The organism is Pacificibacter sp. AS14, assembly GCF_038899935.1.
GTDB lineage: Bacteria > Pseudomonadota > Alphaproteobacteria > Rhodobacterales > Rhodobacteraceae > Celeribacter.
Window position 1 is genome coordinate 1 of sequence record NZ_JBBMQI010000006.1, and the last position, 112,095, is coordinate 112,095.

113 protein-coding genes and 6 pseudogenes (1 of these 119 only partly in view) are annotated in these 112,095 nt (G+C 52.6%); 76 read left to right on the forward strand and 43 right to left on the reverse strand.

What is annotated here, in order from left to right; genetic code table 11:
• Positions 1–77: 77 nt before the first annotated feature.
• The 3 genes and pseudogenes from WNY38_RS07860 to WNY38_RS07870 form a co-directional block, all read right to left on the reverse strand.
• A pseudogene (locus WNY38_RS07860) lies at positions 78–822 on the reverse strand (IS3 family transposase); the annotation flags it as partial.
• 162 nt (positions 823–984) lie between these two features.
• Positions 985–1,947: an NAD(P)-dependent oxidoreductase gene (locus WNY38_RS07865; RefSeq protein ID WP_342856789.1), complete on the reverse strand. Its 963-nt coding sequence runs from the start codon at positions 1,945–1,947 to the stop codon at positions 985–987.
• 36 nt (positions 1,948–1,983) lie between these two features.
• Entirely contained in the window at positions 1,984–2,670 is a 687-nt protein-coding gene (locus WNY38_RS07870; RefSeq protein WP_342856790.1) for an FCD domain-containing protein, read from the reverse strand.
• A gap of 232 nt (positions 2,671–2,902) precedes the next feature.
• On the opposite strand from WNY38_RS07870, the gene dctP reads away from it, so the two are divergent.
• The 5 genes from dctP (at position 2,903) to WNY38_RS07895 (ending at position 7,082) form a co-directional block, all read left to right on the forward strand.
• Positions 2,903–3,889: a TRAP transporter substrate-binding protein DctP gene (gene dctP / locus WNY38_RS07875; RefSeq protein WP_342856791.1), complete on the forward strand. Its 987-nt coding sequence runs from the start codon at positions 2,903–2,905 to the stop codon at positions 3,887–3,889.
• Between the two features lie 66 nt (positions 3,890–3,955).
• Positions 3,956–4,471: a TRAP transporter small permease subunit gene (locus tag WNY38_RS07880; RefSeq protein ID WP_342856792.1), complete on the forward strand. Its 516-nt coding sequence runs from the start codon at positions 3,956–3,958 to the stop codon at positions 4,469–4,471.
• Positions 4,468–5,760: a TRAP transporter large permease gene (locus tag WNY38_RS07885; RefSeq protein WP_342856793.1), complete on the forward strand. Its 1,293-nt coding sequence runs from the start codon at positions 4,468–4,470 to the stop codon at positions 5,758–5,760. The genes WNY38_RS07880 and WNY38_RS07885 overlap by 4 nt, the downstream gene beginning before the upstream one ends.
• Positions 5,761–5,835: 75 nt before the next feature.
• Positions 5,836–6,711 (forward strand): alpha/beta hydrolase, encoded by an 876-nt coding sequence (locus WNY38_RS07890; protein ID WP_342856794.1) that lies wholly within the window; start codon positions 5,836–5,838, stop codon positions 6,709–6,711.
• A complete protein-coding gene (locus tag WNY38_RS07895; protein WP_342856795.1) occupies positions 6,708–7,082 on the forward strand; it encodes a RidA family protein in 375 nt (124 codons plus the stop codon). Before WNY38_RS07890 ends, WNY38_RS07895 begins: the two co-directional genes overlap by 4 nt.
• 90 nt (positions 7,083–7,172) lie before the next feature.
• Here the strand turns inward: WNY38_RS07895 and WNY38_RS07900 are convergent, their stop codons facing one another.
• The gene (locus WNY38_RS07900; RefSeq protein WP_342856796.1) at positions 7,173–8,120 is read right to left on the reverse strand and encodes a cupin domain-containing protein; all 948 of its coding nucleotides are present in this window, start codon (positions 8,118–8,120) and stop codon (positions 7,173–7,175) included.
• A gap of 171 nt (positions 8,121–8,291) precedes the next feature.
• Between WNY38_RS07900 and WNY38_RS07905 the strand changes: the two genes are divergently transcribed.
• Positions 8,292–9,092, forward strand: a complete 801-nt coding sequence (locus tag WNY38_RS07905; protein ID WP_342856797.1) for an IclR family transcriptional regulator — start codon at positions 8,292–8,294, stop codon at positions 9,090–9,092.
• Between the two features lie 53 nt (positions 9,093–9,145).
• Here WNY38_RS07905 and WNY38_RS07910 read toward each other — a convergent pair whose 3' ends face one another.
• Positions 9,146–9,964, reverse strand: a complete 819-nt coding sequence (locus tag WNY38_RS07910) for an IclR family transcriptional regulator (RefSeq protein ID WP_342856798.1) — start codon at positions 9,962–9,964, stop codon at positions 9,146–9,148.
• A 335-nt stretch (positions 9,965–10,299) separates the two neighbouring features.
• Here WNY38_RS07910 and WNY38_RS07915 point away from each other — a divergent pair, with 335 nt between their 5' ends.
• From WNY38_RS07915 to WNY38_RS07990, 16 genes are all read left to right on the forward strand, one after another.
• Positions 10,300–10,602, forward strand: coding sequence for a recombinase-like helix-turn-helix domain-containing protein (locus WNY38_RS07915; RefSeq protein ID WP_342856799.1), 303 nt, complete (start codon positions 10,300–10,302; stop codon positions 10,600–10,602).
• Positions 10,568–11,362, forward strand: coding sequence for an ABC transporter ATP-binding protein (locus tag WNY38_RS07920; protein WP_342856800.1), 795 nt, complete (start codon positions 10,568–10,570; stop codon positions 11,360–11,362). The genes WNY38_RS07915 and WNY38_RS07920 overlap by 35 nt, the downstream gene beginning before the upstream one ends.
• Positions 11,363–11,395: 33 nt before the next feature.
• Positions 11,396–12,370, forward strand: a complete 975-nt coding sequence (locus WNY38_RS07925; RefSeq protein WP_342856801.1) for an ABC transporter substrate-binding protein — start codon at positions 11,396–11,398, stop codon at positions 12,368–12,370.
• Positions 12,367–13,200, forward strand: a complete 834-nt coding sequence (locus WNY38_RS07930) for an ABC transporter permease (protein WP_342856802.1) — start codon at positions 12,367–12,369, stop codon at positions 13,198–13,200. The genes WNY38_RS07925 and WNY38_RS07930 overlap by 4 nt, the downstream gene beginning before the upstream one ends.
• Before the next feature lie 67 nt (positions 13,201–13,267).
• The gene (locus WNY38_RS07935) at positions 13,268–14,299 is read left to right on the forward strand and encodes an aromatic ring-hydroxylating dioxygenase subunit alpha (protein ID WP_342856803.1); all 1,032 of its coding nucleotides are present in this window, start codon (positions 13,268–13,270) and stop codon (positions 14,297–14,299) included.
• Positions 14,296–15,036: an SDR family oxidoreductase gene (locus WNY38_RS07940; RefSeq protein WP_342856804.1), complete on the forward strand. Its 741-nt coding sequence runs from the start codon at positions 14,296–14,298 to the stop codon at positions 15,034–15,036. Before WNY38_RS07935 ends, WNY38_RS07940 begins: the two co-directional genes overlap by 4 nt.
• Before the next feature lie 7 nt (positions 15,037–15,043).
• On the forward strand, positions 15,044–15,862 hold the full coding sequence (locus WNY38_RS07945) for an alpha/beta hydrolase (protein ID WP_342856805.1): 819 nt from the start codon (positions 15,044–15,046) through the stop codon (positions 15,860–15,862).
• Positions 15,859–16,791 carry a VOC family protein gene (locus WNY38_RS07950; protein WP_342856806.1) on the forward strand — a complete coding sequence of 311 codons (933 nt, stop codon included), beginning with the start codon at positions 15,859–15,861 and terminating at the stop codon, positions 16,789–16,791. Before WNY38_RS07945 ends, WNY38_RS07950 begins: the two co-directional genes overlap by 4 nt.
• The gene (locus tag WNY38_RS07955) at positions 16,791–17,582 is read left to right on the forward strand and encodes an SDR family oxidoreductase (RefSeq protein WP_342856807.1); all 792 of its coding nucleotides are present in this window, start codon (positions 16,791–16,793) and stop codon (positions 17,580–17,582) included. The genes WNY38_RS07950 and WNY38_RS07955 overlap by 1 nt, the downstream gene beginning before the upstream one ends.
• An 11-nt stretch (positions 17,583–17,593) precedes the next feature.
• Complete coding sequence (locus tag WNY38_RS07960; RefSeq protein WP_342856808.1) at positions 17,594–19,267, forward strand: thiamine pyrophosphate-binding protein; 1,674 nt, start codon at positions 17,594–17,596, stop codon at positions 19,265–19,267.
• 3 nt (positions 19,268–19,270) lie between these two features.
• Complete coding sequence (locus WNY38_RS07965) at positions 19,271–20,086, forward strand: aspartate dehydrogenase (protein WP_342856809.1); 816 nt, start codon at positions 19,271–19,273, stop codon at positions 20,084–20,086.
• 10 nt (positions 20,087–20,096) lie between these two features.
• Positions 20,097–21,617: an aldehyde dehydrogenase gene (locus tag WNY38_RS07970; protein ID WP_342856810.1), complete on the forward strand. Its 1,521-nt coding sequence runs from the start codon at positions 20,097–20,099 to the stop codon at positions 21,615–21,617.
• A 1-nt stretch (position 21,618) separates the two neighbouring features.
• Positions 21,619–22,842 (forward strand): hypothetical protein, encoded by a 1,224-nt coding sequence (locus WNY38_RS07975; RefSeq protein WP_342856811.1) that lies wholly within the window; start codon positions 21,619–21,621, stop codon positions 22,840–22,842.
• Positions 22,842–23,291: a flavodoxin domain-containing protein gene (locus tag WNY38_RS07980; protein ID WP_342856812.1), complete on the forward strand. Its 450-nt coding sequence runs from the start codon at positions 22,842–22,844 to the stop codon at positions 23,289–23,291. Before WNY38_RS07975 ends, WNY38_RS07980 begins: the two co-directional genes overlap by 1 nt.
• The gene (locus WNY38_RS07985) at positions 23,291–23,884 is read left to right on the forward strand and encodes a pentapeptide repeat-containing protein (protein ID WP_342856813.1); all 594 of its coding nucleotides are present in this window, start codon (positions 23,291–23,293) and stop codon (positions 23,882–23,884) included. The genes WNY38_RS07980 and WNY38_RS07985 overlap by 1 nt, the downstream gene beginning before the upstream one ends.
• A gap of 193 nt (positions 23,885–24,077) precedes the next feature.
• Complete coding sequence (locus tag WNY38_RS07990) at positions 24,078–24,869, forward strand: ParB/RepB/Spo0J family partition protein (RefSeq protein WP_342856814.1); 792 nt, start codon at positions 24,078–24,080, stop codon at positions 24,867–24,869.
• A gap of 153 nt (positions 24,870–25,022) precedes the next feature.
• Here WNY38_RS07990 and WNY38_RS07995 read toward each other — a convergent pair whose 3' ends face one another.
• Both WNY38_RS07995 and WNY38_RS08000 read right to left on the reverse strand, forming a co-directional pair.
• The gene (locus WNY38_RS07995) at positions 25,023–25,181 is read right to left on the reverse strand and encodes a hypothetical protein (protein WP_342856815.1); all 159 of its coding nucleotides are present in this window, start codon (positions 25,179–25,181) and stop codon (positions 25,023–25,025) included.
• Entirely contained in the window at positions 25,178–25,396 is a 219-nt protein-coding gene (locus WNY38_RS08000; RefSeq protein WP_342856816.1) for a hypothetical protein, read from the reverse strand. The genes WNY38_RS07995 and WNY38_RS08000 overlap by 4 nt, the downstream gene beginning before the upstream one ends.
• Before the next feature lie 285 nt (positions 25,397–25,681).
• Between WNY38_RS08000 and WNY38_RS08005 the strand changes: the two genes are divergently transcribed.
• The 12 genes from WNY38_RS08005 to WNY38_RS08060 all read left to right on the forward strand — a co-directional run bounded on the left by WNY38_RS08005 (position 25,682) and on the right by WNY38_RS08060 (position 38,612).
• Positions 25,682–26,644 (forward strand): hypothetical protein, encoded by a 963-nt coding sequence (locus tag WNY38_RS08005; RefSeq protein ID WP_342856817.1) that lies wholly within the window; start codon positions 25,682–25,684, stop codon positions 26,642–26,644.
• Positions 26,641–27,648, forward strand: coding sequence for a 4-hydroxythreonine-4-phosphate dehydrogenase PdxA (locus WNY38_RS08010; RefSeq protein ID WP_342856818.1), 1,008 nt, complete (start codon positions 26,641–26,643; stop codon positions 27,646–27,648). Before WNY38_RS08005 ends, WNY38_RS08010 begins: the two co-directional genes overlap by 4 nt.
• A gap of 42 nt (positions 27,649–27,690) precedes the next feature.
• A complete protein-coding gene (locus tag WNY38_RS08015) occupies positions 27,691–28,866 on the forward strand; it encodes an L-rhamnonate dehydratase (RefSeq protein WP_342856819.1) in 1,176 nt (391 codons plus the stop codon).
• Positions 28,867–28,872: 6 nt separating this feature from the next.
• A complete protein-coding gene (locus WNY38_RS08020) occupies positions 28,873–29,787 on the forward strand; it encodes a dihydrodipicolinate synthase family protein (RefSeq protein ID WP_342856820.1) in 915 nt (304 codons plus the stop codon).
• 1 nt (position 29,788) lies between these two features.
• Entirely contained in the window at positions 29,789–31,297 is a 1,509-nt protein-coding gene (locus tag WNY38_RS08025; RefSeq protein WP_342856821.1) for an aldehyde dehydrogenase (NADP(+)), read from the forward strand.
• Positions 31,298–31,425: 128 nt separating this feature from the next.
• On the forward strand, positions 31,426–32,421 hold the full coding sequence (locus WNY38_RS08030; RefSeq protein WP_342856822.1) for a LacI family DNA-binding transcriptional regulator: 996 nt from the start codon (positions 31,426–31,428) through the stop codon (positions 32,419–32,421).
• A gap of 131 nt (positions 32,422–32,552) precedes the next feature.
• Positions 32,553–33,641 (forward strand): sn-glycerol-3-phosphate ABC transporter ATP-binding protein UgpC, encoded by a 1,089-nt coding sequence (gene ugpC, locus WNY38_RS08035; protein ID WP_342856823.1) that lies wholly within the window; start codon positions 32,553–32,555, stop codon positions 33,639–33,641.
• Between the two features lie 45 nt (positions 33,642–33,686).
• Complete coding sequence (locus tag WNY38_RS08040; protein ID WP_342856824.1) at positions 33,687–35,015, forward strand: extracellular solute-binding protein; 1,329 nt, start codon at positions 33,687–33,689, stop codon at positions 35,013–35,015.
• A 109-nt stretch (positions 35,016–35,124) separates the two neighbouring features.
• The gene (locus WNY38_RS08045) at positions 35,125–36,051 is read left to right on the forward strand and encodes a sugar ABC transporter permease (protein WP_342856825.1); all 927 of its coding nucleotides are present in this window, start codon (positions 35,125–35,127) and stop codon (positions 36,049–36,051) included.
• A complete protein-coding gene (locus WNY38_RS08050) occupies positions 36,051–36,923 on the forward strand; it encodes a carbohydrate ABC transporter permease (protein ID WP_342856826.1) in 873 nt (290 codons plus the stop codon). The genes WNY38_RS08045 and WNY38_RS08050 overlap by 1 nt, the downstream gene beginning before the upstream one ends.
• Positions 36,923–37,654 carry a cytochrome b561 domain-containing protein gene (locus tag WNY38_RS08055; protein WP_342856827.1) on the forward strand — a complete coding sequence of 244 codons (732 nt, stop codon included), beginning with the start codon at positions 36,923–36,925 and terminating at the stop codon, positions 37,652–37,654. Before WNY38_RS08050 ends, WNY38_RS08055 begins: the two co-directional genes overlap by 1 nt.
• A 34-nt stretch (positions 37,655–37,688) precedes the next feature.
• Complete coding sequence (locus tag WNY38_RS08060; RefSeq protein ID WP_342856828.1) at positions 37,689–38,612, forward strand: SMP-30/gluconolactonase/LRE family protein; 924 nt, start codon at positions 37,689–37,691, stop codon at positions 38,610–38,612.
• A 41-nt stretch (positions 38,613–38,653) separates the two neighbouring features.
• Here WNY38_RS08060 and WNY38_RS08065 read toward each other — a convergent pair whose 3' ends face one another.
• The 8 genes from WNY38_RS08065 to WNY38_RS08100 all read right to left on the reverse strand — a co-directional run bounded on the left by WNY38_RS08065 (position 38,654) and on the right by WNY38_RS08100 (position 46,935).
• On the reverse strand, positions 38,654–39,160 hold the full coding sequence (locus WNY38_RS08065; RefSeq protein WP_342856829.1) for a hypothetical protein: 507 nt from the start codon (positions 39,158–39,160) through the stop codon (positions 38,654–38,656).
• Entirely contained in the window at positions 39,120–40,526 is a 1,407-nt protein-coding gene (locus WNY38_RS08070) for an amidase family protein (RefSeq protein ID WP_342856830.1), read from the reverse strand. Before WNY38_RS08070 ends, WNY38_RS08065 begins: the two co-directional genes overlap by 41 nt.
• Positions 40,523–41,965, reverse strand: a complete 1,443-nt coding sequence (locus WNY38_RS08075) for an amidase (RefSeq protein ID WP_342856831.1) — start codon at positions 41,963–41,965, stop codon at positions 40,523–40,525. The genes WNY38_RS08070 and WNY38_RS08075 overlap by 4 nt, the downstream gene beginning before the upstream one ends.
• 42 nt (positions 41,966–42,007) lie before the next feature.
• A complete protein-coding gene (locus tag WNY38_RS08080) occupies positions 42,008–42,808 on the reverse strand; it encodes a dipeptide/oligopeptide/nickel ABC transporter ATP-binding protein (RefSeq protein WP_342856832.1) in 801 nt (266 codons plus the stop codon).
• Entirely contained in the window at positions 42,805–43,611 is an 807-nt protein-coding gene (locus WNY38_RS08085) for an ABC transporter ATP-binding protein (RefSeq protein ID WP_342856833.1), read from the reverse strand. The genes WNY38_RS08080 and WNY38_RS08085 overlap by 4 nt, the downstream gene beginning before the upstream one ends.
• Positions 43,608–44,426, reverse strand: a complete 819-nt coding sequence (locus WNY38_RS08090; protein ID WP_342856834.1) for an ABC transporter permease — start codon at positions 44,424–44,426, stop codon at positions 43,608–43,610. Before WNY38_RS08090 ends, WNY38_RS08085 begins: the two co-directional genes overlap by 4 nt.
• Positions 44,423–45,376 carry an ABC transporter permease gene (locus WNY38_RS08095; RefSeq protein WP_342856835.1) on the reverse strand — a complete coding sequence of 318 codons (954 nt, stop codon included), beginning with the start codon at positions 45,374–45,376 and terminating at the stop codon, positions 44,423–44,425. Before WNY38_RS08095 ends, WNY38_RS08090 begins: the two co-directional genes overlap by 4 nt.
• A gap of 65 nt (positions 45,377–45,441) precedes the next feature.
• Complete coding sequence (locus WNY38_RS08100; protein WP_342856836.1) at positions 45,442–46,935, reverse strand: ABC transporter substrate-binding protein; 1,494 nt, start codon at positions 46,933–46,935, stop codon at positions 45,442–45,444.
• 137 nt (positions 46,936–47,072) lie between these two features.
• Here WNY38_RS08100 and WNY38_RS08105 point away from each other — a divergent pair, with 137 nt between their 5' ends.
• Positions 47,073–47,984: a LysR family transcriptional regulator gene (locus WNY38_RS08105; RefSeq protein ID WP_342856837.1), complete on the forward strand. Its 912-nt coding sequence runs from the start codon at positions 47,073–47,075 to the stop codon at positions 47,982–47,984.
• A 183-nt stretch (positions 47,985–48,167) separates the two neighbouring features.
• Here the strand turns inward: WNY38_RS08105 and WNY38_RS08110 are convergent.
• From WNY38_RS08110 to WNY38_RS08120, 3 genes and pseudogenes are all read right to left on the reverse strand, one after another.
• Positions 48,168–48,332 (reverse strand): annotated as a pseudogene (locus WNY38_RS08110) (transposase domain-containing protein); the annotation flags it as partial.
• Positions 48,333–48,407: 75 nt separating this feature from the next.
• Positions 48,408–48,851, reverse strand: a complete 444-nt coding sequence (locus tag WNY38_RS08115; protein WP_342856838.1) for a hypothetical protein — start codon at positions 48,849–48,851, stop codon at positions 48,408–48,410.
• Between the two features lie 68 nt (positions 48,852–48,919).
• On the reverse strand, positions 48,920–49,687 hold the full coding sequence (locus WNY38_RS08120) for a hypothetical protein (protein WP_342856839.1): 768 nt from the start codon (positions 49,685–49,687) through the stop codon (positions 48,920–48,922).
• A 28-nt stretch (positions 49,688–49,715) separates the two neighbouring features.
• Here WNY38_RS08120 and WNY38_RS08125 point away from each other — a divergent pair, with 28 nt between their 5' ends.
• Entirely contained in the window at positions 49,716–49,934 is a 219-nt protein-coding gene (locus WNY38_RS08125; protein ID WP_342856840.1) for a hypothetical protein, read from the forward strand.
• 130 nt (positions 49,935–50,064) lie between these two features.
• On the opposite strand, the pseudogene WNY38_RS08130 reads toward WNY38_RS08125, so the two are convergent.
• The 6 genes and pseudogenes from WNY38_RS08130 to WNY38_RS08155 all read right to left on the reverse strand — a co-directional run.
• A pseudogene (locus WNY38_RS08130) lies at positions 50,065–50,364 on the reverse strand (DUF736 family protein); the annotation flags it as partial.
• Between the two features lie 664 nt (positions 50,365–51,028).
• Entirely contained in the window at positions 51,029–52,519 is a 1,491-nt protein-coding gene (locus tag WNY38_RS08135; protein ID WP_342856841.1) for an AMP-binding protein, read from the reverse strand.
• The gene (locus WNY38_RS08140; protein WP_342856842.1) at positions 52,516–53,814 is read right to left on the reverse strand and encodes a malonyl-CoA decarboxylase family protein; all 1,299 of its coding nucleotides are present in this window, start codon (positions 53,812–53,814) and stop codon (positions 52,516–52,518) included. The genes WNY38_RS08135 and WNY38_RS08140 overlap by 4 nt, the downstream gene beginning before the upstream one ends.
• Positions 53,815–53,897: 83 nt before the next feature.
• Entirely contained in the window at positions 53,898–54,563 is a 666-nt protein-coding gene (locus WNY38_RS08145; RefSeq protein WP_342856843.1) for a GntR family transcriptional regulator, read from the reverse strand.
• Positions 54,564–55,065: 502 nt separating this feature from the next.
• Positions 55,066–56,082 (reverse strand): Gfo/Idh/MocA family oxidoreductase, encoded by a 1,017-nt coding sequence (locus tag WNY38_RS08150; protein ID WP_342856844.1) that lies wholly within the window; start codon positions 56,080–56,082, stop codon positions 55,066–55,068.
• Positions 56,079–56,594, reverse strand: coding sequence for a flavin reductase family protein (locus tag WNY38_RS08155; RefSeq protein WP_342856845.1), 516 nt, complete (start codon positions 56,592–56,594; stop codon positions 56,079–56,081). Before WNY38_RS08155 ends, WNY38_RS08150 begins: the two co-directional genes overlap by 4 nt.
• 228 nt (positions 56,595–56,822) lie before the next feature.
• Here WNY38_RS08155 and WNY38_RS08160 point away from each other — a divergent pair, with 228 nt between their 5' ends.
• The 10 genes from WNY38_RS08160 to WNY38_RS08205 all read left to right on the forward strand — a co-directional run bounded on the left by WNY38_RS08160 (position 56,823) and on the right by WNY38_RS08205 (position 66,567).
• Positions 56,823–57,911, forward strand: a complete 1,089-nt coding sequence (locus WNY38_RS08160; protein WP_342856846.1) for an LLM class flavin-dependent oxidoreductase — start codon at positions 56,823–56,825, stop codon at positions 57,909–57,911.
• A gap of 2 nt (positions 57,912–57,913) precedes the next feature.
• Positions 57,914–58,723, forward strand: a complete 810-nt coding sequence (locus tag WNY38_RS08165) for an alpha/beta fold hydrolase (protein WP_342856847.1) — start codon at positions 57,914–57,916, stop codon at positions 58,721–58,723.
• A 38-nt stretch (positions 58,724–58,761) separates the two neighbouring features.
• Entirely contained in the window at positions 58,762–59,238 is a 477-nt protein-coding gene (locus tag WNY38_RS08170) for an OsmC family protein (protein WP_342856848.1), read from the forward strand.
• 62 nt (positions 59,239–59,300) lie between these two features.
• Positions 59,301–60,059: a 3-keto-5-aminohexanoate cleavage protein gene (locus tag WNY38_RS08175; protein ID WP_342856950.1), complete on the forward strand. Its 759-nt coding sequence runs from the start codon at positions 59,301–59,303 to the stop codon at positions 60,057–60,059.
• A gap of 15 nt (positions 60,060–60,074) precedes the next feature.
• Positions 60,075–60,962 (forward strand): AEC family transporter, encoded by an 888-nt coding sequence (locus tag WNY38_RS08180; RefSeq protein WP_342856849.1) that lies wholly within the window; start codon positions 60,075–60,077, stop codon positions 60,960–60,962.
• A gap of 68 nt (positions 60,963–61,030) precedes the next feature.
• Positions 61,031–61,966 carry a LysR family transcriptional regulator gene (locus tag WNY38_RS08185; protein ID WP_342856850.1) on the forward strand — a complete coding sequence of 312 codons (936 nt, stop codon included), beginning with the start codon at positions 61,031–61,033 and terminating at the stop codon, positions 61,964–61,966.
• Between the two features lie 309 nt (positions 61,967–62,275).
• Positions 62,276–62,788, forward strand: a complete 513-nt coding sequence (locus tag WNY38_RS08190) for a tripartite tricarboxylate transporter TctB family protein (protein ID WP_342856851.1) — start codon at positions 62,276–62,278, stop codon at positions 62,786–62,788.
• A gap of 41 nt (positions 62,789–62,829) precedes the next feature.
• The gene (locus tag WNY38_RS08195) at positions 62,830–64,314 is read left to right on the forward strand and encodes a tripartite tricarboxylate transporter permease (RefSeq protein WP_342856852.1); all 1,485 of its coding nucleotides are present in this window, start codon (positions 62,830–62,832) and stop codon (positions 64,312–64,314) included.
• Positions 64,315–64,385: 71 nt separating this feature from the next.
• A complete protein-coding gene (locus WNY38_RS08200) occupies positions 64,386–65,345 on the forward strand; it encodes a tripartite tricarboxylate transporter substrate binding protein (protein ID WP_342856853.1) in 960 nt (319 codons plus the stop codon).
• 151 nt (positions 65,346–65,496) lie between these two features.
• The gene (locus tag WNY38_RS08205; RefSeq protein ID WP_342856854.1) at positions 65,497–66,567 is read left to right on the forward strand and encodes a Gfo/Idh/MocA family oxidoreductase; all 1,071 of its coding nucleotides are present in this window, start codon (positions 65,497–65,499) and stop codon (positions 66,565–66,567) included.
• Between the two features lie 77 nt (positions 66,568–66,644).
• Here the strand turns inward: WNY38_RS08205 and WNY38_RS08210 are convergent.
• Positions 66,645–66,764, reverse strand: a pseudogene (locus WNY38_RS08210) (IS110 family transposase); the annotation flags it as partial.
• A gap of 3 nt (positions 66,765–66,767) precedes the next feature.
• Between WNY38_RS08210 and WNY38_RS08215 the strand changes: the two are divergent.
• From WNY38_RS08215 to WNY38_RS08225, 3 genes and pseudogenes are all read left to right on the forward strand, one after another.
• Positions 66,768–66,950 carry a S41 family peptidase gene (locus WNY38_RS08215; RefSeq protein ID WP_342856855.1) on the forward strand — a complete coding sequence of 61 codons (183 nt, stop codon included), beginning with the start codon at positions 66,768–66,770 and terminating at the stop codon, positions 66,948–66,950.
• Between the two features lie 263 nt (positions 66,951–67,213).
• On the forward strand, positions 67,214–68,290 hold the full coding sequence (locus WNY38_RS08220) for a Hint domain-containing protein (RefSeq protein WP_342856856.1): 1,077 nt from the start codon (positions 67,214–67,216) through the stop codon (positions 68,288–68,290).
• A 36-nt stretch (positions 68,291–68,326) separates the two neighbouring features.
• Positions 68,327–68,683, forward strand: a pseudogene (locus tag WNY38_RS08225) (hypothetical protein); the annotation flags it as partial.
• A 301-nt stretch (positions 68,684–68,984) separates the two neighbouring features.
• Here WNY38_RS08225 and WNY38_RS08230 read toward each other — a convergent pair.
• Both WNY38_RS08230 and WNY38_RS08235 read right to left on the reverse strand, forming a co-directional pair.
• Complete coding sequence (locus tag WNY38_RS08230) at positions 68,985–69,677, reverse strand: GntR family transcriptional regulator (protein WP_342856857.1); 693 nt, start codon at positions 69,675–69,677, stop codon at positions 68,985–68,987.
• A 146-nt stretch (positions 69,678–69,823) separates the two neighbouring features.
• On the reverse strand, positions 69,824–70,501 hold the full coding sequence (locus tag WNY38_RS08235; protein ID WP_342856858.1) for an FCD domain-containing protein: 678 nt from the start codon (positions 70,499–70,501) through the stop codon (positions 69,824–69,826).
• A gap of 227 nt (positions 70,502–70,728) precedes the next feature.
• Between WNY38_RS08235 and WNY38_RS08240 the strand changes: the two genes are divergently transcribed.
• The 4 genes from WNY38_RS08240 to WNY38_RS08255 all read left to right on the forward strand — a co-directional run bounded on the left by WNY38_RS08240 (position 70,729) and on the right by WNY38_RS08255 (position 74,415).
• Positions 70,729–71,643 carry a fumarylacetoacetate hydrolase family protein gene (locus WNY38_RS08240; RefSeq protein WP_342856859.1) on the forward strand — a complete coding sequence of 305 codons (915 nt, stop codon included), beginning with the start codon at positions 70,729–70,731 and terminating at the stop codon, positions 71,641–71,643.
• A gap of 74 nt (positions 71,644–71,717) precedes the next feature.
• Positions 71,718–72,749 carry an ABC transporter substrate-binding protein gene (locus WNY38_RS08245; RefSeq protein WP_342856860.1) on the forward strand — a complete coding sequence of 344 codons (1,032 nt, stop codon included), beginning with the start codon at positions 71,718–71,720 and terminating at the stop codon, positions 72,747–72,749.
• Positions 72,749–73,555 (forward strand): ABC transporter ATP-binding protein, encoded by an 807-nt coding sequence (locus WNY38_RS08250; RefSeq protein WP_342856861.1) that lies wholly within the window; start codon positions 72,749–72,751, stop codon positions 73,553–73,555. The genes WNY38_RS08245 and WNY38_RS08250 overlap by 1 nt, the downstream gene beginning before the upstream one ends.
• On the forward strand, positions 73,552–74,415 hold the full coding sequence (locus WNY38_RS08255) for an ABC transporter permease (RefSeq protein WP_342856862.1): 864 nt from the start codon (positions 73,552–73,554) through the stop codon (positions 74,413–74,415). The genes WNY38_RS08250 and WNY38_RS08255 overlap by 4 nt, the downstream gene beginning before the upstream one ends.
• A 385-nt stretch (positions 74,416–74,800) precedes the next feature.
• Here the strand turns inward: WNY38_RS08255 and WNY38_RS08260 are convergent.
• The 3 genes and pseudogenes from WNY38_RS08260 to WNY38_RS08270 form a co-directional block, all read right to left on the reverse strand.
• Positions 74,801–74,965, reverse strand: a pseudogene (locus WNY38_RS08260) (fasciclin domain-containing protein); the annotation flags it as partial.
• Between the two features lie 143 nt (positions 74,966–75,108).
• The gene (locus WNY38_RS08265; protein WP_342856863.1) at positions 75,109–75,234 is read right to left on the reverse strand and encodes a hypothetical protein; all 126 of its coding nucleotides are present in this window, start codon (positions 75,232–75,234) and stop codon (positions 75,109–75,111) included.
• 118 nt (positions 75,235–75,352) lie between these two features.
• Positions 75,353–75,541: a hypothetical protein gene (locus tag WNY38_RS08270; protein ID WP_342856864.1), complete on the reverse strand. Its 189-nt coding sequence runs from the start codon at positions 75,539–75,541 to the stop codon at positions 75,353–75,355.
• Between the two features lie 708 nt (positions 75,542–76,249).
• On the opposite strand from WNY38_RS08270, the gene WNY38_RS08275 reads away from it, so the two are divergent.
• Entirely contained in the window at positions 76,250–78,292 is a 2,043-nt protein-coding gene (locus WNY38_RS08275) for a DEAD/DEAH box helicase (protein WP_342856865.1), read from the forward strand.
• 114 nt (positions 78,293–78,406) lie between these two features.
• Here WNY38_RS08275 and WNY38_RS08280 read toward each other — a convergent pair whose 3' ends face one another.
• Positions 78,407–78,613: a hypothetical protein gene (locus tag WNY38_RS08280; RefSeq protein ID WP_342856866.1), complete on the reverse strand. Its 207-nt coding sequence runs from the start codon at positions 78,611–78,613 to the stop codon at positions 78,407–78,409.
• A gap of 289 nt (positions 78,614–78,902) precedes the next feature.
• Between WNY38_RS08280 and modA the strand changes: the two genes are divergently transcribed.
• From modA to modC, 3 genes are read left to right on the forward strand one after another with little or no spacing between them, the layout of a single operon-like run.
• Positions 78,903–79,676, forward strand: a complete 774-nt coding sequence (gene modA / locus WNY38_RS08285; protein ID WP_342856867.1) for a molybdate ABC transporter substrate-binding protein — start codon at positions 78,903–78,905, stop codon at positions 79,674–79,676.
• Entirely contained in the window at positions 79,676–80,371 is a 696-nt protein-coding gene (gene modB / locus WNY38_RS08290; protein WP_342856868.1) for a molybdate ABC transporter permease subunit, read from the forward strand. The genes modA and modB overlap by 1 nt, the downstream gene beginning before the upstream one ends.
• A complete protein-coding gene (gene modC / locus WNY38_RS08295) occupies positions 80,368–81,441 on the forward strand; it encodes a molybdenum ABC transporter ATP-binding protein (RefSeq protein WP_342856869.1) in 1,074 nt (357 codons plus the stop codon). The genes modB and modC overlap by 4 nt, the downstream gene beginning before the upstream one ends.
• 2 nt (positions 81,442–81,443) lie before the next feature.
• Here the strand turns inward: modC and WNY38_RS08300 are convergent, their stop codons facing one another.
• The 3 genes from WNY38_RS08300 to WNY38_RS08310 are packed head-to-tail and all read right to left on the reverse strand — an operon-like array spanning position 81,444 to position 83,520.
• Entirely contained in the window at positions 81,444–82,247 is an 804-nt protein-coding gene (locus WNY38_RS08300) for a metal ABC transporter permease (protein ID WP_342856870.1), read from the reverse strand.
• On the reverse strand, positions 82,244–83,023 hold the full coding sequence (locus WNY38_RS08305; protein ID WP_342856871.1) for a metal ABC transporter ATP-binding protein: 780 nt from the start codon (positions 83,021–83,023) through the stop codon (positions 82,244–82,246). The genes WNY38_RS08300 and WNY38_RS08305 overlap by 4 nt, the downstream gene beginning before the upstream one ends.
• Positions 83,023–83,520 (reverse strand): Fur family transcriptional regulator, encoded by a 498-nt coding sequence (locus WNY38_RS08310; protein ID WP_342856872.1) that lies wholly within the window; start codon positions 83,518–83,520, stop codon positions 83,023–83,025. Before WNY38_RS08310 ends, WNY38_RS08305 begins: the two co-directional genes overlap by 1 nt.
• An 89-nt stretch (positions 83,521–83,609) precedes the next feature.
• On the opposite strand from WNY38_RS08310, the gene WNY38_RS08315 reads away from it, so the two are divergent.
• The 8 genes from WNY38_RS08315 to WNY38_RS08350 all read left to right on the forward strand — a co-directional run bounded on the left by WNY38_RS08315 (position 83,610) and on the right by WNY38_RS08350 (position 90,939).
• On the forward strand, positions 83,610–84,593 hold the full coding sequence (locus tag WNY38_RS08315) for a zinc ABC transporter substrate-binding protein (RefSeq protein WP_342856873.1): 984 nt from the start codon (positions 83,610–83,612) through the stop codon (positions 84,591–84,593).
• 60 nt (positions 84,594–84,653) lie between these two features.
• The gene (locus WNY38_RS08320) at positions 84,654–85,448 is read left to right on the forward strand and encodes a S49 family peptidase (RefSeq protein WP_342856874.1); all 795 of its coding nucleotides are present in this window, start codon (positions 84,654–84,656) and stop codon (positions 85,446–85,448) included.
• 168 nt (positions 85,449–85,616) lie between these two features.
• Positions 85,617–86,582, forward strand: a complete 966-nt coding sequence (locus WNY38_RS08325; protein ID WP_342856875.1) for a calcium/sodium antiporter — start codon at positions 85,617–85,619, stop codon at positions 86,580–86,582.
• A gap of 9 nt (positions 86,583–86,591) precedes the next feature.
• Entirely contained in the window at positions 86,592–87,383 is a 792-nt protein-coding gene (locus WNY38_RS08330) for an SDR family oxidoreductase (RefSeq protein WP_342856876.1), read from the forward strand.
• Positions 87,384–87,679: 296 nt separating this feature from the next.
• Positions 87,680–89,560, forward strand: a complete 1,881-nt coding sequence (uvrC, locus tag WNY38_RS08335; protein WP_342856877.1) for an excinuclease ABC subunit UvrC — start codon at positions 87,680–87,682, stop codon at positions 89,558–89,560.
• A gap of 18 nt (positions 89,561–89,578) precedes the next feature.
• A complete protein-coding gene (gene pgsA / locus WNY38_RS08340) occupies positions 89,579–90,244 on the forward strand; it encodes a CDP-diacylglycerol--glycerol-3-phosphate 3-phosphatidyltransferase (RefSeq protein ID WP_342856878.1) in 666 nt (221 codons plus the stop codon).
• Positions 90,244–90,492, forward strand: a complete 249-nt coding sequence (gene moaD / locus WNY38_RS08345; protein ID WP_342856880.1) for a molybdopterin converting factor subunit 1 — start codon at positions 90,244–90,246, stop codon at positions 90,490–90,492. Before pgsA ends, moaD begins: the two co-directional genes overlap by 1 nt.
• A gap of 3 nt (positions 90,493–90,495) precedes the next feature.
• Entirely contained in the window at positions 90,496–90,939 is a 444-nt protein-coding gene (locus WNY38_RS08350; RefSeq protein WP_342856881.1) for a molybdenum cofactor biosynthesis protein MoaE, read from the forward strand.
• Positions 90,940–91,041: 102 nt separating this feature from the next.
• On the opposite strand, the gene WNY38_RS08355 is transcribed toward WNY38_RS08350, so the two are convergent.
• The 3 genes from WNY38_RS08355 to ubiA form a co-directional block, all read right to left on the reverse strand.
• Entirely contained in the window at positions 91,042–91,368 is a 327-nt protein-coding gene (locus WNY38_RS08355; protein WP_342856882.1) for a hypothetical protein, read from the reverse strand.
• On the reverse strand, positions 91,355–93,253 hold the full coding sequence (locus tag WNY38_RS08360; RefSeq protein WP_342856883.1) for an OmpA family protein: 1,899 nt from the start codon (positions 93,251–93,253) through the stop codon (positions 91,355–91,357). The genes WNY38_RS08355 and WNY38_RS08360 overlap by 14 nt, the downstream gene beginning before the upstream one ends.
• A gap of 65 nt (positions 93,254–93,318) precedes the next feature.
• Positions 93,319–94,299 (reverse strand): 4-hydroxybenzoate octaprenyltransferase, encoded by a 981-nt coding sequence (gene ubiA / locus WNY38_RS08365; RefSeq protein ID WP_342856884.1) that lies wholly within the window; start codon positions 94,297–94,299, stop codon positions 93,319–93,321.
• A gap of 11 nt (positions 94,300–94,310) precedes the next feature.
• Between ubiA and WNY38_RS08370 the strand changes: the two genes are divergently transcribed.
• The 3 genes from WNY38_RS08370 to WNY38_RS08380 are packed head-to-tail and all read left to right on the forward strand — an operon-like array spanning position 94,311 to position 96,972.
• The gene (locus WNY38_RS08370; RefSeq protein ID WP_342856885.1) at positions 94,311–95,036 is read left to right on the forward strand and encodes a 16S rRNA (uracil(1498)-N(3))-methyltransferase; all 726 of its coding nucleotides are present in this window, start codon (positions 94,311–94,313) and stop codon (positions 95,034–95,036) included.
• Positions 95,033–95,542, forward strand: coding sequence for a hypothetical protein (locus WNY38_RS08375; protein WP_342856886.1), 510 nt, complete (start codon positions 95,033–95,035; stop codon positions 95,540–95,542). The genes WNY38_RS08370 and WNY38_RS08375 overlap by 4 nt, the downstream gene beginning before the upstream one ends.
• A 59-nt stretch (positions 95,543–95,601) precedes the next feature.
• On the forward strand, positions 95,602–96,972 hold the full coding sequence (locus WNY38_RS08380; protein WP_342856887.1) for a glutamate--cysteine ligase: 1,371 nt from the start codon (positions 95,602–95,604) through the stop codon (positions 96,970–96,972).
• A gap of 69 nt (positions 96,973–97,041) precedes the next feature.
• On the opposite strand, the gene WNY38_RS08385 is transcribed toward WNY38_RS08380, so the two are convergent.
• The 5 genes from WNY38_RS08385 to WNY38_RS08405 form a co-directional block, all read right to left on the reverse strand.
• A complete protein-coding gene (locus tag WNY38_RS08385) occupies positions 97,042–97,425 on the reverse strand; it encodes a DUF805 domain-containing protein (RefSeq protein WP_342856888.1) in 384 nt (127 codons plus the stop codon).
• A 10-nt stretch (positions 97,426–97,435) separates the two neighbouring features.
• Entirely contained in the window at positions 97,436–98,026 is a 591-nt protein-coding gene (plsY, locus tag WNY38_RS08390) for a glycerol-3-phosphate 1-O-acyltransferase PlsY (protein WP_342856889.1), read from the reverse strand.
• A gap of 26 nt (positions 98,027–98,052) precedes the next feature.
• The gene (gene pyrC, locus WNY38_RS08395; RefSeq protein WP_342856890.1) at positions 98,053–99,327 is read right to left on the reverse strand and encodes a dihydroorotase; all 1,275 of its coding nucleotides are present in this window, start codon (positions 99,325–99,327) and stop codon (positions 98,053–98,055) included.
• 64 nt (positions 99,328–99,391) lie between these two features.
• Positions 99,392–99,943, reverse strand: a complete 552-nt coding sequence (locus WNY38_RS08400; RefSeq protein ID WP_342856891.1) for a hypothetical protein — start codon at positions 99,941–99,943, stop codon at positions 99,392–99,394.
• Positions 99,940–100,908, reverse strand: coding sequence for an aspartate carbamoyltransferase catalytic subunit (locus WNY38_RS08405; RefSeq protein WP_342856892.1), 969 nt, complete (start codon positions 100,906–100,908; stop codon positions 99,940–99,942). Before WNY38_RS08405 ends, WNY38_RS08400 begins: the two co-directional genes overlap by 4 nt.
• 133 nt (positions 100,909–101,041) lie before the next feature.
• Between WNY38_RS08405 and WNY38_RS08410 the strand changes: the two genes are divergently transcribed.
• From WNY38_RS08410 to WNY38_RS08425, 4 genes are all read left to right on the forward strand, one after another.
• Positions 101,042–101,830, forward strand: coding sequence for a uracil-DNA glycosylase (locus tag WNY38_RS08410; protein WP_342856893.1), 789 nt, complete (start codon positions 101,042–101,044; stop codon positions 101,828–101,830).
• A gap of 25 nt (positions 101,831–101,855) precedes the next feature.
• On the forward strand, positions 101,856–102,398 hold the full coding sequence (gene moaB / locus WNY38_RS08415) for a molybdenum cofactor biosynthesis protein B (protein ID WP_342856894.1): 543 nt from the start codon (positions 101,856–101,858) through the stop codon (positions 102,396–102,398).
• 134 nt (positions 102,399–102,532) lie between these two features.
• Positions 102,533–104,026 (forward strand): efflux transporter periplasmic adaptor subunit, encoded by a 1,494-nt coding sequence (locus tag WNY38_RS08420; RefSeq protein WP_342856895.1) that lies wholly within the window; start codon positions 102,533–102,535, stop codon positions 104,024–104,026.
• 2 nt (positions 104,027–104,028) lie between these two features.
• Positions 104,029–107,442, forward strand: a complete 3,414-nt coding sequence (locus WNY38_RS08425) for an efflux RND transporter permease subunit (RefSeq protein ID WP_342856896.1) — start codon at positions 104,029–104,031, stop codon at positions 107,440–107,442.
• Here WNY38_RS08425 and WNY38_RS08430 read toward each other — a convergent pair.
• Positions 107,439–108,197: a protein-disulfide reductase DsbD domain-containing protein gene (locus WNY38_RS08430; protein ID WP_342856897.1), complete on the reverse strand. Its 759-nt coding sequence runs from the start codon at positions 108,195–108,197 to the stop codon at positions 107,439–107,441. The genes WNY38_RS08425 and WNY38_RS08430 overlap by 4 nt on opposite strands.
• A 188-nt stretch (positions 108,198–108,385) precedes the next feature.
• On the opposite strand from WNY38_RS08430, the gene WNY38_RS08435 reads away from it, so the two are divergent.
• From WNY38_RS08435 to WNY38_RS08450, 4 genes are all read left to right on the forward strand, one after another.
• Positions 108,386–108,958: a YqgE/AlgH family protein gene (locus tag WNY38_RS08435; protein ID WP_342856898.1), complete on the forward strand. Its 573-nt coding sequence runs from the start codon at positions 108,386–108,388 to the stop codon at positions 108,956–108,958.
• A gap of 130 nt (positions 108,959–109,088) precedes the next feature.
• The gene (locus tag WNY38_RS08440; protein WP_342856899.1) at positions 109,089–110,798 is read left to right on the forward strand and encodes an acyl-CoA dehydrogenase; all 1,710 of its coding nucleotides are present in this window, start codon (positions 109,089–109,091) and stop codon (positions 110,796–110,798) included.
• Complete coding sequence (locus WNY38_RS08445; protein ID WP_342856900.1) at positions 110,795–111,832, forward strand: MBL fold metallo-hydrolase; 1,038 nt, start codon at positions 110,795–110,797, stop codon at positions 111,830–111,832. Before WNY38_RS08440 ends, WNY38_RS08445 begins: the two co-directional genes overlap by 4 nt.
• Positions 111,829–112,095, forward strand: the 5' portion of a protein-coding gene (locus tag WNY38_RS08450; protein WP_342856901.1) for a DUF6173 family protein. The gene runs 210 nt beyond the window's last position; the window shows 267 of its 477 coding nt (coding positions 1–267); it begins with the start codon at positions 111,829–111,831; the stop codon falls past the right edge of the window. Before WNY38_RS08445 ends, WNY38_RS08450 begins: the two co-directional genes overlap by 4 nt.

Below are 112,095 nucleotides of genomic sequence, written 5' to 3' on the forward strand. Positions count from 1 at the left end.
AAACACTCTCGCCAAGGCGGTAGGACAGGGACGAAAACGCCCCAAACGTATCAATACCTAGCAAATTCGGCCTCTTAGAGCCAACCTTCGCGTGTCCAGATGTAGGTAATGTCACCAGCCTGTTATCTGTCAGGGTATTGCGCAGCAATGTCCCGAGAAGGCACTTCTGGTTTGGCTGATCCGCTGAGAAGTTACGATCCAACAAGTTCGGGGCGATGTTGAACTTGTGATTACTGTCTGTCGTAGCCTTATGTTTGCGCGTTCTGACAACAGATATTCCGTTCTGGCGCATCAACCTGCCGACGCGGCGGTGTCCGACATTTAAGCCGATCTCTTTCAGTTCTTCCGTCATCCGTGGCCTGCCGTAGCTGCCCAGGCTGAGACGGGATTGCTCTTTGATATGCGCCAACGTGACCATGTCAGATCGCTGCCTGCGGCTGGCCGGACGGTTCCGGAACGCGCGCAAGCCACGTGTGCTGACGTCCATCACGCGGCACATCCGCCCAATGGAAAATGCAGATCGGTGCTCTTCGATAAACTTAAACCTCACGGCTTTTGGCTCGCGAAGAACACCGTGGCCTTTTTTAGAATTTCCCGCTCCTCCTTGAGAATGCGGTTCTCACGTCGAAGTCGGTCATTCTCTTGAGCGAGGCCTAAATCTTCTTGCGACACCACATCCGTGTCTCGGTGCGCTGTAATCCATTTGTTCAGCGTCGACATCCCGACGCCCAAATCATCAGCCACTTGCTTACGCGTTAGCCCACTGGTCAGCGCGATACGCACCGCATCTTGCCGGAATTCGTCCGTTCGTTTCAGTCCCATAGTCTGTCTCCTTTGTTGCAGTAAATGCTATCAAAGGAGCGGCATCAAACTGTGACAGGTCCACAATCTCCTTCATAGCAAACATTGCTCGAAAGAGACTGGAATTAAACCGCGACAAGAGCAATAACGTTGAAGGTCTAGGTTGAAACAAGCGGAATCAGGTCACTGTGTAAACCAATGTGAGAGCGTGTCGTCAAGGTCGTGTTTGCAGTGAAATTCCAACTCACGTTCGGCTGCCGATGTGTCGCTTGCGGCGGGCCGTTGGAAAGGGAAGCCTGCAAAGCCAGTCGTTACCCCATCAGGTAAGTCGCAAGTGAAATCTCCGAATATGCGTGCTACGCTGTTGACGACTTCTGATAGGGTCCACAGCTTAGAGTGTGCAATCGTATAGGTGCCTTGCTTTGGATTATCTGCATCAAGTGCGGAAATAACGGAATCAGCACAATCTCGTAAATCAACGAACTCCTCAGTGCCACCCCAATGGAAAAGAGGATTATCTAACGGACAGTGCTTGCCCGCTTTTGCGGCAGTGACCAAGGTGGATAACAACTGCCCGGGCACGCTGCTGGGGGCAGATGTATCGCCGCCAATGACTGCGGCAAGGCGCAAAGATACATGACTGACGCCATAAAGGTCGCGATATAGCATTCCAAGGTTTTCGCCAGCCACTTTGGTCGCGGCATATAGGCTTCTGGGGCGATCTGACATCATGCGAAGCGATGCGTCTTCGGGAATGGGCTTGGCATCAAAGGCGCCAAAGCCAGAATAGACGACAGTGGCAGAGCTGATCGTGACCGTGCGTTTGGCTTGAATGCTCCGTGCCAGTTCAAGGATATTGGCCGTGCCCATAAGATTGACATTGAGCCCCAACAGAGGATTGGCGCGCAAGCCGTTGGACAAAACGGCAGCCGTGTGAATGATCCGGTCAACGTCGTGGTCTTTTGCGAGGGCAAAGAGCGCTTCGGCGTTGGTGACATCCAGCTCGACAAAATGCATGCCTGGAAGATCATTTGGAAAGCTCTCCGGCTGGCAAATATCCATTACAACAAAACGCTCACCACGCGTTGAAAGCCGCTTTGCGACTTCTTGGCCCAATAATCCGGCGCCAGTAATCAATACCGTCATGTTATATGTCCTTGTGGCTGACTGTTGTTTTGGGCGTTAATCGCGTTTGGCGCTCTCAATTTGCTTTTGAATGAGCCGTTCTGCGGCAAGTTTGGTGGCTGACAGGTGTTGGCCGATCAATTCGACAGATTTTTCAGTGTCACGCGATATGACGGCTGCAGCAATCGCCGCATGCTCAGCGTCCATATTTTCGACTTTGGACTCTGTGAGAAAGTTGTTGAGCAGGCGCAGGTTCCGATAGCGTTCGGAATGGTCCATCAACATGTTCCAGATCTTCAGCTTCCATTCAGACCCGCTGGCGGCCACAAGTGCGTAATGGAATTGACGGTGCAATTTTTCCCACTGCGCCGCACTTTCTTGGTCGTCTTCGGTGCTCGGGGTTGGTGCGCGCGACAACATATGCAAGCTGCGGACGATTTCCCCTTCCCATTCATCGTTTCCACGTTCGATCGCGCGTGTCAGGCACCATGTTTCTATGTCGATCCGAGTCTCGGTGATGTCATGCAGCTCTTCTAAAGAGGCCTCACGCACTTTGGCACCACGGTTGGCTTCGGCTTCCACGAGACCTTCAGAGCTCAGTCGGACCAGCGCCTCACGGATCGGTGTTAGGCCAGATTTGTACCGCGCATTCAGATCTACAACGCGGAGTCGCTCACCTGGCGTGAGCGCGCCAAGTAGGATGTCTGCTCGGATTAAATTATAGGCGGTTTTTTGATATTCCATGAAATTTATACTATTTTCCATTGATCTTTTTATTTTATAAAACGAATAGTAATTTATGTAAACAACAAAATCGCATAGAGATTCGTCATGGTTGTGGCACTCAGTTGCGTAAATACAAAGGCTGGCCGTCAGGCGTGTTCTTGTGAAATCTGGGTGTTTGTAATGATGATGATAGATCTGCTGAAAAAAATAAAAACATAACAAAAACAACGACAACACGGAGAATATATAGATGATTAACTTCAAAATGATGACCGCCGCCGCTGCGGTCGGGGTGCTTGGTTTGACCGCACCCGCTCTGGCGGAAATCGAAATTCGGATTTCCACGGCTGCGCCGGGTGGCTCACCTCTTACAGTTGCTTTTGAGCATATCGCCGAAGGCATGGAAGCGGCCTATCCTGATGAGATCGATATGTCGGTGCATCACTCCAGCTCGCTTTTTAAGCAGGGCACTGAATTCCCAGCGCTGATCCGTGGTAACTTAGAGATGGCGTCGCCGGTCACGTTTGAAATTGAACAGCAGCTTCCAAAATACGGTATTCTGGGCGGCGCATATCTTTTCCGTGACAGCCAACATATGATCGATGTGTTTCGCAGCGACATAGGTGAGCAATTTTACAAGGACGTCGAAGAGAAAACAGGCGTTATCATTCTTGATACAGCCTATCTTGGCACACGCACATTCAATCTTACGACCGTGCACGATGTGAGTGAACCTGCTGATTTGAATGGTGTGAAAATGCGCATGCCTCCTGGTCCTGCGTTTCAAACCTTGGCCTCAGCCCTTGGTGCGACGCCTGTGTCTATGCCAATCACCGAAGTCTACCTTGCTTTGAAAACCGGCGCGATTGATGGTCAGGACAATCCGACAAGTCTGACACGCGACTGGAAGTTTTACGAGCAAACGAAACAGGTGATTTTGACCAAGCACTTGATTCAACCTGTATTCATCGCCATCACCAAAGACACTTACGACAAGTTGAGTGTTGAGCAGCAAACCACATTGCGTGCCTTGACGCGTGAAGCTGTTGATATGGAAATTGAGGGGACACGTGCCGATGAAGCTTCAGCAATCGAAACCTTTGTCGAAGCTGGTTTGACGATCACTGAAGTGGACACGGAGTTGTTTCGCAAAGCTGTTTGGGAAAAATACGAGTCCACAGGTTTGACGGATGACTGGATGCCCGGTCTTGCTGACGCCATTGCAAACGTAGAATAAACACATCGGCCCGAGCATTGCGATGTTCGGGCCGATTGATTTTGCTCAACCAATTGAGGACCCGCCATGATGACGATCCTAACGCAATGGTGTTCGCGCCTTGCCACTCATATTGCGACCGCCGGAATGTTCCTGCTTTTTGCTCTTTTTATATTCGGCGTTGTGATGCGGCACCTTTTCGGAATGCCGCAAACATGGGTGGATGAGGCTGTCACATTGCTGGCGGCTTGGCTGGTGTTTTGGACCGCCGCTTTTGTGTTGAGTTTCTCTGAATATATTTCCTTTGATGTGATTTACCGTCTCTTTTCACCCGCCATCCAACGGATTGTTGTGATGCTAGGCTCGTTGTTCTTCATCGCAGTGTTTGCTGTATCGATTTACGGAATTGTCGATTTCATTCTCTTTATGAATATCTCGACGACAGACATGCTGCGCATCCCGCTTGATCGTGTCTATGCGATTTTCGCTGTCTTCTTAATTGCCATGATGGTGCGACTTTTCATCCTGCTCTTGCGACTTGCCTTTGGTGAGTGGCGTCAGGCCTTAATCGAACTCGAAGCGACACCGCAGGAGCATGTATGACTTACGGACTTTGGATTTTATTGCTGAGCTTTGTATCGGGCGCGATACTACGCCTGCCTTTGGCATTGTCTATGTTCACCGCTGGTGCGCTTTATTTTCTCGCAACGGGGCAAGATGTCGGGCTTTTGGCAGGTCAGGTTATGGGGCAAATCACCGGCATTTATGTCTTGGTGGCGATCCCGATGTTTATTCTGGCGGCCAATATTATGAATGCGGCGGGCATCAGTGAGCGGCTTTGGGCGGCGGCTGATGTGTTGATGGGCCGGTTTCGCGGCGGCACTGGGCACGTTACGGTTTTGGTCAGCATCATCTTTTCGTCCATGAGCGGATCTGCTGTGACAGATGCTGCGGGACCAGGGATCGTGTCGATCCGAATGATGCGAAAAATTGGCAAATTTCCAGGCGAGTTGGCTGTCGCGGTTGCGGCCGCAGGCGCTGTCATCGCCCCTGTGATCCCCCCGTCTATTCCTTTGGTTATTTACGCGATGCTGTCTGGCGCATCTGTTGGTGGCTTGTTCTTGGCTGGCATCGTGCCCGGCCTTTTGATGGGCGCTGCTGTGATGGCGACTGTTGCTCTGGTTGCCAAACGTCATGGCCTGCCATCGGGCGAAAAGGTGGCATTTACCGATGCTGTTCCGATTTTCGGGCGCGCAAGCATTCCGATGACACTGCCTGTTGTGTTGCTCGGTGGTATTTGGACCGGTTGGTTTAGTCCGACAGAGGCGGCTGCGATTGCAGCACTTTGGGCCATGATGATCGGTGTGGTGATCTTGCGCAGCTTGAAGGCTGGCACGTTGATCGCCTCGTTCGAGGAATCTGTGCGCCAAACGGGGTCGACAATGCTGCTCATCGCCAGCGCCTTTGTGGTGAACTATGCGATTGCCAATGAAGGTTTGGCTGAAGCATTGGTGATGCTGATCGAAGCTTTGAATATGTCGCCAATGACCTTCATGCTTTCGGTCAATGTTCTGCTGTTGCTTTTGGGCTGTTTTCTTGATGGATCGGTGATCTTGCTGGTGTTCATTCCATTGCTTTTGCCGACCGCACGCGCGCTTGGGATCGATCTGACATATTTTGGGGTCGTGGTGATCATAAACTTTATGATCGGGTTGATAACACCGCCATACGGGCTGGTCTTATTTGTGCTTGCCTCGCTGACAGGGGTGCCGATTCAGAAGATTTTTAAAGCTGTCGTGCCCTTTTTTGTTGCTCTTATCGCGCTTTTGTTGGTGCTGACGTTGCTGCCGCAGATCATCCTGTTTTTGCCGCATTACTTTGGATACCAATGATAAAATAGTGCTCTATCATCGAACATCTGCGGCGGATGTCGCAGGGCTTACGACATATAATACATGAGAGACATCATGACCTTTAATTTACCACCGCAAATGCCATTGCCATTTCATGCCGCATCTCTTTATGCCGCTCAAGCTTTAGCGGCTTCAACTGGGCCATGGCCCGGTGTGAAAGAGTACCGTGATCAAACGTTTGGTGCGCAAAGTTGGGAAAGCTTTGATGTCTTCGCGCCTGAAGACGCTGGCGAAGGCTTGGATGTTTTGATCTTTTTGCACGGGGGCGGTTGGACCAACGGATATAAAGAATGGTCGGGCTTTATGGCGCCGGGGGTGACGGCGCAATCGTGTTTGTTTGTCACGCCTAACTACAGGCTTGCCCCTGCGCATCGCTACCCTGTTTTCATCGCAGACGCGGTGACTGCGATCGTCGAAATTCGCGCACGGATCGCGCAATATGGGGGCAATCCAGATCGCGTCTTTTTATCGGGACATTCGGCGGGGGGGCACCTTGCCAGCCAGATCGCTTTACGTCCGGATCTATGTGAAAAATATGGATTGGAAAAAGATGCGTTGAAAGGATGTTTGCCGATCAGTGCCATTCTTGATTTGCGCTCTGACAATGCGCCAGCCGGCAGTTTAGAGGCGCGCGTTTATGAAATGGTGCTGCAAGATCCGTCACAAGACTGGGAGGCCAGCCCGCTGGCTTGGCTTGAAAATTTACACATGCCGATGGATTTCACATGGGGCGCTCAGGATTCCGAGCGTGTGCGTGAATCAAATGAAGCGGCTCGCGCGTTTTTAGAAGGCCAGCATAACGAAGGCCAGCATAACACTGTGCATTTTCACACTGAGGATACAAATCATTTTGGCACGCATCTGAGCCTCGTGGACAGTTGTCACCGTTGGTATCGTGGGCTTGAAACGATGAGAAAGGAAACGGCATGAAAGAGATTTTGACAGGAGGCCTTCCAAAGCCAGGTCAACCGTTTGAATGGGGCGTAAAGTCCCGCGGCATTGTCTATACAACCCATGGCCCTGTGCTGCCAGATGGCAGCATCTTGCAAGCGGGTATCGAAGAACAAGCAGAGTTGACGATCCGTAATTTGCAAGCCGTAATGGAAGAGGCTGGAGGGTCTTTGGTCGATGTTATGCAGGTCCAGATATTTTTGCTGGATGTGGCAGATATGGCCCCCGTCGATGCGGTCTATAGCCGCTATTTCAAAGCGCCGTTTCCCAATCGTGCCAGCCTTGTGGTGTCAGGTTTGGTTGCCCCTGGTATGCGCGTTGAGATGATGGTGACCGCTGATCTAAACTGAAGTCCCAGTCAGGATCACGTTGAAACATAAAACGCGCCACAGGATCATCCTGCGGCGCGTTTTTATTAAGTTATAAATGTTCGAGCGAATTTAAAGCGCCTCAAAGGTGACCGTTTCAGGTTCAGCAGACCCAACCACATACCAAACAGTTGCAGCACTTGCGCCGTTGTTGCGGAACCAATGTTTGCGGCCTGCTGGTGTTTTAACCAAATCACGAGGCCCCAATTCCACTTCAAAAGTTTCGCCGCCTTCTTCCCAACCGACGATAAGCGAACCGTCCAACACAAAAAAGGCATCTTCAACATCGCGCACAAAGGCTTTGACGCCAACGCGCGATGGGATGCCCAACATTTCTTTGCGGCAGGTGTCTGATTCAACCCCACCTGGGCCGCAATAGATTTTACGGGTAAGGCCAGCGTCTTCCCAATGGGTTTCAAGCTCAGAATGGCGCACAACGTATTTCGCCATAAGCTTTTGCAATGGATGGTCGCCTTTAGGGTCAAATGGCAATGTTTTGCCTGGCTCAGCGCCAAATGTACGGGCCAATTCTGGCGCGCAGTCTTTGGGGTGATAGTGGTAAACAGGGGGTAGGGGTTTGCCGACATCAACCGAAATAGACATCATAACAGGCTCGACGCCATCAACGCGGAATCCATGTCCGATTTCGCGAGCGTTGAGGATCATGTCTTTCGGGCCAAGGTTCACTTCAACCACTTCGCCGTCTTTTTCCCATCCAACAATCAACGCGCCATCGATAATGAGAAAGCTTTCTTCGATCTCGTGGCTGTGGCAGGCCGCATAGCGACCTGGTTCTTTGTAGATCAAGGACAGGGTAAAGCTATCGGGTTTCAACGTCGATGTGTCACCAACTTTAGGCGAGCCGCCAGCCCCGATGTAACGCATTTGTGCGCGGGCGAGGTCTTCGTAACCTACATTTGATGGAAAGGCTTTCCAATCAAACTTCTTGTCGGTGAAGCGGCCAGTATTTTCGATGAGCGCGTCGGACAGGTTGGCAGTATCTTTTATTTGAGTCGTCATGTGCGTAGTCCTCATTGTGTATTTAACATCGTTATCGTCTGAAATATGAATACAGCCATTGCGTTTTGTAAGGCATGACTCATTTTACTGGCAAAACGATTGCCCTATAGTTTAACCTGTGAAGGTAAGGCTTTATTGAGCCACTGCGCTGTTATTAAAGGAGATGAATCTTTGACTGATCACAAATCCTCAGATCGATATCTCGTGCCGGGACTGCAGCGCGGGCTGGCTGTCATTACGTTGTTCACACCAGAACGCACGTCTTATACACTTGGTGAAATTGCCGAGGCCCTTGGGGTTACGCGATCCGCAGCATTTCGGACCGTCTATACTTTAACCGAAGGCGGCTATCTTCTGCATGATGATCGTGTGCAGCGTTATGTGCTTGGTCCTGCGATTTTGCGCCTCTCCTATGGCTATGTCGCGACACGGGAAATCGTAGAAATTGCACAGCCTGAGCTAGAACGACTGCGTGAAAGAACCGGTTGGTCATCGCATATGGGGGTGCTCGATGGCCCAGCGGTTCTGTATGTGTTGCGTGTGCCGTCGCCGCGACGTGATCCATCAATCGTTCAGGTCGGTAGTCGCCTGCCTGCCCGAGGAACTGTAATGGGGCGCGTACTATTGGCCGGGCTGAGTGACGAAAGTTTGGTTACACATTACCGAAATGACTTTGCTGCAGGCACAAAAGGCAAAGGACCAGCGCTTGCGCGGATTTTAGAGCAAGCCGCGCAAGATCGAATAAGCGATGTCGTTGTGCATTTGGGCGACTTCGAAGCAAGTATCGTTTCAGGGGCCGCGGCTGTGCGAGATATGACTGGTGATATTGTGGCAGCTATAAATGTTACTGCGCCAAAATCAGTGGAAACGGAAAAGCAACTTCGCGCGGGGGTGGGCGACGATTTGGCTGCCACTGGACAACGGATTTCTAAGTTATTGGGGTGGGATGGGCACTCGCGGTGTGCGCTGTGAGTTGCGGTTGGTGATAAGTTTTAAAATCACCAGTTCTGTGATGCTGAAAGACTTCAGTTTGGGCAGCTGTGTCCCATCAATGCGGAAAGTCTTTGAGATGCTACTCGGATAGCCGTAGCGATCTGATCACGTTTTTCAGACCCTAAATCGAAAGCTGTTTGAGGGCCAGATACACTTATGGCACCCACTGGACGATTGTCATGATCAAGGATTGCCCCAGCACAAGACCCGATGCCGTCTTCGAAAAAGGCAACGGACCACGCCAAGCCCTGGGCGCGATCTTTTTCAAGTTGCGCGTTTAGTGTTTCGAGTGTGGTTGGGGTTTTGTCTGTGACAGCATCCAGTGGCTTGTTGGAAAAGATACTTTGAATTTCCTCAAATGGAAAATTAGCCAACATAATTCGCCCCATTACAGTGGCGTGCGCGGGCAGGCGGCTTCCTTCGTGGATGTTGCTGATAAGTTGGGAGTTTGGTGTTTCACGCACTAAAATGATAACTTCCGTACCAGACAGCACTCCAAGATGCGCAGATAGGCCAATTTCTGTAGCGAGCTTGGTTAGGATGGGCCTTGCGAGGCGCACAATATTGCGCCCAGAGAGCATGTTTGCCGTCAATTCAAGTATTCCATAAGATAGAATATAGCCGCCGCCGTCTTGGTCGGTTTCGATCATTTCTTCACGTTCTAATGTGTGAAGTAAGCGAATCAGTGTTGTGCGGTTTATATTTAGCGCGCTGGCGGACTTCGACATATTACGGCAGCGGTTTCCCGCAGCAATATAGCGCAACAAGTTGATAGCACGCGTTACGGGTGGAACATCATAGGCGGTGTCCTTGCTGCCCGTGCCCGTAATGTCGCCTGAGGATGTCGACATGCGTGTCTCCGAATGTAATTATTTATATTTGAACGATTTAACTAATACTGAACAGTTTTTGTTGGGCCAAGGGAAAACTTAGTCCAATCCCTGTTAAGCTCACGATCGTTGGATATTCGTTGCCTTTGTGCAGATCAAACCAAAGTTAATTGTGACGTTCATTTGGTAATGCGTAATTTTTAATCGATCTTCCTAAAATCATTATCTGATCATTTTTATCTCCTAAAAAACTTGACACGCCACCAACTGAGTGACCTATTGTGAACAAGGTGTTCGTATTAGAACAGTTAATGCACTCTGGCAGATCGCCTAACGCAACAAATAAGGGGGCAAAGATGGACGCATTTAGAAATCAGATTTTGCAAGGCGCACAGGACACTTCAGGTCCTGACTTGGGACGACAGTCTTGTGGGCGCGCTTTTACTGATACCGAAATGGCTTTGGCTGACGCGATGATGGCAATCTACGGGACGGGTGTTTCCGACCCAGCCGGACTTGCTGCGGAGCTGACAAAAAAAGGTATTAATGCGCCAATGTCTGGTCGCTCGGATTGGACGGCAGATTTGCTGGCCGACGAATTGGCGGCAATAAATGCTGACCTTGATGCAGCTTATCAAGAAAGCGGTTATGGCGCTTGAATTCAAACATGTAACGAAACAGTTTCAATCCAATTCGGGTGAAATGCTTACGGCCGTAAAAGATGTCGATTTTCGTGTTGAAAAAGGCGAATTCGTATCTGTCGTTGGTCCATCCGGGTGTGGGAAATCCACAATCCTAAGTATGACTGCGGGGCTGTACCAACCGTCGACAGGCGAAGTGTCTGTTTCCGGCGAACGCGTTGATGGTCCAAATCCACATGTTGGTTTCATGCTGCAAAAAGATTTGCTTTTGCCGTGGCGGGATATCATCAGCAATGTCGAGTTTGGCTTGGAATCGCGCGGACTTAATCGCGCCGCGCGCCGTGCCAAGGCGATGGAAGTGCTCATTGCCTGTCATTTGGGCGGCTTTGAGCAACATTATCCCTATCAGCTGTCGGGCGGAATGCGTCAACGGGCTGCTTTGGCGCGCACTTTGGCAATTGATCCTGAGATCATTTTGCTGGACGAACCGTTCTCTGCGCTGGATGCGCAAACTAAATTGCTTTTGCAGAACAGTTTTTCAAAAGTGATCGCCGAGCAAAAGAAGACAACACTTTTGATTACCCACGACTTGGCTGAAGCCGTGCTTATGTCGGACCGTATTTTGGTGCTCTCTGAACGGCCAGGAACTGTGATTGCAGAAATCAAAGTCGAGCTGCCGCATCGTGATGAACCGTTAAAACGTCGAAACCTGCCAGAAGTTTCCGAGTATGCAGCGCAGCTTTTCTCCTACCTCAAACTTGAAGAAAAAGCCTTTTAAACAAGGTTCCAGACAACAGAATAGGGAATGAACATGAGACGTTTTTTGCTTTCCGCGACAACCGCAACTGCTGTTCTATTTGGTGCTGTCAGTGCCTATGCTAATGAAGCAGTGACTTACCTTTTTCCGGCACCAGATTTTCTTCCTGCCTTTTCTCCGTTCCAAATTGCCAAAGGCAAAGGGTACTTTGAAGATGCTGGACTTGATGTGACCTTTCAGATTGGCAAAGGCGGCGCCGATGTTGCCACTCAAGTTGCGGTAGGGAATGCTGATCTTGGTGGTGGTATCGGTGATACGCCTATTATTGTGCGTGCAAATGGTTTGGAAATCAAAGGCGTCGCTTTGCTTGGCGGTCGCGGTTTGACGCAGCTTGCATGGCGTACAGACAGCGGCATCACTGGTCCGGAAGATCTTAAAGGGAAATCTATTGGTGTTCTCGCGTTTCAAGACACCACATATTACAACCTTTTGGGGGTTTTGGCCTCTGTCGGTCTGACAAAAGATGATGTCGATATTCAAGCTGTCGGCGCAGGGGGCGTGATCCAACTTTCAATCTCTGGTGACCTCGACGGGATGTCTGGTGTGCCGGAATGGATTGCGGCCGTTGAAGGCGCTGGTATCGAAATGCAGCAAATGCCTGTTGATACAGTCTTCCCCGCGATGGCACAGGCCATTTTTGCCTCTGACGAGTCCATCGAAGAACGCCCCGAAATGATTTCAGGCTTTGTTGGCGCTGTTCTCCATGCGATTGAAGACATTAAGGCGGACCCAACCCAAGCTGCGATCGATTATGTGTCCTTTGTTCCGCAGCATTCTGGCAAAGAGGCAGAGATCGAAGCGATCATGCGCGCCTATATCGACAAAGTGTACGCAGAAGCTGAAGATCATTCGCTTGGAACGTTTTCTGCCGATCGTATGAGCGCTGTGCAAGACTTCTACGTTCAAAGCGGTATCGTGCGCAATTCGACCCCAGTGGAAGATCTCTTCACCAATGAGTTTGTTCAGTGACTGAAGCGTCTTCAAAAATAGATCCTAAGACCAAGGCCGTGAAAGCGGCCAAGGTCGCCAAGGTCAAAGGGGAGCGCAAGCACCTTTATGTGTCGTTTGGCTTGTTGTTGGTCGTTCTTGTCTTGTGGGAAGTTTTGCCCGGCGTGCTGGACGTGCCGCGTTACATCATCCCAACGCTGAGCGATTGCCTTGCTGAACTTAAAAACATGTACGCGTTTGACAAGTTGCTGTCGCACACTGCGTCTACAGCGATTTTCACGATCCTTGGCTTTGTGATCGGGTCTGCATTGGGTGCTGCGATCGGGTATCTTCTGGGTATGTCGCCATTTTGGGAAAAGGTTGTTTCGCCTTATATCCTAGCCCTTCAGATAGCGCCAAAGGTTGCTTTCGCGCCGCTGTTTATCATGTGGTTCGGCTACAATTCTATGCCAAAACTGCTTGTGACTGTGTTGATTGTTTTCTTCCCAGTACTGGTGAATGTGTTGCAAGCCATGCGGACTGTTGATCGCGATTTGGTCAATTTGGCGCGGGCCTATTCTCTGACCCGCTGGCAGATCTTTGTGAAAATTGAAATGCCATCGACGCTCCCTAATCTTATGGCTGGTTTGCGCATTGCGTCCACGCTTGCTGTAATTGGGGTCACTGTTGGTGAGTTGGTTGGCGGTAACGTGGGGCTTGGATACCTGATCTCCTACGGTGGCGGTCAAGCCAATGCTGCTATGGTGTTCAATGCAATTGGCATCCTGACTGTTATCGGATGCGTTTTGTATATGGTTTTAGAACGCATCGAGTCGCGTGCGCTGCATTACTTACCCAAAGACTCTCATTGATTGCACGGACGGCGCAAACCTGTTGCGCGCCGTCCGACCTAGATACTTTTTGTCGAAAGGCATCGCTATGACTGATAAAAAAACTATGATCGAAGAACGCGTGAACACTGGCTTGCGTGGCCAGTGGTACCCCGTCGCCAAGTCTGTGGAAATTCGCAAAGACCATCCATACGGCACTGCATTGCTGGGAGAAAAAATTGTCCTGTGGCGCGATGAAACGGGCGCGATCAAATGTATCGAAGATTTCTGTCCGCACCGCGGCGCGCCGCTGTCCTATGGTAAAATTCACGATGGCAATATCGGATGTCGATATCATGGTGTGATCGTTGACGGCGAAGGCGTTGTGCAACGCGTGCCGGCTATGCCTGAATGTGCGCTTGAAGGGCGCAAGGCCTTGAACCACTTTGAAACCTGTGAACATTTTGATGCTGTTTTTGTCTATGTCCCATCCGTCGATCAACCTGACGCCCCTGAATTTACCTTGCCTAAAGAATTCACCGATGACGCTTGGGCTGGTTTTTTGTGTACGGCGGTTTGGGATTGTAACTATCGATACGCATTGGATAATCTTGCTGACCCGATGCACGGATGCTATTTGCACGCGGAAAGTTTTACGCTTGCTTTTGGATCCAAACAGGACCTGTTGGAACTGAATAAAACCGAAGATGGTTTCCGCGTCAGCCGTCTTGGCCAGACGGGTGAAAACTTTGACTGGACAGAATTCGAAGTCCACCCCGGTGGCATGTTTTGTTTCCTCGACATTCCATATCCCAAAGCTGCTGGGCCGGGTGGCGTGTTCCGCATTATTGGTTTTGTTAGCCCGATGGGGCCGCTTAAAACCAAAGTTTTCTTTTGGCGGATGCGCCAAGTTGAAGGCTTTGCAGCAGACAGTTGGCGGTTTTTGTATCGCGCCAAAATGGAGCAGACACATTGGGATGTTCTGGAGCAAGATCGCGTCATGCTTGAGGGCATGCCTGACGATGCTCGCAAACGAGAAATGCTGTACCAGCACGATCTTGGTGTCAGCCGTCTGCGTCAAATTCTGACACGAGCTGCAAAAAAACAAATCGATTCTGAAGAAAAGGCATCTGCGGAATGATTTTGAAAAATCGCCATATCTTAGTGACGGGGGCTGCACGCGGCTTGGGGGAAGAGATCGCCAACAAGCTTGCGGCCCAAGGCGCGCATCTTATTTTGGCCGACCTTTTGGAAACAGAAGGTCGTGCCACAGCAAAGCGGCTGGGTGCGGCGTTTATTCCCGTTGATCTTGCAGACCCTGCAGCGATTTCCAGTTTGGCAGATGAAGTTAGTGCCTTATGCGAAGGAAAGCTCGACGGCCTTGTCAACTGCGGTGCAATTGCCACGGGGATTGGCGGGATCACATACGACGAAATCGACATCGACGTGTGGGACAAAGTCATGCAAGTCAACGTGCGTGGCACTTGGTTGATGATCCGGACTTGCGCAGAAATGCTGAAAGCCTCGGGAACTGGGCGCGTGGTCAATGTGGCTTCTGACACGGCACTTTGGGGCGCGCCACGTTTGATGGCCTATACCGCTTCCAAAGGCGCAGTCATGTCGATGACGCGATCTTATGCGCGCGAACTTGGCCCTGCCCGTGTGGGTGTGACAGCTGTCGCACCAGGTATTTTGACCACTGAAAGCACTGAATACGTACCAGAAGCGCGCCATCGTTTGTACCAAGAGGGCAGTGCAGTTCCCGGACCACAGAGCCCCCAAGAAATCACTGATGTGATTGCCTTTTTGTTGACCGAAGGGGCGCTGACCCTGACGGGGCAAGTTTTGCCCGTCAACAACGGCTTTGTGTTCAAGTGAGGCACTGATGGGATTTGAACCTCACATATCTGAAGGATTGTCCTACTTTGAACGCGCAGGCGATGGACCCGTTTTGGTGTGTCTACATGGGATCGGATCGAACGCGGGATCTTTTTCACGTTTGCTGACGGAATTGCCTATGGATTGGCGCGTCATTGCGTGGAATGCGCCGGGGTATTTGAACTCAATTCCCTTGACGATGGACTGGCCTGCTGCCTCGGATTACGCAGATGCGCTGTTAGCATTGTTCGATAGACTGAACTTAGACCGCATCTCGCTTTTGGGACATTCGTTGGGGTGCCTTGCGGCTGCGGCTGCAGCGCTGCGTACGCCCGAACGTCTTGAGACTATGATCTTGGCGTGTTGTGCTTTGGGTCACGGTTTTGAGCAAGGTAGCGTTTTGTCGTCTGCATCTCAAAAGCGAATTTCTGATCTGGAAGCGCTCGGCCCCAAGGGTTTTGCTGCTGAACGCGCGGGGCGTTTGGTGTTTGAACCTGAACACAACGCCGAGGTCGCGGACTTCGTCATGCAGAACATGTCTGAGGTTTCTATGCCTGGATACGGACAAGCCGCGCGCCTTTTGGCAGGCGGAAAACTCTTGGACGATTTATCTGACTGCGCGGTTCCCACTTCAGTCATTTTTGGCGCCGAAGATGTGATTACACCGCCCGAAAACAGTCGCAAAGCCTATGCCGCACTTTCCGAAATAGTTCGCGGTCAATTGATATCCATCGCAGGCGCGGGGCACGCCGCCTATCAACAGTGTCCCAAAGAATTTGCAGCTGCTGTGACGCGCTGCCTGTCATCAAGCGGAGAAATACTATGAACGAGATTGTCGGAGTAGGGGCACTGCGTGGTATCGTGATGCGTGGGCCGGGCCTGCCAGATACGCTGCCTTTTTACGAAGGGATGTGGGGTCTGTCTTTGGCGCATAAAGACGACGGCATCGCTTATTTGCGCGGGACTGGAACGGAGCCTTGCCTTTACGGGTTGAAAGAAGGTGACGTCTTTGGCATCGAATACGTGCATTTTGCAATGGATGACCGCGCTCATGTTGACGCGCTTTATGCGCAGGTCAAAAACATGGGCGAAACGTTGCTAGGTGCGCCTGCTGCGTTTGACGATTGGATCGGCGGCTATGGCTTCGAAATGTTGGACCCTGACATGCGTCGGTTGCGCTTTCGATGCGATGCACGCGCGCTTGATGACCGCGAAGAATGGGCCATGCCGCGCAATGTCAGCCATGTTGTGCTGAACACGCCTGACCTTGAAGGTCGGCAAGCTTGGTGGGAACGCGTTTTGGGGTTCCGCACCTCGGATTATTCCGCAGACCAAATGGTGTTTATGCGGTGCAATTCCAATCATCATTCCATCGCATTGGTACGTGCGCATTATGCGTCGGTGAACCATGTCGCGTTCGAAGTGCCCAGCATTGACGAATTTATGCGCGCTATTGGTCGTATGAAGCAAAAAGGCCACGTGCCAAGTTGGGGTCCGGGACGTCATGGCCCTGGGGATAATCCGTTCGCTTATTTCGTGTCCCCATCGGGGTTCGTCATCGAATTTACAACCGAGTTGCAACAGGTTGATGAGGCCACGCATGAAGCCAAGGTTTGGTCGCGTGATGTGCCTGAATCAATGGACCAATGGATGACGGCAGGCCCGCCCACGGCCGCACAGCGCGCCGTGATGCAAGGACGCCCCGATGCGGGCTGGCCTGAATATGCGCCGCAGGTTTCAGGAGAGACTAAATAATGAATACCTATGATTATAAAGGCTGCGTTGCCGTTGTAACAGGCGGATCGTCTGGCATTGGCTTGGAAACTGTTAAGTTGCTTTTGGCCAATGGCGCAAAGGTTGCTTTTTGTGCCCGTAATGAAAATCGCTTGATGGATGTCGCCGCCGTGTTGGCGCGTGACTTTGGGGCAGATCGCATTTTGGCAAAAGCATTTTCCGTTTTAGACGCCGAGGCTGTAACGGCTTTTGCCGAAGACGTGAAAGCCAAATTTGGCCGCTGTGATCTTTTGGTGAACAACGCAGGGCAGGGGCGTGTCTCTACATTTGCGCAAACGTCTGATGATGATTGGCGCGAAGAATACGAGTTGAAAATGTTCAGTCAAATCCTACCTGCACGCGCATTTCTACCCATGTTGACAGAGGCAGGCGGCGCTATTGTCGCGGTGAATTCGCTGCTGGCCTATCAACCTGAGCCGCACATGGTTTGCACATCTTCGGCGCGGGCGGGGGTGCAAAATCTGTTGAAAAGTCTGTCGGTCGAAATGGCGCCTAACGTACGGGTGAATTCGATTTTGCTTGGTCTTGTTGGCTCGGGCCAATGGACACGCCGTTTTGGTGAGCGCGAAGACAAAAGCGTCAGCCGTGAAGAATGGTACAGCGCACTCGCAAAACGCAAGGGTATTCCCCTTGGGCGTTTGGGCGATCCGCAAGAGGCCGCACACGCCATCGCATTTCTCGGCTCACGGGCCGCAAGCTATATTACAGGCGCGCAGCTGGAAGTTTCCGGCGGGCTTTCGCGCTACATTTGAGGATCATAAAAATGAAAATGGACGCTACGCTTCAAACAGATACTGTTGGCGATTTTATCGCGGGCTACCTAGCTGACATCGGGGTTTCTACTATTTTCGGGGTCATTTCTATCCACAATATGCCCATTCTTGATGCCGTCGCGCGCCAAGGCCGCATCCGGTTCGTACCGGCGCGCGGCGAGGCTGGCGCGATGAATATGGCAGATGCATTTGCGCGGGTTTCTGGCGAGTTGGGCGTTTGTTTGACCTCAACAGGCACCGCGGCTGGCAATGCGGCTGGCGCACAGGCCGAAGCACTGACCGCGGGAACGCAGCTTTTGCATATCACCACGCAGGTCGACAGTGAATTTGCTGACCGTGACCGTGCCGCGATCCATGATGTGCCACGCCAACCCGAAATGTTGCGCGGATTGTCCAAGGCAGTCTTTCGCATGTGGGATGCACAAAGCGCTATCGGTGCTATGACTGCTGCGTGTTCCGCTGCGCTGTCTGCGCCGTCTGGTCCTGTCAGTTTGGAAATTCCAGTTGATGTGCAACGTGGTCCGATCCAAGGCAGCGCCCGCGCATACCCGCCTTTGGTTCAGCGCCCCTATGCTTGTGATGAAGCACTTCAAGAATTGGCCGAGCGCGTTAAGTCGGCGCGTCTTCCAATGCTATGGCTGGGGGGCGGTGCTATTGAAGCTTGTGCGCCGGCGCGCGAATTGGTGCGCCGTGGCTTTGGGGCTGTGAGTTCGACCAACGGACGGGCTGTTGTGCCTGAAACGGAGGCCGCAAATCTTGGTGCGTTCAACATGACGCCGGCAGCTGTTGAGATCTATGAAAGCTGCGATTTGATGATCGTGGTTGGCTCTAGATTGCGTGGCAACGAGACGCGCAATAACAAAATGCCTTTGCCGCGTCCACTTGTTCAAATTGATGCTGATCCTTTGCAAGGGGGGCGCAATTATGCGGTCGAACAGTTCGTGCATGGCGACGCATGTAGCACGCTTGAGCGCCTTCTGGAGCTTTTGCCTGAAACGTTAGATGTCGACCAAGGGCTTAAATTTGATATAGCCAAGGCGCGTGCGCAAAGTGAAGGCATTTTGCGCGACCAGCTTGGGCCATATCGCCATATTGCTGATTTTCTCGCTGAACGGTTGCCTGCTGGCGGACATCCTTGGGTGCGGGATGTGACGATTTCTAATTCGACATTTGGCAACCGCCATGTCGGGTTTTCTGACCCACGTCACGGCGTCCACGCGCTTGGTGGTGGCATTGGCCAAGGTGTTGCCATGGGCATAGGGGCTGCACTTGCCTGCACAACGGCCAAGACAGTCACGATTTTGGGGGATGGCGGCACGATGCTTGGCATCGCGGAAATGATCACAGCCGTCGAAGAAAAAGCGCCGTTGGTTTACATTTTGATGAATGACCAAGCTTATGGCGTGATTAAAAACATCCAAGATGCGCAATATGACTCGCGCCACCATTACAGTGCCTTGCATACACCCAATTTCGAAATGTTCTGTGGCTCCATTGATATGCCGCATAGCAAGGTCAGCGACATTGATGACTTTGAGGCGGTGTTTGAATCTGCGATGAGCAAAGATGGTCCACATGTTATCGAAGTCGATATGTGCGCGATTGGCCCCTTTGCTCAAACGTTTGCTGGCCCCCCTGCGGGTGCCGCTGGCAAGGCGGAGTAAGTCATGCATCTTGGTGTCATCGGGTTCGGCAACATCGGAAAAGAATTGTTTATGCTTTTGGAGGATTTGGATATCGCGCGCATCACGGTGCTCGTGCGTCCTGGTCGCATGGAAGCCGCTGTCGAACAGCTGGAAAGCATGCCCCAAGCTGTTGCAGCTAGAACAACGTTTGTTGACGGTATAACCGCGTTTTTAGCGGCGCAGTCCGACTTTGTCGTCGAAACCGCCGGACATGATGCGGTGCTCAACTACGGTGCCGATATTCTTAAATCCGGTGTGGATTTGGTGGTCGTCTCTATCGGGGCATTGGCAGATTCTGCGCTGTACGATACTCTTGTGGCTGCGGCACGCATGGGTAAAGCACGGATGATTTTGCCGCCAGGTGCCGTCGGTGGGCTTGATATTCTGGCGGGATTGGCCCCCGCAGGCGATATGCAATTGCGCTATTTTGGAACCAAGCCTCCTAAGGCTTGGGCGGGCACGCCCGTGGCCCAAACCGTTGACCTCGATACACTTGATCATGTGTTGGAATTCTTCCGTGGCACAGCCAGAGAGGCGGCCTGCGCTTATCCGAAAAACGCCAATGTGGCGGCGGCCTTGGCTTTGGCTGGTGGTGGGTTTGATGACACTCATGTCACGCTGATTGCGGACCCCGCTGCAACAGGTAATTCGCATCGTTATGAACTAATTTCGCCACTGGCCACTTTTTCAGTGGACATCGCCAATAAGGCGAGCGGCGGCAACGTAAAAACGTCGCTTGCGACCGTATATTCGGTTCTACGTGAAATTCGCAATCGGCTTGGTCCAATTGCGATCTGAGGAGAACGAGATGAAAGACGACATCATCACAGAGCTACCCGATGGCCAACTTTATGTTGGCGGTGTTTGGGAGACGGGCACTGGCGCGCCGATCACATCGATTTTTCCCGCTGATGGGTCTATCAATTGTGTTCTCAAGGGCGCATCACGCGAAGATGGCGAACGGGCTATCGCGCGTGCGAAAACCGCCCAAGCTGATCCGGCATGGCGCGCATTGAAACCCCATGAACGCGCGCGGTATTTATATCGTATTGCGGATGGAATCGAAGCAAATATTGATCGTATTTCGCGCATTCAAACCCGTGATACAGGTAAGACTCTGACGGAAACGCGTGCATTGGCGACGTCTTCGGCAGGCACTTTTCGCTATTTCGGGGCTGTTTTAGAAACCTCTGACGAAGATTTGCCAACCCAACGCGGCACCGCGATGACGCTGTCGGTTTGGGATCCTATCGGTTTGGTTGCTGCAATCACGCCTTGGAATTCGCCTATCGCATCTGATGCGCAAAAAGTTGCACCAGCTTTGGCGGCTGGGAATGCCGTGTTGTTAAAACCTGCAAGCTGGTCGCCGCTGGTGTCACTGGAACTTGCGCGGATAGTCGAAGAATCCGGCTTGCCCAAAGGTTTGTTTTCTGTGCTTCCAGGGGCCGGGCGTGAAATTGGAAACCTGTTGGTTGAGCATCCTGATATTGGACGCGTATCATTTACGGGAGGTACATCAACGGGGCGCAATCTTGCTGTGCAGGCCGCGCAAAAATTGATGCCTGTGTCATTGGAACTCGGTGGCAAGTCACCCACCATTGTTTTTGAGGATGCCGATCAAGATCTTGCGTTGTCTGGCATTCTGTTTGGTGTCTTTTCATCGACGGGCCAAAGCTGTATCGCGGGCGCGCGCCTCTTTGTACAACGCTCAATCTATTACAGTTTCTTAGCGCGTCTTGTTGCAGCAACGAAGGCGCTCAAAGTGGGGCATCCACATGATCCGACGACGCAAGTGTCGTGTCTTGTGCATCCCGATCATCGCGCCTCTGTCGAAGAATTCGTTGATGATGCAGTGGCTGCGGGTGCAACGGTTCTTGCAGGCGGCAAGCGCCCAGATGACCCCGCATTGGCGGATGGCGCATTTTATTTGCCAACCATTTTGGGCAACGTGAAAAACACCGACAAAATCTGTCGCGAAGAGGTATTCGGCCCTGTGCTTGTGGTGATGCCATTTGACACAGAAGAAGAAGTCATCGCGCTGTCTAACGACAATGAGTATGCGTTAGCTTGCGGCTTGTGGAGCAAAGATTTCCCACGCACTATGCGTTTGGGGCGTGCCATCACCACGGGAACAGTGTGGGTCAATACCTACAAGCAGTTTTCCGCGTCAGCGCCTTTTGGCGGCGAAAAAGACAGCGGCATGGCCCGCGAAAAAGGTCGTTCAGGTTTGCGCGCTTACATGGTGCAAAAGTCAGTTTATGTTGACCTAACAGGGCAACCTCATCCATGGGCAGCCGCTACAGTCGCGGCCACAAATTCTGAGAGCTGAGATGCGTAAAATTGCGATCATCGGTGCTGGTCCGTCTGGGTGTTTCACTGCGCAAGGGCTTTTGAAACTGCGTCCTGACTGGCAGGTTGATGTCTATGACAAGCTTCCCGTGCCTTATGGACTTGTGCGCTATGGCGTGGCGGCGGATCATCAAGGCACCAAAAACATTGTGCGTCAATTTGAGCGTGTTTTCACTCGTCAAGGCGCACGTTTTTTTGGCAATGTTACGTTGGGCCAAGATGTCACTTTAGATCAACTCCGCGATGCCTATGACGGTGTTGTTTTGGCGGCAGGGCTTGCAGGCGATCGCAGTTTGAACTTTGACACAGCTGACGGTGTGATCGGTGCAGGGGAATTAACGCGTGCCCTGTATGATCACCCTGATGCACCTGATTTGCCTGATATTGGCGGGGATGTTGTTATCCTTGGCAACGGCAATGTTGCGGTCGATATTTTGCGACTGTTGGCAAAAGGTGAAACCGAATTTAACGGGTCTGATCTGTCACCTCGTGCGACCCAGTGGTTAACGTCACGCGACATTACCAGCTTGACCATCATCGGACGGTCTGCGGCGCAATTTGCGAAATTCGATCCTGTGATGATCAGGGAATTGGGCAAACTTGAAGACGTGTCTATTCGTGTCGATGACCCGCTATCTGGGGGTGAAAAGGGGCTTGAGGCTTTGCGCAGTATTGATGGGTTAAACACCGGATCAAAGCGCATCACTTTTTCTTTTGGCCGCCAGCCAAAGGGGATCGAAACCCAAGATGGGAAAATCACAGGCTTGTCGGTCGAGACCGAGCAGGGTTCTGAAACGATCTCTTGCGACGCCTTGATCACTGCGATTGGGTTTTGTTCTGACGCAAGCGTAGATCGCGATGCTTTGATCGAGTCTGCCGAAGCAATTGATGATGGGCATCTTGCTGCGGGGCTTTATGCTGCGGGCTGGTTTCGGCGCGGTCCTCGCGGTACGATTGCAGAAAACCGCACCGACAGCTTGGCACTTGCTGCTCGTATTGTTGAAGACATCGAACAAAACCTCGATTGTGAAAAAATGGGCCAAGATGTACTTGGTTTAAGCGCCGCCAATATGGTGACTTACCAAGGTTGGCAACGCATAAATGAGCATGAGACAACACAGGCTATGGCCGCACGTTGTAGAACAAAAATCCACACGCGGGCCGAGATGTTGCATCAGGCCAGCACGATAAAAGAGGTCAATTGATGGACGTTACCATTTTGTACGGGACCGAAACAGGCAATGCGGAAATGCTTTGCGAAGATATCCAAGCTGCTCTCGAGGATGCAGGGCATGATATCTTAATGGAAAACCTTTCGGATGTGAACCCAACAGATTTAGATATAGCGCGTGTGTATCTTGTTGTGTGCTCGACCTATGGCGATGGCGAATTGCCCGCATCGGCGAAACCATTTGCAGAGGCGATGAAGGACGCTCCCGATTTGAATGGACTTCGGTTTGGTGTTTTTGGGCTAGGTGATCGTGAATACGAAACTTTCAACCTTGGATCAAAACAGATTGAAGAGATGCTCATCGGCGCAGGGGCGACACTCATTACCGAGCGCGTGACACATGATGCTTCGGGCAGTGATATGGCCGAAGACGTGGCGCTGCCTTGGGCCGAAACTGTGCTCGCTACTGTCGAGGCTGAATAATGAAAGCTCAAGATATCCGCTCCAAAATCGAGGTCGCACATACGTTTGGTATGCGGGTCGATTTGCGCGGCGTGACCTGCGAGGGGCGCCTTGTCCTTGATGGTGCGCTTGTCGCTGGGGTGGATTTCTCTGGCGCGTCGTTTCCTGATGGGGTGAGTGCCGAAGGTACAACATTTCTGGGGCTTAGTTGGTTTAACGGTATTACGGCCAAGGATATTGATTTTCGTGGTGCGCTTTTTCACAATGACGCAAGATTTGATCAAGCGGTAATTCGCGAAACTGCAATGTTCACCAATGCAGAGTTTCGAGGCGTGACGCAGTTCGACCGCGCATCTATTGGCGGGCCTTTGGACCTGTCAAACGTGGATGGATACGGTAATTTTTCGTTGGCTGATGCAAATGTCAAAGGTGTGACCAAATTTGCAAACTCTGAATGGTTTGGCGGGCTTTGGTTGGATAACACGCAGCTTTCAGATCTCGAAGTCGAGGATATGCAGGTCCATGGTCGGCTATGGTTGAAGGGCGCGCGGTTGGGTAATCAGCCGGTATTGCCGTCCCGTTTCGATGTTAGTTTTGGCTACAGTTATATTTGATGACGTACTGTCAGCGTTGGGTGCGTCCAACTTAGAAAACTCTGTTTGAAATACAGTTGAAAGACTGCGCAATGCGACGCGTGCTTAACCCGTCTGATATATCGCTGCGCTTGATCAGAGCGCAGCCCCAAGCCCCGCGCGCGAGGGGGTTCGGGGTGCGCTTTTGCATCGGTATCAGAACAGGAAAACCATCATGACATTGCAACATATTGCCCTAGACCAACTGACCGTCAGCCCATTGAATGTTCGTAAGTTCGGCGCGAAGGACTGTGCCGATCTGGTGAGCAGCATCCGTGCCCTTGGCGTGCTGCAACCGCTTTTGGTGCGCAAGATCGCAGACGGGTTTGAAGTCATCGCGGGACAACGCCGTTTGAACGCTTGCCGCATCATTGCCGAAGACAGCACAATTGACCCGTTGCCCTGCTTGGTTATGGCAGCGGGTGACGATGCCGCCGCGATTGAGGCCTCGTTGGCAGAGAATATTGAGCGTCTGCCGATGGATGAGGTGGATCAATACAAAGCCTTTGCCAAGCTGATCAAAGAAGGTCGCAGTGCAGATGAGATCGCGCATACATTTGGCATCACCGCGCGCCGAGTGAACCAACGCCTTGCCCTTGGGCGGCTGCATGCGCCGATCCTGACTGCCTATCGCAACGACGATATTTCTGTGACTGATGTTCGAAATTTGACCATGGCGAGCATGAAGCAACAAAAAGCATGGTGGGCATTGGTCAAAGATGATGAAGCCTATGCGCCAACAGGGCAGCGCCTTAAAGATTGGCTCTTTGACCGCTACTATGACGGTCTGCTATCGCGGTTTGAGCACATCTGCGAGCATCCCAAGATGTATCCCGCCGTAGATGATATCCGCAAAGGATACCGCAGGTCAGTCTATGAAAAGCATGCGATCTATTATGTGATCGATGACGCCGCCGTCGAAATCCGCGCGGTTGTGAAATCTCAGGATATCCTTGGGCGGGGGTGATTGCGATAGCTCCATCACGACCAAGGCGACATCTCCAGAACGCAGCGTCCCTTCGGCCACGGTCCTCGGCAAAGCTGAGGGGGTTGATCGTATCTCCGAGCCAAGCTTTACGCATCCACAAAATCTAGCCGCCCGACGCGAAGGCAAAGCCTTCTAAAAAGGCGCTCGCGTTTTGTTTGAAGCGATATTTTCTGCACCAGCAACACGGTGTTGTTCAACAGAATGGGCGGGAGCCGGACATTCGCTGCGCTTTGCACCGATGGCTGCTGTGCGGACAGAGTTACGTGCCCCGAGGTCTGCTTCCGTACTCATGCGGTCTTCCTTGTTCGGCGTGGCAGCGACAGGAACCCGGCCACGACAATAACAACGATCCCCGCCAACGATAGCGCGTCGGGCAACTCTGCGAAGAACAGACCGCCCCAGATCAGGCTGAAGACAAGGTAGCTGTAGTCAAACGCGGCTACAGTCGCGGGTGGACCGTTCTGGTAGGCAATGGCCGCGCCTATCCCCAAACCGAACCGGCGCATAAATAATAGCGTCCGTTCAACCGACAGTGCTGGCAGCACTGTCAGCCAAAATCTCAAAACATATTTATGAAATCGTAAATGAGACCAAAGCGCAGAGAGGTGGTCGCGGAAATTCGGACCAGTCGTTAAGGTGGAATCTTTCCGTTTCTCAGGTGTTGGCGCTCTCGAACGCTAAAGTCTTTGGACGGCGTTTTGCGCCGCCCAATTTACGAATTCTATTTGACCAAGTCACCGGTGTTCGGTAGGTGTGTTACCGGTCACAATTTACGCCTGAAGGAGATTCGCGTGGCGCAGTCCATGATGCTAATTGAGAAATGCAGTCACTGCGTGAGCTGGTATGATATTGAAACGGGAGCCCTGCAGGGGCGATTGGGCCTACCTGATTACCCTCATGAGTTCGTGGTCGATAAGGATTTCAAATACGCTTATGTCGGCCATTACGGCGTGCAAAACTCCGGTATTGATGGCACCGATGGGCGCTCGGTGATCGTTGTCGACATTGAGAAACAAGCTATCGCGCACACCTATGATTTGGGCGAACACGCGCGTCCGCATGGGATTGAACTGGACGATAAGGGTCGTTTGTATGTTCTCTCAGAATGGACCGCGCATTTGCTGGTAAAAGACAACCCGCGCGCTTTTGATCAAGGTTGGGATTATATCACGCCAACAGGCGGATCTAAATCGCATCTGTTTGCGTTGAGCAGTGATGGCGATACAGCTTATTCCATGAACTTGACCTCTGGCGATGTGACAATGTTCAAGCCGCGTGATGCGAATTTCGAGCCTGTGTCCATCAAAACGGGCGAGAAACCCGAGGGGCGTTGCTTGCGTGAAGACGCCGGGCTTTTGTACACGTCGCAACGTATTTCCAATACGGCGGCAGTGATTGATACGAACACGCTTGAGATCAAACGCAGCTTTCCTACGCCGGATGACCCATGTCGCATTTATTATGATGGCAAACGCAATCGTCTCGTGACGATGAACCACTTTGGAGGTTCTTTCTCGGTTTTTGATGAGGCCACGGGCGAAATGCTCCATGAGCAAAAAACGCCAGCCAACCCGTTGGCTCTATGCATCGATGATGAGGCGGCTTTTGCCTATATCGCCATCGACTGCAAACAAGTGCAACGGTTTAACTTAGACACATTTGAAGTCGTCCAGACCTTCGAAACAGGCATTGAGCCAGACGTCATGGTGATTTTGCCAGACGGGTATTCAAAACATTGGGAGGGGTTGTCATGAGCAAGCCACGTATTGCAATTGTGCCAGGAGACCCATCAGGGATTGGCCCAGAGTTGATCGCGAGATTGCTCAATGAAAATGGCACGCTTGAGGCCGCTGACATTGTTTTGGTTGGAGACAGTCATCTGTGGCAGCAGGGCGCTGAGCAAGCGGATTTGCCTGTTGAACTGAATGCGATCGAGGAAGCTGACATCGCAGATCAATCTGGTTTGTCTCATCTTGAGATGGAGACCATTGATAAGGATGATGTGAAAATCTCTGAGGTGACAGTCGCGGGCGGCACCACCTCATTGCGCTGCCTCGATAAGGCTTTAGATTTGGCGCAAGCTGGCCTCGTGGATGGTGTGCTCTTCGCGCCATTCAACAAAGCCGCTATGACATCTGCAGGTTTGAACGCTGAAGATGAACATAAATATATGGCACGCTACTTGGGCTTTGAAGGGTATCACTCAGAGATCAACGTGCTCGATAAGTTGATGACGACCCGCGTGACCAGCCATATTGGCATTAAAGACGTTGCTGAAAACATCAGCCAAGAGGGCGTGACGCGCGCCGTCAATCTTGCCAATGACACTTTGCGCCGCGCGGGCAATGAACGTCCATCTATTGCGGTGGCAGCTCTTAATCCACACGCAGGTGACAACGGCAAATTTGGCCGCGAAGAGATCGACATCTTAGAGCCTGCGATCAAAAAGTTCCAAGACAAGCAAATGAATGTCACGGGCCCTTGGCCGTCGGACACCGTGTTCCTCAAAGCCATGCGCGGCGAGGTTGATGCGGTTGTGACCATGTATCACGACCAAGGTCAAATTGCGATTAAACTGATGGGCTTTGAACGCGGTGTCACTGTTGCCGGTGGGCTGCCTATTCCTGTGGCGACCCCTGCACATGGAACGGCCTTTGATATCGCAGGACAAAATAAAGCCAACGTCGGCGCAACGCAACAAGCGTTTGCATTGCTGGTACGCATGGCCAAGACACATCGCGCCTCGCGCGACGCATAAATAACAAGCCTCGCTTTGCGTTGGCATTAAAGGAATAGAATTATGACGAAAATCAAATCGATCCGCACCCGTGTCTGGAACTGGAAAGGGCCGACTGTGCCTCCATCCGGCAATTTTTGTACCAATGCCTCTGATGCGCTTTGGGACAAAGGCGATGCAATGGCGTCTTTCCGTTTTCACCAATGGTTGACTGTCGAAGTTGAGACAGATGATGGCACAATCGGCATCGGCAATGCAGCCCTTGCTCCGACTGTTGTGAAAAAGGCCATCGATGATTGGTATGCGCCGATGGTGATCGGTGAAGATCCATTTGATTACGCTTACATTTGGGACAAAATGTACCGCCGCTCCCATGCTTGGGGCCGCAAAGGCATTGGCATGACGGCTATCTCAGCGATCGATCTGGCGATCTGGGACTTGATGGGTAAACTGACAAATAAGCCTGTATTCAAACTGCTCGGTGGACGTACAAAAGAGAAAATTCCAGCGTATTATTCTAAACTCTACTCTGGCTCAATTGAGTCTATGCAGGCGGAAGCTGAAGAGGCGATGAAGCACGGGTATCAAGGCTTTAAAACCCGCTTTGGCTTTGGTCCTAAAGACGGCATGAAGGGGATGCGCGAGAACCTCAAACGCGTTGAAGCGTTGCGCGAAGTCTTGGGCTACGATGTGGATTTGATGCTCGAATGTTACATGGGTTGGAACCTCGATTACGCCAAACGTATGTTGCCGAAATTGGCCAAATATGAGCCACGTTGGCTCGAAGAGCCGGTGATCGCGGATGATGTAAATGGCTACGCCGAACTCAACGCTATGGGGATCGTACCGATTTCTGGCGGCGAGCACGAGTTCTCCATTATGGGTTGTCAGCAGCTGTTGGAGAAGAAAGCCGTCAGCGTTCTGCAGTACGATACAAATCGCGTTGGTGGCATCACAGCGGCGCAAAAAATCAACGCAATTGCAGAAGCTTACCAAATCCCAGTCATCCCGCATGCTGGCCAGATGCACAACTATCACCTGACTATGGCGAACGTGAACTGCCCGATCGCGGAATACTTCCCTGTGCATGATGTCGAAGTGGGCAACGAGTTATTCTACTACATCTTTGAAGGCGATCCTGATGCCGTTGATGGCTACATCGATCTCGATGATAACAAACCAGGTCTTGGAATCACGATCTCAGACAAACACCTGCATAACTTTGATATCGTGGAGTAAATCGACATGAACTCTGCATACACAGGTATCTGGCCAGTCGCGCCAACGCCGTTCAATCCAGATGGCACGCTTGATCTTGAGGGCATGAAGCGCGTGCTCGATTGCCTCATCGATCAAGGGGCTGATGGTATTTGTATCTTGGCCAACTTCTCCGAGCAGTTCTTGATCTCGGATGCCGAGCGCGAAGTGTTGACGAAGCTCTCCATCGATCACATTGCTGGCCGCGTGCCTGTGATTGTCACCATCAGTCACTTTGCAACTCAGATCGTGGTTGAGCGTGCACGTTTCGCCAAGAGCCTTGGCGCTGATATCGTCATGATGATGCCGCCATATCACGGTGCTTTGCTCAAAGGGAATGCGCAGCAAACCTTCGAGCAATTCGCCGCCGTGAGCGAAGTCGGTATCCCGATCATGGTGCAAGATGCGCCGCTCTCTGGCGTTGATCTTCCAGTGCCGCTCTTGGTCAAAATGGCCACTGAGCTTGAGATGGTCAAACTGTTCAAAATCGAATGCCCTCGGGCCGCCAACAAATTGCGCGACCTTATTGCGTTGGGCGGGGATGCGATTGAAGCGCCATTCGACGGCGAAGAGGCCATTACGTTGCTTGCTGATCTCGATGCAGGCGCAACTGGGACGATGACATCAGGGATGATCGTAGACCAAATCAAGCCGGTTCTGACCCACTTTCACGCGGGACGCATGGATGAAGCTACTGCAGCTTACGGCCGTGTGGCTATGGCGATTAATCATGAGAACCGCCAATGTGGTTGGCAGTCTTGTAAGGCAGCTATGGTTGAAGGCGGCGTCATCAAATCCGATTTCTGCCGTCACCCAATCGCACCGCTACACGCCGATATCCGTACGCGCTTGATCAGCTTGCTCAAGCCGCTTGATCCACTTGTTTTGAACTGGGGTAAATAAAATGCTGACTGGAAAAAATCTCATCGATGGGGCATGGCAAGGATCGGACCAACTGCGCGCAAGTGCGGATCTGGATGGTATGGAATTTGCACAAGCCTCAGCGGCACAAGTCGATGCAGCTTGTTTGGCTGCGCGCCGCGACTTTCGCGCCGTTGCGGCTGTCTCACGTCAGGATCGCGCTGCGTTCTTGCGCTGTGTCGCCGAGCAAATGGATGTCTTGGGCGACGAAATCACCATGACAGGTTGCGCCGAAACCGGTTTGCCGGACATGCGTCTCAATGGCGAAAGAGGCCGCACGACAGGTCAGCTTCGTATGTTTGCGGATGTGATTGAGCAAGACGATTATCTCGACATTCGCGTTGACGAAGCTTTGCCTGATCGTGCGCCGCTGCCGCGCTCTGATCTGCGCTTGACCCATCGCCCAGTTGGCCCTGTTGTGGTCTTCGGAGCGTCCAACTTCCCACTCGCATTTTCCACTGCAGGCGGCGATACAGCGAGTGCTTTGGCTGCGGGTTGCCCTGTCATCGTGAAGGGTCACGAGGCGCATGCAGGCACTGCTGAGTTGGTTGGGCAAGCTGTGGCAAAAGCCATGGAAATTTGCGGCATGCCTGCGGCAACCTTCCAAATGTTGCAAGGCCCTGGCCGTGTTATCGGCACTGCTTTGGTACAACACCCAGATATTCGTGCGGTCGGCTTTACTGGCTCACTCGGTGGCGGGCGCGCACTCTACGACCTTTGCCATTCGCGTCCTCATCCCATCCCGTTTTACGGCGAGCTTGGTTCGGTAAATCCAGTCTTTATGCTGCCAAATGCATTGGCGAACCGTGCTGATGCTCTTGGCGCTGCATGGATTGGCTCGCTCGTCATGGGCGCGGGGCAATTTTGCACAAACCCGGGCGTTGTTGTGGCGGTTAAAGGCACCGATTTTGACACCTTCACGGCCAGTGCAGTGAAAGCTTTGGCCAATGCTCCTGAGCAAAAAATGCTGACGGACAGCATTCACTCGGCGTTTGAAACGGGCGTGAAAGGCTTTGCAGGTTTGATGCAGGAGTTGGGCAGTTGCGCGCGGTCAGACGTTGCTCGTCATGCATCGCCTGCCGTCTTCAAAATTGACGCAGCAACTTGGATGAAAACACCAGAACTGCAGCATGAAGTCTTCGGGGCTGCGGGTGTTTTGATCGAATGTGATGATGCTGCGCAAATGCAAGAGTTGGCTGAAGAGCTTGAAGGACAGCTGACAGCGACGCTGCACCTCGATGATGGCGATGCTGATTTAGCACGTACTTTGATGCCGATCTTGGAGGAAAAAGCAGGACGTATTTTGTGCAATGGCTTCCCAACAGGCGTCGAAGTGTGCTCAGCAATGATGCATGGCGGGCCTTACCCCGCGAGCACAGATGTGCGCGTGACGTCCGTTGGAACCTTAGCAATTGCACGTTGGTTGCGCCCCGTGTCCTACCAAGACGTGCCAAACGCACTTTTGCATCCGGAGTTGCAAATTTTGCCGTAAGAGCTGCAAAAAGGGTAACTAGCTTTGCTGGGGAGTGAGCGCTACTATCTTTCAAACACATCAATTTGAAAGTTCCGACTTTGCCCAATCGCCCCAGCTCATCCGACAAACCTAAAACACCAGTTACCATGCGCGACGTTGCCAAAGCCGCTGGCGTGTCGCGCATGACGGTTTCACGGGCTCTCAAAAAAAACAGTCCTATTTCGGCTGAAACCCGTGAGCATATTTTAAAGATTGTAAGAGAACTTAATTACGTTCCTGATCAAATGGCAGGTAGCCTGAGCACTAAGAAATCCGGCTTCGTCGCCACGCTTCTACCCTCTTTGAATAACCTTCACTTTGCGCAGACCATTCAAGGGCTGACCGAAGAGTTGGAAAAAATTGATCTGCAGATTTTACTGGGTCACACAGGCTATTCTTCCGAACGTGAAGAACATTTGGTTGAAGCGTTGTTGCGCCGTAGACCTGAGGCAATGGTCCTGTCCTATGATGGGCATACTGAACGTACCTATGAATTGTTGAGCAGCGTGGACATCCCAATCATTGAAATTTGGGAACGTCCTGAGCGGGCGATTGGTCATACTGTCGGGTTTTCAAACGAGCATGCTGCCTTTCGTATGACGCAAGCACTCATTGCCAAAGGCTATAAAAACATCATATTCTTGGGCGAAGAAGATGAAGCTTGGACGCGTGGAGCTGCACGCCGAAAAGGCTTCGTCGCCGCCATGAAAGCCGCGGGGCTAGACGGTGATCGTGTGATGAAATTTGGAAAGCCTCCTTTGTCGATTGAACTTGGTGCACAAGCTGGAGAACAGATCATGGCCGCTTGGCCTGATGCTGATTGTATTTTTTGTGTGTCGGATCTGGCCGCCTTTGGCGTTCAGAGTTATTTGCTCGCTAAAGGAGTGAGAGTGCCCGAAGATGTGGCGATCGCTGGCTTCGGGAATTTCGAAGTTTCGCGCTTTGCATTCCCGTCCATCACAACGGTTATGGTGGAGCCCTTGATCATCGGACGCGAGACGGGCGCACTGATTGCACGGCTATTGCAAGCGGATGATTCAGAGAAAACTACGAATCATATTGAGGTTCCTGCAAACCCCATTTTTAGACAAAGCTGCGCATGATATTAACTATCTGATTTCTAAAATTAATATTTCGTAAATTCTTCTTTGTGACCGGTAACATTTGTGCTATTGTGACCGGTAACAAGATCAGCGCCTGCGACGGGGTTGCTTACGGTAGGTAGGGGAAAACTATGCCAAAGATTGTCTTAGAAGGACTGGTGAAGCGTTACGGAGCCTTTGAGGTACTCCACGGCATTGATCTTGAGATGGATGAAAACGAGTTCACTGTGTTCGTTGGCCCCTCTGGCTGCGGCAAGTCTACGACACTGCGTATGATTGCGGGCTTGGAGAGCGTTACCGAAGGTGAGATTTACATCGACGGAAAGCCCGTAAGTCATTTGGAGCCGAAAGCACGGGACTTGGCGATGGTGTTCCAAGATTACGCACTTTACCCTCATATGAATGTTGCAAAGAACATGTCTTTTGCTCTGCGCTTGCAACGCATGCCAAAGGCAGAAATTGATGAAAAGATTTCTGCGGTGGCGGAGACGCTAGGTCTCACCCCATTCTTGCATCGCAAGCCCGGAGAGCTTTCTGGCGGGCAGCGTCAACGCGTTGCGATGGGGCGTGCATTGACGCGCGACAGCAGCACGTTCCTATTTGATGAGCCGCTGTCAAATCTCGATGCGAAATTACGTGGTCAAATGCGCGCGGAGCTGGCGTTGATGAGCCAACGTGTTCGCAAAAACATGATTTACGTGACCCATGATCAAATCGAAGCGATGACACTTGCAGACCGGATCGTCGTCATGAACGGCGGTTACATTCAACAGCAAGGCACGCCCAAAGAGTTATTCAAAAACCCTGCAAATAAATTTGTCGCGGGCTTCTTAGGAATGCCGCCAATGAACTTCCTTGAAGGGGAAATCATTGAAAAATCGGGTGAAATTTTTGTTGAAGGGCAGGGCTTCAGTGTGAAGTTACCGCGGACAAAAGCGGATGTCGCTCGGGCGCATTCCGCGCGCACAGTGACACTTGGCGTTCGCCCATCGGACTTGGTCTACAATCCGGATGCCGCAGGCGATCAGTCATTGCTTCTGAGTATTGTCGTATCTGAATATATCGGGGCGCAAACAGTGCTGCTTTGTGAATGTGGTGGGCAAAAAGTCGAGGTTGAGTTGAAGTCTGATATTCCAATCGACCGTAATGGCCAGCTTCGTTTTGCGATCAACCCTGAAGGCGTGCATCTCTTTGATCAAGAGACCGAAGTCGCGCTTTAAGGCAAACTTATATCTTCAATATTTTCATTTTCTGGGAGGAAAAAAATGATGAATATCAAGACCACTCTTGTCAGTGCTATAGCAGCGCTTTCAATGACGGCAGCCGCTGCTGTGGCTGGGCCATATGACGAGTATGAAGGCACGACTTTGGTCGTGAACTTTCCTGCGCACCCACATTACAATGCGGTGATGAAAGTCCTGCCTGAGTTTACAAAAGAGACGGGCATCCGCGTCGAAGTGGACCAGCTTCAATACCTGAAAATGCGTGAAAAACAGACGCTTGAATTGACGAAAAACTCAGGCGATTACGATCTTTTGGCCTATGTTGTATTTTCAAAAGCGGATTACGTTTACGCGGATCAGCTTGAGAACCTTGCACGGTACTTTATGAACCCTAAGCTCTCTGATCCAAGCTATGATGCTGCGGATTTGGTCGAAGGCTATGTCGCCAATGTCGGCATAGCCGGTGGTGAAAAAGGATATCTTCCAGGCGTAACGGGATCCCTCTACGGTCTACCGTTTGGCTCTGAAACGTCTATCCTTGGATACCGTAAAGACATCTTCGACAAGCACGGCCTTGAAGTTCCGACAAACTATGAAGAACTGCTCGATGTTGCATGTAAAATCCCTGAGCTCGAGCCGGGTATGGGCGGTCTTGCATCTCGTGCGGCTTCTGGCCACCACGCTAGCCACGCGTTCTTGTTGCACCTCGCGCCTCTTGGCGGCCGCATCTTTGATGACAACTGGAACCCGATTGTGAACAACGCCGCAGGTGTTCAAGCAGCTGAAGCGCTCAAAAAAATCGTCGATTGCGGGACCGAAGGCGCGGCAACATTTGGGTTTGCTGAAGCGGGTGCATCCTTCTTGCAGGGTACTTCTGCGATGTTCCTCGACTCTACTGTCTTTGCTGGTCAAGTGAACGATCCGAGCCGATCCAAAGTGGTTGGTAATGTTGGATGGGCACCTCATCCAGTTGGTGTGCGTGCGGGATCACAAACGGGCGGTTTCGGTATCGGCATTCCTAAAAATGCTGAGAACAAAGAAGCAGCGTTCCTCTTGATGCAGTGGCTGACGTCTAAGAAAGCCGACAAGCTCATCGCTTTGGCTGGCGGCAACCCATCACGTTACTCAACGCATGAAGATGCTGATGTGAATGCGAAGTTCCCACACATGGCGATCTTTGGTGAAGCGCTGAAAAACGCAGATCCAGACTGGCGTCCAATCATCCCAGTTTGGGGTAAGATCAATGCTGACTTGGGCACAACAATGTCCAAAGTTCTGACAGAAGGTGCTGACATTCAGACCTCTCTCGACGGTGTTGCTGAACGCGCCAAAAAGATCATGGAAGATGCTGGCTACTACACTTGGCAGTAAATCCCCTGATGCCTCGCAGAAATGCGGGGCATCCCCTGAGATCAAAATTTTCTGAGATCGAACGACGGTCCCAATTTCTCTTCAATTCTCAACTGGTAAGGCAACGCTGATGAGTATCGCAATCAAAGCTAACCGGCTCACTCCGTATATTTTTATGGCACCTGCCGCGATCATTCTCGCTGTCGCTCTATTATATCCGATTGGCTACATGATCTATGCCAGTTTTTTGGATTGGAGCCCCAGCCAACGTATCGGAGAGGCTGATTTTATTGGCCTGCGCAACTATGTAAATCTGATGCATGATGCGGCGTTCCGCGAGAGTTTCTGGGTGACCGTTAAATTCGCTGCAGTGGTTGTGACGCTTGAGATGATCATCGGCGTGGGGCTTGCGCTCTTGCTTGATCGTAACATCAAAGGCATGTCCCTGCTGCGCACAGTCTTCATCCTGCCTATGATGATTGCTCCGATCGTTGTCGGTTTAATGTGGCGCTACATGTACCATCCGACTGTCGGCATTTTCAATCGCACGCTTAAAAGCTGGGGTTTTGATGAAGGCATTCCTTGGCTCTCTGACAGCACGTGGTCCTTTGTGGCTGTGGTCATGGCCGACGTCTGGCAGTGGACGCCGTTTATCTTCATTTTGTCACTCGCCGCGATGCAATCTTTGCCGCGCTCTGCTTTGGAAGCCGCAGAAATTGACGGTGCCACGGAGATGCAAAAAATCATCTACATCAAACTGCCTTTGATGCTGCCGGTACTGATCGTGACACTCATGCTGCGTTTGATTGACGCCTTCAAAGTACTCGAAGTGATCATGGTGCTCACAAATGGCGGCCCCGGCTTGTCGACTGAAATTGTAGCTCTGCGGATTTTCCGTACGGCGCAAGAATTCCAAGAACTTGGGGAAGCTGCAGCCATGTCAAACACGTTGCTTATGGTTCTGATGACACTGACGATCGCAATGTTCGCATACAATAAATCGCAAGAAAATCGTACTGCTCGCCTTGAAGCAGCTGCTGCGAAGGGAGCTGAATAATGTCTGTTCAAAAAGAAACCCAGAACCCACTTTTCTATATGCTCATCGTCATGTTGGTGGTCATGTCCCTTGGGCCGATCATCTTGATGCTGGCGACCTCATTTAAGACCAATGTGGATGTGTATGATAGCTCCGTTTCAGCGTTCTTCTTTGCGCCGACAATTGCCAACTATGAGACCGTGCTTTGTGATGTGCTTTGGTACGATCCATCCCATGTCGATTACTGTGATCCGACGTTCGGGCGCGCTTTGGGCAACTCCATTTATGTTGCGCTTGTCTCGACTGGGCTCACATTGTTGATGGGCTGCATGGCGGCTTACGCTTTGGTGCGCTTTAAGTTTATGGGCCGCGGCACAGTTTCCATGACCACGCTTTTGATGCGTATGGTTCCTCCTGCTGTTTTGCTTGTACCAGTTTTCGGCATCTGGACATTTCAGTATGGTTTGGACGGGACTTTCACTGGCATCATCTTGGTTTACACCGCGATGAACTTGCCCTTCGTGATCTGGATCCTGCAATCCTTCATCGTGCAAGTTCCAATGCAACTGGAGGAAGCCGCGCGCATGGATGGCGCAAATCCCATTCAGATTTTCTTCCTGGTGGTCTTGCCGATTATCAAACCTGGCCTCGCGGCCGCGGCGATCTTTACGTTCCGCATCGCTTGGAATGAGTTTTTGCTTGGTAACGCACTGCTGGACCGCAACACGCGTACAGTCCCTGTGACCATCGTGAACTCGATCACGGAATATGACATCAACTGGGGGGTCATCATGGCCACCGGTATGCTGCTCGCGATCCCGCCGATCATCTTCACATTCATTGCCTCTAAACAAATTATCACCGGCATGACTGCGGGTGCGGTTAAAGGCTGATGCTTGATTGGCTCCTCTCCCCTATTGATGCCGCGCGTCCCCATGAGATTGGCTTTGCTCTCTCGTGGCACGCGCGGCTCATGGTTCTCTCTTGGGGCACGCTGACGCCTGTGGCCATTTTGATTGCTCGGTTTTATAAAATCATGCCCAATCAAGACTGGCCGCGCGAGTTGGACAACACATTCTGGTGGCGCGTTCATTTTTGGGGACAAATCGCATCCTTCGCCATTGCTTGCGCCGCCCTGCTTCTTATCTTGGTCTCGGCGCAAAATATTGGGGCTGCAGGACGTCACCAGTTCTTAGGCTATACGGTCATGAGCCTTGGCGCACTCCAGCTTTTGTCAGGCTTTCTGCGGGGATCAAAAGGTGGGCCGACAGCGCCACATCCCGATGGCACGCTTCGTGGTGATCACTTCGATATGACGCCGCGCCGCTTGGCTTTTGAGCTCATCCATAAGATCGTTGGCTATACAGCTCTGGGCTTGATTATTGTCACGGTTGTGACCGGTCTTTGGGCGGCAAATGCGCCTATCTGGATGTGGGCCGCCATGACAGGTTGGTGGGGATTGCTTGCGCTTGTTGCTGTGCGTTTGCAAAGACAGCGCCGAGCCTATGACACTTACCAAGCTATTTGGGGCGATGACGCCGAACTTCCAGGAAACACTATGCCAAAACAAGGGTTTGGTGTGATGCGACCTTCAGAAGTATCGAGATTTAAAGATAAGACTTAAAGAGCGGGCCGCGTGTCTGGTAAAGGAGAATAGCATGTTTGGTGAATTGGACGGAGCAGGTTTTGAGAGCTTAGACCCATCATTCGAGGCCTGCTTTATTGGCCATGCCCGTGTTGAGCGGCTTTGGACCGGTGCGCGTTGGTCTGAAGGCACAGCTTGGTTTCCTGCAGGGCGTTATCTCGTGTGGTCTGATATTCCGAACAACCGGATGATGCGCTGGGATGAAACCGACGGTTCAGTGTCGGTCTTTCGCCAAGGGTCGAACAATTCTAACGGCAATACGGTCGACGGGCAGGGACGGTTGGTCTCTTGTGAGCACCTCACACGCCGCGTCACGCGGACCGAACATGACGGCACGATCTCGGTCATCGCAGACAGCTACCAAGGCAAACCGCTCAATTCCCCAAATGATGTGGTGGTGAAATCGGATGGATCTATTTGGTTCACGGACCCGTCCTACGGCATCATGATGGACTACGAGGGCGAGCGGGCAGAAGTTGAACAGACAGGCTGCCATGTCTACCGTGTCGACGATATTTCAGGCGAAGTCACGGCCGTTGCGACGGATTTTGACAAACCAAACGGCTTAGCTTTTTCAGCGGATGAGAAAACGCTGTTCGTGTCAGAGACTGGCGCAACTCATGCTGAAAACGGCCCAAAACATATCCGTGCCATCACGGTTAATAGCGATGAAAAAACCCTTGGTGCCTCACGTGTGTTTGCGGAATGCACCCAAGGTTTATTCGATGGCTTTCGGCTCGATCGCGCGGGACGGATTTGGAGCTCTGCGGCTGATGGCGTACATTGCATAGATGCCTCAGGCACTCTGATTGGCAAGGTTCACATTCCTGAAATGGTTGGCAACTTGTGCTTTGGAGGTCCAAAACTCAACCGCCTATTCATTGCTGGGACAAGTTCATTGTATTCTGTTTATCTTAACGTCAATGGATTGAAATAAAGACGCTCTGATTTCTCGAATTTGAAAATTTTGATGAAAATCTACCTATGCATCAACAGTGTTTTGTCATCTGTTTTTTGACGTGCATTCTGATGCGAAGAAGCGTCCTGCTCGTGAGACAGACTTAAGGAGTTATGGGGATTGAAAAAACATTTTTCCTGACCACTTACCGAGAAATGCGTGTTTGGTGAAAACCTCGAAAACAGTGTCCAAATCGAGCTCCCGCAACCATTTATTCCTACGTCATAATGAGAAACACCATCGCCAAGGCGATAGAACAGGGACGAAACCTCCCCAAACGTATCAATATCTAGAAAATTCGGCCTCTTAAGCGACGCTTGATCCGCAGACATTGCTAATATTCCAGCCAAGTCCCCCTCAAGATCCACAATAAGCCGTGTCTTGCTCGCATCTGGCGTCAGAACAATACCGACGATGCCTATTGGAGTTAAAGCCGCGTGGTCGAGCGCGGCAATCGCAAAGCACTGGGCGTCGATGAGTAATAGGTTAAGCCCCGGAACTCCAAGTGGGATCACTTTGTATTTCAATCGCTTGGGCCGCGTCAAGGCATAGTTCCTCGCGTCCGCGTCCCGCAAGAATTTGTACACCCACCGGCGTATTCTCCGCCACTACGCCTGTCGAGACCATCATGACGGGCATGCCAATCAGCGGCAGTCCGGTCATGAAATACTGGCTTTCAACCATATGCATGAATCCTTTGTTCAGGTCCTCGTCCACGGGAAATGGCAGCTGGGTCGAAGGCGGTAGTAAGAACACGGGCCAGTCGTCGAGAAAGGCAAACCAGTCGCGCATCAATCCCGCCCGTTGGGTCAGCGCCGCGCCCAGTGCAGCGACATCAACATCGCCAATCCAATCGATCGCGCCTTTCACGATGAAAATGGCTCCGGGGTCGCCTTCGTCCAGAGCGGCCTGCAACAGTGCGTCTTGGTTGTCCGACAGCCACAGAACATGCATCAGGCGCGTGGCCTCTTTGAGCGGCGGCATCATGTCGACTTCGGTCACGCTCCAACCTGCTGTGCGCAGGCGACCTGCGGCGTCGCGCAGAGCGGCCTCGACCTCGGGGGCGGTTTCGATACCCTCGGGGTGTGCACAAAACGCGGCGCGTTTGGGCGTCTCGGTTACATCCTGCGTCTCGCCGAACCACCATGGGTCGCGGATGTCGCGGCCGCTCATGGCAGCGAACCCGAGACGGACATCGTCGACAGTGCGCGCCAGCGGGCCTTGGACCGCCATCATCTGTGCTCCGATGGACCAGTTTGGCGTGGTGGCATTGTAGTTGGCAACACGACCGACACCCGGGCGCAGACCCTGTACGCCGCAGGCATAGGCCGGATAGCGAATCGAGCCACCGATGTCATTGCCATGGGCAATCGCGCCTATCCCCGCAGCCACCGCAGCAGCAGCTCCGCCCGAGGATCCCCCCGGTGTCAGCGCAGGATTACGCGGGTTCTGCGTCGCGCCAAACAGCTGGTTATCGGTGAAGTATCGCGCGGAAAACGCAGGGGTATTCGTGCGGCCCAAAAGAACGGCGCCCGCGTTGAGGAAACCATCAACCACGGGGCTGTTTTCGGTTGCGATCACATGGGCCCGCCCGCGCAGGCCATTGCTGGTGGCATAGCCTATTTGATCGGTGTTAATCTTGATTGTGACCGGTACGCCCGCCAAGGGGCCAAGGGGCGCACCGGCTGCGCGTTTGGCGTCTACTGTGCGTGCCTGCGCCAGCACATCTTCGGGGCGATGGTCGACAACGGCGTTGAGGGTAGGGTTAACGGTATCGAGCCGCGACAATGCAGCCTGAGCAACCTCAACCGCTGACAGCTGGCCCTCGCGGATCGCCCGCGCGGTTTGTGCCGCCGTGAGCGCCCAAATTGGGGCGGTGCCAAGTTCGCTCATGAGGGGTTTCCTGTGTCTACGGGACCAATACGGGGCCAGTTCTGGATCGGTCCGCGCCAGTCTTCATAGGTCCGCGCGAGAGCAAAGACCAGTTCATCCTGAAACCGTGGTGCTACAATCTGTAGCCCGATGGGCATGCCCGATTGCGAAAACCCGCAATTGATCGAACAGGCGGGTTGTTCGCCCATATTCCATGGGACGGTAAAGCAGATATGTTCAAACGGGCGTGCCGGATCATTGGTCGGCGAGGCCCAATCTGCCGGATAGGACACATCGGGGTTCACCGGTGACAAGATCACATCAACCTGTTGAAAGGCTGCCGCCGCGGCGCGGCGCATGGCAAAGGTTTGTTCATACCCGCGTGCCACATCTTGCGCTGTGGCATGTGCGCCCACCTCGGCCCAGTCGTGAATGTATGGCAGGACTTTCGCCCGTTGTGTCGGGCTTAGATCCTCCATCATGCCCCAGAACCGTGACCGCCATGCGATATCCAGACCGTCCAACATAGTGCGTGTCAAAACCGGCTCAATCGGAACGACCTCAGCGCCGAGGGATGCAAATACCGCTGCCGCTTGAGCCACAGCGGCTGCGACCTCGGGGTCTGCATCCGTGCCGCAGCCTGCCTCTAGCATCAGCCCGATCTTGAGGCCCGTCACATTTGCCGTCGGTGTGTCCCAATTCAGCGGCTCATACGGAAGCGCCGTGGCGTCGCGCCAATCCGGCCGGCTGATAACATCCATCAATAGCGCCGCATCGGCGACCGTCGGGGTCATGGGACCGGCACATCTTCCGGTATAATACGGGTCAATGGGAACGCGTCCCTGCGTGGGTTTGAAGCCGAACAGGCCGGTCCAGCCCGCAGGCAATCGTACAGAGCCGCCGATGTCCGTGCCAATATGCAACGGCCCATAGCCTGCCGCCCCTGCTGACGCCGCCCCCGCGCTAGAGCCGCCTGGATTTTGTGTCAAATCCCACGGGTTGCGCGACAGGGGGTGAAAACTGGACAGACCCGAAGACAGCATTCCGTAGTCAGGGCAGGTGGTTTTGGCAAAAAGGATCGCGCCGTCTTCGCGTAAACGCGCGGATGTAGGTGCGTCGGCGACTGCCGGAACAGGATCAATGGCGGCGGTGCCCATCGGCACCGGATCACCTTTGGTGGCGATCAGCTCTTTCATGGTGACGGGCATCCCGTCCAACGCGCCTTTTGGCGTGCCGTTGGCGTATCGCGCTTCGGCGGCCTGCGCCTCGGCCAAGGATTGCTCGGGGCGGAACAAATAGAGGGCGTTCACTTGGGGTTCAGCGGTTTCCACCCTGTCGATCAAGGCCGTCATATAATCCACGGGAGACAGGGTTTGATTGCGGAACTCCGTCAGGATTTCAGCGGCTGGACGGTCCAGCACATTCAACGCGCCCTGTGATTTTTCAGACGGTGCAGACATATGGCGTGCCCTTTGTTGTAAATATGTTTGTCATCGAGCCTCTCACGACCTGTGGCGCGCTTTGCGCCCGATCACGTCGAGGCGTGGCTCCGCCGCTAGCAGGCGCTGGGTGTAGATTTGGCTTGGGGCATCAAGCACCGCCTTGGCGGTGCCGACCTCTACCAGTTTGCCATTTTGCATCACCGCCACAGTGTCACAGATGTCTTGTACCACGCCGATGTTATGGGTGATGAACAGCACTGCAATCCCGTGTTTGCGGCGTAAGTCGAGGATCAGGTCAAGAATTTGGCGCTGTACTGTGAGATCCAAAGCCGAGGTTGCCTCGTCCGCGACCAGCAGTCGGGGTTTGGTAATCAGCGCGCGCGCTATGGCGATGCGTTGCCGTTGCCCGCCGGAGAATTCATGCGGAAAACGGTCCTGATCTTCCGGATCTAGTCCGACATCAGCAAGCAAGGCGCCAACCATCGCGCGCCGTTGCGAGCCTTTGGGCGCATCTGCAATCAGATGCAGTGGCTCTGCAATGATACGGCCAACGCGATGGCGCGGATTGAGCGATCCGTAGGGGTCCTGAAACACCATTTGAAAATCACGCCGCGCCTTGCGCAGCGCGCGCGGGTTCAGGTCAAACAGGTCTTGTTGATCCAGAACCACCGTGCCCGACGTTGGCAGATCCAGCGCCATCACGATCCGTGCCAGCGTGGATTTTCCCGAGCCGCTCTCGCCCACAATGCCCAGTATCTCGCCTGCATTCAGGGTTAGCGACACATTGTCGAGCGCGGTCACGGTACTGGATCCCAGTCGAAAGTCACGGGTCAGGTTTCGGATATCCAAAAGCGTGCTCATGGGCCAACCTCCAGCGATGCACGCACCCGACTTGGCATCGCCGCCAGCAGTTTGCGGGTATAGGCATGACCGGGGCGGCGCAAAATATCCTCGGTCGGACCCTGCTCCATTTCCGCGCCGCGATACATCACCAACGTGCGATCCGTAATGCGAGCAATGACGCCGAGATCATGGGAAATCAGCACCAACGAGATCCCCAGCTCGGTGATCAAATCGTCTAGTATATTCAAAATTTCGGCCTGCACTGTCACATCCAGCGCAGTCGTTGGTTCATCCGCGATCAAGAGATCGGGTTGCAAGGCCAAGGCGATTGCGATGCCAACCCGCTGACGCTGCCCACCAGACATTTCATGGGGAAAGCTGTCAATCCGTTCTGCCGCGCGGGGAATTTGCACCATATTCAGCAGGCGCAGCGCCTCGGCGCGGGCGGCTTTTTTGGAGAAGCCTTTTTTGAGAATAAGACCCTCGGCAATTTGTGCGCCTACGCGCATGGCGGGGTTCAGGGCGGTCATTGGCTCCTGAAAAATCATTCCGATCTTGTCGCCGCGCAATGTGCACAGATCCGGTTCCGGTAGGGTCAGGATATCCTGACCGTTAAACAGGATCTGCCCCGTCGCCTGCGCGGTTCCGGGCAGCAACCCGATTGTGGCCAATGAGACGACAGATTTCCCCGAGCCACTCTCGCCGACAATTCCTAGTGTTTCGCCACGCTTCACCGAAAAGCTGAGACCATGAACAACCTCGGTTGCGGGTTGGTTTTCGCGCCTGAACGCGACGCGTAGATCTTTGACATCCAACATCATGTGTTTTGTCTCCGTCTGGGATCGGTCAGATCTCGTAGCCCGTCGCCCAACAGGTTCAGACCTAAAACGGCGATGGCGATGGCAAGACCCGGCGCCAGTACCAGATGCGGTGCACTGGCAAGATATGTCTGGCTTTCGGCAAGCATACGTCCCCAGCTGGGCGTGGGCGGCGAGACCCCCATGCCGAGAAACGACAGGCCCGCCTCTGATAAAATGGCAAGTCCGGTTTGAATCGCAAGTTGCACGATAATTTGAGCTGAAATATTAGGAAAAATATGCTCGAGCGTGATTAGAACATCGTTTTTTCCCGCCATTCGGGCGGCTTTGACATAGTCGCGCGCCCAAATCTGAATTGCAGCTGCGCGGCTGACGCGGGCAAATACCGGGATCATAAAGACCCCGATCGCGACCATTGAGGTAAGCCCGCCGGGGCCCAGTAATGCCCCCAGCAAAATCGCCGACAGGATGGGCGGAAAAGCAAACAACACGCCGTTTAACGCCATCACGAGACGCTCGACAGATCCGCCTTTTGCGGCAGCCATGACGCCGATTCCGATGCCAATCGCGCCGCCAATGACGGTCGCGACGACGGCAATACCAAGCGAAGTCCAAGCGCCCGACATGATAATCGACAGTACATCGCGACCGATCTGGTCGGTCCCCAACAGCCCAGCCGGTCCGGGTGGCTTCAGGCGTTGTAAGATGTTCATCCCCGTCGGATCCGCCGGTGTCCAAAACCGACTGAGGATGGCGGTGCACACCATAGCGGCGGTGATAAATCCACCGATAAAAAGCGACTTTGGCAATCTGTTCATTTGCGCGCCCTCAACCTTGGATCCAGACGGGCATACAGCGCATCAGTTCCCGCATTCACCACCAAAACGATGGCTACAAAAAGCAACACAACATTCTGCACGACGATCAAATCGCGCTGTGACAGAGCCTGATAGGCAAGGGATCCGATACCAGGCAGATTGAAGACATTTTCAACCAGCACAGCTCCCGAAATCAAAAACGGGATCTGTAGCCCGAGCATCGTCACCACCGGCAGCAGCGCGTTTGGCACAGTATGCCGCCAGAGCGCGCGCCGCTTGGTCAGGCCTTTGGCGCGGGCGGTGCGGACAAAATCTTCGTTGGTCACCTCGATTACCGCCGCGCGCGTGACTCGCGTCAAAACCGCTGCCTGCGGCAAAGCCAAGGCGATAGAGGGCAAAATCAACGAACCGAGGGCCGCGTTGAACCCCGCCTCCCAACCCGGAAAACCGCCCGGCGGGAACCATTTGAGATTCAAAGAAAATGTCACGATAAGCAGCAGGCCGATCCAGAAGTTTGGCACCGCAATACCGATCTGCGCAAAAAGCGATGCGAGATTATCTTCTGCACGGCCGGGGCGCGCTGCCGCCACCACACCAAGTGGCAACGAAACCGCCACAGCCAGAGCTGTCGCCATCACAGTCAGTGGCAGGGTGACGGTCAGGCGGTCGCCAATCAGCTCGCCGACTGCAACGCCATATGTGTAGGATTGTCCGAAATCCCCAACAAAGACCCCGCCGAGCCAACTTAGATAGCGGCTGAACAACGGTAGGTCGAGCCCAAGTTCGTGACGTAGCGCCGCCAGCGTATCGGCTTGTGCAGAGGTGCCCAGCATGATCTCGGCCGGATCGCCCGGCGCGGCGTCGATCAACAAAAATATCACCAACGAGGCCGCGAGCAAAACCGCCGCAGTCACCAGCAGGCCGCGAAATAGTGTCAGTAATCGTGTCATGATTTGCTTTCGAAAGACCCGATGGCACAGAGCGCCATCGGGTTGCAGGTTTGGTTAATGCAGGGCTATTTCACCCAATGCACATCCGTCATATCATTGGCGGGAACCGGGCCGTTTTCCCAAACGCCTTCAATCCCTGCCTTCCATACGCCCAATTTAGGATAGGAAAACAGGAACAGCGCGGGCAAATCCTGTGCGAGAACCTCTTGGGCCTGACGGTAGCCTGCCTCGCGTTCGGCCTCGCTGGTGGCGGTGGCGACTTTGTCCATTTTGGCGCGGAAATCGCTGCTGTCATAGTTGAAATAATACGGGTCGCGCGCGTAAATTCCGATATCCAAAGGCTCTGAATGACCGATTATAGTCATGTCATAATTGGTGTCCTTGAACACGTCCTGAATCCATGCGGCGGGAAAATCCGAGCTTTGGATATTCGCGGTCACACCGATTTGCGCAAAAAACGCCTGCAGAATCTCGGCGGAGCGCTGCGCGTAGGATCGGTTTGGTACTTTGAAATCGAATGAAAATCCGTTGGGATAGCCTGCTTCGGCCAGCAAGGCCTTGGCCTTTTCCGGATTATACGAAAATTCTTCGGTCAGATCCTGATAAAATGGGCTCGCGGGGGAGAAATGGGACCCAATCGCCGTCCCATAGCCGGAGCTGACCGCCGCAACGAGGCTTGGGCGATCCACTGCCATCATCAGGGCTTGGCGCACCCGCTGATCATCAAACGGCGGACGTGCGTTGTTCATGCCTGCGATAACTTCCATTTCGCCAGCGCCGACAACCGCAGTATAGGCTGGATCGTCGGTGAACTGGTCAAACAGTTCCGGCGCATTTAGGTTACCGGCGATGTCGACCTGACCCGCTTTCAAAGCTGCGGCCTGCGCTTGTGGGTCATTGATAAACCGTGCGGTCAGCGATGCGATGGCAGGCGCGTCGCCCCAATAGCCGTCCCAAGCGGACATCAAAACACGGTCGCCTTTGCGCCATTCGGTGACCTTGAACGGTCCCGTGCCGACGGGGTCTGTGCCATTACTGTCCACCGTGCTGGGTTCGACCATCACGGCGGCGGGGTAGCCCAACCAATACAACAGATCTGCATTACGGTCAGACAGGGTCAACACCAATGTGGTGACGCCCACGGCCTTTACGTCCGAGATTGCTGTGTAATTTGCCTTTTGCCCGTTGGTCGACGCCTCGCTGAGAATGCGGTCGAGCGTAAATTTCGCGGTAGTCGCATCAAAGTGGACGCCGTTTTGAAATTCCACGTCATCACGAAGATCAAAGCTGTAGGTCAAACCATCGTCAGAAATGGTCCATGACTTGGCCAACTGTGGCACCACGCGACCGTCGCGGTCTATGGCCACAAGACCTTCGAAGACGTTCTGCCAGGTGACCTGTCCTGCCGCAACGGGGGAGGAGACGGTTGGATCAAGGCCCTGCGGCTCTACGGGTTGCACAAATATGATAGAATTGCTGTCCTGTGCCCAAACGGGTACGGCGCTGGCAAGAAGAACGGCAAGACAACTGCCTTTGAATAGGTCACTGAATTTGGTCATGAGAAGCCCTGTTGAAAGCGTGAAACGTGGATCTGCGTCCATCTAAGACCTACCAAATCATGGTATGACAGGGCAATGGAAGTGGATATTTTGAGTGCATAGTGCTATGTAAATCATAGCACTGGCGGGAAACATTGATGAAACTCGAAGCAATAGACGTCTTTAACGAACTCATCCGCAGCGGTTCCATCCGCCAGGCGGCCGAAGTGCTGCACACGTCGCCGACCGCCGTAGTGCGCCAATTGGACAAGCTGGAACATAGTTTCGCCACCCCGTTGGTCGAACGCACACCGCGCGGCATTCGTCCGACAGCCGCAGGCGAAGTCTTGGCCGCGAGCACATTGAAAATCGCGCAAGAACTTAAAACGGCACAGCAATTGATAGATGATTTCAAAGGGTTGCGCCGTGGTCGTGTGGCTATTCATACGAATGGTGCTGCCGCCAGTACGATCCTCGCGCCAGCCTTGTCTGAATTCGCCCAGACACATCCAGCCATCACAATGGAGGTCGCGGTCACCTCGGCCCAAGGCGCGTTGGATGCCGTTGCCGAAGGGCATTCGCAATTCTGTGTCACCATGTTTGCCTCCCAAGATCCACGTGTCGAGGCGCTGTTTCGCGCGCAGATCTATCACGAACCGATCATGTCGCCGGATCATCCACTTGCATCGAGCGCGCAAATCACCATGGCAGATTTGCTGCGATATCCGCTTGCCTTGCCCAACCGGTCCTTTGGGGTGCGCCGCGCATTTGATGCGCGATTACGCACGCTTGGCTTGCCAAAAGAAGACTGCGCCTTTACCACGCCGTCCCTTGAAATGCAGATCGAGCTTGCGCTTCAAGGGAGTGCTATTTTAATCTTGCCGGAAATGACGGTCTCAAAATGGCTGGATATGGGGCAACTGGTCTGCCGCCCGTTTGTAGCGCCCGAAAAGATCATCTCGTTTCTGGAACTTAGCCAAAACATCAGCAAATCTCAAAGCCTCGCGGCGCGGCGGCTTAAAGATTTCCTAATAAAATTCCTTGAGCAACGCCTGCCGGTCGATATGTGACAACAGGGTGCAACGGCTTTATGCATAAATCCGCTCAGAGCGGATTTGCCGCTTCAAATCAAAATGATAACTGGTGCTTTTGAGCAGTTGGCCACCTGAGCCGTCGGGCGGGTTGTGACACAGACGGAAGCGGCTTACGGGACTTCGAGACTCACCGCCTTGTGATATATTGTAAGCGGTACTTCAGCCTCTAAAATTCCACGGTAACAGCTGATCGATGTGCTTTTGCTTATGGCCGCTAACGATGGCAGTGATGACACCTGTGATGTAGCTGTGCGGTTCGAGCTGGTTCAGTTTGCAGGTCTCGATGAGCGACGCGAGCATGGCCCTGTTTTGGGCGCCTGCTTCTCGATCCTGTAAAGGGCTTGCAGAAGTCCACAGGCTTGGTCGCTAGGAATACTTGCCCCCCGTGGGATGGGTGGATCACAGCGAAGCCACGATCTCGGCAATGCGCACGGTCGGTGTGTCGCCCGCCAAGCGGATCGTAATGTCGCCCTTCATCACATCAAGAGTTCCGGAAGACGGGGACGACGGGCAAACTGGGTTCAATGCCTTGGGTTCTCCAATCTGCACGAGCATAAATTCCATACCATCCAAATTGGGCAAAACAAACTTGCCCGCCCGCGCCATGCGCCGCCAATTCGAAACGCTATCCACGGCGACAAAGCCGCGTCTGTCACCGCGTGCAAGAAAATACCCGCGTTCCTCCAAAGCGGTTTGCAGCGCCGAAGCGGAATCGGACGTGTCCCAGCATGTTCTGAACGCAGCTTTGACCAAAGACATCCCTGCGGCTGCTTTGTTCAATCGAGCTCGTTCTTCGAATGTGAGCCGCAGAGAAAATGGCGGCGGGTATTTTGGTGTTTCCATGTCGGTTCTCCAATGGAACCGGCAAGGCGGCGAAAACGACGCGCAAGCTGACAATGGTACGATTGTCATCAGTTTGTGGCGTAACGCCATGCCGAAATATCTGGGGCAAAGGTGAGGTATTTCAGATGGTTGCGTTTATGTTCAACCAACTTGTCGCACCTTTGCAAGTTAAGTTTAGTTCGCCCTCCCGCAACCATTGTAATCGACCCCAAACCCGCACCCGTTGCGGGTTTTGTCGTTTTTGCGTCCCCCAATGGCAGAATGCCCGCCAATTCTCCCGCGAGTTCAATGCGATGCCCGTTTGGTGCGGTCTCATCCGGCAGCATTTTTATCGCTGAAATCAACCCCCGTAGCGCTTCTGTCGCCTCCGTCTTCAGGGCAGGGTCTTGTAGCGCAAACGACAGATTGCGGATTTTACGCTGATAAACATGGGACAGGCTCGGGTGCAGGCGCAGGGTGGGTGGCTCGGGGGTTTGCTCCAGATCGCTTTCCAGAGCATGCTTCTCGCGTTCCAGTTTTGCAATCTGGTCCTTCATGCTAGATTGATAAATGCCGTCCTCAATAGCCGCCATGATGCTGCTGATCTTTTTATCGACTTGGGCGAGATCGCGGTGGGCTTGTCTGCGGGCGGCGGTCGCGCCTGCTGCGTTTTGATTGAACGCAAGGCGGTATTCTTCCACAAAGGCTTCCAACAGTTTGGGGTGGAGCAGGCTGTCGCGCAGGCCGGTGAGCACGCGGTCTTCGATCGCCTCGCGGGTGATGGTGGCGCGGTTGGTGCAGATCGTGTCACCTTTGTTGTGCGCGCCTGAGCAGCCGTAACGCGTCTTGTTGATCAAGTTGTAGCTCGAGCCACAGCAGCCGCATTTGAGCAACCCTGTTCATCAAATCCTATCGGTGATCGCGCAGCGGGGAGGGGCACCAGCCAATATTCTATACAGCGTACTTTGCCGCGAAGGGCCGTTCCGGCAAGTCACTACCGAAATGTTCACTGATGTGCTGCGCGCGCTCGGTCATCCTGAAACTGGCTTGATAGAGCAAACGGATGGGGCTTCACCAAAGATCATCGCCTCGGTATTTTTGTAGTCGCCGACCAACCGTGCGGCCATGTCTTCAGGTGGTACGAGCGAAAACGTTCCGGGCGCTGCCGTGCCAAGATTGAAGTCAGGACGGTTAAAAAATGTCTTCGCGTGGGCCACACAATCCCGACCAAGCTCAACGTCATGTCATCCTGGCTCGCGGCTTTGCCGAGGTTGGCATTGAAGGCGTGATCGCGGACCGTCAGGGTGAAGTAGTCAGAACCGGTGTCCTTGTTCTGCTTCTTCCAGATGCCACCACATTCGACCAGTTTGCCGCGAGGGGATCGGCCAAGGACGCGGTGCGTCGGTGCCATGGGGTTGCTGCTGGCGATGGGTTCAACTGTGATGTCGAGGTCGAAGTTTAGGGTTGAAATGGACCCTACGCCTTTTGCTGTTTCGATATCGTCGCTTGTGAATTTGATGCAGTTCGCGGCCATTGCTTTTGTCCTTGTTTGCGTTGCAATGATGGTCACTTTGCAGCTGGCCAAGGCCCGACCAAACCGAAGGCGAAGCGCAGCGGGGCAGACGCCTGCAATGCGAGATCCAGTGTATCGGTAGCCGCACTCGGACGAGCCTGGTGCGAGGTTTGACGTAAGCCAATCGGCTTCGTCAGAAATGCCAAAAGACACGTGGGCATAGGTATAGGGGAAGGATGCAGCATCAAGTGCCCCGCGTTGGAACGCAGTCGCAGTTTCGACTGCAGGCAAAGTCTGCTTGCTTGCGCTGAGAACTTCCATCGTGTCAACTAGGCCACCACCTGCGCGCACGCGCAGACCTTGCCAGTCGGCGAGGTTCTTGGGGGCTGGGTCTTTGCCTAAGATTTCATATTGCGGCAGTGGCCTCTTCGACACTGTCCGCAATGGCTTACATGCTTGAAGAAAGCGCACGTGGGGTGCCCCACATCGACAGACTCCAATTGACTTTTGGTCCTGCGACCTCTTGTGCAAAGGCCGATGTGGACGCCAACGTAAGGCCAACCATTGCCAGTGTTTTTAAAGTTTCATTTCGTCCATTCCAGATGGTTGTGGCAAGTTTTGCCTGTTTTTCAGTCAGCTAAACCTGTGCCCGCACCGTGTCACGGAGAGGCGCTTTTTCATTGAATTAGCTGCTGTACTCCTCCCTCAGAATGTTTTTTTGCACCTTTCCCATCGTGTTGCGTGGAAGTGTATCGCATAAGATATATTTGCGTGGATGTTTGAAACGGGCCAGCAGTGGTTCGACGTGTGCCGCGATGGTCTCGGGCGCGATACTGGCGTCTTTCTCCAAGATCACAGATGCTAAGACGCTTTCACCAAAATCTGGATGCGGCACGCCAAACACAGCGCTCTCCAATACGCCGTCGATGTCGTTGATCACGTCCTCGATCTCTTTGGGATAGATGTTGTATCCGCCCGAGATGATCAGGTCTTTTTGGCGACCAACGATGCTCACGCGTCCATCTGCAGACTTGATCCCAAGGTCGCCGGTCATGAAAAAGCCTGTTGTACGCAGCTCTTCAGCCGTCTTTTCTGGCATGTTCCAGTACCCCTGAAACACGTTGTCACCGCGCACTTCGATCATGCCGATCTCGCCTGTGGGCAGGGGCTCGCCAGTCTGTGCATTGGTGATTTCAACTTCCGTGCCTGCCAGTGGATAGCCCACGGTGCCTGCGATCCGCTTACCCTCAAAGGGGTTTGATGTGATCATATTGGTTTCAGTCATGCCGTAACGTTCCAAGATATGGTGGCCTGTACGGTCATGAAATGCTGTATGTGTTTCGGCCAAAAGCGGGGCAGATCCCGAAACGAAAAGCCGCATCTTGGCGCAGAGGGCTTTGTCCATACGGGGATCGTCCAAAAGGCGGGTGTAAAATGTTGGCACGCCCATCAACATGGTGGACTTTGGCAATTCTTCGATGACTGTATCTTGCTTGAACGTGGCCATGAAACGCACTTGTGCGCCCGCCAAAAGGCTTGTGTTCATCGCCACAAAAAGTCCATGCGTATGGAAAATGGGCAAGGCGTGGATCAGGCGATCTTGATCTGTGATTTGCCAAAGATCAGTCAAAGCGACAGCATTTGAGAGCAAGTTCTTATGAGACAACATAGCCCCCTTAGAGCGCCCCGTTGTGCCCGATGTATATAAGAGCGCGGCAAGGTCATCAGGACCACGCGGACAGGTCACGAATTGATCGCTCGCTGCATCGGCCGCCAGTGAAAGCGTGCCGGTGCCCGTCATGTCCAGCGTCAAAACCTCGGCGTCAAAACCTTTCATCATGGCATTGTCTTTGGCGTCGCAGACAATCACACGCGGGCTAGCATCGCCGATGAAATAGGACAGCTCGGACTGCGTGTAAGCTGTATTCAGCGGCAAATAGACCGCGCCGATTTGTACGGCAGCCCCGAAAAGCGCGATGGTATCTGCGACTTTGGGCGCTTGCACCACAATCCTATCACCCGTTTGGATTCCTGCATTTTTGAGAACGTTTGCCAGCTGCGCCACGCGTCGGACAAAACCCGCGTAGGTGATCACTGACCCATCGTCGCATATCAGAAAATCATTGGTATTTGTGGCGTGCGGCGCGATCAGGGCGTCATAGAGTGTATTGGTCAAGACGCTGGTTCCTTTGTATTTGCTTCTAGCTTTGCAGTCGACAGCGTTTGCACATTGCGCGACGCTATCACGGTTGATTTTGTTGCAAAACTTTCGTGATTTTTTTCGGTGTGGTCCACATTGTAAAGATAATTGACCATCGCGCCACGCGACTGCTTGTGTCCGTTGTCAGAGGTATCTGCCCCCGCATGAACATCATAAACTTCTGCGCCATTGCCCAAATGGAACCGCGCGACAGGGTCATAGGGCAGGCCATCGCCGCGCTTTGCTGTCAAAAGATACTTTGCTGCTAAGGTGCGGACAGTCTCGTCATTCGCACTGTCGTCCAAAACCGATTTGGCGGACGATGAAAAATCATCGTCGCTGTCCTGCGCGCCGAGCCAGCGTGTCATAAGCGGGATGGGCGAAAGCGTTACAAAAGTATCGATGTTGGGGCAGGCAAGGGACAGTTCGGCAACAACCTGTTTGATTAGAAGATTGCCAAAACTGATCCCAGTCAATCCTTTCTGGCAGTTCGAAATTGAATAGAACACGGCAACCTTAGTCTGATCTTCTTCAATCGGTGTGCGCTTGTCGGACAGGAGACCATCAATGGAGCCTGGAATTTTAGCCGTCAGCGCAACCTCGACAAAAATCAAAGGTTCTTCTGGCATCGATGGGTGGAAAAACGCAAAGCAACGCCGATCCGGTGGATAAAGTCTCCGTCGAAGATCGTCCCAATCATCGATTTGATGTACCGCCTCGTAAGCGACGATTTTATCCAAGATTCGGGCAGGGGTATCCCAATTGATTTGTTTGAGCACCAAGAATCCGCGATTAAACCAGCTGCGCAGCAAGTGTACAAAATCGATGTCCGTGCGTGCAAGTTCAGGGTATTTTTTGAGAAGCTTGAGAAGATCGACGCGCATCGCGACGAGCAACTGGGTAGCGCCAAATGGCTGGTTCAGGCGGCGCAATAGTTCTTGGCGTTTTGGCTCTGCGGCTTGGCAAAGTTCAATGAAAAGCTTTGGGCTTTTGGTGTCGGCGTAAGCTGTTGCGATCTTTGCGACATGTGCCGCGTCGAATTCGAGTTCCGAGTTGAGATAACGGAAAAACGTCAGCTTTTCGTCTTCATTTAGATCAGCGTATCGGGCGAGAACTGATGAGGCCAACCTTAGCCCAGAAACTTCGCCCTCTGCCGACAGAAGCGCGTCACAAAGCTTGTATATATCGCGCTGATCATCTTTGCCGCGTGTAATGTTACTGCGGTCAAAGAGTTGAGATAATAAATCCCCAAGAAACCAATTTCGTTGCACTATTGTCTCCAGCTGTCCAAGACTCACTGAATAATTAATATCGATATTTTTTACATACGTCCAATTAAATCGTCAAAAATAAGTCACGCATCCAGCTCGCGTCCCAGATACTTACCCGTCAGGCGGTAGTGTTTCAGCAGGCAAGCAGAGGCTCGATCAGCATCACATTGAACCGCAGCCTCTAAAATTTCCCCATGCTCGGCTGCGATGTCGCGCCTTTGGTACTTGCTGCCGCCTGCCGCGAGATTGCGATATCGGATGTTTAAATCATAAAGCTGCGCGCAATACCGCTCGAGCACCGGCGAGCCACTGTTGGCCAAGATTGCCATATGGAATGTCTTGTGGGCTTCTTCAAAGACCAAGATGTCTTGCTCAACAGATTTACACATGCGGTGGTGTGTCAAGATGAGTTGCTCTTCCCATTGAGGTGTCGCGGCAGCAATTGACTTGCGCAGAGCTAGGTCTTCCAACGTGCAGCGCAGCTCTAAGATTTCCTCGAAGTTTGCTTTGTTGGCGGGGGCAGCCCGAAAACCACGTTGGTCGATCCGCTCTACAAGCATATCTGACGTGAGCAGGCTAAGCGCTTCGCGCACGGGAGAGGCGCCTGTCTTTAGTAACCCGCGCAATCGTTCGATTTTGAGTTTCTGGCCTGCGGGCAATTCACCCTTTAAAATCATGTCACGCAAGGTCATATAGGCGCCGCGCGTTGCAGAGGCTTCTTTGCCGCTTGTCTCATCGATTATACTCATTGCATGCCCTCGTTCTGGAACTAAGCTAGGTTAACTGTCTTGGTCTATAGGCCAACGAGGCCAACGGAACAGGGCAGTGCCCCTACGTTTATCACAGTGCCGCAACGAGAAAGCACGTAAGCCGTCTTTGCGTTTTGGGTCTGTTTCGGCCCATTTGCAGGCAGTGCAGGTCTGCTGTGAGTTATATAAAATTCATGTTCCAAACCGCCCTGTAACCAGCTCATATTGCGGCTTACTGCAGTCTAAAAAATATCGATATTTATTAGAATATGAGTATATTATAGGCAGAAATGATATGAGCTTACAAGGATTGAGGTGATGAAACATGTCGATATCGGGATCGAAGGCATCGGTATTTGTTCAAACCCGATTGTAAGGCAGGATTTTGCTGCAGCATAAACGAAGGAGACACAGGTGAGGGTATCGCCTGTGTCTCCTTGATTTTATATTGTGCCCACCGTTTTGAGCCAGCCATGTTGTGCCGACGTCATATTTAAAGCAATTAGACCTCTGAAATTTTCACAGTACGCTGTGCTTCTGCAGAGACCGTAATTGCCTCCAAGACTTCAATGTTGTGCACCAACTGATCATTGGTGAAAGGGTAAGACTCTTCACCGATTGCGGCTTTGCGGAAGGCTTGTAAGTTGTGCAGCACCGCATCTTCCCACTCAAAGGATTGCGTTGTCACGTCTTGTCCCGAGCGCCCACTGTTGTATCTGACTTTGCCGCCTGGCGTATCAGGATGTGATTCATTGATGACCTCGATCCACTCTTGCGTTCCAAAGACATGCATCCGAATGAAATGTGGTGTGTGTAAAACAGCACTGAGTGTAGCGGTCATGCCCGCCTCAAACTTAAGTTGCGCGGTCACAACATCGCCCGTTTCCCAACCCAAAGACCGGCTCGCAGTCATGGCCTGAACGGTCTCGACGCGACCGAAATATGAGATCAACAAATCCGTTAAATGGATGCCCATGGCGGTCATGCCTGCGGCAGGGGACACCGCTTTGGTCGTGCGCCAATCACCTTGTGGGACACCGATTAACTTGTCATGGCTGAAGGCAGCTTCAGCATGCATGATCGTCCCGAGCGCGCCCGATTGGATGGCGTCTTTCAGAGCAACCAGTGCGGGCTCGTAACGTCTTTCATGTCCAATGCCAAGCTGCACGCCCGCCTCAATACACGCAGCAACTGAGCGGCGCGCACTTGCTGCTGTCAGGCCTAGGGGCTTCTCGCAAAATACATGCACGCCAGCTTTTGCGCAGGCTGTGATCTGTTCTTCATGCACAGGATTGGGCGTTGTCAAAATAATAGCATCGACGTCTGGTAATTTGAGCGCAGCGTCTAGGTCGGTTACGAGTTGTAGTGACTGCTCAGCGATTTTCGCATGATTGCCTTCAAAAGGCTCGACGATGGCACGAATATTGAAATCAGGCTGATCTTTCAGGCGTGCTGCGATGTGGCTTCCCCACCAACCAAAACCGGCGATTACAACATTGAACGGCGTTTGGGCACTCATAGCGCGTCTCCGAGTTTTGCAAATTTACCTTTGAAGAATAAGAGCGGTGGCTTCTCTGGACCGGTTGTGAATTTTAGAACATTGCCAATGTAGATTTCGTGGTCGCCACCCTCAATTTGACTGATTGTATGGCACTCTAAGACCGCGCTTGCACGGTCCAATGTTGGCAGGCCCTTCACTCCAGGCGTCCAATCAACGGCAGCAAATTTGTCATCAGAAGGTCTAGAAAAGTTTTGTGCAAGATCCATGGAGTCTTCGCTCAAAAAGTTGATTGCGAAGTGACCGTGATGCCTGAACGCACTTAAGCTTGGGGCGTTCAAAGACAAGCTCCAAGACACGAGCGCAGGCTCAAGTGAGATAGATGAGAATGAGTTTGCTGCGAGCCCAATGGGTGTGCCGTCTTGTGCAACTGTGGTGATCACAGTCACACCGGTTGCAAACTGCCCAAACACATTTCGCAGCTCCTTTGGATCAAAGCATGGCTTCTCCATCGTCGTCACTTGATCGGTCATAAAATTCTCCTCGTGGTGGCGTCATAGGTACGGAATAAGCGATGTTCCCAAAGTATCGCCAAATAATCAACTTATGGAATTTTATGAATGACCTAAGAAAAATTGATGGGACTGTTCAGGGGGAGGCATCAGTAAAATTGAATAAAGATATAACAAACCATCATTTTCGTTACTGCGACCCTTCATGCTTTAAATATCTACAGATTTAAATTTTAAGGTGGAGGCTCCATGAAACTTTCTTTTTTTACAATGCCAATTCATCCCGTGGCAAAGCCTGTTTGGCAAAGCCTACAAGAAGATCGTGAAGCTTTCATTCTCGCAGATGAGCTTGGGTTTGTAGAAGGATATTGTGGGGAACACACAACGGATCGAGCCGAAATCGTTACCTCGAGCGTAGCGTTCCTGGCCAGTCTTGCGAGCGAGACTAAGAATATCATTCTCGGGACAGGTACTGTGAACCTTCCCAATTCCCATCCGGCACGGGTCGCGGCCGAAGTGGCTATGCTGGATCATTTGCTTAAAGGGCGGTTCCATTTCGGCATTTCGCCAGGTGGTTTGATGTCTGACGCTGAAGTGTTCGGCAACTTGGATCGCGACCGCAATGCAATGTTTATCGAGTGCATCAATATGGTGCTCAAGATTTGGGAAGGTGAGCCGCCTTACAATCTTAAGGGCGATTTTTATGAAGTCAGCACCGAGCGGACGATGATGCCTGAAATTGGCCAAGGTGCTATCATCCGGCCATATCAGGATCCGCATCCACCGATTGTTGGCACTGTCGTTGCGCCATTTTCTAAAGGCGTGACTGCCATGGCGGCCCGCGGCTGGGAGCCGATTTCTGCAAACTTCTTGTTGCCAAAATGGGTTAAGACACATTGGCCAAATTATGAAGAAGGATGCAAACAAGGTGGGCGTCCCGCCGACCCTGCAAATTGGAGCGTTGCCAAAAATATCTGTGTTGCTGATGACATGGACACTGCACGCGCCTATGCACGCGACCCAGGCAGCCCCTATGTATTGTATTACTCTCAGCTCCTGACAAAGTTGCGCTCTGGTGGCCGTTTGAATTTGTTTAAGGAAGATCAAAACATGTCAGACGACGAGGTCACACTCGATTACGTCATGGACAAATTGGTGATCTATGGCGACCCGTCCAGCGTGGCGGATCAAGTCTTGGCATTTCAAGAAGAGACTGGCCCGTTTGGCAAGTTGGTTTATGCAGGTCACGATTGGGCTGACGTTGAAAAAGGGCGCCGTTCTATGATTTTGGCTGCTGAAGAGGTATTGCCTCGCGTCAATGCCGCGCTTGGAGAGTGAAGATGAGCACGAATACAGTCACGCTGCCAGATGGCACAAACCTGAATTATTGCGTTGAAGGCAAGTCAGATGGCGATTGGATCATCTTGTCCAATTCGCTCGCAACTGACTTGCGCCTTTGGGACAATGAAGTGAAGTTCCTTAGTAAATCTATGCGCGTTCTACGGTATGATGTGCGTGGACATGGTCAGAGTGAAAGCTCGCCTGCACCTTATGATTTTGATCAGCTGTGCGCCGATCTTGTGGCTTTAATGGATCACCTTTCCATTGAAAAAGCAGATATCATGGGCATCTCACTTGGTGGGATGACGGCGCTGGCGATGGGGATCAAACACCCGACTCGTGTGAACCGGATTATGTGCTGCGATGCACGGGCAGATGCGCCGGATCCGTATAAAGCGATCTGGGATGGCAACATCGCAAAGTTACATGCAGAAAATTTGGGTGCCTTGTGTGAGCCTACTTTAACGCGCTGGTTCACCGCGCCGTTCTTGCAAAATGCTGACAATAAACTTGGTTTGGATGTCGTGCGTTCGATGTTTAACGCGACTGCACCAGACGGGTATGAAGGCGTTGCGCGGTGTTTGCAGTCTTTGGATCTAAAAGGTGATCTCGCAGGTTTGTCGCATGAAACGCTCTATGTGACGGGCGCCGCTGACATGGCCGCACCTGTTGCTGTGATGCAAGAGATGTCAGATTTGACGCCCAACAGTCAATTCAAAGTAATCGAGGATGCGGCACACCTGTCCAATCTCGAACAACCGGAAGAATTTGCCAATATTATCAAGAAGTTTTTAAACATAGACGGCTAAGCGGTCTGTAAAAATGGCGATGCATGGGAGGCATTAAAATGGCTGAAGTAAAAGAAAAACCGATCTGGAAATTTAAAGTTACGGGGGGACAGGATACGACAACCAAGTCGCATGCAACGGCGCGTGGTAAAACGGTTGTGATTGATGAACCAATCCAGCGTGGCGGGACCGACGAAGGCCCAATGCCAGTTGAATATCTCTTCATGGGTCTATTGGGGTGCACGCAAGTGATTTCAAACAAGCTTGCGGCGCACAACGGTGTCAGCTTCACCAACATGGACATCGATATTGCTGTGACGATGGATAGCCATGGCACGCGTTTGATTTCACCGGTTGCTGTGCCATTTCCGGAGGTGACACTTGATATCAATGTGACGTATGAAGGGCCACGCGATGGTGCCGTTGCGGTGACTGAGCAGTTGAAACATCACTGCGCTGTCTCCAAAATGTTGCAAGAATCCGGAACAAAAGTTGTGGAAAACTGGGTTTTGAATGGTGAAGCTATCACCGCTTAGACCGCAAAAAATATTATTGGCAGAGAGGGTTTGTTGTGACGATGTCCGTGCTTCCAAAGATAATGGTAGCTCCAAACGGAGCTCGTAAAACACACAAAGATCATCCTGCTCTGCCAATGAATTTGATGGAAATGGTTGCAGAGGCCAAACGTTGCTTTGCGGCCGGTGCCGAAGCTTTACACGCTCATGTGCGCAATAAAGATGGCGGACATACTTTGGACGCTGGCCTGTATAAGGAATTGCTTCAAGAGTTTGAGCAACAAGTGCCTCAAATGATGGTGCAAATCACAACGGAAGCCGTTGGAATGTACACGGCCGAGGAACAACGCGCTCTGGTGCGTGCCGTGCGTCCTCGATGTGTTTCGATTGCGGTGCGTGAAATGACACCAGATCAAAACCCTACGATTTTGACAGACTTTTACCAAGAGCTCAGTGCTGATGACGTAAATGTTCAGCATATCCTATATGCACCAGAAGAGATCGATAAGCTCGCCGAACTGATGCGATCAAATATAATTCCTACAACAAATGCGGAACTGCTGCTGGTTCTTGGTCGATACCAAAAAGACCAGGAGAGCCAACCGTCAGATCTGACGCCTTTCATCGACACTCTGCTAAACCTTCCGATGCAATTGCCTTGGGGTGTGTGCGCCTTTGGAAAAAGTGAAACCGCTTGTTTGCAATCTGCAATAAGCTTGGGTGGCAAGGCGCGTATTGGCTTTGAAAACAATTTTCACAATAGCGATGGATCCATCGCAGAAGGCAATTGGGAGCGTGTCGCGGAACTGAGAGCCGCGATCGATTCCATGCCGAACCAATAGATAGAGTACCCCACAGTGGCCGAAGTTTTTGAAGTCATCTTGCCGATCTTTTTGATCACACTCATCGGTTATTTATTTGGGCGATCCAAACTCGAACTTCACTCGGCAACCTTAAGTACCACTGTGATCATGGTGGCCTTGCCGGCGCTGATCTTTTCATCCCTCACATCCATCGACATCTCGATAGAGCGCTTAGGCTCAGTCTTTTTGGCGGCAGCGCTTTGCTTGTCTCTTGCAACTGTGATGTCACTTATCGTGATAAAGGCCTTAGGGTTTTCTGTACAAACCTGTCTGCCCTGCCTGATGTTCCCAAACTCTGGCAACATGGGCTTGCCTCTCGCACTCATCGCTTTTGGTGATATTGGCTTAAGCTTGGGCGTGGCATACTTTGTGGTCATTTCATTGGTTCAACACACTGTTGGGATGAGCATTGCGTCTGGGAAATATGACTTCGGCTCTCTGGTACGCCAACCTCTAATCTATGCCATCATAGGTGTTTTGATTGTGATCTTGACCGGCGTAAAAGTCCCAAAGGTTATTGCTACAACAACAGATCTTCTGGGAGGCCTTATGATTCCAGCGATGCTTATTCTCTTGGGGAACTCACTGTCCAAACTGAAGGTTTCAGACTTTGGGCCAGCGTTTACGCTTGCCATATCTCGCCTTATCATTGGTGTTTTTTCAGGACTTTTGACGATTTGGTTGCTTGATCTGACAGGAATGATCGCAGGGCTTGTGTTTCTTTTGGCGTCAATGCCATCTGCAGTGGTCTCTTATGTATATGCTGAACGATTTCGGCCCGACCCAGAGCAAATTGCAGGTACGATTGTGGTGTCCACGCTCCTAACATTCACTTTTCTGCCCGTTTTGATCTGGATTGCAAAAGCCATAGCCGAGCATTGAAACCTTCTCGCGCTGCGTGCAGGATGTGCCTTAATAATCTTGGCTACATTTAAGAATGGACGTGCCGCGTGATTCGAAACTTAAAACTTCAACATTTGCGCTACTTTGTGGCGGTTTACGAAGAACGCTCAATCACGGCGGCCTCGCAACGTGTTCATGCGACGCAGTCAGGTGTGAGTATGCAGCTGCGAGATTTCGAGGGTTTCTTGGGTTTGCGCCTATTTGACCGCACATCCACAGGCGTTTTTCCGACAAAAGCTGGTGAGCAAATCTACCAACGCGCTCACCGTGTTCTACGCGATATCGATGAGTTTACAGTTGATGTTGCGACGCATGCAGATCAACTCTATGGCACCGTACGAGCAGGTATTATGCCAACATTTGCGAAATCAATTTTGGCGCCAACGCTGATAAAGTTTATGGAAAAAAACCCGTTCGTAGATGTGAACATTATCGAAGGGTATAGCGAAACGTTGACGGGTAAAGTTGCGCGGGGTGACCTGGACTTTGCAGTTGTGCCAGGCGGTGAGTTGCCAGTGGGTATACGTAGCCAACATGTGGATACCGACATCGAGATTCTTGTGCACAAACGCCGGCAAAGTGGCCCATCAACTGATCCAGTTCAGCTTGCCGTGTCGCCACCATTGAATTTGATTCTACCTGGGCCGGGGAATGCACGCCGTGCAAAAATAGACCGGTACCTCAGCAATATATGCAGCTCCAAGCATTCTATTTTGGAACTCGACAGCATGATGGCGACTTTTGATCTGTTGGACAAAGGCGATTATGCGTCCATTTTGCCGGGTTGTTTGTGTTTGCCAAGTATTGAAGACCCAAGGATGGTACTTTCTCCATTGTTAGAGCCCCTTTTGCAGGTGGATTACTTACTGATCGAATCCAGCTCAAAAGCCACACCTCCGGTTGTCAGTGCTTTTGCCAATGCTTTATGTGATGAAATACGAAAATGGTGCTCGTTTGGGCGTGATACATATTTGAATACTTGAGAAAGTTATCTGTGATTTATGAGCTGATATCCCTACTAAAAGAAGAGGTTAGGGGGTTTTTCTGATTATAAATCCGTGTGACCGCACATGTGGAGGCAAAAAATACCTTTTGGAACTCCATCAGATAAACTGATTTCAGCCATAAGAACTCATAAATTGTTTTGACGGCCCAATACCATATTATCCAAGGACACCTTGAAAAAGAGGGCGCGAATGCGGGGAGGCATTCGCAAGGTCTATCTTTGGTTTTCGTGTGCAACGGGTATTCGAAAACTAAGATGAACAGTGAGCTTAGGGAGGGTTTCACCGTTGAATATTAATAAACTGTCGATCGAGCAAAGAATTGTGCTGGCGTTTTTCGCCAGCGCAGGTTTGTCGGTTGTCTTCATTGGTCAGTTGGTGGCTGCGCCCAAACTATTGTTTGGCCGTTCCTTGACTGCCATTTCACCAAGCTTGTTTCCGATCATCGCCCTAAGCTGTTTGGCCATTTTGAGTGCCGCTTTTTTTGCGTGGCGTATGAAAAATCCTGAACCCGCGGATAAGGAGCCAATGAATTTTGGCTCGATGAAGCGTGGTGCGATGTTCTTTGGTTTGATGACATTTTATGGGCTGCTTATGGAGCCTATTGGATTTTGGATATCCTCTGCTTTAAGTCTTGCGCTGATGTCGTGGCTTGTTGGAAACCGCTCGATCTTACAGATTGTAGCGCTGTCCTTCACCGGACCCGCACTTCTTTATTTAGCGGCAACGCGCCTTTTGGCGGTGTCATTGCCGGAACTAAATTCGATTGAGCTTTTCTACGCGCAAGTCCTTGGCTTGTAATCCAAGCGTCGAATTGACCCAACAATATAAGAGGCAGATACATGCTTGAGGAATTCATAACCGGCTTTGGTATGGCGATGCGCCTAGATACTTTTGCCTTCATGGCGGCGGGCCTTTTTGGCGGCATGCTCGTCGGCGCACTGCCCGGGTTTACGACGTTGATGGCGATGGCGATTTTGCTGCCGATTTCGTTCTTTTTGGAGCCAATCGTTGGCATCCCCTTCCTGCTTGGGGTTTATAAAGGTGGCATTTTTGGCGGATCTATTCCTGCTATTTTGGTGTCTATGCCTGGCACAGGTGCTGCGGTTGCAACGTCACGGGATGGTTATAAGCTGACCCAGCAAGGCAAGTCGCGAAAAGCTCTTGATATGGCGTTATTCTCGTCGGTGTTTGGCGACACCTCGAGTGATATTTTTACGCTTCTTATGATCTTTCCAATCGCCTTTCTTGTGATGCAATTCGGACCACCTGAACTCTTTGTCGTGCTTTTGTTGAGCTTGGTTATCATCGCAGCGACATCGGGTGAGAACCCAGTTAAAAGTTTGTTGATGATGGCCCTAGGACTTTGGCTTTCCTTTATAGGAACGGATCCATTGGGCGGAGTTGAACGGTTTACCTTTGGTATCTTCGATTTGAAGTCTGGCATTCCATTATTGCCTATGTTGATTGGTGTCTTCGCTATCCCTGAAGTGGCAGGTGTCGTGATGCGCTCTGAAGGGGTGCGCCAGCTGTCGAGCCTCGTTGGTGAGCGACTGTCGTTCAAAGAATTCCGTGCCAGCTTCAAGACGATTTGTCGGTCCACAGCGATTGGCGCGGGCATTGGGACAATCCCAGGTCTTGGCCAAGTGGTTGCGGCAATGATGGGTTACGCTGCAGCGAAGAACGCATCTGATCACCCAGAGACTTTTGGCGAAGGCGAACTTGAAGGCATCGCTGCAGCTGAAGCGGCGAACAACGCGGTGAACGGCCCTACCATGGTGCCATTGTTAACGCTTGGCATCCCTGGCGATAACGTGACAGCCATTTTGCTAGGTGCTTTCGTTGCACAGGGCCTGCGTCCAGGACCACAATTGTTTGAAGAACAAGGTGCGACGGTCTTTGCGATCTTGATTGCTATGGTTTTTGCGAACATTTTATTTCTCGGCATTGGCTACCTGTCGATCCCGTTCTTCTCGCGTCTGGTTCAGATTAAAACATCAATCTTAATCCCAATCGTTATCATGTTCGCCTTTGCTGGGACTTTCGTGTTCCGCTCTGACAACTTTGATCTCTTGATGCTTGTAGCGTTCGGTATCTTTGGCTTGATTGCCAGAGCAGGGAAATTTGATGTGATGCCTATGGTTATGGGCTTCATCCTTGGGCCACCTATGGAGTACGCCTTCGGCCAAATGGTTGCCATGGGCAACGGCTCAACTATGGCCTTTATGTTTGAAGAACGCCTACCGGCACTATGCGTATTGCTTGCAACGCCAGTCATCGGTTTGTTTCTTTGGAAACGGATGCAAACCGTGACCAAACCAAAATAAAAAACAACAGGGAGTGGGACGCATCACCTACCCAAACTCGCTTGGAAAATGGTGCACATTGGAGGAACTAAATGTTTAAGCTAACGTTGAAGAAACTAGCTCTGTCTGCAGGTCTTGCAGCCATGATGCTGCCAACAGCTGCCTTGGCGGACTATCCTGAAAAACCAATCACAATGGTTATCCCATTTGGGGCAGGTGGGTCACACGATTTGAACTCACGTGTGATTACCTCTATCATCCCAACTTACCTCGAGCAGGCGATGATCGTGCGCTTGACGCCTGGGGCAGGCGGGCAAAAAGGCACGCAAGAAGTAGCGAACGCAGAAGCCGACGGCTATACGTTGCTGTTCACACACAACTACGTCGACATGCTTCAGCAATACGTCGAAAATTTGCCGTATGAGCCGCTCGAAGATTTCGTTCCAATCGCACGTGTAAACTATGCGCCAATTGGTGTCGTGGTGCGTGCAGACAGCCCATATGAAACTTTTGAAGATCTCGTCGCAGCAGCAGACAAAGAGCCTGGCAGCATTCAGATGTCGCACTCTGGAAACTGGGGCGCACTCTTTGTTCCTGCCGCTCAGATCATGAAAGCGCGCGATATTTCGCTGAACCTCGTGCCCTACAAAGGTGGCGGACCAGCATTGCAAGCGCTTCTTTCTGGCGATGCAGATGTTACGATGGGCTTCCCGTCTACATTGAGCAGCCAAATTGAAGCGGGCGAGGTGCGGGTCTTGGCGACGGCTGGTACAGAACGGATTTTCGACGATGTTCCGACGTTTGCCGAAGTCGGCGTTGAGGGCGATGTAGGCTTTATGCACCGTGTTCTCTTGGCGCCTGCAGGCACTCCGGATGATGTTATTGCGACTTTGACCAGCGCGTTTGAAAAGCTTGTCGAAGACAAGACTTTCAGTGGCATGATGGGACGCTTGAACGAAACGATCGATTTGCTCGACGGTCCAACCTACCAGAAAATGCGTGAAGATCAGGCTATTGCATACAGCGAGCTTGTTGAAGCCCTGACAAAGTAAGCTTTGAGCCTGCGTTTTGGCGGCGTGCATTTTATATGTGCGCCGCAAATTTTGACGATAGCTTCGAAGCATGAAGTGATGAGCATAAAGACCTTAGATATAGTGCCAAAATTGCGCCGCTCTGGCGTGGGCCCGTGGAGATAAATTTAGAATGAGACAAGTAGAAGTCGCGGTTATCGGAACAGGTTGGTGCGGAGGCATTCGCGCCGAAACATTGTCGAAGTCGGCTCTGGTCGACAAATTGCACATCTGTGAAATTAAACCCGAGCGTTTAGCTGAAGTCGCGGAGTTAACCAAACCGGCAACGGCGACCCTTGAGTATCAAGATATTATCGACAACCCTAACATTGAAGTTGTCTACATTTCCACCACGCCTGAGCAAACGCATTACCCGATTGCCAAAGCTTGTTTGGCGTCTGGAAAAAACGTTTTGCTTGAAAAACCATTGGCAATTGAGCTCTCTGAAGCAGATGAGTTGATCGCGCTGGCAAAGGCAAACGGTGTCAAGTTTACGATTGGATACTCACAGCGTTTCAACCCAAAAATCGCTTACGCCAAAAAGTCTATTGCTGAAGGCCGGCTGGGCAAAGTCGTCAACGTCATGGTGAGCCGTCATCTGTCGCGCACCCTTGGCAAAAAGATTGCAAATCGTGTGAAACTCTCGCCTGCAGCTATGGAATCAACTCATGATTTGGACTTTGTGTTCTGGCTTTTGGCACCTGCAAAACCGGTCCGCGTTTACTCGCAAGGCGCCTACGGCTACATGAAGGATCTCAACGGGTCCTATGATTGCATGTGGTCAACGATTACGATGGATGACGGCACTTTGGTGGTTGTTGGCGGCGGTTGGAACTTGCCTCCAAGCTATCCAAACTATTGCGGCACATGGATCGAAATTACCGGCACCGATGGCGCCTTGATCTTGGACGATACAAGTCGCGACAACTGGCTCAACACAGTCAAGGACGGCACACAGTTTCCAATGTCGACCATGCCAGGCGAACAGGTTGACCACGCATTTGCAGGTCAAATGGGACCGGAAACCCTTCACTTCCTCGAAGCTGTGTTGCTAGACGGCCCCGTCATGGTGGATCCAGAACATGCGCGCATGGTGATGGAAACCTACTCGGGCGCAGACGTCTCCGCTGAGATTGATGAGCCGGTTAAGCTGCCGCTGACAAACCAAGCCCTCGCGACACTCGCTGATCTAAAAGCCAAGTAAGGCCAAAAAACACCAGTCAGGTCACCTTACGGCGACCTGACTGGTATCGATTTTGTGTGAGGTGCATGGGCCTCACGACTTTTCATATGAACGGGGCTAAGCCAGCCTGTGCCTAATATTTGCGCGATACCTCGTGCATCTGTTTTGTCGGTCTTATTTGTCATTGCTGACAGTGCCGCACTCACTTGACGTGCCTCATCGTGCTCACCGGCTCTGCCGCCGAAATCCTGGCCCTCGCGCTGCGCGAACTGGATCAAACAACGTTGATGGGCGAGCGCACTTCTGGCGGGTTTCCCGATATTATGGGTGTAAAATTGCACAATGGCTGGGTTTTTGGCTTCTCAAACCAGACCTATCGCAGCATGGATGGTGATCTGTTTTAGGGCCCCGGTATCCCGCCGGATGTGGCGTTTGATATCACATCCTCCCCTTGCTGGCCGGCGAAGACCCGCTTATGCGCGCAGCCTTTGCACGGGCGCGGGCGGAATAATCCCGCAAACCCCGCTCGACTTTGACATAAAATTTATGCTATCAATAGATAACTTGCCCCATTATGCGGGACTTGGCGGCTTACTTTAATCGCTTTGGCCACAGATACATCGCACAAGGCGACGATGCGGCTAAAAATTTCACTATAGGGCACATCATGTCAACCAACCTCATAGTAAACGGAACGTTCGACGCCGATCCCGGTGATGCGGATTACGGCTGGTCGGGCACGGACCTTGAAACGGACAACGACGAAGACACGTATCAAAGTAACGGCAACACCGAAAACAGCGTTGCCGAAATGAACGGCAGCAAAAACGCCACAACCGTTATGGAGCAGACCTTTACGGTCGATAATGCACTGACCACGGAGCTCACGCTTGATGCGGCCATGCGCAATTCCAGCAATTTTGAAGTGGGCGTTGATGGCTTTTTGGTTGAAATCACCGACAGCGAAGGTACGGTGATTTTCTCAACCACCGTCTACCCCGATAGCATAACGTTCGAAACCTATACCTTTGATGTTACCTTTCCTTCGGCGGGCGACTACACGATCACCTTCACCGAACTGGGCGATGACACAGACGGCTACGGTGCGCTGGTCGATAATATTGTACTGATGGTCTGCCTGACCACAGGCAGCATGATTTCCACGCCACACGGCAACATCGCCGTCGAAGACCTTGTGGTTGGCATGCCCGTCGACACAGCCGACGGGCCAAAGCCCCTGCGCTGGATCGGGCGCAAAACTTTGCGGCCTCAGGACCTTGATGCAAATGAAAAACTGCGCCCTGTGTTGATCCGCAGTGATGCCCTTGGCGCGGGTATTCCGGCCCGCGATATGCGCGTGTCGCGCCAGCACCGGATGGTTGTTTCATCGGCCATTGTCGAACGCATGTTTGGTGCACGCGATGTACTGGTGTCCGCCATCCGGCTGACCGCCTTGAGCGGGATCGATGTTTGCACACAATCAGCCCCTGTCACCTATTATCACCTGCTGTTCGATGATCATGCGGTCATCACCGCCGACAATGCGCAAACAGAAAGCCTCTTTGTTGGCCCCGTCGCACTATCGGCCCTGTCAGATGACGCGCGCGAAGAAGTCTTGGCCCTTTTCCCGCAATTGGAACAGGCCACGGCCCCGCAACCCGCAGCGCCCATCCCTACCCGCCACCAGCAAATCTCGCTGATCAACCGCCACGTTAAAAACGCGCGCGCCGTTCAGGGCGGCTAGTCCAGCGTTGGGCGCTTTGGATCCACGCTCAGCGCGCATGGATTGTCCCTTGTTGTTGCGACAACAGATGGCGATCCCAATATCGAGGCGCAAAGGTTGATCAACATCGGAGCTGAAGCCCTCATTGTCTCAGGGATCACACACAGTCAAGAATTTGATCAGTTGATTTCACAGACTCGTATGCCAACAGTTGCGACCTCGTACTTCAAACCCGATTATCGCTATCCGACCATTGGGTATGACAACCTCGCGGCATCTCGAAAAGCACAGGAATTTTTGATCGATAAAGGCCATCGGCACATAGCTGTCTTGCACGGCCCAATCGAACACCAAGATAGGATGATGTCGAGGAACCTCCGGAGTTCAACTCGGCGCCTCAGACAGACAAGATAACGGCCATCACCGTCTCACCGAAATCTGGGTCTGTCACACTGACCACGGCTGATTCTATAACATTGGGAAGGGAATCGAGGAGCACCCCTCTATTTCTTAGAGGTAGGTATCACGTTCTCCTGAAATAGTGAGACCCTTTTGCCGCCCGACGATGGCGACATAGCTAGGCTTGCGGCAGCGGTGTTAGAAAGACGTGACGATGGCATTGGGCATAGGCGTGTATAAGGCCTTGAATATGTGTGATAAAAACCGATCTGGCACCCCAATCAGACGCCGCTTTGGCAACTGTTTGGGGTTGCGATTATTGCGACAGGACCAGGCCTGTATCTTGCAAAAATGTACCTGTCTTCTGATAGTGATCCAGCAGGCGTTCACACGCGAGATCGGTATCTCTGGCGACGGTTGCCGCCAGAATTTGTTGATGCTCAGAGCTGACATCACGACGTTTGTAGGACAATGAGCGCCCCGCGATATAACGATAGCGCACGTTGAGATCGTAAAGTTGACTGCAATAGAGCAACAGGATTGGTGAGTGACAATTGGTCAAAAGCGCCATGTGGAACGTTTTGTGTAGCTCTTCAAACTCGGCTCCGTCGATCGGATTTGCGCGGGTCAACCGATGATGTGCAAGCACGAGGTTTTCTTCCCAAGTGTCCGTTGCATTGGCGATGCTCTGGCGCAGGGCCATTTCCTCTAATGCGCAGCGCAGCGTCAAGATCTCTGTGAAATGCGCCTGACTGACGGGGGCCGACCGGAAGCCACGTTGATCGATTCGTTCGACCAATTGGTCTGATGTCAAAAGACTCAGCGCTTCGCGCACCGGCGATGCACCTGTTTGCAACAGGTCTTTCAGGTTGTTGATCTTTAGTTTTTCACCAGGAGGGATCTCTGCCGTCACAATCATTCGGCGGATTTCCGAATAGGCAATTTGTGTAGCAGAAGTGATCCGAGGCGCTTTGTCGGGTGAGACAGGGGCAACAGCGGAAATGGTCATACTCTCTCCTTAGCGTCTGGTCAGGGGCGGCGTTGGACCCTGATAGTCTGTCCGCCATTTTTGCGCAACGATACCACCGACTTTTACTCTCATATGGATAAAATATCGTTTTTAAGACACAGGTGATTACGCTTGTAAAAAGGGCCTTAGCGAGAAAGCGTCGGTAGAACCCTATCGCGTACAGAAATCAGGTGGTCACGCATACAAGCTTCCGCAAGGTCGGCATCGCGCGCTTCAATTGCGACGCAGACCGCTTCATGTTCGTCAAAGCTGCAATAATTGGTGGCGGGGCCTGTGGTTTCGCGCGATTGCCCCCAAACGGTTGAACGCCTTACGACATTCAGCGTCTCAAATAGGTAGACAAGGAGCTTATTTTGCGTGGCTTTGGCTATGACCGCATGCAGGTTATTATCCTGCGCCTCGTAGCTACGCCAGTCGGGCGCGGTGCGACATCGCTCGTTGCAGGTCCGCATGGCAATGAAGTCCGCTCGGGTGCCGGAATACGCCGCGAGCCGCGCAAGTCCCGGCTCAATGGCCAATCGCGCGGCGATCACTTGGGTGGGGCTGGCCAATTCTCCAAGATAGGCGATATCGTTAAGATTGAGCACCGGTCGCGCGCCGACGAATGTGCCTCGGCCGACATGTCGCCAGATGAGTCCGTCTATTTCCAAGGATGTAAGGGCCTTACGCAACTCGCCGCGCGAGACCTTAAAATGTGAGGCAAGCTCTCGTTCTGGAGGCAGGCGCTCATTGTGTTGAAAGCCTCGTGAACCGATATAGTGTCGGATACTTTCAGCAAGGTTTGTGGTTAGATCTTGTTCCATGTAAAACCAATCTAATAATTGGTTTTGAGCTGCAATCTATGCAAGGCACGAAAACCTGATAACGTATATCCAACAATGACAGAGGTTTTCGAACAATCAAGTGGGAATGGATATTTTTACTCTTAACCAATTCATCATTGGTTAGTCAGTTTTGATGCCATTTTCGACGGTGTCGTTAACTGTCTACTTCTACCTATGATCACCCATTGCGAAGGAAATTAAATACGATGCGCTTAACCACGATATTATCCACAGCCGGTCCCATTGCAGTCGTAGAGTTGGCAGACGGGCGTTTCTTACCTGTTGCTGTAGCAGCGCGTGCAGCGGGTTCTACAGATCCGGCACTGCTGGCGGGCGGGTTACAGGCAATCATCGAGGGCGGCGACGCCTCGCTTGCATTGCTGCGCGAAATCGTTGCCACAGCGGCACCTGAGGTGACGATCTCTGCCGACGACGCGCAGCTGTGTGCGCCGTTGCCAACGCCTGCGAAGAACGTTTTTTGTGTGGGTCGTAACTATGCGGAACACATTGCCGAAGGTGCGCGGGCACTGAAAGCAGATATTTCCGCGACTGAAGTGCCGGTGTTTTTCACCAAGCCCCCGACCACAGTGACCGGACCCTACGCAGATGTTCCAATCTTTCCGCAGGTTTCCACCAGTATCGATTACGAGGTCGAGTTGGCGGTCATCATTGGCAAGTCAGGCCGCAACATTTCCAAAGAGAACGCGCTCGAGCACGTGTGGGGCTATACGGTTATCAATGACGTTACAGCGCGCGACGTGCAGCGCCGCCACGGCGGGCAATTTTTCAAAGGTAAGGCCTTTGATGACTCTTGCCCGATGGGCCCTGTTATCGTCACAAGCGATGCGATTGCCGATCCCCACAACCTGCGTGTGAGTACAACCGTGAATGGCGAACCGCGTCAAGACGGCAATACCGCACAAATGATTTTTGATATTCCCACACTTATCGCATCCTTGTCTGAAGGGCTAACGCTGAACGCTGGCGATATCTTGGCCACAGGAACGCCGTCTGGCGTTGGCTACGCGATGGAGCCACCGCACTTCTTGAAAGATGGCGATGTAGTGGTGTGTGAAGTTGAAGGCATTGGTGCGTTGCGCAATACGATGCGCAACGCCTGATACGAAACGATGCGAGGTTTCCCGCGGGAGGCGGGATCCTTGCGTTATGAAAAGCAGAACAAATTGGAGGATATATGATGCTTACGAGACGTATTTTTACCGCTTTGATGATGAGTGCGGCGGCTATGACGCCTGTCGCCATGACGAGCCCCGCCGCTGCGCAGGAACTCACAAAGATCACTTTCGTGTCGCCAAGTGCGTCGGCGATCAATTCATTCAGCATTCACACAGCCATCGGCGAAGGGTTCTTTGCAGATGAAGGCCTAGAAGTCACGGCGCAAGCAATCAACGGCTCCGGCGCGGTGCTGCAAGCTTTGTCGTCTGGCCAAGCTGATTTTGGACGCCCTGGTCCGGGACCACTGCTTGCGGCGCGCGGACGCGGTGTGGATGCGGTGTTCATCTATAACCACGCGGCCAAGAATAACTTTGGTCTCGTTGTGCCGGATGCCAGCCCTGTGCAAACTCCCGCTGAGTTGAAAGGCACAGTGATCGGCACTGGATCCGCCGATGGCGCAGAAGTCGGTTTTGCGCGCAACGTGATGACCGGTTCTGGTCTTGTGGATGGCACAGATTATTCATTCTTGACTGTTGGCGATGGTGGCCCTGCCTCTGCTGGTCTCAGATCAGGCGAGATTTCAGCCTATTCCGCAGCAGCTGCCGATGCGGCGGTTTTGAACCACCGTGGTGTTGCTGTGCGCGATATCACCCCTCCTGAATTTGCCCGTTTCTTTGGCAATGGTTTGGTGACGATGGGCGATACCATTCGCGACAACCCTGAACTGGTCGAAAAATTTGTCCGTGCAGTCTACCGTGGCCATATGTTCGCGCTGGACGAAGCCAATCGTGAAGCGGTTTTGAACGATATGGCAATGGCCAATCCACAAGAAAGCGAAGATCGCGAGTTTGCGAACTCTTTGCTGGAAGCGATTATGGACAGATCCGTTCCAACCGATCTCAGCCATGGTTACGGTTACCAGCCACCTGAAGTGTGGGAAGAATGGCAGCAAGTACAAATTGCAGGCGGCGAATTGGCTGAACCTTTGCCCGATCTGACAGCGGCGTACACCAACGAATTTACCCTCAAAGTGAACGGGAGCGCTAAGTAATGACTGCTGCCGCAGCCCTATCCCCCACCGACGCTCCTCGAGAGCCAGTTTATCAACTCAGTCATGTTGGCAAAACCTATGCCCGTAATGCGGTAACCGCATTGGATGATGTGAATTTGACCCTTAGAAAAGGCAGTTTCTCGTCCGTCATCGGGTCTAGTGGCTGCGGCAAATCTACACTTTTAAAAATCATGTCAGGCATGATCTCGCCCTCCATAGGGCGAGTTATGTTGCAAGACAAACCCGTGATGGGGCCCCGCCGTGACATCGGGATGATGTTTCAACAAGCGACCCTGTTTCCATGGCGCACGACGTTGGAAAACATCGTTCTTCCGATTGAAATCCGCGATGGCAAAAAGGCTGCGAAGGCAGCAGAGGTGCAGGCGCGCGAATTGATGGAATTGGTCGGCTTGAAGGGATTCGAGGAAACCTACGCGAATGAATTGTCTGGCGGCATGGCGCAGCGCGCCTCGATCTGTCGGATGTTGATCACCGAGCCTGCTGTTTTGTTGTTAGATGAACCGTTCAGTGCGTTGGATGAACTCAGCCGCGATTTTATGAATATGGAGTTGCAGCGAATTTGCACGTCGCGCGATGCGACGGCATTCTTGGTGACCCATTCTATTCCTGAAGCGGTGATCTTGTCGGATGTGGTCTATGTGATGAAGCCGCGTCCAGGCCGTGTGGCAGAGGTGGTCGAAATCGATCTGCCGCGTCCGCGCACCTTGGACATGATGACCACACCGAAATTCGGCGCACTGGTCGAACATATCCGCAGCAGTTTGGACAAGGAGGCCTTTCTATGACACTCGAAAATACCGCTGATACGGCGCGAGAGCATGAAGGCGATACCGTTTGGAGCGAAGGTGGCGGTTGGCTTGATATGGTTCCGCGCTGGGCGCAAATGCTGTTTGTGTTTCTTGTGTTTGTCGCGTTTTGGGACTTTGTGACGCGGTTTGGCTTTGTGAGCCCGATCATTCTGCCTTCGCCGATGGAAACTCTGCTTGATCTTGTGTTTGTCGGCAAAAATATCTTTACGGGGGGCTATATGCTGACAGCCCTTTGGATCACGCTGCAAGAAGTGTTCTACGGCTTCTTGCTGGCTTTGTTTATCGGTGTTGGTCTGGGCGTGATTGTCGGGGAAACGGCTTTCGGTGAACGTGCGATTATGCCTTATCTTGTTGCGATTGATACGATGCCAAAGGTGGCTTTTGCACCTTTGTTCGTGGCATGGCTTGGATTTGATATTGATAGTAAAGTCGCACTGGCGGCCTTTATTGCCACCTTTCCCATCGTTGTGGGCACAGCGGCAGGGCTACATGCAGCCGATACCAACAGTCGCTATTTGTTCAAAACTATGGGGGCATCGCGGTTGCAAACCTTGCTAAAGCTTAAACTTCCGATGGCTTTGCCTCAGATGTTTACAGGACTGAAAATCGCGTCTGTGGGTGTGATGGCTGGGGCGATCACTGGTGAGTTTCTCGGTGGTGGTAAAGGATTGGGTGAGTTGATCCGGACCGCTGCGAGCCAGCTGAATACGCCCCGCGTTTTCTCTTTGATCTTGTATCTTTCAGTCGTCGGCTTGATGCTATTCGCCTTTGTGTCATGGGTTCAACGTCGTTTTGTGTTTTGGCACAAAGAACGTGTACACGCAGACGGTGAATAAAGATCACAGTTTGCTAAAAAAGAGCGTTGGCGGTGCTGCCGTCAACGCTTTCGTGCCGAATAGACAATGAGTTGGATTGTTGATCTTGGAGGTACAAAGCCTCCTCACCCCATCCCCATTTTTGGCTGTCTATCAGAGTATTGCGATAGCCCTGCTCTTGGTGATCCAAGCTGGTATTAAGCGGATGATCCACGAGGCCTTGAATGAACCTGCCCTGAAATCATCATAAGTGCGCCTGCGATGGCCCAGTTTTTCACGAAAATTGACATTTGCCACGGATCTGATGGGATAAAATGAAAAACACTGGTCGCGACACAATACAGCGCAAGAGAACGTATAACGATGATGACGTGGCGGTTGGCTGCCAGTAAAAGTGCTGCGATTACGTTGTGTGATCGGCAGAGTTCACAGCATTTTCAACGATGTTTTTGTCAGCGAACATTTCTGCGCCACCAACCATTGGGTTTTCACCGTGGTGATCGGCAAAGGCAGCGCCAGCGGTCAAAGCGATTGCAGTTGTAGCTGAAAGAAGTGTTTTTGCGAAAGTCATGGTGTATTCCTTTGTAAGTTTATTCCGAAGTGTTTCGGAAGACATAAGGAACCACGAAATGAGCGTTCAAATAGTTTCAGGTTTTTTGAATTTTTATCAAAACTTTTTTCAAGACCTTGATAACGCTTAATATTAAAGTAGCGTTATTTGACCAGCAGCCAAGCAAGCCCCAGCGGGGCAACGATCTCGAACGATACAATCCCATAGCGCACAGCACTTCGCCAATCGGGTTTTTTGAGTTCGATCCAGCCCAGTATGAAATACGACATGACCAGTTGAAAGCCCAGATAAGCGTATGCCGTTTCTTGTAATACAGGTGTCGGGGCCCAGGTGGCGGCGATAGGCAAGTCAAAATCAGCAAACTCATGCGATCACTGCCGTCAGCATTTAGGGGCCATGAAATCTGTGCTGTGCGATCCAACCCAAACCCAAAAGACCTAAGAGGGTCAACGCACTGGCGACACCTGATAGTAGGATTCGCTCAAATCGAAAGCCCATTAGATATTCAGCGCTTTGTTCTATAAAGACCAAGGCCGTTAGAATTTTGCTCAAACGCAATGCTGTCTCGAACGTCATGACTGCACGCCCTTAGATATCTCAACATCACCTGTTTCATATTCGACGCTTTTGATCAGGTCAGGGCCTACGCGATCTAAAAAAACAATCGAAAATACAATATGGCTCTGGGCGAGGGTGGCGAGTGCTGTGCATCAGGTCTCGCATGATGCGCCTGCGAATCTCTTGCTGGCTGTGCTGTGTCGGGGCCGCGATCAGTCGTTCAGAACTGTTCACCAAGAATAAAGTTTTGTTCCATTCAGGATTCCACAGTATGCGACGCAACATCATTTAAAGTGGCACGCGGTCAGAGTGGGCGCGAAATTCTTGCCAGTTTGCGGCGGATGCAGGGCATCTTTCATCAGGGCGTATTCCACGCGGGGCGAAGGGGCCACTGAACTGAAAAACCGCCAAGACTGTATAAGCGCTGATAAAATAAGCTTTAGGCTGTTGAGCAACACCTGCATTTCGTGCGTTTGAACCGCCAATAAAAGAATCGCGCCCGCGATATGCGGTCTGGCTCAACTCTATGAGATCATGCTTAACACAAGGTTGTCGGCCTTGCCTGCGGCGTGAGGCGCGGCCCAATACACTAAACGCATTACGATGTTAAGCCAAAGATATGCTTTGCCCCTATACAAGTCGGCCTTCTTGCCTTATCAGGACATCTTTCTTACCTCCGGTCTTTCCGCGCACGCGGCGATTGCCCAATACGGACACGCATCTCCCATGATTACAGCCCTTTCCGACGCCCTTGCCGAGCGCGGCTATGACACCCTCACGCCAGTCCAAGAGGCGGTGAACGATCCTGCGTTGCGAGACGCGGATCTTTTGGTCTCTGCGCAAACCGGTTCAGGTAAAACTGTCGGTTTCGGTTTGGCCATCGCGCACACCCTTTTGGGTGACGCAGAACGCTTTGATCGTGCCGAAGCCCCGATGGCTTTGGTCATCGCGCCAACACGCGAATTGGCGTTCCAAGTCAAACGCGAGCTTGAATGGCTTTACGCCAAAGCGGGCGCGAAATTGGCGTCTTGTGTTGGCGGTATGGATTACCGCGATGAAAAACGCACCCTTGAGCGTGGCGCACATATTGTTGTCGGCACGCCGGGTCGTTTGCGCGATCATATTCAGCGCGGGTCTTTGGATATGTCGGGCTTGCGCGCGATTATTCTGGATGAAGCCGACGAGATGCTTGATCTTGGTTTCCGCGAAGATTTGGAGTTCATGTTGGGTGAGGCCCCTGTTGAACGTCGCACCTTGATGTTCTCGGCCACTGTGCCTGCGATGATTGCCAAACTGGCCAAGCAATACCAACGCGACGCTGTGCGTGTGAACACCGCAGCTGGCGCAAAACAACACGCTGACATTTCCTATCAAGCGCTGTCTGTTTCTGCACGCGACGAAGAAAACGCCATCATCAACATGTTGCGGTACCACGATGCGGAAAACGCGATCGTTTTCGCCAACACCCGTGCTTCTGTGGCGCGTTTGACAGCCCGTTTTGCCAACCGTGGTTTTTCGGTTGTGTGTTTGTCCGGCGAGTTGAGCCAATCTGAGCGCTCACATGCTTTGCAAGCCATGCGCGATGGTCGCGCACGTGTTTGTGTGGCGACTGACGTTGCTGCGCGCGGCATCGATTTGCCGAACTTGGAATTGGTTATTCACGCTGAATTGCCAACCAATGCTGAAACTTTGCTGCACCGTTCTGGCCGTACCGGCCGCGCTGGTCGCAAAGGTATTTCTGCACTCATAGTCCCGCCAAAAATGAAAACCAAAGCCACGCGTTTGCTTGGTTGGGCGAAATTGCAGGCGGAATGGGTTGAAGCGCCAAGCGCTGAGATGATTTTGGCGAAAGACGAAGAAAAGCTTTTGACAGACGAGGCCTTGATGGCCGAGCCGTCTGAAAAAGAAGCAGAGTTCGCAGCCAAAATGTTGGAAACGCATTCGCCAGAGAAAATCGCTGCTGCGTACTTGCGTCTTTACCGCGCTGGCGTGTCTGCGCCTGAGGAACTTGGTCCGGCACCAAAACCAGGTGAGCGTCCTGAGCGCGCACAACGCGAAGACTTCGGAAAATCCGTTTGGTTTGCGCTGTCTGTTGGCCGCGATGACCGTGCAGAGCCACGCTGGCTTTTGCCGCTGGTGTGCCGCGCAGGCAACATCGACAAAACCTCTATTGGCGCGATCCGCATTCGCGACACGCAGAGCTTCGTTGAATTGAAAGAAGCAGCCGCAGATGGTTTTGAAGCCGCTCTTGATAACGGTATCTTGGAAGAAAATGTGAAAGCGACCCGTTTGGCGACCATGCCTGATTTGGGCGGTGATCGTTCCGGTGGCGACAGAAAACCTTACGAGAAAAAGCCATATGAAAAGAAATCGTTTGGCGACAAAAAACCGTATGAAAAGAAGTCGTTTGGCGACAAGAAGCCTTACGAGAAAAAAGAATACGGTGACAAGAAACCCTATGTGAAATCTGCAGATGGTGACAAAAAACCATTTGATAAAAAGCCGTTTAAGAAAAAATTCGAAGACCCAACACGTGATGGCGCTGTGAGCGACAAAGCGAAAAAGCCTTTCGAGAAGAAATCGTTTGCTGCGGGGGCTGGTGACACATCTAAACGCGTCTACAGCAAAAAGCCTGCTGGTGCTGGTAAACCCACTGGCGGCAAGCCTTATGCTGGCAAGCCTAGCGGTGGAAAACCTGCTGGCGGCAAGCCTGCTGCGAAATACGGCAAACCTAAAGGTGGCGCATCCGCTCCACAACGCAAAGGCTAAACTGCCGACGATGATCTAAATAGAAAAGCCGAGCAGTTAAATGCTCGGCTTTTTTCTGTTCGAAAATCTGGCAGGCGCGGTTGCCTTGATGATCCGCGCTAAGATGTAGCGGTCTTATTTCTTAGGGATTTTAGGAATAGGCCCTGTTGGCGCGGCCAAAGACGCTTTTTCTTCTTTGGTCAGCTTTGTGTTCCACGCGTTGTTGCTGATGCGCAGTTCATTTGGCATGGGCTTGGTTTTGCCCTTGCTGATGTTGCCGCCTTTTTCCAAAAACTCACGGATTAAAGCTTCGTCGGTTGTTTCTTTAGGCACTTGTTTCATCTTCGAATGCGTCCTCAGCGACTGCAAAAGCAGGAAAAATAAAAGAGTGAAGTGTTCGTCTTGATGATCGGTATATGTGCAATGTTACTGCGCAGGCATCGTGATTCATAGGGCGAAACACCGCGTTTTTTACATGTGCAATGCTTTTAGGTTCAAAAGTATCGCAATCACTTGGCGTGATTTAGGGACGCAAGGCATGGTCTGCGGATAAATGGGCCTTGCTTTGCAGTCCTATGGCTTGTGATGTATTGGTATCCCATGACGCCGCGCAACTTAGACTAGGGATCTTATGCCCAAACGTTTCATCAGCTCTTTGATCCAACGGATTGCCTTTGTTCTGTTTGCTGGTTTAGGACCTGTGCAGGCAGATACGGTTACGGTGTTTGCCGCAGCCAGTCTTAAGGTTGCCTTGGATGAAGTTGCGATGCAATTCGAACAAGTGTCTGATCATAAGGTTCAGCTGTCTTTTGCAAGCTCATCAGCACTGGCGCGGCAAATCGAGCGCGGCGCGCCTGCCAATGTATTTATCAGCGCTAACACCGACTGGATGGATCGCCTTGCCGTCGAGGGTTTGCTTGAACCAGAGACACGCATCGCGCTTTTGACCAATCAACTTGTGCTGATCGCACCCAAAGATTTGGGCCTGCCACAGGCGTCAATCGACGACATTGATTTCCCAACCTTGCTAAAAAGTGGGCCGATAGCGATGGGGTTTGTCGAGGCGGTGCCCGCGGGCATCTACGGTAAATCGGCACTGGTAAGCTTGGGGCTTTGGGACAGCTTGTCGCCACATGTCGCGCAAACCGACAGTGTACGTGCAGCTTTGGCATTGGTCGCGCGCGGCGAGGCCCCATTGGGAGTTGTCTATGCAACAGATGCGCTGAGCGATCCACGCGTTTCGGTCTTGGCTCTATTTCCTGAAAACAGTCATGTGCCCATTATTTACCCGAGCGCATTGATTGCGCCTGCGACCACGGCAGCATCTGAGTTCGCGGCATACCTTTCATCATCTGAAACCAGCACGATGTTTGAAGCGCATGGGTTTGGGAGTATCGAGCGCTGATGCTTTTGGATTTTTCACCTGCAGAATGGCAAGCCATCGGGCTGTCGATCAAAGTGTCGTTTGTGGCCACTCTATTTAGCCTGCCTTTTGCTCTATCGGCTGCCTATGCGTTGGCGCGCTGGGACTTTATCGGCAAACAGTTTTTGAACGGTCTTGTGCATTTGCCTTTGGTTTTGCCGCCCGTGGTCACCGGATATTTGCTGCTCGTGGTCTTTGGGACGCGTGGGCCCATTGGTGGTTTTTTGCAAGATTGGAGTCTTGTTTTCGCCTTTCGGTGGACAGGGGCCGCTTTGGCCGCGGCCATTATGGCCTTCCCTTTGATGGTGCGTGCGATCCGACTGTCATTGGAAGCTGTTGATCCAAAATTGGAACAGGCCGCAGCCACTTTGGGGGCGTCGCGCGTTTGGATTTTCTTGACAATCACTTTGCCGCTCACTGTGCCCGGCATCTTGGCTGGGACGGTTTTAGGGTTTGCCAAAGCCTTGGGTGAATTCGGCGCGACGATAACATTTGTTTCGGCCATTCCGGGGCAAACCCAAACTGTACCATCAGCCATCTATGCGCTTTTGCAGGTGCCCGGACAGGAAAATGCAGCACTGAGATTGGTCATGGTTTCGGTCGTTTTGGCCATGGGGGCTTTGCTCTTGTCTGAAGTGCTGGCACGTCGGGCCATAAAGGGGATGACGGGCGCATGAGCTTATCCATTTCCATCCAGCATGCCTTTGCGGACTTCGCACTTGATGTCGCTTTCGAGGCACCCAAAGGTTTGACTGTTTTGTATGGGCGCTCAGGGTCCGGCAAGAGCACGATCATCAATGCCGTTTCTGGGTTGATACGGCCGCATAGAGCCAAAATTTCCATCGATGGGCAGGTGCTGCAAGACAGTGCTGCTGGCCTTTTTAAATCCGCGCACAAACGCAAATTGGGATATATTTTCCAAGACAGTCGCTTGTTCCCGCATCTCACTGTGGCACGCAATCTGGATTACGGTGCGCGTGCGGCAAGGCGCTCGGTCGATGCAATGCAGCGTGCGCGCGTCATCGAAATGTTGGGTATTGGCAATCTGTTAGATCGCAAGCCAAGCGCACTGTCGGGTGGCGAAAAACAACGGGTAGCCATCGGGCGGGCGCTTTTGGCTGATCCGCAGCTGATCCTTGCGGATGAGCCTTTGTCGTCTTTGGACGCTGCCCGCAAAGCTGAGATCTTACCTTATTTCGAACGCGTCCGAGACGAGACCGATATTCCGATCATCTATGTCAGTCATTCGGCTAATGAGGTCGCGCGTTTGGCGACCACCGTGATCGCGCTCGAGAATGGTAAGGTTATACGCAAAGGTCCTGCGCTTGACGTCTTGGCTGATCCAACAGTTATGCCGATGGGGGTTAGTCAAGTTGGCGCGGTTTTGAATGTTCGAGTCAAGGCGCATCATTCAGACGGTCTGACGGAACTCAGCGCGGGTCACGATTCCTATTTTTTGCCGCGTTTGCAGACTGACATAGGCGTGAACCTGAGAGTGCGACTGCCGGCTTCTGATGTGATGCTGGCGCTGGGGCGCCCTTCGGGTTTGTCTGCGCTCAACATCGTAAAAGGCAGGGTCGAGGCGATCCAAAACACCGGCGCATCAAGCGCCATTGTCAAGGTCTCCACCAGTGCGGGCTTCGTGCTGGCGCGCGTAACGCAGCGGTCTGTTACTGCGATGGGTTTGGACTTGGGTGTGTCATGCTTTGCCATCGTCAAAACAGTGGCCATCGCCTCAGATATCTAAGCTTATGCGCGGTTCCCACGCAGCAGGTCCATCACGCTTGCAGCACAAAACAGTACGGCTGCGACGCAGACAATTGTGGGCCCTGTCGGTGTATCGAATTGAAACGCCAATTGAATACCTGCCAAAACGGACGCGGCTCCAATGATGATAGCAATCAGCGCCATACGTTCGGGCGTGCGCGCAAAGGGGCGCGCTGCGGCCGCCGGAATAAGCAGCATCGCAGCGATAAGCAAAACGCCGACAACTTTGATTGCGACAGCAACGACCATGGCAAGCGCAAGCGAAAGGATAAGTTGTTCGCGACGGGGCGAGATGTCCGCAGCACTTGCAAGATCTGGATTGAGTGTCGAAGTTAAAAGCGCAGACCAGCGCGCAAGCAGCAAAAGTACGACCAAAGCCGCGCCCCCCCAAATCACCAGTAAATCCATGCGGCCAACGGCCAAGATGTCGCCAAAGAGATAAGCCATCAAGTCGATGCGCACGCCGTCAATAAACGAGACGGCCACAAGGCCAAAGGCCAACGAGCTGTGCGCCATAACGCCAAGCAGCGTGTCCATCGCATAACCACGTCCACCTAGGGCTGAAACAGTCAAAGCCATGATTAAGGCCACTGACAACACTCCGCCAAATATCGACACGTTGAAGGCCAAGGCCAGCGCCACGCCTAAGATCGAGGCATGCGCCGTTGCATCACCGAAATAGGCCATACGACGCCAAACAACAAAGCAACCCAAGGGGGCGGCGGCCAAAACCACGCCCAGTCCGGCTAATGTGGCGCGGATCATAAAATCATCGAGCAGGGTCATAGCGAGGCCTTTGGTGTGTGGTCATGGCTCTGCGCGTGATCATGATCATGTGCGCAATTCTCGTCGTGTGTATGCGTGTGCTGGTGACGGTAAAGCGCCAACGCGCCATGGGTGCCATAGCCAAACAAGGCGCGATATTCAGGGGCTGAAGCCACCGTCTCTGGCGCGCCCTCGCAGCAGATGTGGCCGTTCAAGCAAATCACCCGATCCGAGGCTGCCATCACGACATGCAATTCGTGACTGACCATCAAAACCGCACATCCAAAATTTTGGCGTACTTGGGCTATTTGTGCGTAAAAATCGGCAGATCCTGGTTGATCGAGGCCTTGTGTGGCTTCATCTAAAATCAAGATATGAGGATTGTTGAGCAAAGCCCGCGCCAGCAGAACGCGTTGGAATTGCCCGCCCGAAAGGTCTGTCATCTGTCGTTTGCTCAGATCACCTGCGCCCGCATCGTCCAGCGCTTTTTCTGCGACTGCATCATTGACGCGGCTTGGAAGACTGAGAAACCTGCGCACTGTAAGCGGCAATGTCGGGTCGATGTGCAGCTTTTGTGGCACGTAACCGATGCGCAAATCTGGCTTGCGAGTGATCTGGCCGCCTGTGGGTTTGATCGCGTTCACAAGCGTGCGCAATAACGTGGATTTCCCCGATCCATTCGGGCCGACAATGGTCACAATTTCACCAGCACTGATCGCCAAGTTTACGTCGTGTAACGCCACTTTAGACCCGATATGAACGCATACGTTTTTGAGAGAGATAAGAGCGTCAGACATCAAACAGTTTCGCTTTTGGAGATGCAGTTGGGGCAGAGGCCTTCGGCTTCTAGGATGGCGCGCTCGATGATAAACCCTGTGGCGGATGCAATTTGCGCAAGGCGACCTTGTGTCAAATCGGTTTCGGCTTCTGCCACGGAATTACAGTCGCGGCAGATCAAAAACGCGGGCGTGTGTACTTCATGCGGATGGGCGCAGGCGATAAAGGCATTGAGGCGCTCTATCTTGTGGACAAAACCGTGTTTGGTGAGAAAATCCAAAGCGCGATAGGCGACGGGAGGCTGTGATCCAAGTCCCTCATCACGCAGGCGATCTAGGATTTCATAAGCCCCAAGAGCGCGGTGTTCTTCGAGCAAGATTTGTAGGACGCGTTTGCGCACCGGCGTGAATTGCAAGCCAGCAGTGATACAGCGCGCCTCAACCGAGGCCACGGCATCTGTGACGCAACTTTCATGATCGTGATGGGCAAAGCCGATGGGGTCGCCGTTGGGGGGCATGTGCAATCCTTAATGTCTCATATTTGGGGTTGATATGTTATATTATGACATATATCAAGAGGGTGTTATAGTATAACAGGATGATTGATATGACACGCTACACTTCCGTTCTCACGGCCCTTATGCTCTCTGCTTCGCCGGTGTTGGCACAGGTGCCAACCGTCGCAACCGACATCGCGCCTATTCAATCTTTGGTCGCGCAAGTGATGGGCGATTTGGGGGCGCCGACCCTTTTGATGGACAAGGGGTCATCGCCGCATGGGTACGCGATGCGTCCTTCTGATGCGAAAAATCTGCAAAACGCTGATGTAGTGTTTTGGACAGGCAATGCATTGGCGCCTTGGTTGGGTGGGGCGATCGAGACGCTTGGTCCAGAGGCTGTGTCCGTGCCCTTGAGTGAAAATGAGGCGAGCCTCCAACTGACGTTCCGTGAGGGGATGACCTTTGAGGATGATGACCACGACGATCATGATGACCACGACGATCATGATGACCACGACGATCATGATGACCACGACGATCATGATGAACATGGCGCTGATGAACATCATCATGACCACCACGGCATTGATCCGCACGCTTGGTTAGACCCACAAAATGCCATTGCTTGGTTGGATGTTATCGCCAAAACACTAAGTGATCTTGATGCTGAGAACGCGCCGACATATGCGGCTAATGCCGCTGACCGCGCTGCACAGCTGACCGCGCTGACAGGCCGTTTGCAAGAGCAACTGGCAGATGAGCACGATATCAAATTTGTCGTGTTTCACGATGCCTACCAATATTTCGAGGAACGGTTCGGCCTGTCTGCTATGGGTGCGATTTCCTTGGGTGATGCCGCGACGCCAAGCCCCGCACGCATTTCTGAGTTGCAGCACATGATCAAAGAACAAGGCATTGATTGCGTTTTCTCTGAACCGCAGTTCAATCCAGGCCTCGTGACGACGCTTTTGGAAGGTACAACAGCGCATAGAGGCGTGATAGATCCCTTGGGACAAAGCATCGAAAATGGGCCTGATTTTTATGCAAAGCTGATCCAAGGCGTGGCCGACAGCTTTGATGCTTGCAGATAATTCAGTCTTACCTTGCGCCCAGCTCTTGTTTGTAGGGCTGGGCGGCTTTACATCCATCCTATGAAGAAATGGATCCCTTTTGTGAAATCTGCCCCACGCGTGAGCGTTGTGCGGATGAATGGTGCGATTATGACCCGTCAAGGCGGGCTGAATGATCAATCTTTGGCCTCAGCTATCGAGCGCGCGTTCAGGCGCGGCAAGCCCGACGCGGTGGCTTTATCTATCAACTCTCCAGGTGGCTCGCCGGTACAATCCTCGCTGATTGCCGCGCGTATTCGCCGTTTGGCGGCGGAAAAAGAAATCCCAGTCTACGCCTTCGTAGAAGATGTCGCGGCTTCAGGAGGTTACTGGCTGGCCTGTGCCGCTGATAAAATTTTCGTTGATCACAGCTCTATCGTTGGATCTATTGGCGTGATCTCTGCTGGATTTGGCTTTGACAAATTGATCGAAAAACACGGCGTTGAACGGCGCGTTTATACGGCGGGCAAATCCAAAAGCCAGATGGACCCGTTCAAGCCGGAAAATGCAGCTGATGTGACACGCATCAAGTCGCTTCAGGTCGAAATTCATGATGCTTTCGTCGCACATGTGCGCGCCTCGCGTGAAGGCCGCTTGAGCACTGACGCTGAATTGTTTGACGGCTCTTTTTGGACCGGCACAACCGGGGTGTCTTTGGGGCTGGCCGATGGGATCGGTCATCTTGTGCCCATGATGAAAGACATCTTCGGCGATAAAGTTCAACTATCTGTCTATGGGCCTAAAAAACCGCTGTTGTCTCGCTTTAGCGCGCAGCTAAGCTCGGCTTTGACATCATCTGTTGAGGAACATGCACTTTGGGCACGGTTCGGTTTGTGACGTGATTTTCAAAATAATCACCCTATTTCTTGTCGGCATGATGGTGCTAGCTCTCGTGGGGAAATTTCGGTTTCCCGGACAAGAGAAACTCAAAGCGCTGACCTGCAAAAAATGTGGTCGGTATAAGATCGGCAAGGGCACCTGTGCCTGCGAAAAGGAAAAACGTTGATGGATTTTATTCTTGCCTGCGCTGGCTTGGTTTTGTTGTTGCTGGCGGGCGACGCTTTGGTGCGCGGCGCTGTTAATCTGTCGCTGCGGATTGGTATTCCGGCGCTGATCGTCAGCTTGACTGTTGTTGCCTTTGGAACGTCGGCGCCTGAGCTGTTGATCTCGATTTCTGCCATTCTTGAAGGTGTGCCTGGGTTGGCTTTGGGTAATGTCATCGGCTCAAATACCGCTAATGTCCTGTTGGTGTTGGGCATTCCTGCGCTGATCACAACGTTACATGTGGCCGACAATTCCACGCGCGCAAGCTATCTACAGATGCTTGCTGGCACGGTCTTGTTCATTGGTTTGGCCTGTTTCGGAACGTTCACCTGGATTTCTGGTCTCATCTTATTGGCTGGCTTGGCTGCCATGCTTGGACATGCCGTCTTTGAGGCGCGGTGCCATCGCCGTGATACGGCTGCTGCAAAAGAGGCCTGCGATGAAGACTCTATCGAGGATTTAGAAGGTGCTGACCCAGATCTGCCTTGGTGGAAAATCATTGCCTTTTTGATTGCTGGCATGATCGGTTTGCCATTGGGGGCAAAGCTTTTGGTTGATGCCTCAACCAACATTGCCGAAGCCTACGGCGTGTCTGACGAAATCATTGGTTTGACACTCGTGGCGATTGGTACGTCCTTGCCTGAGCTGGCCACTACGGTTATGGCCGCATTGCGCAAACAAGCTGATGTGGCCTTTGGCAACGTCATTGGATCGAACATGTTCAACCTGCTTGGCATCATTGGTGTGTCCAGTTTTGTAGGCAATTTGCCTGTGTCAGCAGAACTGATGTCTTTCGACATTTGGATCATGCTTGCGGCGTCGCTTTTGCTGGGTGTTTTCGTCATAAAGCGCATTGATATCACAAGGCTCTGGGGTTTTGTTTTTAGCGGACTATATGTTGCTTATGTTGTAAGTGTCTTGCTCTAAGGAGGCGTGATGCATAAGCGGAAAGCACTGGTCACAGGCGCTGGTAAACGTATTGGCCGCGCTATGGCATTGTACCTTGGGCAGCGCGGTTTTGATGTCGCTGTGCACTATTCTAGTTCGCGCGATGGCGCTGAAGACGTCGTGAAGCAGTTGCATGCGCTGGGCGTGAAAGCCGTAGCGCTGAAGGCGGACTTGTTGGTCGAAGCCCAAATGCAAGCTTTGGTGCCTCAAGCCTCTGCGGCATTGGGCGGTCCATTGACCTTGTTGGTTAACAACGCTTCTATCTTTGAACAAGACACTATCGAGACGGCGACCCGCGACAGTTGGGATCGCCATATTGAAAGCAATTTGCGTGCGCCTGTTGTGTTAACGCAGTGCTTCGCAGAGCAGGCTCCTGATGCTTTGGTTGACGCGCGTAGCGAAGCAATGGCGCAGGCTTTGGTCGTGAACTTGATCGATCAACGCGTGCGTAAATTAACCCCCGATTTTATGAGCTATACGATCGCGAAAATGGGCTTGTGGGCGTTCACGCAAACGGCCGCGCGTGCGTTAGCTCCACGGGTGAGAGTTAATGCGATTGGGCCAGGCCCGACGCTACAAGGCACCCATCAAACCGCTGAAGCCTTTGCGCAGCAACGACGGGCTACAGTGTTGGGGCGAGGGTCAAATCCAGACGATATTAACGCAGCTTTGGGGTACTTTTGGGACGCCCATAGTGTGACGGGGCAGCTCATTTGCACCGATGGCGGCCAGCATTTGGGATGGCAGACTGTTGATGTGGATGAGGCGAATCAGGCGTGATTTGACCGGAACCCGAGCAAAGTTGTGCACTTGTGTGCCTGTGCTCGGATGAATGTGAATAAAATGTAAATAAATTCAATGATTTGACCGAGGGTCATAAAAAATAATGTTACATTTCAATGACTTGAATTTTTGCCTAATTTTAAGGCAATAGAGTGAAATCACCTGAAACAAAGGAAAAAGCCGCCTCCAGTGAGAGTTATCAGCAGAGTTATCCACAGAAACGGTGGATTTGTTTCCTCTTGCTCTCAATGTCATAAGGTTGCAGCTAACATGGGAATCACAGAAGATTGAGCATGACCGAAGACACCCAATCTCATCCCGTTAAGGACGTCCCCAAAGGTCATAAAGTGATCGAAGGATACTTGCGTCAAATTGATGGATCCCCCGGAGTTTACCGGATGCTCGATCCTGAACATAATGTTCTCTATGTTGGCAAAGCACGACATCTTAAAAATCGTGTGTCGAACTATGCGCGGATCCACGGTCACAGTGCACGCATCGCACGAATGATCTCTGAAACCAGTCAGATGATGTTCTTGACCACGCGTACTGAAACCGAAGCCTTGCTGCTTGAGCAGAACCTGATCAAACAGTTGAAGCCGCGTTACAATGTGCTTTTACGCGATGACAAAAGCTTTCCGAACATCATGGTCACCAAAGACCACGAGTTCCCGCAGATTTCTAAACACCGCGGAAAAAAGGCGCGTAAGGCTGCGTATTACGGCCCCTTCGCGTCGGCCGGTGCCGTGAACCGCACGTTGCACCAGCTTGAGCGGGTGTTTTTGTTGCGCAATTGTTCCAATGCCGAATTTGAGGGACGTACGCGGCCCTGCCTACAATATCAGATAAAACGTTGCACAGCACCTTGTGTGGGCAAAATCTCGAAAGAAGATTACCTAGAGATGGTGTCGGATGCTGAAAAGTTTTTGCAAGGCAAAGATAAGGGCATGCAGCAGCGTCTGGCCGCACAAATGCAGTCCGCCTCTGATGCGATGGAATTTGAGCGCGCAGCTGCTTTGCGCGACCGCATCAAGGCTATGACCCAAGTTCAAACCGCCCAAGGGATCAATCCGCGCACGGTGACTGAGGCCGATGTGATCGGCCTGCATATGGACGGCGGGCAGGCCTGCGTTCAGGTGTTTTTCATCCGTGCCAATCAAAACTGGGGCAACCGCGATTTTTATCCGCGCATTGCTGCCGATAACAATGCAAGCGAGGTTTTGACCGCCTTTTTGGGGCAGTTCTATGATCAAAAAGAGCCGCCAAAGCAGCTGATCCTATCTCATGACATCGAAGACCGTGAATTGCTGCAAGAGGCGTTCACAGACAAGCTGGGCCAAAAGGTCGAAATTATCGTGCCACAGCGAGGCGAAAAGGCTGATCTTGTCAGCTTTGCTTTGCGCAATGCGCGTGAAAGCCTTGGGCGCAAAGTGTCCGAAAGCGCCGCTCAGGCGCGCCTGCTCAAAGGTGTCGCGCATGCCTTTGATCTGCCACAGGTGCCCACCCGTATCGAAGCCTATGATAACTCGCATATCCAAGGGGCGCACGCTGTTGGGGCGATGGTCGTCGCTGGGCCTGACGGGTTCATCAAATCACAGTACCGCAAGTTCAACATCAAAGACGATACGCTAACGCCCGGTGATGACTTTGGCATGATGAAAGAGGTACTGACGCGCCGGTTCCAACGCTTGCTCAAAGACGATCCTGAGCGCAAAGGCGATACATGGCCCAGTCTGCTGCTGATCGATGGCGGGGCGGGGCAGGTCTCTGCCGTGCAAGAGATCATGGACGATCTGGGCGTGGCAGACATCGCCATGGTCGGTGTCGCCAAGGGCGAGTTTCGCGATCACGGTAAAGAAGAATTCTACCGCACTGGCAAGCGTCCCATCGCATTGCAGCGCAACGATCCTGTGTTGTATTTCATTCAGCGTATCCGAGATGAAGTGCACAGATTTGCAATTGGCACCCATCGCGCCAAACGATCAAAAGCACTTATTGCCAACCCGCTTGACGGGGTTCCCGGTGTGGGCGCGACCCGCAAGCGTGCATTGTTGGCGCATTTCGGATCGGCCAAAGCCGTTGCCAGTGCGAACTTGGTTGATCTGACAGCGGTTGACGGAATTTCCAGTAAGGTGGCCCAAACCATTTATGACTTCTTCCATGAAGGCGACTGAACGGGTAAAGGTAGTTTTATGACATGGAACATCCCTAATATTCTCACCGTCTTCAGGCTGCTTTGCGCGCCTGCGGTCGCGATAGCCTTTCTTGTTTTGCCACATCCCTTTTCAGATTGGGTGGCTTTAATCCTCTTTGCAGGGGCATCAATCACCGATTGGTTTGATGGCTATCTGGCCCGAAAATGGAATCAAATGAGCAAATTCGGCACGATGCTCGACCCTATTGCGGACAAGGCGATGGTGATCACCGCGATTGCTGTTTTGGCGATGAACTTTGGCCCGAACCCCCTGATTATTTTGCCGGCTGCTTTCATTTTGTTGCGCGAGACTTTTGTGTCTGGTTTGCGCGAATTTTTAGGCGAAACAGCTGGGCTTTTGAAAGTGACAAAACTGGCCAAATGGAAAACTACGGCTCAGATGGTCGCCATCGCTGTGCTGTTTTCTTTTGGTCTGTTTTCTCATTACCTTGGCATGGGCTCGTTCGGTATGGACGGCGAGACGATTGATGCCATTATGGCAGGCGAGTTGTCTGACGAAACGGGATTACGTTTGAGTTATTATGGTACGATTTTGTCATACAACGGCGGGATCATTTTGCTTTGGGTTGCGGCGGCTTTGACCGTGATCACGGGGTTTGATTATCTGCGCAAAGCCATGCCATTTTTATCCGAGGATGCTTGATGATTGATGTTGTCTATTTCGCGTGGGTACGTGAACGCATCGGTCTTCCGTCTGAGCAGATCGAGACGACGGCTGAGACCGTGATGGATCTCGTGGCGGAATTGCGAGCACGCGAAGAGCGCTATGATTTGGCTTTTGCAGATTTGGCATCTTTGCGTGTGGCGGTGGATCAAGAGCTTGTCGACTTTGACGCATCATTGACAGGTGTACGCGAAGTTGCATTTTTTCCACCAATGACAGGTGGGTAAGCGATGAAAGTCCGTGTTCAATCCGACGATTTCGATCTTGCAACAGAATTAGCAGGATTTGGACAAGCGGCCAACACAGGGGCCACTGTGACGTTTACGGGGTTGGTGCGCGATGACACAGGCGTTTTGGATTGTCTCGAGATAGAACACTATCCTGGCATGTGTGAACGCGCGATTACAACGATTGCAGACGAGGCCGCCGCGCGTTGGTCGCTGACCGACTGTTTGGTGATTCATCGCTACGGAAAGTTAAAAGTAGGTGAACAAATTATGATGGTCGCCACCGCGGGGCGGCATAGGGCGGAAGCTTTTGAAGCTGCAGAATATCTGATGGATTACCTGAAATCCCGTGCGCCCTTTTGGAAAAAAGAAGTCAGCCGCGATGGGGCGGACGCACAGTGGGTGTCCGCAAAAGACAGTGACGAAGATGCATTGACGCGTTGGTAAGTTATACTGCGACCAACTTTTCTTGCGGTGACACTTTCCATCTTAAACCCTCCATCATGCAAAGCTTCGCAACAGAGCCTCCAAAAGGGTACTTCTCTTGGTCTATTCGGCTTTGTTGCGGTCAAGGTAGGCGCGTAGCTCTTCGGCCTCGTGGCGGGCTTCACGCAAGCCTTCCATCGCGGCGCGCAGCTCGGCTTCGGTCTGGGTTTGCTGATTGCTCATCTCTGCTTCGCGTTGCTGATAATAAGTCACCGCTTGGTCGCGTTGCTCTTCAGCTTCATGCAACTGCTGCGCCATCGTATCGATATCAGACATGTCACCGTCACCCACGCGCACAAAGCGGTGGATCACCCAATGCGTAAACCAACCCATCAAAAAGGCTATGAAAAGAACGATCGCAGTTGCGATGATAAGCTCAATTCTGTTCATTGTTTTCCTCGTTTGTTTCTGATGCTGCGCTGGCGTCCGGTGGTGTGCTGTCGTCGCTTGGCGTGTCTGCGGGTGCAGGGTCGCCTATGAGTTTGAAGGTAATTCGACGGTTGGCGTCACGACCTTCTTCTGTTTGATTGTCGGCAATCGGTTCGCTTTCACCGTATCCTTTGGCGGTAAACTTTACGCCAATGACACGACGCGCTAGCAGAGCATCCAGAACAGAATTAGCGCGTGCTTGGCTCAGTTGTTGGTTCATGGTTTCACGACCTTGGCTGTCGGTGTGTCCGCCAATTTCCATTTGTATGTTTTCGCACTCATCCAACGCCTTTGCGATCCGATCAAGCGTGTCATTGGCGTTGTCATCAACATCAGTGGAGCCTGGGGCAAATTCGATTTTGCCGGATGAAATGGCTTGGTTCGCCGCATCAACACATTTTTGCGGCGTTGGCAGATTGAGAATAGGATCGAGTTTACGAATATATTTCACGGTGATGTCGTAGGTCTGCGAATCGCCCAAGCGAGACGCCAAAAGCCCCGTGATTTCTGCCTTGGCCGTAGGGTCACCTGTTTCACCACGAACGGAAATGGCGTCTTCGGTGACGGTGACCGAGCCATGGCTGAGATGGCTCAGCGCATCAATGGACGTCAACACACGAGTGGCCCAATTGCGCGGAAGGTTGTCATAGACACGCATCGCTGAATACACTGCTTGAGACCCGAACGTCGCGTTGGCCAAAGCTTCTGTTGCGATACGGGTGCGTTCATTTGTGATGCGTCCACGCAATTGTACTTGTCCTTCAGGCGAGCGCAAAACAACGAATTCTGGTTTCTCGTCATCGACTTCGCTGTCGGTGCTTGGTGGTGCCGTGGCGTGCAGAGAAAATGTATCAGGCAAATTCGCTTCCAAATCACCTGCAACGCGGTCTAGAATTGTGGTGCTGGTACCTTCCGCTGCGATCAACGACACATCTGCGTCGGAAAATGTGATTGAGCCGCCTCCAAGTTGCTTGATCGCACGCATGCCGGCCTCAACTGCACTGGCCCATGCCGTGGTTGGCGCGCCCAAACCCACGACACAGGTAGGGTCCTCTACGCCTAAAGCCTTTGCTGCCGCCAACAGGCGAGCGTGGCCCTGTGGCGTTTCAGCTGTACAAGCATCAAAACGTGCGCCGTCGTCATCGATCAAAAATCTTGCGGTGAAGGGCGTGATCACCGGACGCGGGGATAAAATATTGATCAAAGCGGCCACATCCTTAGGAGCGCTCGCGTTCAGCGACCGTTCAAGCGTCGCCTTTTGCTCTTTACTGTCCGCCAAAGCCGTTATGTCGATTCGGTCCGCCGACAGAGAAATTTTGGAACGCTGCAATTGCTTGATCGCCGAGACGCCATATTTCATGACCGCGTCCCAATTTTCTGGCGCGTCATAGTCTGCATGTTCCAGTAAATCTGCGACAGAGCCAGTGCTGCCAGCTTTTTTGAGTGTCTCAATAAATGCGTCACGATCCCAAGTTGTTGGAACCAAACCGATTAGAGAAATGCCTTGATCATTGCGCAAAATTTCAATGGAAAAACGCGGGGCTGGTGTCGCGTCTTGCTCTGCGATGGCCATCACGTTCAGCACACGTGCCGCATCGACCACATGGCCTGCGACGCGCTGGGCGGCGAGTTGTGCTGCCTCATTGGGTGCGTCGCCAGTCAGAATGACTTGTAAGCCATCAGCACCGACCTTGACCCACTCGAATCCTTCAAGCTCAAGTTGGGTGGCCACCGCTTTTTGAGACGTGCGTTGAATCGCATTCGCACCAATAGCGGCTGCCCCGAGGGACAAAAGAGCAGCGCCGCAGAAAGCGCCAAGGATTGGAAGTATAGAGGATAAGCGCATGGGGGCTTCTGTCCGGTTTTATCGCGTTTGGTGAATGTCTTAGGATGTCTGGGCCTGCGCTGCAATCATAGGAAGACAGAGATGGCAAGAAACAGCGCAGCCAACAGGCCCGTGTCGCGGTTTGAGCGAAACAAAACCATGCATTTTTCGGGGTCATCAATGTCAAGTCGGCTCAACTGCCACGTCATGTGCCAGCCCATCGCCCAAGCGCCACCGATTGCGGCCAACATTGACAAAAGCGAGCCATCGATCAGGGCCTCTATCACGGCGCCGGCAAATAGCACGACGGACATAATTATAAAACGTTTGAGCCAAACAGCCGTGTTATCGCCAAACAGGCGTGCTGTGGATTTGATCCCGATAAGGGCGTCATCTTCTTTGTCTTGATGGGCATAGATCGTATCGTAAAATAGCGTCCAAGCAATACCCGACAGGTACAAAAATACAGGGGCTGCACTTAACTCGCCCGCGACGGCCACATAGGCCAACAGTGCGCCCCAGTTGAATGCCACACCCAAAAACACCTGCGGCCACCATGTGAAACGTTTTGCATAGGGGTAAATCGCTACAGGGATCAACGAGGCTATCCCCAATATAATCGCGAGTGTGCCAAAGCTCAGCAGAATACCCAAAGACAGCACACATTGCAGTAACATCCAAACAGCGGCTTGTTTCGTGGTGACTTGTCCAGATGGGATGGGGCGGCTTTTGGTGCGCGCGACTGCGGCGTCTAAATCGCGGTCCGTGATGTCGTTCCAAGTGCACCCCGCGCCGCGCATGAGCCAAGCGCCCGCGGCACAACCTATCAAAACCCAAACTGTGCGCAAGGTCAGTTCGCCCGTTATGGATGCGGCCAAAAGTGCTCCCCACCAACACGGCAACAACAAAAGCCATGTGCCAATGGGGCGATCCGCACGCGAAAGGCGCAAATATGGCCGTGTCCAAACGGGCGCACGGGTGTCGACCCAATTGCCTTTGACGGCGTCTGCAACCTGCCCTGACATTTCTTCGTCTTGCGGGTCTGGTGCTTGGGCTTTGTCGGTCATATGTATTGTCCATGGTTCAAGCTAAAGTCAGACTCTTTGTAGATCACCCTTTGTCCCAAGGGCAAACTGTTCCCCTCGATAAGGACCAGTCCAATTATCTTTTTGCGGTTATGCGGCTGCAAACCGGCGCATTTGTCGCGCTGTTCAATGGTGTGGATGGTGAATATCAAGCCGAGGTCACAGTTGCGAACAAACGCGGTGGGGCTTTGACATGTCATGCGCAAAGCAAGCCTTTGCAAATGCCTCCTGATTTGTGGCTGATTTTCTCCCCGATCAAAAAGGCGCGCACGGATTTTATCGTTGAAAAAGCCGCTGAAATGGGCGCCGCTAAGATTGTGCCCGTCAGCACAGATTTCACCAATTCGGAACGCATCCGCCAAGATCGTCTGCAAGCCCATGCTTTGGAAGCGGCTGAGCAATGCGGCGGCACCTATGTGCCTGAGGTGACCGATTTACAAAAACTGGATCGTTTGTTGGCAGACTGGGACGAGACACGCCAGATCATGTTTTGTGACGAGGCTCTGGTGGGCGCAGCTGAGGTTTTGGGGGCCGCTCAAGGCGATAAATGGGCGATCTTGATTGGTCCAGAAGGTGGGTTTTCAGATGCTGAGCGGCAAAAATTACACGGCCTACCCTATGCCCATCCTGTGTCTTTGGGCCCACGCATTTTACGCGCTGACACCGCAGCGGTGGCGGCGATGACCGTCTGGCAACAACATTTGGGAGATTGGTCATGATCCGCCCCGAAGTGAGAGAGAAAATCTGGAGCCTGCGCGAAGTGATCGCTGCTTTGGGGGTGATGGTCTTGAGTATGTGGTGGGCGATGTCGAGCTTTGGCTTTATTCGCTGGCTCGCCTTTGGTCTTGCGCTGGCCTGTATATTTCTCGCCTTTGCCGCATTTCAACGCGCGCGCTTTGCATCGCGCGGGCAGGGCGTTGGCGTTGTCGAAATCGACGAAGGCATCATTAGCTATTTGACGGCTTATACTGGCGGGCAGGTGGAAATCGAAATGCTCACGTCGGTAATTTTGATTCCTGCGGATAAAGGCATTGCCCATTGGCAACTTGAAGCGACAGGCCAAATCCCGCTGACAATTCCGCTGAATGCGGTTGATGCCGAAAAGTTGTTTGACGTTTTTGTGTCGCTCGATGGCATCGAAACCGAACGAATGTTGAGACAAATAAAGAAAACGCCAAAATCGCCAGTGGTGATATGGCGAAAACGCACACTTGCTCTGCATTGACTTCGCGCGGCGCTTCGAACAACTGTAGAAACCTAATTTAACTCCACCGGAGACCCGATATGTCCATTCCACAATCCGGCGGCGGCCTGATCGAAAGCTACGATGACTTGGTCAATTATTTTGCCGAAGGCTGCAAGCCCGAGCAGGATTGGAAGATCGGCACCGAGCATGAAAAATTCGGCTACTGTAAAGACTCGCTCAAGCCTATTCCCTATGATGGTGATCGCTCAATCAAGGCAATTCTTGAGGGTCTACAAGACCGGTATCAGTGGAATCCTGTCTTTGAGGGCGAACACCTGATCGGCCTGACCAAAGAGGGGGCGAATGTGTCCTTGGAACCTGGTGGTCAGCTCGAATTATCCGGCGCGCCTTTGGACAATATCCACCAAACTTGTGGCGAGGTTCACACCCATTTGCACGAAGTACAAACCGTCGCTGATGAAATCGGCGCGAAGTTTATTGGTCTAGGTGCCGCCCCGCATTGGACGCATGACGAAATGCCGCTGATGCCCAAGGGGCGTTACAAGTTGATGGATGCCTATATGGGCACCGTTGGCACGGCTGGTACGCAAATGATGCGCCGCACTTGCACTGTGCAGGTGAACCTCGATTTTGGCTCCGAAACTGACATGGTTAAGAAGTTCCGTGTGGCTTTGGCGCTTCAGCCTGTGGCTACGGCGCTCTTTGCCAATTCGCCTTTCTTTGAAGGTAAGCTTAACGGGCATAAATCATGGCGTGCGCGGATTTGGCGTCACTTGGATGACAGCCGCACCGGTATGTTACCCTTCGTTTTTGAAGACGGAATGAGTTTCGAGCGCTACGCTGATTTCGCCCTCGATGTCCCGATGTACTTTGTCTATCGGGACGGCAAATACATCAACGCGCTGGGCATGTCTTTCCGTGACTTTCTCAAAGGTAAGCTGCCAGCCTTGCCCGGCGAAAAGCCAACGATGTCTGATTGGGCGGATCATCTGACGACGATTTTCCCTGAGGCGCGTATCAAACAATATATGGAAATGCGTGGCGCGGATGGCGGCCCTTGGCGTCGTCTTTGTGCGCTGCCAGCTTATTGGGTTGGCATGATGTACGACCAATCCTCGCTGGATGCTTCATGGGATATCGCCAAAAATTGGACAGCGGAATTCCGCGAAGAATTGCGTGTTGCGGCCTCGGTTGATGGTTTGCAAGCCGAAGTTCAAGGCGTCAAAATGATGGATCTTGCACGTGAAACTGTGGCCATTTCTGAGGCGGGTCTTGTGGCGCGCGCTCGTGAAGGGGCAGGTGGTCTGGTTGCGGATGAAACCCATTTCCTCAATGCACTCAAAGACAGCCTAGACAGCGGCCAAGCACCTGCAGACGAATTGATCGCCAAGTTCGAGGGCGAATGGAACGGCGATGTGACTCGCGTTTTTGGTGAGTATTCTTACTAATCAACTCTGAGGCAGTTATAAAAAAAGCCCTGCAAGTTTTGCGGGGCTTTTTTTGTGTCGTGATGACGTTCAGTCCGCAGGATCAAAATCGCTGACAGTCACGACAGCCGGACCAAAGCGGTTCTCATCGGTGCTGCCCGCTTTGATGACCCAGATCAGTAAAATGATCCAACCGACAAGTGGCACGATCACCAAGAGCTGCCACCAACCTGATTTATTCACATCGTGCAGGCGGCGCGCGGCCACTGCAATGGATGGGATGAGCGTTGCGAGGGTAAAGATATTGCTGAGCAGGCCCCAATCGCCAAAGCCAATGGCGAAGTCGACGGCTTCCAGAATCACGCTCGCGACGATGATAAACAGCGCCCACCACCAATATTCAGACCGGCTCGCGCGACCAGAAAATGTCGCATATTTATTGAAGCAGGTTTTGACTGCAGTTTGAAAATCCATAAATCCCTCGTTACTTGTTACCAATTTTTGTCTCGCTACCCGCACGTAGACGGGCAATGTTTTCGCGGTGTTTGTAGAATATCAAAGCGGACAGGATAGCGACCAAAATCGCACCGTGCTGGTGGTAAAAAATCGCGGTGTAAATCGGCGCCAATAGGGCCGCGACCAGCGCGGACAGGCTGGAATACCGAAAGATCACAGCCGTCACAAGCCAGGTCGCACAAGCGGCCAGCCCGACTGGAAATGACAGCGCCAAAAGCGTGCCCAAGAATGTTGCCACGCCTTTGCCGCCTTTGAATTTTAAAAACACTGGATAGAGATGCCCGAGCATCGCAAAAAGTGCAGCCGTGCCAGCGCCCTCTTCACCAATCAAAGCCCGCGCCAGCAGCACAGCTGCCGCTCCCTTGCCGCTGTCGCCCAAAAGCGTCAGAAACGCCGCCAGCTTATTGCCCGTGCGCAGAACGTTTGTCGCGCCGATGTTGCCCGACCCTATGGCGCGCAAATCCCCAAGCCCAAACAGCTTGGCCATGACAATGCCAAAAGGGATGGAGCCAAGAAGGTAGGCCAAAGCAGCAGTGAAAAGCAGCAAGAACATCGTCATGTGTTTATCCTAATGTTGAAATGAAGTTAGGCGTCGAAAACACGGGTGCCGGCCACCCATGTGCCTTTGACTTTGCCCTGCATACGCGCGCCATCAAAGGGCGTGTTTTTGGATTTGGAGTGCAGCTTGAACCGATCCAACACAAAGGGCGCATCGGGATCAAACAGCACCAAATCCGCAGGCGCGCCAACTGTCAGGCGACCACAGTTCAGACCAAGACGTTTGGCAGGGTTCAAAGACATGGCGCGAAACAGTTCTGGCAACGTCAGTTGATCGGCGTGCACCAATCGCATCGCCGCAGGCAGCAGCGTTTCAAGCGCCACAGCACCAGAAGCAGCTTCTTCAAACGGCAAGCGTTTGCTTTCCTCATCTTGCGGCGTGTGCATTGACGAAATGATATCAATCAGGCCAGAGGCCACAGCTTCAACCATCGCCAAGCGGTCGTCTTCTGAACGCAGCGGCGGTTTCACTTTGAAAAACGTACGGTAGTCGCCGACATCATATTCGTTCAGCGTCAGGTGGTGGATCGACACACCTGCTGTGATATTCAGCCCATTGCTTTTGGCGCGCTCCAAAGCGGGCAACGCGCGCGCGGTGGACAGTTGATCAAAGTGATATTTCACACCTGTCATTTCCACCAAAGCAATATCGCGATCCACGGCCATGCGTTCGGCCATAGGCGACACGGCAGGCAGACCGCGCAAAGAAGCGAATTTGCCTGAAGTTGCAGCCGCGCCTTTGGTCAGAGTCGGTTCTTGGGGGTGTCCAATCACAAGCACGCCGAGCGAGCGTGCATAAGTCATGCAGCGTTGCAGAACTTTTGTGTTTTCGACGACATGATCGCAATCGGAAAACGCCACAACGCCTGCGTCTTTCATAAAGCCGATTTCGACCATTTCTTTGCCCGCGCGGTCTTTGGTTAAAGCTGACATATGCTTGACGTTCACAATCGCATCTGTGGCGGCGCGACGTTCGACAAATTCCAACACTTCGGGCGTGTCGATCGCGCTCAGGGTGTCAGGGCGGGTGACCATTGTTGTCACGCCTCCGGCGGCCGCGGCACGTCCCGCTGAGGCAAAGCTTTCTTTGTGGCGCTCACCCGGCTCGGATACTTTCACCCCAAGATCGACAATCCCAGGGGCCAGACATTTACCAGCGCAATCGATGATCTCGCCCAAAAAGCCAGTCGGAGCTGAGCCTGTTCCAATTGCAGCAATGACGCCATCTTCAACTTGCAGCCATCCAAGCGTGTCGGTGAGCGCTTCAGGGTCGATGAGACGGGCGTTGATAAAGATACTCATGTGCGGCCTCTTGTGCAGAAATGGGGGCAGATGCAGGTCGATTGTGGTGTCATATGCTGTGTCGTCATCCGGCGATCCATACGAAAACCCCGACAAAGATGAACAGGAAAATCAAAACAAATGTCGCCACCATGCCGCCGATACGGGCGTCTGATTTAGGTGGCTTGCCTTGGGGCAATTGGCCATTGGCTGCGTCACTCGTTAAAGGTTCAAGCAAGGGTGTATCAGCCACTTGGCTATAGCGCGCAATGAGGCTCAGCGGCGCTTGTGGCGCAAAGGCGGTCTGGCCGCTTTCAACCCCTTGGGAAAATACCAACAGGATGTGGCCAGTTAAGGCGTCCAGCATTGTCGCGTCTTTACCAATATCCAACCCATTGCCTTCGGTCAGGTAATTTGAGAACCCATAGGCGCGCAGGGCTTCCAGATCGAGAACTTCGACAAAGTCGTGATCAGGATAGGGCGTCGCACCCAATGATTTGCCAAGGGGCCAAAGGCGCGCGTCATCGTCATCATAAGTTTCATGAGAAAACGCATCGATGTCATGTTCGGGCAGATCAATTGCGAAAATCCAAACCGAACGATACGGCGCGGTTGTTATGTCGAGCACGTTGCTCATGCCATCACACCATCTTGATCTTGGTTGGCGGCTTTTTGTGCACGCAAATTACGCGCCAAAAGATCCATCGCAGCCATGCGCACGGCAACACCCATTTCGACTTGTTCTTGAATAACTGAGCGATTGATATCGTCCGCAATGCTGCCATCGATTTCAACGCCGCGGTTCATAGGGCCGGGGTGCATCACAATCGCGTCGGGTTTGGCATGGGCCAGTTTGGCAGCGTCCAAACCATAGCGGTGGAAATATTCACGCTCGGACGGAATGAAACCACCATCCATGCGTTCTTTTTGTAGGCGAAGCATCATTACGACGTCGACGTCTTTCAAGCCCTCTTCCATGTCCTCATAGACCTCACAGCCCAGCTCATTCATGCCGGCGGGGATCAATGTCGGTGGCCCAACAAGGCGCACACGGTTTTCCATTTTGCCCAGCAAAATCAGGTTCGAGCGCGCAACGCGAGAATGCGCAATGTCACCGCAAATTGCGATGGACAGACGGTGCAATCGCCCTTTGGCGCGGCGAATGGTCAGGGCATCCAGCAAGGCTTGCGTCGGATGTTCGTGTTTGCCGTCGCCTGCGTTCAAGACCGCACAATTGACCTTTTCAGCGAGCAAATCAACAGCGCCGGAATGTGGGTGACGCACCACCAAAAGATCGGGGTGCATGGCGTTCAACGTCAGGGCCGTGTCGATCAGGGTTTCGCCTTTTTTGATCGACGAGGCCTGCATCGACATGTTCATTACGTCCGCACCCAAACGTTTGCCTGCCAATTCAAACGAGCTTTGCGTGCGGGTGGAATTCTCGAAAAACATGTTGATTTGGGTCATGCCGGCGAGAGCATCGGAATGCTTGTGCGCTTGACGGTTGAGGTCAACATAGCTGTCGGCCACATCCAAAATCGTGGTGATCTCGGTGGGATGCAGGGGTTCGATGCCGAGAAGGTGTTTTTGCCGAAATGCCATGGTGCCCCCGTGAATGCTGTGCGGCGATAGAAGGCCGCTGATCTGCTTATAGAAACTCGCGAAGGGTGCGGCAATGCTACGTGGGTGCTTTCTTGCGATTTACCTTCGCGCCAAGGGCGCGTAGCTTGCAGGCATGGAGACTCAGATCGATTATTGGGATGCGCATGCTCTGTTAGAGTGGCAAGTCGAGCTTGGCGTGAGCGAAGCCATCGGCGAAACCCCTGTGAATCGCTATGAAACACCGCAAACCATGCCCAAACCCGCCGCAGTCGTTAACGCTAAAGCGCCCCCAGCGCCGGTTAAAGCCCCAGAGGTTGATTCTGTTGATGAAGCGCAAAAGGCTGTGGTTGGCGTCACCTCGATTGAGGATTTGAAAGCCGCCCTGATGGGGTTCGAGCTGTGTGACCTGCGTCGCGGGGCACGCAATCTGGTGTTTCAAGACGGGCTTAATGGCGCGCGGGTTATGGTTGTTGGTGACACGCCCAGTCGCGAAGATGACATCGAGGGCAAGCCATTTATGGGGCCTGTCGGTGCGCTGTTCGACAAAATGTTTGCTGCGATTGATCTAGATCGCACGGTGAAAGACGCCAACAAGGGTCTTTATATAACAATGGCGCTTCCGTGGCGCCCGCCTGAAAACCGCGACCCAAGCCCCTCAGAACTTGCGATGCTCAAGCCGTTTTTGCTAAAACATATCGAGTTGGCCAATCCAGATGTGATCGTGCTGATGGGCAATGCCGCCTGTATGACCGTTTTGGGACGCGCGGGGATCACCCGTTTGCGGGGCAACTGGCAGACTGTGCTGGGTAAGCCCGTGCTGCCAATGATGTCGCCACGCGATCTGTTGCGTACACCGATTGCCAAACGCGAGGCTTGGGCGGATCTATTAGATCTGCGCGCCAAACTTGCGGGCCCGACCTAAACTTTAAACACAAGCGAGAACACGCATGTCCACACTCGACACTTCGTTGGAATTTATCCCCGTGCGCATCGCCGTTTTGACCGTCTCTGACACCCGTGGGTTTGATGACGACAAATCCGGTGCGACCTTGGTCAAGATGATTGAAGAGGCAGGGCATGTCATAGCGGATCGCGCTATCATCACTGATGATCGCCCTCTCATTCGCGATCATCTGACGGCGTGGATTGAACGCGCGGATATTGATGTGGTGATCTCGACAGGGGGCACGGGGCTGACAGGTCGCGATGTAACTGTTGAGGCGCACCGCGATGTTTACGAGAAAGAAATCGACGCCTTTGGAACTGTATTTACGATTGTCTCAATGCAAAAAATTGGCACATCCGCCGTGCAAAGCCGTGCGACTGGTGGGGTCGCAAAGGGCACGTATTTGTTCGCTTTGCCCGGATCGACGGGAGCCTGCAAAGATGCGTGGAACGAGATTTTGAAGCTTCAGCTCGACTATCGCCACAAACCCTGCAATTTCGTGCAAATTCTCCCACGTCTCGATGAGCATATGCGCCGAAAATAGGTCACGACGAAATGATCTTAGTTTCAGAGGAAATTTGGCAGGGAATGTTTGACGCTTTGCGTGGAATGGTGACTGTGGAGTATGCTGACGCGCGTTCTAGATTTATATAAGACGACAATATGTAAGGCTGCCTCATGAAATTTCTTCGCCGTTCCTTGTTTGGATTGTTCCTCGTTTCTGTATGCGCAGCTCTGCTTTTCGGTGCGGGATACAATATGTACGCATCGATTAAGGAAAAAGCCGCGCAAGACGGATTTCGCCCGCCGGCCAGAGAACGGCAATTCGCAGTCAATGCAGTGCTGGTTGAACCAACCCAGATCAAACCGATTTTGTCGACATTCGGCGAAGTGCTGGCCCGCAGAACGCTAGAACTGCGGGCGCCTCAAGGTGGTGAAATTATTGAGCTGGCCGAAGCCTTTCAAGAGGGTGGGTCGGTTAAAGCGGGCGATGTTTTGCTGCGGGTCGACCCGACAGATGCGGAGTCAACTTTGCGTGTGGCTCAGGCCGATTTTCAAGAAGCAGAAGCCGAGTTAAACGACGCCGAACGTGGACTTGACATAGCCGAGGATGATTTGGCTGCCGCACGGGGCCAGTTAGATTTGCGTGTGGCGGCACTGGCGCGGCAACGTAATTTGGCTGACCGCGGTGTTGGTACAGAATCTTCGGTGGAGACAGTCGCTTTGTCTGAGGCCTCCGCACGCCAGTCCGTTTTGTCCAAACGCCAATCTTTGGCCGCAGCAGTCGCGCGTGTTGATCAAAGCAAAAACGGTGTGCTGCGCGCTCAGATAAACGTGGCCGAAGCCGAGCGCGGGCTTGAGAACACGCAGGTGATTGCCGCTTTTGATGGAACGTTGTCGGGTGTTTCGGTGGCTCTTGGTGCGATCTTGAATGACAACGAACAAATCGGCGCGCTGATTGATCCCAACGATCTGGAAATCGCCTTTCGCGTTTCAACGCAACAATATGCCAATCTCACTGCGCAAAGTGGCTTACTGTCCAATCTGCCAATTGTTGCGTCTTTGAGCATGGCGGATTTGGATTTGACCGCAATAGGTAACATTTCACGCGAAAGTGCGGCTGTTGGCACAGGGCAAACGGGCCGTCAACTCTTCGCAAGTTTGGAAACATCCTTGGGTCTGCGCCCCGGCGATTTTGTAACCGTGCGCATTGAGGAACCTGCACTTGTAGATGTGGCGCTGATTCCCTCTGCGGCAGTAGATGCCGCCAACACCGTTCTTGCACTCACGCCTGACAGTCGTCTTGAGGTGGTATCCGCACCAATTTTGCGCCGCCAAGGTGACAATGTGATCGTGGACGCCCGTGCCATTGCTGGACGTCAAATCGTGTCAGAGCGCTCGCCTTTGCTTGGGGCCGGTATTCGGGTCAAAGTGATTGGTTCTGAGACGCAAGAAGGTGTTGGCGCAAGTCCAAATGCCGTAGCTCCTGAGGCTGAAGCAGACACCGACACTATCGCGTTGACGGATGATCGACGTGCGAAACTGCTGGCCTTTGTTGAAAGCAACAAACGTATGCCCGCAGATGTACGCGCGCGAATGGCCGAACAGTTGAAAGCAAATGAGGTGCCTGCGTCGCTGGTGACGCGGCTTGAAGGTCGGATGGGAGGTTGATCATGTCAAAACACAGCGAGACGTCTCAATCCAATTCTTATACATCTAATCCATCGGGTATTTTGTCGTATTTTACGCGACACGCAACGATCGCGAACCTTTTGTTGGTGTTGATGTTGGGCGCAGGCCTTGTGGCTTTGCCAAACATGCGCGCGCAGTTTTTCCCTGATGTGGTCGTGGACACGGTTTCGGTGTCGGTCAGTTGGAGTGGCGCTGGCGCGGAAGATGTCGATGCGGCAGTGGTGCAGGTTTTAGAGCCTACACTGCTGGCGGTCGAAGGTGTCACGGAAAGTTCTGCCACATCATCCGAAGGGCGTGGGACTATCCGGCTGGAATTCGAACCCGGGTGGGACATTCAGCGTGGCGCGGATGACATCAAGGCGGCGATTGATACGGTGTCCAATCTGCCAGAGGGCGCAGATGACCCGACCGTGCGCTGGGGCGGTTGGTCTGATCGCGTCACCGAGGTGATTCTCACGGGGCCAGTTGGAATCGACCAATTGGCACGGTTTGCTGATGAATTGGTCATTCGCTTGTTCAGTGAAGGTGTGACACGGACATCTATCACAGGTGTCGCGGCGCCTGAGACAATCGTTGAAGTGTCGACAATCAACCTTATTCAGTACGACGTTTCGATGTCTGACATTGCGGCTGCCATTGGTGCAGAAGCCGACGCAAATCCCGCGGGCGATGTCGGCGGCGGTGCTGCGCGTGTGCGTGCAGGTGTGGCCAAACGGTCAGCGTCTCAGATTGCGGGCATTGTCTTGCGCACCAATGAGGACGGCTCAAAACTGACCATCGGGGATGTTGCTGACATTCGCGTTGAGGACATTGATCGGGATCGTGCTTTTTATGTAGGTGACAATGCGGCTGTGTCGGTACAGGTCAACCGATCCGATCTTGGCGACGCGATCGAAATCCAAGGCATCGTCCAAGATGTGACTGATAGTATGGAATTGACGCTGCCACGGGGTGTGACACTTGATCTGTTTCGCACTCGTGCTGAAGCCATCAAAGCGCGTCTAGATTTGCTAATTACCAATGGCTTGATGGGACTCGGACTTGTCGCCCTTTTGCTGTTTTTGTTTCTCAATGCGCGTACCGCCTTGATGGTCGCGGCGGGCATTCCTGTGGCGATGCTCTCGGCGATTGCGTTGATGTATGTGGCTGGTTTGACGTTTAACATGATTTCGCTTTTTGCGCTGATCATCACCTTGGGGATCGTTGTGGATGATGCCATTGTCGTGGGTGAGCACGCTGATTTTCGTGTGCGAAAGCTTGGCGAAGGGCCTATTGAAGCTGCTGAAAATGCTGCGCGCCGTATGTTTGCTCCAGTGTTTTCGTCAACGATTACAACAATCATCGCGTTTTTCGGGCTGACAGCGATTTCAGGTCGTTTTGGTAATCTGATCGCCGATATCCCGTTCACTGTGATTGTTGTTTTGATTGCATCATTGGCTGAGTGCTTTTTGATTTTGCCAAATCACCTGAGCCACTCGATTGCCTCCACCGTCAAAGATCATTGGTACGACTGGCCATCGCGTCAGGTCAACAAAGGCTTCCGTCTCGTGCGTGATGTACTGTTTCGCCCAGTGATGGTCTTGGTCATCAAGCTACGCTATCCGGTCGTCGCAGCGGCGATGTTTTTGCTGTCATGGCAGATGTCTTTGCTTGTGTCAGGTGAGGTGCCGTGGCGGTTTTTCAACTCACCTGAACAGGCCGTGATTTCGGGCAATTTTGCTATGGCACCTGGTGCCAAGCGCGAAGACTCTATCGCAATGATGCAAGAATTGCAGCGCGCTGTTGATCAGATAGGGCAGGATTACGCTGACGAGTACGGCACCAATCCAGTTGCTTATGTTGTAGCACAAATCGGAGCTGGTGCTGGGCGCGGCCTTGCGGGCACGGATACCAAAGAAAGCTATCAGCTTGGCGGTATTTCGATTGAGTTGATTGATGCAGATTTGCGCCCTTATTCCTCACGTGCTTTCGTCGCGGACTTGCAAGAAGCCGTTGTTAATCACCCCTTAGCGGAAACCGTGTCGTTCCGAGGAGGGCGATTTGGCCCTGGTGGCGACGCAATTGACATTCAGTTGTTTGGCGCAGATTCGGCAACGTTAAAAGCTGCGGCCGAAGCGCTTAAAACCAAGTTGGCGCAATACCCAGAGGTGTCCGCGCTGGAAGATTCACTGTCATATGATAAAGAAGAGTTGATTTTGGAACTCACGGCGCAGGGCGAAGCGTTAGGATTTAGCATCGAACCCTTGGGGCGGGTTCTGTCAGATCGATTGGGCGGAATTGAAGCCGCGACTTTCCCTGATGGTGCGCGCACTGCCACGGTGAACGTGCAATTGCCTGAAACCGAGTTAAAGGCAGATTTTTTAAACAATACGCAGATGCGCACGACCTCAGGTCAATATGTGCCGCTGTCTGACATCGTCTCAGTCTCGCGCCAGTCAGGCTTTTCAACCGTACGCCGTGAAAACGGATTGCGGTTGGTGTCTGTGACGGGTGATTTGAACGAAGATGATCCTGCACGCGCTGTTGAAATTCAAACCGCGCTGACCGAAGACATTCTGCCGCAAATTTCTGAAGATTTTGGTGTAACGGAACGCGTCTCAGGTCTTTCAGAGCAAGAAAATCGCTTTTTGTCAGACGCGATATTTGGATTTTCGGCAGCGCTTATGGGGATCTATTTGACGCTCGCTTGGATTTTCTCAAGCTGGACACGACCCATCGTGGTGATGGCAGTCATCCCCTTTGGGCTTATTGGTGCGATTTATGGCCACGCTTACTGGGATGTTCCGCTGTCGATGTTCTCTGTCGTGGGGCTGATCGGGATGACGGGGATTATCATCAATGATTCCATCGTTTTGGTCACGACCATTGATGAATATGCCGAAGAGCGCGGGATATTTCCCGCCATCGTCGATGCCACCACTGACCGTCTGCGACCTGTGATGTTGACGACGCTCACCACCGTTTTGGGCCTCGCGCCTTTGTTGTTTGAACGTTCCGCTGATGCACAATTTTTAAAGCCGACGGTGATCACTTTGGTTTACGGGCTTGGGTTCGGCATGGTGATCGTGTTGCTGATGGTGCCTGCAATTTTGTCGATGCAAGTCGATGTCGCGCGCTATATCGTAAGCCTACGTCGCGCTGTGCAAAAACCAAAACGGTTCGGGCATGTCTCTGCTGTGCTGGGTCTTGCCGTCGTTGGTGTCATTGCGTGGTTCGCAGCCACCCTTGGGCATGTCGCCCTAACAGGTGCTATGCCGCTGATCTTGGGCGGCGAAGGCAACATGATGTCAGCTATAGCTGTGTTTTTGGTAGGGATTATTGTGGGCTTGGTGGTGATCTATGTCGTGTCGGCACTTGTTACCTTCATACGCCACCGTGCTGTTAAAGCGAATTAAGAGCCCGTACAGCCCTGTGCTTCATAGGCTTTGCCGCCTGCGCCGATGAGAGTGATGCGCAATTGCGAGCGATCCACGAAGAATGGTGCAGCCTCAGGTGGCACCATTTCGCTTTCAATTGTAACAGTGCGCCCCGTCCGTGTGTGCATTGATTCCGAAACCCAAACGTTTGGGTCTGGATGCTCAACCACGGCCATTTCCAAATCACCTAAATTGGGCGCTTGAAGTGTGGTGATGATCTTCATCCCGTCGTCAATCGCGGCAGCGGCGCAACGTACACCCGACAAATGTTTGGGTTGATGTTTCAACGAGGCTTCAATTTTGGACGTGTTCGTTGCCGGATCGCCCAGTTCGAATGCGCCTTGGAACGTCGCAGTATAAGGCATGCAGACATCTTCGCAGACACCCATCATGATCTCACCGTTAATGATTAGGCGACCCGCGTTTGAAGGTGTGAACTCTATGGGGAGGATGAGCTCGTTTTCATACCCTAAAAAACGCATATCGTTCTGTTCGTAGATATCTGGAATAGGCCAATGAAAGCGCGCGCTTTCGATATTTTTCGATCCGGACCACTCAAATTGCGGCGGAATGCCAGCAGCACCTGGCGCGCGCCAATAGGTATGCCAGCCTGGGGCCAATTTGACGTGCAGGGCAGCCATATAGTGACCGTTGCTCATGCTCCACCCCGGTAAAAGGGCCACTTCAGCCATCGTTCCAATAGGGTTATCGGCCGCAGCCGAAAGGCCGGACATGCCTAGGCTGGTGACAAACGAAAGGGCGAATAGACAGGTGGCGGATCTGAGTTTCATGAGGATGGTATAGCGTTGAAGGTGCTAACGGGAAACTCACATTTGAGAGAGACGCCTGTGGGTTGGACAAATCGTCCCTTTTCCATAGCCAGGCTCTTGCGCTTAGGGGCCATATCGGGTGAGTTGATCTCATGGCTCAAACAACTTCTAATGACCTCACCGGCAAGCTTTTGATCGCGATGCCAGGATTGCAAGACAGCCGTTTTGAAGGGGGCTTGGTCTATTTGTGCGCGCATTCTGATGAAGGCTCGATGGGCTTGGTCATCAATAAAGCTTTGGCACGGATTTCTGCCGCAGATGTTTTTGAACAGCTGGAAGTTACGCCCATCGATACCATGGAGGCTTTGGATGTGTGTTACGGCGGTCCAGTGGAAATGGCGCGGGGCTTTGTGCTGCACAGTGCGGATTACAACGAGGGCGATGCGTCTTTGCCGGTTAATGATACGTTTTCCATGACCGCTTCAAAGGATATTTTGCGCGACATCGCCGAAGGCAAAGGCCCAACTCAGCGTCTTTTGTGTTTGGGCTACGCTGGCTGGTCGCCAGGGCAACTTGATGCGGAAATCGCGCAGAACGCTTGGCTGACGTGTGATGCGAACAGTCGCATCGTTTTTGATTTGGATGGTGCTCAAAAATGGGCAGCTGCTTTAGAGACCTTGGGTGTCAGTGCTGCCGTGTTGTCTGCTAAATCTGGGCGCGCCTAAGCGTCATGACGCAGCGTTCAGACTGGTCGGAGCCGCAAGGTTGAGTACACTTAGTTCCAAAGTACATTCACACCGTCTTTAAATCTAAAATTTGCCGTTTGACCAATTACGGTTCGCCAAGGAGATGTCCATGCCATATCGCGCGCCTGCAGATGAGTTTCAGTTCATTCTGGATAAGGTCGTTGATTTTGGCCGTCTGTCGCTTGTGAAACGCTTTGCTGATGTTGATTCAGAAGTTGTTGCGGCGATCTTGGCCGAGGCTGCAAAGCTTGCCAGTGACGTGATCGCGCCACTGGATCGTTGTGGCGACCAACAGGGTGCACTTTTGAAAGACGGCTGTGTGAAAACCTCGCCTGGGTTTGCTGACGGATTTGCGGCACTTGCCGAAGGCGGCTGGATCGGCATGTTGGCCGCGCCTGAGAACGGTGGAATGGGACTGCCGTTGTCTATCGCGACGGCCGTGAATGATATGATGTCGGGTGCTTGTCTGTCGCTGTCTCTCAATCCGCTGATGTCGCAAGGTCAGATTGAGGCGCTTGAACATCACGCCAGCGACGAGATTAAATCGCTTTATTTGCCCAAATTGATAGACGGATCGTGGTGCGGTACGATGAACCTGACGGAATCTGGGGCGGGATCTGACGTTGGTGCGCTGCGGACCAAAGCGACACACAATGGTGATGGAACCTATTCCATCACAGGACAAAAGATTTTCATCACATGGGGCGACAGTGATTTCGCTGAAAACATTTGCCATTTGGTGCTCGCGCGACTGCCGGATGGGGTTGAGGGCACGAAAGGCATTTCTCTGTTTATGGTGCCCAAAATTATCCCCAATTCGGACGGGAGTCTCGGCGCGGCGAATGCGCTTAGCGTTGTCAGTCTTGAGCACAAGCTTGGCATCCACGGGTCACCGACCTGTGTGATGGACTATAGTGGGGCCACGGGTTGGCTGATCGGGCGCGCGCATGAAGGTATCAAATGCATGTTCACAATGATGAATAATGCGCGTTTGGGCGTCGCTGCCCAAGGCGTTGGCGTGGCCGAAGCTGCAACGCAACGCGCTATGGCCTATGCACAAGACCGCGTGCAAGGCATGCCTTTGGCGGGCGAGAGTGGATCTATTTGTGACCATGCAGATGTGCGCCGTATGTTGGCAACAATGCGCGCCGAGACCTTTGTCGCGCGCACGATTGCGCTGTCTTGTGGCATGGCGATTGATCTGGGACACGAGGATGCTGATCAAGCAGTCAAGGGCGCCTTTTTGATCCCTATCGCCAAGGCCTTTGGCACAGACATCGGGCATGAAGTGGCGCAGATGGGTGTGCAGGTTCATGGCGGCATGGGCTACATTGAGGAAACAGGCGCTGCGCAATATGCGCGCGATGCGCGGATCACGTCGATCTACGAGGGGACAAACGGTATTCAGGCAATGGATCTGGTGTCAAGAAAACTGGGCGATGGTGGCGACGCGGCCTTTGCCATTTTGGACGAAATCGAAGGCTTTGCCGAGGCGGCAAGGGCACAGATGCCTGACTTGGCCAAAGAGGTTTGGAGTGCTGCGGAAACGTTACGCGAAGGTGTCGAGGCCATGATTACCTTGCCGTTGAATGATCGGTTTGCTGGCGCTGTTCCGTTTTTGCGAGCCTTTGCGCGCGTCTTGGGCGGGCACTATCATCTAAAAGCAGCCATAGCAGAAACTGGCAAAGGGAAACGCACCAAATTGGCGACATTCTATATTCGCCGGCTCTTGCCCGAGCATAGCGCTTTGCTGGCACAAGCGCGTCTTGGTGCGTCGGACCTTTATGCCTTGTCCATGGAAGAGCTTAGCGCTGAATGACAGACCCTATGCGCATGCCATTTGAGGCTCCAAAACAAGGCGAAGTGCTCGAGGTGGCGCAGGGCGTCTTTTGGGCGCGAATGCCTTTGCCGATCGCATTGAACCATGTGAACGTTTACATTCTGGACGACGGTGATGGTTGGACCGTCGTTGACACAGGTGTTGACACCAAGCTGTCACGCCGCCTTTGGACCCAGCTTCTATCTGGGCCATTGAAGGCAAAACCTGTCACACGTTTGATCGTCACGCATCACCATTTGGATCATGTTGGGCTGGCGGGGTGGTTTGTGGTTGAACACGGCGCAGAGCTTGTGATGACGCGCACGGCTTATTTGATGGCGCGGATGTTGCAACTTGATGTGCAAGACGCGCCAACGCCAGAAATGATTTCCTTTTGGCGATCTTGCGGTATGGCCTCAGATATGTTGTCAAAACGATTGTCAGAGCGCCCGTTCAATACCGCTGATGTCGTTGGGCCTCTGCCTTTGGGCTATACGCGGATCAAAGAGGGTGACGAGATCACGATTGGCGGGCGTATTTGGGATGTGCGCTGTGGCGATGGTCATGCGCCGGAACACGCGACGTTTTGGTCGCGGGACCAGGCGCTTGTTTTGGGTGGTGACCAGTTGTTGGGGTCGATTTCACCGAATTTGGGCGTTACGGCAACGGAACCTTTCGCCGATCCTGTGGGCGACTGGATGCGCTCTTGTGCTGCGTTTCAAGGCCATGCGCTGGAAAGTCAGCTTGTGCTGACAGGGCATAAATTGCCTTATACAGGACTGCCTGCGCGTCTGGCCCAGCTGATTGCCAATCACCATACTGCGCTGGACCGATTGCTTGCGTTTTTGGACACGCCACATGCCGCTTGCGATTGCTTCGTGCCTTTGTTTAAGCGCGAGATCAAAGGCGGGGAATACGGATTGGCGATGGTTGAAGCCATGGCGCATTGCGTGCATTTGTATCACAATGGCCTTGTAACGCGCAGTTTGCGCGACGATGGTGCATCTGCATGGCAACGCAAGGATCTAACATGAACGATACAGACCAAATCCAGACGTCAGCCGAGGCCGCTGAAGCTGCAGCGATGCCGCGTGCGCGAGTTGTTCACAGTGATCCTGATGCGCCGCAATCGCCTGAGCAAAAGCCACTTCCTGCGGCCTTGTCCCGTAAGCCTGTCGATCAAAAAAGTCCCGCAGAATGGGCCTATGAACGCCTGATTTTGTACATCAAAAACTTCGAAGAGCAGCTCGATGGCGAACACGAGATTGCGATGGGGTACACAGGGTCAAGCACTGGC

What these genes read in the sequence shown, in the direction of transcription:
- WNY38_RS07865 (WP_342856789.1), bottom strand. Translation starts at nt 1,947, where the DNA reads ATGACGGTATTGATTACTGGCGCCGGATTATTGGGCCAAGAAGTCGCA.
- WNY38_RS07870 (WP_342856790.1), bottom strand. Translation starts at nt 2,670, where the DNA reads ATGGAATATCAAAAAACCGCCTATAATTTAATCCGAGCAGACATCCTA.
- dctP (WP_342856791.1), top strand. Translation starts at nt 2,903, where the DNA reads ATGATTAACTTCAAAATGATGACCGCCGCCGCTGCGGTCGGGGTGCTT.
- WNY38_RS07880 (WP_342856792.1), top strand. Translation starts at nt 3,956, where the DNA reads ATGATGACGATCCTAACGCAATGGTGTTCGCGCCTTGCCACTCATATT.
- WNY38_RS07885 (WP_342856793.1), top strand. Translation starts at nt 4,468, where the DNA reads ATGACTTACGGACTTTGGATTTTATTGCTGAGCTTTGTATCGGGCGCG.
- WNY38_RS07890 (WP_342856794.1), top strand. Translation starts at nt 5,836, where the DNA reads ATGACCTTTAATTTACCACCGCAAATGCCATTGCCATTTCATGCCGCA.
- WNY38_RS07895 (WP_342856795.1), top strand. Translation starts at nt 6,708, where the DNA reads ATGAAAGAGATTTTGACAGGAGGCCTTCCAAAGCCAGGTCAACCGTTT.
- WNY38_RS07900 (WP_342856796.1), bottom strand. Translation starts at nt 8,120, where the DNA reads ATGACGACTCAAATAAAAGATACTGCCAACCTGTCCGACGCGCTCATC.
- WNY38_RS07910 (WP_342856798.1), bottom strand. Translation starts at nt 9,964, where the DNA reads ATGTCGACATCCTCAGGCGACATTACGGGCACGGGCAGCAAGGACACC.
- WNY38_RS07915 (WP_342856799.1), top strand. Translation starts at nt 10,300, where the DNA reads ATGGACGCATTTAGAAATCAGATTTTGCAAGGCGCACAGGACACTTCA.
- WNY38_RS07920 (WP_342856800.1), top strand. Translation starts at nt 10,568, where the DNA reads ATGCAGCTTATCAAGAAAGCGGTTATGGCGCTTGAATTCAAACATGTA.
- WNY38_RS07925 (WP_342856801.1), top strand. Translation starts at nt 11,396, where the DNA reads ATGAGACGTTTTTTGCTTTCCGCGACAACCGCAACTGCTGTTCTATTT.
- WNY38_RS07935 (WP_342856803.1), top strand. Translation starts at nt 13,268, where the DNA reads ATGACTGATAAAAAAACTATGATCGAAGAACGCGTGAACACTGGCTTG.
- WNY38_RS07940 (WP_342856804.1), top strand. Translation starts at nt 14,296, where the DNA reads ATGATTTTGAAAAATCGCCATATCTTAGTGACGGGGGCTGCACGCGGC.
- WNY38_RS07945 (WP_342856805.1), top strand. Translation starts at nt 15,044, where the DNA reads ATGGGATTTGAACCTCACATATCTGAAGGATTGTCCTACTTTGAACGC.
- WNY38_RS07950 (WP_342856806.1), top strand. Translation starts at nt 15,859, where the DNA reads ATGAACGAGATTGTCGGAGTAGGGGCACTGCGTGGTATCGTGATGCGT.
- WNY38_RS07955 (WP_342856807.1), top strand. Translation starts at nt 16,791, where the DNA reads ATGAATACCTATGATTATAAAGGCTGCGTTGCCGTTGTAACAGGCGGA.
- WNY38_RS07960 (WP_342856808.1), top strand. Translation starts at nt 17,594, where the DNA reads ATGAAAATGGACGCTACGCTTCAAACAGATACTGTTGGCGATTTTATC.
- WNY38_RS07965 (WP_342856809.1), top strand. Translation starts at nt 19,271, where the DNA reads ATGCATCTTGGTGTCATCGGGTTCGGCAACATCGGAAAAGAATTGTTT.
- WNY38_RS07970 (WP_342856810.1), top strand. Translation starts at nt 20,097, where the DNA reads ATGAAAGACGACATCATCACAGAGCTACCCGATGGCCAACTTTATGTT.
- WNY38_RS07975 (WP_342856811.1), top strand. Translation starts at nt 21,619, where the DNA reads ATGCGTAAAATTGCGATCATCGGTGCTGGTCCGTCTGGGTGTTTCACT.
- WNY38_RS07980 (WP_342856812.1), top strand. Translation starts at nt 22,842, where the DNA reads ATGGACGTTACCATTTTGTACGGGACCGAAACAGGCAATGCGGAAATG.
- WNY38_RS07985 (WP_342856813.1), top strand. Translation starts at nt 23,291, where the DNA reads ATGAAAGCTCAAGATATCCGCTCCAAAATCGAGGTCGCACATACGTTT.
- WNY38_RS07990 (WP_342856814.1), top strand. Translation starts at nt 24,078, where the DNA reads ATGACATTGCAACATATTGCCCTAGACCAACTGACCGTCAGCCCATTG.
- WNY38_RS07995 (WP_342856815.1), bottom strand. Translation starts at nt 25,181, where the DNA reads ATGAGTACGGAAGCAGACCTCGGGGCACGTAACTCTGTCCGCACAGCA.
- WNY38_RS08000 (WP_342856816.1), bottom strand. Translation starts at nt 25,396, where the DNA reads ATGCGCCGGTTCGGTTTGGGGATAGGCGCGGCCATTGCCTACCAGAAC.
- WNY38_RS08010 (WP_342856818.1), top strand. Translation starts at nt 26,641, where the DNA reads ATGAGCAAGCCACGTATTGCAATTGTGCCAGGAGACCCATCAGGGATT.
- WNY38_RS08015 (WP_342856819.1), top strand. Translation starts at nt 27,691, where the DNA reads ATGACGAAAATCAAATCGATCCGCACCCGTGTCTGGAACTGGAAAGGG.
- WNY38_RS08020 (WP_342856820.1), top strand. Translation starts at nt 28,873, where the DNA reads ATGAACTCTGCATACACAGGTATCTGGCCAGTCGCGCCAACGCCGTTC.
- WNY38_RS08025 (WP_342856821.1), top strand. Translation starts at nt 29,789, where the DNA reads ATGCTGACTGGAAAAAATCTCATCGATGGGGCATGGCAAGGATCGGAC.
- WNY38_RS08030 (WP_342856822.1), top strand. Translation starts at nt 31,426, where the DNA reads ATGCGCGACGTTGCCAAAGCCGCTGGCGTGTCGCGCATGACGGTTTCA.
- ugpC (WP_342856823.1), top strand. Translation starts at nt 32,553, where the DNA reads ATGCCAAAGATTGTCTTAGAAGGACTGGTGAAGCGTTACGGAGCCTTT.
- WNY38_RS08040 (WP_342856824.1), top strand. Translation starts at nt 33,687, where the DNA reads ATGATGAATATCAAGACCACTCTTGTCAGTGCTATAGCAGCGCTTTCA.
- WNY38_RS08045 (WP_342856825.1), top strand. Translation starts at nt 35,125, where the DNA reads ATGAGTATCGCAATCAAAGCTAACCGGCTCACTCCGTATATTTTTATG.
- WNY38_RS08050 (WP_342856826.1), top strand. Translation starts at nt 36,051, where the DNA reads ATGTCTGTTCAAAAAGAAACCCAGAACCCACTTTTCTATATGCTCATC.
- WNY38_RS08055 (WP_342856827.1), top strand. Translation starts at nt 36,923, where the DNA reads ATGCTTGATTGGCTCCTCTCCCCTATTGATGCCGCGCGTCCCCATGAG.
- WNY38_RS08060 (WP_342856828.1), top strand. Translation starts at nt 37,689, where the DNA reads ATGTTTGGTGAATTGGACGGAGCAGGTTTTGAGAGCTTAGACCCATCA.
- WNY38_RS08070 (WP_342856830.1), bottom strand. Translation starts at nt 40,526, where the DNA reads ATGAGCGAACTTGGCACCGCCCCAATTTGGGCGCTCACGGCGGCACAA.
- WNY38_RS08075 (WP_342856831.1), bottom strand. Translation starts at nt 41,965, where the DNA reads ATGTCTGCACCGTCTGAAAAATCACAGGGCGCGTTGAATGTGCTGGAC.
- WNY38_RS08080 (WP_342856832.1), bottom strand. Translation starts at nt 42,808, where the DNA reads ATGAGCACGCTTTTGGATATCCGAAACCTGACCCGTGACTTTCGACTG.
- WNY38_RS08085 (WP_342856833.1), bottom strand. Translation starts at nt 43,611, where the DNA reads ATGATGTTGGATGTCAAAGATCTACGCGTCGCGTTCAGGCGCGAAAAC.
- WNY38_RS08090 (WP_342856834.1), bottom strand. Translation starts at nt 44,426, where the DNA reads ATGAACAGATTGCCAAAGTCGCTTTTTATCGGTGGATTTATCACCGCC.
- WNY38_RS08095 (WP_342856835.1), bottom strand. Translation starts at nt 45,376, where the DNA reads ATGACACGATTACTGACACTATTTCGCGGCCTGCTGGTGACTGCGGCG.
- WNY38_RS08100 (WP_342856836.1), bottom strand. Translation starts at nt 46,935, where the DNA reads ATGACCAAATTCAGTGACCTATTCAAAGGCAGTTGTCTTGCCGTTCTT.
- WNY38_RS08105 (WP_342856837.1), top strand. Translation starts at nt 47,073, where the DNA reads ATGAAACTCGAAGCAATAGACGTCTTTAACGAACTCATCCGCAGCGGT.
- WNY38_RS08115 (WP_342856838.1), bottom strand. Translation starts at nt 48,851, where the DNA reads ATGGAAACACCAAAATACCCGCCGCCATTTTCTCTGCGGCTCACATTC.
- WNY38_RS08145 (WP_342856843.1), bottom strand. Translation starts at nt 54,563, where the DNA reads ATGAGTATAATCGATGAGACAAGCGGCAAAGAAGCCTCTGCAACGCGC.
- WNY38_RS08150 (WP_342856844.1), bottom strand. Translation starts at nt 56,082, where the DNA reads ATGAGTGCCCAAACGCCGTTCAATGTTGTAATCGCCGGTTTTGGTTGG.
- WNY38_RS08155 (WP_342856845.1), bottom strand. Translation starts at nt 56,594, where the DNA reads ATGACCGATCAAGTGACGACGATGGAGAAGCCATGCTTTGATCCAAAG.
- WNY38_RS08160 (WP_342856846.1), top strand. Translation starts at nt 56,823, where the DNA reads ATGAAACTTTCTTTTTTTACAATGCCAATTCATCCCGTGGCAAAGCCT.
- WNY38_RS08165 (WP_342856847.1), top strand. Translation starts at nt 57,914, where the DNA reads ATGAGCACGAATACAGTCACGCTGCCAGATGGCACAAACCTGAATTAT.
- WNY38_RS08170 (WP_342856848.1), top strand. Translation starts at nt 58,762, where the DNA reads ATGGCTGAAGTAAAAGAAAAACCGATCTGGAAATTTAAAGTTACGGGG.
- WNY38_RS08175 (WP_342856950.1), top strand. Translation starts at nt 59,301, where the DNA reads ATGGTAGCTCCAAACGGAGCTCGTAAAACACACAAAGATCATCCTGCT.
- WNY38_RS08195 (WP_342856852.1), top strand. Translation starts at nt 62,830, where the DNA reads ATGCTTGAGGAATTCATAACCGGCTTTGGTATGGCGATGCGCCTAGAT.
- WNY38_RS08200 (WP_342856853.1), top strand. Translation starts at nt 64,386, where the DNA reads ATGTTTAAGCTAACGTTGAAGAAACTAGCTCTGTCTGCAGGTCTTGCA.
- WNY38_RS08205 (WP_342856854.1), top strand. Translation starts at nt 65,497, where the DNA reads ATGAGACAAGTAGAAGTCGCGGTTATCGGAACAGGTTGGTGCGGAGGC.
- WNY38_RS08220 (WP_342856856.1), top strand. Translation starts at nt 67,214, where the DNA reads ATGTCAACCAACCTCATAGTAAACGGAACGTTCGACGCCGATCCCGGT.
- WNY38_RS08230 (WP_342856857.1), bottom strand. Translation starts at nt 69,677, where the DNA reads ATGACCATTTCCGCTGTTGCCCCTGTCTCACCCGACAAAGCGCCTCGG.
- WNY38_RS08235 (WP_342856858.1), bottom strand. Translation starts at nt 70,501, where the DNA reads ATGGAACAAGATCTAACCACAAACCTTGCTGAAAGTATCCGACACTAT.
- WNY38_RS08240 (WP_342856859.1), top strand. Translation starts at nt 70,729, where the DNA reads ATGCGCTTAACCACGATATTATCCACAGCCGGTCCCATTGCAGTCGTA.
- WNY38_RS08245 (WP_342856860.1), top strand. Translation starts at nt 71,718, where the DNA reads ATGATGCTTACGAGACGTATTTTTACCGCTTTGATGATGAGTGCGGCG.
- WNY38_RS08250 (WP_342856861.1), top strand. Translation starts at nt 72,749, where the DNA reads ATGACTGCTGCCGCAGCCCTATCCCCCACCGACGCTCCTCGAGAGCCA.
- WNY38_RS08255 (WP_342856862.1), top strand. Translation starts at nt 73,552, where the DNA reads ATGACACTCGAAAATACCGCTGATACGGCGCGAGAGCATGAAGGCGAT.
- WNY38_RS08265 (WP_342856863.1), bottom strand. Translation starts at nt 75,234, where the DNA reads ATGTCGTATTTCATACTGGGCTGGATCGAACTCAAAAAACCCGATTGG.
- WNY38_RS08270 (WP_342856864.1), bottom strand. Translation starts at nt 75,541, where the DNA reads ATGACGTTCGAGACAGCATTGCGTTTGAGCAAAATTCTAACGGCCTTG.
- WNY38_RS08275 (WP_342856865.1), top strand. Translation starts at nt 76,250, where the DNA reads ATGATTACAGCCCTTTCCGACGCCCTTGCCGAGCGCGGCTATGACACC.
- WNY38_RS08280 (WP_342856866.1), bottom strand. Translation starts at nt 78,613, where the DNA reads ATGAAACAAGTGCCTAAAGAAACAACCGACGAAGCTTTAATCCGTGAG.
- modA (WP_342856867.1), top strand. Translation starts at nt 78,903, where the DNA reads ATGCCCAAACGTTTCATCAGCTCTTTGATCCAACGGATTGCCTTTGTT.
- modB (WP_342856868.1), top strand. Translation starts at nt 79,676, where the DNA reads ATGCTTTTGGATTTTTCACCTGCAGAATGGCAAGCCATCGGGCTGTCG.
- modC (WP_342856869.1), top strand. Translation starts at nt 80,368, where the DNA reads ATGAGCTTATCCATTTCCATCCAGCATGCCTTTGCGGACTTCGCACTT.
- WNY38_RS08300 (WP_342856870.1), bottom strand. Translation starts at nt 82,247, where the DNA reads ATGACCCTGCTCGATGATTTTATGATCCGCGCCACATTAGCCGGACTG.
- WNY38_RS08305 (WP_342856871.1), bottom strand. Translation starts at nt 83,023, where the DNA reads ATGTCTGACGCTCTTATCTCTCTCAAAAACGTATGCGTTCATATCGGG.
- WNY38_RS08310 (WP_342856872.1), bottom strand. Translation starts at nt 83,520, where the DNA reads ATGCCCCCCAACGGCGACCCCATCGGCTTTGCCCATCACGATCATGAA.
- WNY38_RS08315 (WP_342856873.1), top strand. Translation starts at nt 83,610, where the DNA reads ATGACACGCTACACTTCCGTTCTCACGGCCCTTATGCTCTCTGCTTCG.
- WNY38_RS08320 (WP_342856874.1), top strand. Translation starts at nt 84,654, where the DNA reads ATGAAGAAATGGATCCCTTTTGTGAAATCTGCCCCACGCGTGAGCGTT.
- WNY38_RS08325 (WP_342856875.1), top strand. Translation starts at nt 85,617, where the DNA reads ATGGATTTTATTCTTGCCTGCGCTGGCTTGGTTTTGTTGTTGCTGGCG.
- WNY38_RS08330 (WP_342856876.1), top strand. Translation starts at nt 86,592, where the DNA reads ATGCATAAGCGGAAAGCACTGGTCACAGGCGCTGGTAAACGTATTGGC.
- uvrC (WP_342856877.1), top strand. Translation starts at nt 87,680, where the DNA reads ATGACCGAAGACACCCAATCTCATCCCGTTAAGGACGTCCCCAAAGGT.
- pgsA (WP_342856878.1), top strand. Translation starts at nt 89,579, where the DNA reads ATGACATGGAACATCCCTAATATTCTCACCGTCTTCAGGCTGCTTTGC.
- moaD (WP_342856880.1), top strand. Translation starts at nt 90,244, where the DNA reads ATGATTGATGTTGTCTATTTCGCGTGGGTACGTGAACGCATCGGTCTT.
- WNY38_RS08350 (WP_342856881.1), top strand. Translation starts at nt 90,496, where the DNA reads ATGAAAGTCCGTGTTCAATCCGACGATTTCGATCTTGCAACAGAATTA.
- WNY38_RS08355 (WP_342856882.1), bottom strand. Translation starts at nt 91,368, where the DNA reads ATGAACAGAATTGAGCTTATCATCGCAACTGCGATCGTTCTTTTCATA.
- WNY38_RS08360 (WP_342856883.1), bottom strand. Translation starts at nt 93,253, where the DNA reads ATGCGCTTATCCTCTATACTTCCAATCCTTGGCGCTTTCTGCGGCGCT.
- ubiA (WP_342856884.1), bottom strand. Translation starts at nt 94,299, where the DNA reads ATGACCGACAAAGCCCAAGCACCAGACCCGCAAGACGAAGAAATGTCA.
- WNY38_RS08370 (WP_342856885.1), top strand. Translation starts at nt 94,311, where the DNA reads ATGGTTCAAGCTAAAGTCAGACTCTTTGTAGATCACCCTTTGTCCCAA.
- WNY38_RS08375 (WP_342856886.1), top strand. Translation starts at nt 95,033, where the DNA reads ATGATCCGCCCCGAAGTGAGAGAGAAAATCTGGAGCCTGCGCGAAGTG.
- WNY38_RS08380 (WP_342856887.1), top strand. Translation starts at nt 95,602, where the DNA reads ATGTCCATTCCACAATCCGGCGGCGGCCTGATCGAAAGCTACGATGAC.
- WNY38_RS08385 (WP_342856888.1), bottom strand. Translation starts at nt 97,425, where the DNA reads ATGGATTTTCAAACTGCAGTCAAAACCTGCTTCAATAAATATGCGACA.
- plsY (WP_342856889.1), bottom strand. Translation starts at nt 98,026, where the DNA reads ATGACGATGTTCTTGCTGCTTTTCACTGCTGCTTTGGCCTACCTTCTT.
- pyrC (WP_342856890.1), bottom strand. Translation starts at nt 99,327, where the DNA reads ATGAGTATCTTTATCAACGCCCGTCTCATCGACCCTGAAGCGCTCACC.
- WNY38_RS08400 (WP_342856891.1), bottom strand. Translation starts at nt 99,943, where the DNA reads ATGAGCAACGTGCTCGACATAACAACCGCGCCGTATCGTTCGGTTTGG.
- WNY38_RS08405 (WP_342856892.1), bottom strand. Translation starts at nt 100,908, where the DNA reads ATGGCATTTCGGCAAAAACACCTTCTCGGCATCGAACCCCTGCATCCC.
- WNY38_RS08410 (WP_342856893.1), top strand. Translation starts at nt 101,042, where the DNA reads ATGGAGACTCAGATCGATTATTGGGATGCGCATGCTCTGTTAGAGTGG.
- moaB (WP_342856894.1), top strand. Translation starts at nt 101,856, where the DNA reads ATGTCCACACTCGACACTTCGTTGGAATTTATCCCCGTGCGCATCGCC.
- WNY38_RS08420 (WP_342856895.1), top strand. Translation starts at nt 102,533, where the DNA reads ATGAAATTTCTTCGCCGTTCCTTGTTTGGATTGTTCCTCGTTTCTGTA.
- WNY38_RS08425 (WP_342856896.1), top strand. Translation starts at nt 104,029, where the DNA reads ATGTCAAAACACAGCGAGACGTCTCAATCCAATTCTTATACATCTAAT.
- WNY38_RS08430 (WP_342856897.1), bottom strand. Translation starts at nt 108,197, where the DNA reads ATGTCCGGCCTTTCGGCTGCGGCCGATAACCCTATTGGAACGATGGCT.
- WNY38_RS08435 (WP_342856898.1), top strand. Translation starts at nt 108,386, where the DNA reads ATGGCTCAAACAACTTCTAATGACCTCACCGGCAAGCTTTTGATCGCG.
- WNY38_RS08440 (WP_342856899.1), top strand. Translation starts at nt 109,089, where the DNA reads ATGCCATATCGCGCGCCTGCAGATGAGTTTCAGTTCATTCTGGATAAG.
- WNY38_RS08445 (WP_342856900.1), top strand. Translation starts at nt 110,795, where the DNA reads ATGACAGACCCTATGCGCATGCCATTTGAGGCTCCAAAACAAGGCGAA.